The organism is Chromohalobacter canadensis (assembly GCF_034479555.1).
GTDB classification, from domain to species: Bacteria; Pseudomonadota; Gammaproteobacteria; order Pseudomonadales; family Halomonadaceae; genus Chromohalobacter; species Chromohalobacter canadensis.
Genome location: NZ_CP140151.1, coordinates 112,375 through 226,069, shown reverse-complemented (window position 1 = coordinate 226,069; position 113,695 = coordinate 112,375). Strand labels below are relative to the sequence as shown.

115 protein-coding genes (2 of these 115 running past the window's edge) are annotated in these 113,695 nt (G+C 59.9%); 55 read left to right on the top strand and 60 right to left on the bottom strand.

Annotated elements, in window-relative coordinates:
* Both SR908_RS01120 and SR908_RS01115 read left to right on the top strand, forming a co-directional pair.
* Nucleotides 1-262, top strand: the 3' portion of a protein-coding gene (locus SR908_RS01120) for an HU family DNA-binding protein (protein ID WP_040241491.1). It extends 11 nt beyond the left edge of the window; only the last 262 of its 273 coding nucleotides appear in the window; its start codon lies off the left edge, out of view; the stop codon is at nt 260-262.
* Between the two features lie 228 nt (nt 263-490).
* Complete coding sequence (locus SR908_RS01115) at nt 491-2,299, top strand: SurA N-terminal domain-containing protein (protein ID WP_246922192.1); 1,809 nt, start codon at nt 491-493, stop codon at nt 2,297-2,299.
* A 106-nt stretch (nt 2,300-2,405) separates the two neighbouring features.
* Here SR908_RS01115 and SR908_RS01110 read toward each other — a convergent pair whose 3' ends face one another.
* From SR908_RS01110 to SR908_RS01075, 8 genes are all read right to left on the bottom strand, one after another.
* Nucleotides 2,406-2,666 carry a YkgJ family cysteine cluster protein gene (locus tag SR908_RS01110; protein WP_246922190.1) on the bottom strand — a complete coding sequence of 87 codons (261 nt, stop codon included), beginning with the start codon at nt 2,664-2,666 and terminating at the stop codon, nt 2,406-2,408.
* A gap of 46 nt (nt 2,667-2,712) precedes the next feature.
* The gene (locus SR908_RS01105) at nt 2,713-3,552 is read right to left on the bottom strand and encodes a 6-pyruvoyl trahydropterin synthase family protein (protein ID WP_246922188.1); all 840 of its coding nucleotides are present in this window, start codon (nt 3,550-3,552) and stop codon (nt 2,713-2,715) included.
* Complete coding sequence (queE, locus tag SR908_RS01100) at nt 3,552-4,196, bottom strand: 7-carboxy-7-deazaguanine synthase (protein ID WP_246922186.1); 645 nt, start codon at nt 4,194-4,196, stop codon at nt 3,552-3,554. The genes SR908_RS01105 and queE overlap by 1 nt, the downstream gene beginning before the upstream one ends.
* Nucleotides 4,196-4,951, bottom strand: coding sequence for a 7-cyano-7-deazaguanine synthase QueC (gene queC, locus SR908_RS01095; RefSeq protein ID WP_097024092.1), 756 nt, complete (start codon nt 4,949-4,951; stop codon nt 4,196-4,198). The genes queE and queC overlap by 1 nt, the downstream gene beginning before the upstream one ends.
* A 132-nt stretch (nt 4,952-5,083) precedes the next feature.
* Nucleotides 5,084-6,121, bottom strand: coding sequence for an asparaginase (locus tag SR908_RS01090; protein ID WP_246922184.1), 1,038 nt, complete (start codon nt 6,119-6,121; stop codon nt 5,084-5,086).
* A 45-nt stretch (nt 6,122-6,166) separates the two neighbouring features.
* Nucleotides 6,167-6,655, bottom strand: coding sequence for a hypothetical protein (locus tag SR908_RS01085; RefSeq protein ID WP_097024090.1), 489 nt, complete (start codon nt 6,653-6,655; stop codon nt 6,167-6,169).
* A gap of 30 nt (nt 6,656-6,685) precedes the next feature.
* Entirely contained in the window at nt 6,686-7,300 is a 615-nt protein-coding gene (locus SR908_RS01080) for a CBS domain-containing protein (protein ID WP_097024089.1), read from the bottom strand.
* 71 nt (nt 7,301-7,371) lie between these two features.
* Entirely contained in the window at nt 7,372-7,872 is a 501-nt protein-coding gene (locus tag SR908_RS01075) for a hypothetical protein (protein WP_097024088.1), read from the bottom strand.
* A 248-nt stretch (nt 7,873-8,120) separates the two neighbouring features.
* On the opposite strand from SR908_RS01075, the gene fliD reads away from it, so the two are divergent.
* From fliD to SR908_RS00960, 23 genes are all read left to right on the top strand, one after another.
* Complete coding sequence (gene fliD / locus SR908_RS01070; RefSeq protein ID WP_281504853.1) at nt 8,121-9,494, top strand: flagellar filament capping protein FliD; 1,374 nt, start codon at nt 8,121-8,123, stop codon at nt 9,492-9,494.
* A 10-nt stretch (nt 9,495-9,504) separates the two neighbouring features.
* Entirely contained in the window at nt 9,505-9,903 is a 399-nt protein-coding gene (fliS, locus tag SR908_RS01065; protein WP_179703123.1) for a flagellar export chaperone FliS, read from the top strand.
* A 1-nt stretch (nt 9,904) separates the two neighbouring features.
* Nucleotides 9,905-10,288 (top strand): flagellar protein FliT, encoded by a 384-nt coding sequence (gene fliT / locus SR908_RS01060; RefSeq protein WP_179703122.1) that lies wholly within the window; start codon nt 9,905-9,907, stop codon nt 10,286-10,288.
* Nucleotides 10,285-11,505 carry a flagellar hook-length control protein FliK gene (gene fliK / locus SR908_RS01055; protein WP_246922180.1) on the top strand — a complete coding sequence of 407 codons (1,221 nt, stop codon included), beginning with the start codon at nt 10,285-10,287 and terminating at the stop codon, nt 11,503-11,505. Before fliT ends, fliK begins: the two co-directional genes overlap by 4 nt.
* On the top strand, nt 11,498-11,806 hold the full coding sequence (locus SR908_RS01050) for an EscU/YscU/HrcU family type III secretion system export apparatus switch protein (RefSeq protein ID WP_246922178.1): 309 nt from the start codon (nt 11,498-11,500) through the stop codon (nt 11,804-11,806). Before fliK ends, SR908_RS01050 begins: the two co-directional genes overlap by 8 nt.
* A gap of 342 nt (nt 11,807-12,148) precedes the next feature.
* Nucleotides 12,149-12,478 carry a flagellar transcriptional regulator FlhD gene (flhD, locus tag SR908_RS01045; RefSeq protein ID WP_097024083.1) on the top strand — a complete coding sequence of 110 codons (330 nt, stop codon included), beginning with the start codon at nt 12,149-12,151 and terminating at the stop codon, nt 12,476-12,478.
* An 11-nt stretch (nt 12,479-12,489) separates the two neighbouring features.
* Nucleotides 12,490-13,101, top strand: coding sequence for a flagellar transcriptional regulator FlhC (gene flhC / locus SR908_RS01040; RefSeq protein ID WP_097024082.1), 612 nt, complete (start codon nt 12,490-12,492; stop codon nt 13,099-13,101).
* Nucleotides 13,102-13,258: 157 nt separating this feature from the next.
* Nucleotides 13,259-14,140, top strand: a complete 882-nt coding sequence (motA, locus tag SR908_RS01035) for a flagellar motor stator protein MotA (protein WP_097024081.1) — start codon at nt 13,259-13,261, stop codon at nt 14,138-14,140.
* A 2-nt stretch (nt 14,141-14,142) separates the two neighbouring features.
* Nucleotides 14,143-15,138 carry a flagellar motor protein MotB gene (gene motB / locus SR908_RS01030; RefSeq protein ID WP_097024080.1) on the top strand — a complete coding sequence of 332 codons (996 nt, stop codon included), beginning with the start codon at nt 14,143-14,145 and terminating at the stop codon, nt 15,136-15,138.
* Nucleotides 15,139-15,162: 24 nt separating this feature from the next.
* Nucleotides 15,163-17,337, top strand: coding sequence for a chemotaxis protein CheA (gene cheA, locus SR908_RS01025; protein WP_097024079.1), 2,175 nt, complete (start codon nt 15,163-15,165; stop codon nt 17,335-17,337).
* Nucleotides 17,334-17,828, top strand: coding sequence for a chemotaxis protein CheW (locus SR908_RS01020; protein ID WP_097024078.1), 495 nt, complete (start codon nt 17,334-17,336; stop codon nt 17,826-17,828). Before cheA ends, SR908_RS01020 begins: the two co-directional genes overlap by 4 nt.
* A 69-nt stretch (nt 17,829-17,897) precedes the next feature.
* Entirely contained in the window at nt 17,898-20,117 is a 2,220-nt protein-coding gene (locus SR908_RS01015; protein ID WP_097024077.1) for a methyl-accepting chemotaxis protein, read from the top strand.
* Nucleotides 20,114-20,986 (top strand): CheR family methyltransferase, encoded by an 873-nt coding sequence (locus SR908_RS01010; RefSeq protein WP_097024076.1) that lies wholly within the window; start codon nt 20,114-20,116, stop codon nt 20,984-20,986. The genes SR908_RS01015 and SR908_RS01010 overlap by 4 nt, the downstream gene beginning before the upstream one ends.
* A gap of 126 nt (nt 20,987-21,112) precedes the next feature.
* A complete protein-coding gene (locus SR908_RS01005; protein WP_097024075.1) occupies nt 21,113-22,177 on the top strand; it encodes a protein-glutamate methylesterase/protein-glutamine glutaminase in 1,065 nt (354 codons plus the stop codon).
* Between the two features lie 93 nt (nt 22,178-22,270).
* Nucleotides 22,271-23,977 carry a methyl-accepting chemotaxis protein gene (locus SR908_RS01000; RefSeq protein ID WP_246922175.1) on the top strand — a complete coding sequence of 569 codons (1,707 nt, stop codon included), beginning with the start codon at nt 22,271-22,273 and terminating at the stop codon, nt 23,975-23,977.
* A gap of 114 nt (nt 23,978-24,091) precedes the next feature.
* The gene (gene cheY / locus SR908_RS00995; protein WP_040241446.1) at nt 24,092-24,481 is read left to right on the top strand and encodes a chemotaxis response regulator CheY; all 390 of its coding nucleotides are present in this window, start codon (nt 24,092-24,094) and stop codon (nt 24,479-24,481) included.
* 22 nt (nt 24,482-24,503) lie between these two features.
* Nucleotides 24,504-25,193, top strand: a complete 690-nt coding sequence (cheZ, locus tag SR908_RS00990; protein ID WP_097024073.1) for a protein phosphatase CheZ — start codon at nt 24,504-24,506, stop codon at nt 25,191-25,193.
* A gap of 199 nt (nt 25,194-25,392) precedes the next feature.
* Nucleotides 25,393-26,562, top strand: a complete 1,170-nt coding sequence (gene flhB / locus SR908_RS00985; protein ID WP_097024072.1) for a flagellar biosynthesis protein FlhB — start codon at nt 25,393-25,395, stop codon at nt 26,560-26,562.
* The gene (flhA, locus tag SR908_RS00980; RefSeq protein ID WP_097024071.1) at nt 26,559-28,646 is read left to right on the top strand and encodes a flagellar biosynthesis protein FlhA; all 2,088 of its coding nucleotides are present in this window, start codon (nt 26,559-26,561) and stop codon (nt 28,644-28,646) included. Before flhB ends, flhA begins: the two co-directional genes overlap by 4 nt.
* A complete protein-coding gene (flhF, locus tag SR908_RS00975) occupies nt 28,643-30,844 on the top strand; it encodes a flagellar biosynthesis protein FlhF (protein WP_246922172.1) in 2,202 nt (733 codons plus the stop codon). Before flhA ends, flhF begins: the two co-directional genes overlap by 4 nt.
* A gap of 7 nt (nt 30,845-30,851) precedes the next feature.
* The gene (locus SR908_RS00970; protein WP_246922169.1) at nt 30,852-31,289 is read left to right on the top strand and encodes a hypothetical protein; all 438 of its coding nucleotides are present in this window, start codon (nt 30,852-30,854) and stop codon (nt 31,287-31,289) included.
* Nucleotides 31,286-31,717, top strand: a complete 432-nt coding sequence (locus tag SR908_RS00965; RefSeq protein WP_246922166.1) for a flagellar protein FlhE — start codon at nt 31,286-31,288, stop codon at nt 31,715-31,717. Before SR908_RS00970 ends, SR908_RS00965 begins: the two co-directional genes overlap by 4 nt.
* A gap of 134 nt (nt 31,718-31,851) precedes the next feature.
* The gene (locus SR908_RS00960) at nt 31,852-32,550 is read left to right on the top strand and encodes an RNA polymerase sigma factor FliA (protein WP_097024068.1); all 699 of its coding nucleotides are present in this window, start codon (nt 31,852-31,854) and stop codon (nt 32,548-32,550) included.
* Nucleotides 32,551-32,649: 99 nt separating this feature from the next.
* Here the strand turns inward: SR908_RS00960 and SR908_RS00955 are convergent, their stop codons facing one another.
* Genes SR908_RS00955 through SR908_RS00945 form a run of 3 tightly spaced genes read right to left on the bottom strand, consistent with a single transcriptional unit; the run spans nt 32,650 to nt 36,267 of the window.
* The gene (locus SR908_RS00955) at nt 32,650-33,300 is read right to left on the bottom strand and encodes a PqiC family protein (protein WP_083632939.1); all 651 of its coding nucleotides are present in this window, start codon (nt 33,298-33,300) and stop codon (nt 32,650-32,652) included.
* Nucleotides 33,297-34,940, bottom strand: a complete 1,644-nt coding sequence (pqiB, locus tag SR908_RS00950; RefSeq protein WP_246922163.1) for an intermembrane transport protein PqiB — start codon at nt 34,938-34,940, stop codon at nt 33,297-33,299. Before pqiB ends, SR908_RS00955 begins: the two co-directional genes overlap by 4 nt.
* Nucleotides 34,933-36,267 (bottom strand): paraquat-inducible protein A, encoded by a 1,335-nt coding sequence (locus tag SR908_RS00945; RefSeq protein ID WP_246922160.1) that lies wholly within the window; start codon nt 36,265-36,267, stop codon nt 34,933-34,935. Before SR908_RS00945 ends, pqiB begins: the two co-directional genes overlap by 8 nt.
* Nucleotides 36,268-36,577: 310 nt before the next feature.
* Here SR908_RS00945 and SR908_RS00940 point away from each other — a divergent pair, with 310 nt between their 5' ends.
* Nucleotides 36,578-37,552, top strand: a complete 975-nt coding sequence (locus SR908_RS00940) for a calcium/sodium antiporter (protein WP_246922157.1) — start codon at nt 36,578-36,580, stop codon at nt 37,550-37,552.
* 24 nt (nt 37,553-37,576) lie between these two features.
* Here SR908_RS00940 and SR908_RS00935 read toward each other — a convergent pair whose 3' ends face one another.
* From SR908_RS00935 to SR908_RS00925, 3 genes are read right to left on the bottom strand one after another with little or no spacing between them, the layout of a single operon-like run.
* Complete coding sequence (locus SR908_RS00935; protein ID WP_246922154.1) at nt 37,577-38,518, bottom strand: ArsA family ATPase; 942 nt, start codon at nt 38,516-38,518, stop codon at nt 37,577-37,579.
* A 44-nt stretch (nt 38,519-38,562) separates the two neighbouring features.
* Nucleotides 38,563-38,859, bottom strand: coding sequence for a cory-CC-star protein (locus tag SR908_RS00930; protein ID WP_052444949.1), 297 nt, complete (start codon nt 38,857-38,859; stop codon nt 38,563-38,565).
* Complete coding sequence (locus tag SR908_RS00925; RefSeq protein ID WP_246922151.1) at nt 38,846-40,600, bottom strand: carbon starvation CstA family protein; 1,755 nt, start codon at nt 40,598-40,600, stop codon at nt 38,846-38,848. The genes SR908_RS00930 and SR908_RS00925 overlap by 14 nt, the downstream gene beginning before the upstream one ends.
* A gap of 324 nt (nt 40,601-40,924) precedes the next feature.
* On the opposite strand from SR908_RS00925, the gene SR908_RS00920 reads away from it, so the two are divergent.
* Genes SR908_RS00920 through cydC form a run of 4 tightly spaced genes read left to right on the top strand, consistent with a single transcriptional unit; the run spans nt 40,925 to nt 46,815 of the window.
* A complete protein-coding gene (locus tag SR908_RS00920) occupies nt 40,925-42,346 on the top strand; it encodes a cytochrome ubiquinol oxidase subunit I (RefSeq protein WP_246922149.1) in 1,422 nt (473 codons plus the stop codon).
* Nucleotides 42,347-42,349: 3 nt separating this feature from the next.
* Complete coding sequence (cydB, locus tag SR908_RS00915) at nt 42,350-43,351, top strand: cytochrome d ubiquinol oxidase subunit II (protein WP_246922145.1); 1,002 nt, start codon at nt 42,350-42,352, stop codon at nt 43,349-43,351.
* 3 nt (nt 43,352-43,354) lie between these two features.
* A complete protein-coding gene (cydD, locus tag SR908_RS00910) occupies nt 43,355-45,070 on the top strand; it encodes a thiol reductant ABC exporter subunit CydD (protein WP_246922142.1) in 1,716 nt (571 codons plus the stop codon).
* A 14-nt stretch (nt 45,071-45,084) separates the two neighbouring features.
* Nucleotides 45,085-46,815 carry a thiol reductant ABC exporter subunit CydC gene (cydC, locus tag SR908_RS00905; protein ID WP_246922139.1) on the top strand — a complete coding sequence of 577 codons (1,731 nt, stop codon included), beginning with the start codon at nt 45,085-45,087 and terminating at the stop codon, nt 46,813-46,815.
* 42 nt (nt 46,816-46,857) lie between these two features.
* On the opposite strand, the gene glpK is transcribed toward cydC, so the two are convergent.
* The 15 genes from glpK to SR908_RS00830 form a co-directional block, all read right to left on the bottom strand.
* Nucleotides 46,858-48,366, bottom strand: a complete 1,509-nt coding sequence (glpK, locus tag SR908_RS00900; RefSeq protein WP_246922136.1) for a glycerol kinase GlpK — start codon at nt 48,364-48,366, stop codon at nt 46,858-46,860.
* 49 nt (nt 48,367-48,415) lie between these two features.
* A complete protein-coding gene (locus SR908_RS00895; RefSeq protein ID WP_246922133.1) occupies nt 48,416-49,144 on the bottom strand; it encodes an MIP/aquaporin family protein in 729 nt (242 codons plus the stop codon).
* Between the two features lie 196 nt (nt 49,145-49,340).
* On the bottom strand, nt 49,341-50,861 hold the full coding sequence (gene glpD, locus SR908_RS00890; protein WP_246922131.1) for a glycerol-3-phosphate dehydrogenase: 1,521 nt from the start codon (nt 50,859-50,861) through the stop codon (nt 49,341-49,343).
* A 394-nt stretch (nt 50,862-51,255) separates the two neighbouring features.
* Nucleotides 51,256-52,995, bottom strand: a complete 1,740-nt coding sequence (locus SR908_RS00885) for a SulP family inorganic anion transporter (RefSeq protein WP_246922129.1) — start codon at nt 52,993-52,995, stop codon at nt 51,256-51,258.
* A gap of 230 nt (nt 52,996-53,225) precedes the next feature.
* Complete coding sequence (locus SR908_RS00880; protein ID WP_246894521.1) at nt 53,226-53,600, bottom strand: flagellar protein FlaG; 375 nt, start codon at nt 53,598-53,600, stop codon at nt 53,226-53,228.
* A gap of 109 nt (nt 53,601-53,709) precedes the next feature.
* Nucleotides 53,710-54,189, bottom strand: coding sequence for a hypothetical protein (locus SR908_RS00875; RefSeq protein ID WP_246922127.1), 480 nt, complete (start codon nt 54,187-54,189; stop codon nt 53,710-53,712).
* Between the two features lie 144 nt (nt 54,190-54,333).
* A complete protein-coding gene (locus tag SR908_RS00870) occupies nt 54,334-54,879 on the bottom strand; it encodes a hypothetical protein (RefSeq protein ID WP_246922125.1) in 546 nt (181 codons plus the stop codon).
* Between the two features lie 152 nt (nt 54,880-55,031).
* Nucleotides 55,032-55,385, bottom strand: coding sequence for a restriction endonuclease subunit S domain-containing protein (locus SR908_RS00865; protein ID WP_246922124.1), 354 nt, complete (start codon nt 55,383-55,385; stop codon nt 55,032-55,034).
* A gap of 193 nt (nt 55,386-55,578) precedes the next feature.
* A complete protein-coding gene (locus SR908_RS00860) occupies nt 55,579-57,312 on the bottom strand; it encodes a PilZ domain-containing protein (protein ID WP_246922121.1) in 1,734 nt (577 codons plus the stop codon).
* A 255-nt stretch (nt 57,313-57,567) separates the two neighbouring features.
* Complete coding sequence (locus tag SR908_RS00855; protein WP_246922119.1) at nt 57,568-59,751, bottom strand: putative bifunctional diguanylate cyclase/phosphodiesterase; 2,184 nt, start codon at nt 59,749-59,751, stop codon at nt 57,568-57,570.
* 300 nt (nt 59,752-60,051) lie between these two features.
* Complete coding sequence (locus SR908_RS00850; RefSeq protein WP_246922117.1) at nt 60,052-60,546, bottom strand: type II toxin-antitoxin system YhaV family toxin; 495 nt, start codon at nt 60,544-60,546, stop codon at nt 60,052-60,054.
* Complete coding sequence (locus tag SR908_RS00845; RefSeq protein ID WP_246922114.1) at nt 60,543-60,878, bottom strand: type II toxin-antitoxin system PrlF family antitoxin; 336 nt, start codon at nt 60,876-60,878, stop codon at nt 60,543-60,545. Before SR908_RS00845 ends, SR908_RS00850 begins: the two co-directional genes overlap by 4 nt.
* 272 nt (nt 60,879-61,150) lie before the next feature.
* Nucleotides 61,151-61,993: a hypothetical protein gene (locus tag SR908_RS00840; protein WP_246922111.1), complete on the bottom strand. Its 843-nt coding sequence runs from the start codon at nt 61,991-61,993 to the stop codon at nt 61,151-61,153.
* A gap of 557 nt (nt 61,994-62,550) precedes the next feature.
* Nucleotides 62,551-62,754: a hypothetical protein gene (locus tag SR908_RS00835; protein ID WP_246922108.1), complete on the bottom strand. Its 204-nt coding sequence runs from the start codon at nt 62,752-62,754 to the stop codon at nt 62,551-62,553.
* A 68-nt stretch (nt 62,755-62,822) separates the two neighbouring features.
* Nucleotides 62,823-64,094, bottom strand: coding sequence for a FliC/FljB family flagellin (locus tag SR908_RS00830; protein WP_246922106.1), 1,272 nt, complete (start codon nt 64,092-64,094; stop codon nt 62,823-62,825).
* Nucleotides 64,095-64,362: 268 nt separating this feature from the next.
* On the opposite strand from SR908_RS00830, the gene SR908_RS00825 reads away from it, so the two are divergent.
* Entirely contained in the window at nt 64,363-64,605 is a 243-nt protein-coding gene (locus tag SR908_RS00825) for a DUF2835 family protein (protein ID WP_246922103.1), read from the top strand.
* An 82-nt stretch (nt 64,606-64,687) separates the two neighbouring features.
* Nucleotides 64,688-64,966: a helix-turn-helix domain-containing protein gene (locus tag SR908_RS00820; protein ID WP_246922100.1), complete on the top strand. Its 279-nt coding sequence runs from the start codon at nt 64,688-64,690 to the stop codon at nt 64,964-64,966.
* Between the two features lie 136 nt (nt 64,967-65,102).
* On the opposite strand, the gene SR908_RS00815 is transcribed toward SR908_RS00820, so the two are convergent.
* From SR908_RS00815 to SR908_RS00805, 3 genes are all read right to left on the bottom strand, one after another.
* Nucleotides 65,103-65,450, bottom strand: a complete 348-nt coding sequence (locus tag SR908_RS00815) for a type II toxin-antitoxin system HicB family antitoxin (protein WP_246922097.1) — start codon at nt 65,448-65,450, stop codon at nt 65,103-65,105.
* Nucleotides 65,451-65,560: 110 nt separating this feature from the next.
* Nucleotides 65,561-66,001, bottom strand: coding sequence for a type II toxin-antitoxin system YafO family toxin (locus SR908_RS00810; RefSeq protein WP_246922094.1), 441 nt, complete (start codon nt 65,999-66,001; stop codon nt 65,561-65,563).
* Between the two features lie 8 nt (nt 66,002-66,009).
* Nucleotides 66,010-66,549 (bottom strand): hypothetical protein, encoded by a 540-nt coding sequence (locus SR908_RS00805; RefSeq protein ID WP_246922092.1) that lies wholly within the window; start codon nt 66,547-66,549, stop codon nt 66,010-66,012.
* Nucleotides 66,550-66,788: 239 nt separating this feature from the next.
* Here SR908_RS00805 and SR908_RS00800 point away from each other — a divergent pair, with 239 nt between their 5' ends.
* The gene (locus SR908_RS00800) at nt 66,789-67,076 is read left to right on the top strand and encodes a HigA family addiction module antitoxin (protein ID WP_246922090.1); all 288 of its coding nucleotides are present in this window, start codon (nt 66,789-66,791) and stop codon (nt 67,074-67,076) included.
* A gap of 183 nt (nt 67,077-67,259) precedes the next feature.
* Entirely contained in the window at nt 67,260-68,246 is a 987-nt protein-coding gene (locus SR908_RS00795) for an adenosine deaminase (protein WP_246922230.1), read from the top strand.
* Nucleotides 68,247-68,894: 648 nt separating this feature from the next.
* Here SR908_RS00795 and SR908_RS00790 read toward each other — a convergent pair.
* From SR908_RS00790 to flgA, 3 genes are all read right to left on the bottom strand, one after another.
* The gene (locus tag SR908_RS00790; RefSeq protein ID WP_246922088.1) at nt 68,895-69,347 is read right to left on the bottom strand and encodes a flagella synthesis protein FlgN; all 453 of its coding nucleotides are present in this window, start codon (nt 69,345-69,347) and stop codon (nt 68,895-68,897) included.
* 65 nt (nt 69,348-69,412) lie between these two features.
* Nucleotides 69,413-69,703 (bottom strand): flagellar biosynthesis anti-sigma factor FlgM, encoded by a 291-nt coding sequence (gene flgM, locus SR908_RS00785; RefSeq protein ID WP_246922086.1) that lies wholly within the window; start codon nt 69,701-69,703, stop codon nt 69,413-69,415.
* A gap of 138 nt (nt 69,704-69,841) precedes the next feature.
* Nucleotides 69,842-70,570 (bottom strand): flagellar basal body P-ring formation chaperone FlgA, encoded by a 729-nt coding sequence (gene flgA, locus SR908_RS00780; protein ID WP_246922083.1) that lies wholly within the window; start codon nt 70,568-70,570, stop codon nt 69,842-69,844.
* Nucleotides 70,571-70,787: 217 nt separating this feature from the next.
* Here flgA and flgB point away from each other — a divergent pair, with 217 nt between their 5' ends.
* The 11 genes from flgB to flgL all read left to right on the top strand — a co-directional run bounded on the left by flgB (nt 70,788) and on the right by flgL (nt 81,291).
* The gene (flgB, locus tag SR908_RS00775) at nt 70,788-71,210 is read left to right on the top strand and encodes a flagellar basal body rod protein FlgB (protein WP_075369200.1); all 423 of its coding nucleotides are present in this window, start codon (nt 70,788-70,790) and stop codon (nt 71,208-71,210) included.
* Between the two features lie 6 nt (nt 71,211-71,216).
* Entirely contained in the window at nt 71,217-71,624 is a 408-nt protein-coding gene (gene flgC / locus SR908_RS00770) for a flagellar basal body rod protein FlgC (RefSeq protein ID WP_075369201.1), read from the top strand.
* 11 nt (nt 71,625-71,635) lie between these two features.
* Nucleotides 71,636-72,343: a flagellar hook assembly protein FlgD gene (locus SR908_RS00765; protein WP_246922081.1), complete on the top strand. Its 708-nt coding sequence runs from the start codon at nt 71,636-71,638 to the stop codon at nt 72,341-72,343.
* A gap of 52 nt (nt 72,344-72,395) precedes the next feature.
* Nucleotides 72,396-73,562, top strand: a complete 1,167-nt coding sequence (locus SR908_RS00760; RefSeq protein ID WP_246922078.1) for a flagellar hook protein FlgE — start codon at nt 72,396-72,398, stop codon at nt 73,560-73,562.
* Nucleotides 73,563-73,625: 63 nt separating this feature from the next.
* Nucleotides 73,626-74,390 (top strand): flagellar basal body rod protein FlgF, encoded by a 765-nt coding sequence (locus SR908_RS00755; RefSeq protein WP_246922075.1) that lies wholly within the window; start codon nt 73,626-73,628, stop codon nt 74,388-74,390.
* Nucleotides 74,391-74,445: 55 nt separating this feature from the next.
* On the top strand, nt 74,446-75,228 hold the full coding sequence (flgG, locus tag SR908_RS00750) for a flagellar basal-body rod protein FlgG (protein ID WP_097023604.1): 783 nt from the start codon (nt 74,446-74,448) through the stop codon (nt 75,226-75,228).
* Nucleotides 75,229-75,308: 80 nt separating this feature from the next.
* A complete protein-coding gene (locus SR908_RS00745) occupies nt 75,309-75,971 on the top strand; it encodes a flagellar basal body L-ring protein FlgH (protein WP_246922228.1) in 663 nt (220 codons plus the stop codon).
* Nucleotides 75,972-76,005: 34 nt separating this feature from the next.
* Nucleotides 76,006-77,115: a flagellar basal body P-ring protein FlgI gene (locus tag SR908_RS00740; protein WP_281504852.1), complete on the top strand. Its 1,110-nt coding sequence runs from the start codon at nt 76,006-76,008 to the stop codon at nt 77,113-77,115.
* On the top strand, nt 77,115-78,194 hold the full coding sequence (gene flgJ, locus SR908_RS00735; protein ID WP_246922072.1) for a flagellar assembly peptidoglycan hydrolase FlgJ: 1,080 nt from the start codon (nt 77,115-77,117) through the stop codon (nt 78,192-78,194). The genes SR908_RS00740 and flgJ overlap by 1 nt, the downstream gene beginning before the upstream one ends.
* 119 nt (nt 78,195-78,313) lie before the next feature.
* Complete coding sequence (gene flgK, locus SR908_RS00730) at nt 78,314-79,960, top strand: flagellar hook-associated protein FlgK (RefSeq protein ID WP_246922070.1); 1,647 nt, start codon at nt 78,314-78,316, stop codon at nt 79,958-79,960.
* 92 nt (nt 79,961-80,052) lie between these two features.
* Complete coding sequence (gene flgL / locus SR908_RS00725) at nt 80,053-81,291, top strand: flagellar hook-associated protein FlgL (RefSeq protein WP_246922067.1); 1,239 nt, start codon at nt 80,053-80,055, stop codon at nt 81,289-81,291.
* An 87-nt stretch (nt 81,292-81,378) separates the two neighbouring features.
* Here the strand turns inward: flgL and fliR are convergent, their stop codons facing one another.
* The 13 genes from fliR to fliF form a co-directional block, all read right to left on the bottom strand.
* Complete coding sequence (gene fliR, locus SR908_RS00720; protein ID WP_246922064.1) at nt 81,379-82,164, bottom strand: flagellar biosynthetic protein FliR; 786 nt, start codon at nt 82,162-82,164, stop codon at nt 81,379-81,381.
* A 6-nt stretch (nt 82,165-82,170) separates the two neighbouring features.
* Nucleotides 82,171-82,440 carry a flagellar biosynthesis protein FliQ gene (fliQ, locus tag SR908_RS00715; RefSeq protein WP_246922061.1) on the bottom strand — a complete coding sequence of 90 codons (270 nt, stop codon included), beginning with the start codon at nt 82,438-82,440 and terminating at the stop codon, nt 82,171-82,173.
* A 64-nt stretch (nt 82,441-82,504) separates the two neighbouring features.
* The gene (gene fliP, locus SR908_RS00710; RefSeq protein ID WP_245846457.1) at nt 82,505-83,239 is read right to left on the bottom strand and encodes a flagellar type III secretion system pore protein FliP; all 735 of its coding nucleotides are present in this window, start codon (nt 83,237-83,239) and stop codon (nt 82,505-82,507) included.
* Between the two features lie 38 nt (nt 83,240-83,277).
* Nucleotides 83,278-83,754, bottom strand: a complete 477-nt coding sequence (gene fliO / locus SR908_RS00705; RefSeq protein WP_246922058.1) for a flagellar biosynthetic protein FliO — start codon at nt 83,752-83,754, stop codon at nt 83,278-83,280.
* On the bottom strand, nt 83,751-84,326 hold the full coding sequence (fliN, locus tag SR908_RS00700; protein WP_246922055.1) for a flagellar motor switch protein FliN: 576 nt from the start codon (nt 84,324-84,326) through the stop codon (nt 83,751-83,753). The genes fliO and fliN overlap by 4 nt, the downstream gene beginning before the upstream one ends.
* The gene (gene fliM / locus SR908_RS00695; RefSeq protein WP_246922052.1) at nt 84,319-85,335 is read right to left on the bottom strand and encodes a flagellar motor switch protein FliM; all 1,017 of its coding nucleotides are present in this window, start codon (nt 85,333-85,335) and stop codon (nt 84,319-84,321) included. Before fliM ends, fliN begins: the two co-directional genes overlap by 8 nt.
* A gap of 6 nt (nt 85,336-85,341) precedes the next feature.
* The gene (fliL, locus tag SR908_RS00690) at nt 85,342-85,815 is read right to left on the bottom strand and encodes a flagellar basal body-associated protein FliL (RefSeq protein WP_246922049.1); all 474 of its coding nucleotides are present in this window, start codon (nt 85,813-85,815) and stop codon (nt 85,342-85,344) included.
* A gap of 157 nt (nt 85,816-85,972) precedes the next feature.
* Nucleotides 85,973-87,361: a flagellar hook-length control protein FliK gene (locus SR908_RS00685; RefSeq protein ID WP_246922048.1), complete on the bottom strand. Its 1,389-nt coding sequence runs from the start codon at nt 87,359-87,361 to the stop codon at nt 85,973-85,975.
* A gap of 12 nt (nt 87,362-87,373) precedes the next feature.
* On the bottom strand, nt 87,374-87,871 hold the full coding sequence (fliJ, locus tag SR908_RS00680) for a flagellar export protein FliJ (RefSeq protein WP_097023616.1): 498 nt from the start codon (nt 87,869-87,871) through the stop codon (nt 87,374-87,376).
* A gap of 34 nt (nt 87,872-87,905) precedes the next feature.
* Nucleotides 87,906-89,312, bottom strand: coding sequence for a flagellar protein export ATPase FliI (gene fliI / locus SR908_RS00675; RefSeq protein WP_246922045.1), 1,407 nt, complete (start codon nt 89,310-89,312; stop codon nt 87,906-87,908).
* Complete coding sequence (locus SR908_RS00670) at nt 89,305-90,075, bottom strand: flagellar assembly protein FliH (RefSeq protein ID WP_097023618.1); 771 nt, start codon at nt 90,073-90,075, stop codon at nt 89,305-89,307. The genes fliI and SR908_RS00670 overlap by 8 nt, the downstream gene beginning before the upstream one ends.
* Nucleotides 90,068-91,063, bottom strand: a complete 996-nt coding sequence (gene fliG, locus SR908_RS00665; RefSeq protein ID WP_097023619.1) for a flagellar motor switch protein FliG — start codon at nt 91,061-91,063, stop codon at nt 90,068-90,070. The genes SR908_RS00670 and fliG overlap by 8 nt, the downstream gene beginning before the upstream one ends.
* The gene (fliF, locus tag SR908_RS00660; RefSeq protein ID WP_246922043.1) at nt 91,056-92,864 is read right to left on the bottom strand and encodes a flagellar basal-body MS-ring/collar protein FliF; all 1,809 of its coding nucleotides are present in this window, start codon (nt 92,862-92,864) and stop codon (nt 91,056-91,058) included. The genes fliG and fliF overlap by 8 nt, the downstream gene beginning before the upstream one ends.
* Before the next feature lie 280 nt (nt 92,865-93,144).
* Between fliF and fliE the strand changes: the two genes are divergently transcribed.
* Nucleotides 93,145-93,468 (top strand): flagellar hook-basal body complex protein FliE, encoded by a 324-nt coding sequence (fliE, locus tag SR908_RS00655; RefSeq protein ID WP_097023621.1) that lies wholly within the window; start codon nt 93,145-93,147, stop codon nt 93,466-93,468.
* 104 nt (nt 93,469-93,572) lie between these two features.
* Here fliE and SR908_RS00650 read toward each other — a convergent pair whose 3' ends face one another.
* Together SR908_RS00650 and rarD are read right to left on the bottom strand one after the other, a co-directional pair.
* Complete coding sequence (locus tag SR908_RS00650; RefSeq protein WP_246922041.1) at nt 93,573-94,673, bottom strand: NAD(P)/FAD-dependent oxidoreductase; 1,101 nt, start codon at nt 94,671-94,673, stop codon at nt 93,573-93,575.
* Nucleotides 94,674-94,767: 94 nt separating this feature from the next.
* The gene (gene rarD, locus SR908_RS00645; RefSeq protein ID WP_246922039.1) at nt 94,768-95,676 is read right to left on the bottom strand and encodes an EamA family transporter RarD; all 909 of its coding nucleotides are present in this window, start codon (nt 95,674-95,676) and stop codon (nt 94,768-94,770) included.
* Nucleotides 95,677-95,836: 160 nt separating this feature from the next.
* Here rarD and SR908_RS00640 point away from each other — a divergent pair, with 160 nt between their 5' ends.
* Entirely contained in the window at nt 95,837-96,640 is an 804-nt protein-coding gene (locus SR908_RS00640) for an amidohydrolase (protein WP_246922037.1), read from the top strand.
* Nucleotides 96,641-96,649: 9 nt separating this feature from the next.
* Nucleotides 96,650-97,363 carry a 16S rRNA pseudouridine(516) synthase RsuA gene (gene rsuA / locus SR908_RS00635; protein WP_097023625.1) on the top strand — a complete coding sequence of 238 codons (714 nt, stop codon included), beginning with the start codon at nt 96,650-96,652 and terminating at the stop codon, nt 97,361-97,363.
* A 76-nt stretch (nt 97,364-97,439) separates the two neighbouring features.
* On the opposite strand, the gene SR908_RS00630 is transcribed toward rsuA, so the two are convergent.
* The 6 genes from SR908_RS00630 to gloB all read right to left on the bottom strand — a co-directional run bounded on the left by SR908_RS00630 (nt 97,440) and on the right by gloB (nt 105,294).
* A complete protein-coding gene (locus SR908_RS00630) occupies nt 97,440-99,035 on the bottom strand; it encodes an ABC transporter ATP-binding protein (RefSeq protein WP_246922035.1) in 1,596 nt (531 codons plus the stop codon).
* Nucleotides 99,025-100,131, bottom strand: coding sequence for an ABC transporter permease (locus SR908_RS00625; RefSeq protein ID WP_378076025.1), 1,107 nt, complete (start codon nt 100,129-100,131; stop codon nt 99,025-99,027). The genes SR908_RS00630 and SR908_RS00625 overlap by 11 nt, the downstream gene beginning before the upstream one ends.
* On the bottom strand, nt 100,128-101,195 hold the full coding sequence (locus tag SR908_RS00620; protein WP_097023628.1) for a microcin C ABC transporter permease YejB: 1,068 nt from the start codon (nt 101,193-101,195) through the stop codon (nt 100,128-100,130). Before SR908_RS00620 ends, SR908_RS00625 begins: the two co-directional genes overlap by 4 nt.
* A gap of 11 nt (nt 101,196-101,206) precedes the next feature.
* Complete coding sequence (locus SR908_RS00615) at nt 101,207-103,042, bottom strand: extracellular solute-binding protein (protein ID WP_246922029.1); 1,836 nt, start codon at nt 103,040-103,042, stop codon at nt 101,207-101,209.
* A gap of 105 nt (nt 103,043-103,147) precedes the next feature.
* Nucleotides 103,148-104,479 (bottom strand): LysM peptidoglycan-binding domain-containing protein, encoded by a 1,332-nt coding sequence (locus SR908_RS00610; protein ID WP_246922026.1) that lies wholly within the window; start codon nt 104,477-104,479, stop codon nt 103,148-103,150.
* A gap of 47 nt (nt 104,480-104,526) precedes the next feature.
* Complete coding sequence (gloB, locus tag SR908_RS00605) at nt 104,527-105,294, bottom strand: hydroxyacylglutathione hydrolase (protein ID WP_246922023.1); 768 nt, start codon at nt 105,292-105,294, stop codon at nt 104,527-104,529.
* A gap of 120 nt (nt 105,295-105,414) precedes the next feature.
* Between gloB and SR908_RS00600 the strand changes: the two genes are divergently transcribed.
* From SR908_RS00600 to nudC, 4 genes are read left to right on the top strand one after another with little or no spacing between them, the layout of a single operon-like run.
* Nucleotides 105,415-106,203, top strand: coding sequence for a methyltransferase domain-containing protein (locus SR908_RS00600; protein ID WP_246922020.1), 789 nt, complete (start codon nt 105,415-105,417; stop codon nt 106,201-106,203).
* A 19-nt stretch (nt 106,204-106,222) separates the two neighbouring features.
* Entirely contained in the window at nt 106,223-106,690 is a 468-nt protein-coding gene (gene rnhA / locus SR908_RS00595; RefSeq protein WP_246922222.1) for a ribonuclease HI, read from the top strand.
* A gap of 3 nt (nt 106,691-106,693) precedes the next feature.
* Nucleotides 106,694-107,455, top strand: coding sequence for a DNA polymerase III subunit epsilon (gene dnaQ, locus SR908_RS00590; RefSeq protein ID WP_246922017.1), 762 nt, complete (start codon nt 106,694-106,696; stop codon nt 107,453-107,455).
* Nucleotides 107,452-108,246, top strand: coding sequence for an NAD(+) diphosphatase (gene nudC / locus SR908_RS00585; RefSeq protein ID WP_246922015.1), 795 nt, complete (start codon nt 107,452-107,454; stop codon nt 108,244-108,246). The genes dnaQ and nudC overlap by 4 nt, the downstream gene beginning before the upstream one ends.
* Nucleotides 108,247-108,282: 36 nt before the next feature.
* On the opposite strand, the gene SR908_RS00580 is transcribed toward nudC, so the two are convergent.
* Nucleotides 108,283-108,600 (bottom strand): SCP2 sterol-binding domain-containing protein, encoded by a 318-nt coding sequence (locus SR908_RS00580; RefSeq protein WP_097023635.1) that lies wholly within the window; start codon nt 108,598-108,600, stop codon nt 108,283-108,285.
* A 100-nt stretch (nt 108,601-108,700) separates the two neighbouring features.
* On the opposite strand from SR908_RS00580, the gene sohB reads away from it, so the two are divergent.
* Complete coding sequence (gene sohB / locus SR908_RS00575; RefSeq protein WP_246922013.1) at nt 108,701-109,756, top strand: protease SohB; 1,056 nt, start codon at nt 108,701-108,703, stop codon at nt 109,754-109,756.
* Nucleotides 109,757-109,773: 17 nt separating this feature from the next.
* Here sohB and SR908_RS00570 read toward each other — a convergent pair whose 3' ends face one another.
* Nucleotides 109,774-110,097, bottom strand: a complete 324-nt coding sequence (locus SR908_RS00570; RefSeq protein WP_246922011.1) for an ArsR/SmtB family transcription factor — start codon at nt 110,095-110,097, stop codon at nt 109,774-109,776.
* Nucleotides 110,098-110,591: 494 nt separating this feature from the next.
* Between SR908_RS00570 and SR908_RS00565 the strand changes: the two genes are divergently transcribed.
* Together SR908_RS00565 and SR908_RS00560 are read left to right on the top strand one after the other, a co-directional pair.
* Nucleotides 110,592-111,266, top strand: a complete 675-nt coding sequence (locus SR908_RS00565) for a 7-cyano-7-deazaguanine/7-aminomethyl-7-deazaguanine transporter (protein WP_246922010.1) — start codon at nt 110,592-110,594, stop codon at nt 111,264-111,266.
* 51 nt (nt 111,267-111,317) lie between these two features.
* Entirely contained in the window at nt 111,318-112,085 is a 768-nt protein-coding gene (locus tag SR908_RS00560) for an alpha/beta fold hydrolase (RefSeq protein WP_246922008.1), read from the top strand.
* A 52-nt stretch (nt 112,086-112,137) separates the two neighbouring features.
* On the opposite strand, the gene SR908_RS00555 is transcribed toward SR908_RS00560, so the two are convergent.
* Together SR908_RS00555 and SR908_RS00550 are read right to left on the bottom strand one after the other, a co-directional pair.
* A complete protein-coding gene (locus SR908_RS00555; RefSeq protein ID WP_246922006.1) occupies nt 112,138-113,124 on the bottom strand; it encodes an ABC transporter substrate-binding protein in 987 nt (328 codons plus the stop codon).
* Between the two features lie 118 nt (nt 113,125-113,242).
* Nucleotides 113,243-113,695, bottom strand: the 3' portion of a protein-coding gene (locus SR908_RS00550; protein WP_246922005.1) for an ABC transporter permease. The gene runs 315 nt beyond the window's last position; the window shows 453 of its 768 coding nt (coding positions 316-768); the start codon falls outside the window, past its right edge; the stop codon is at nt 113,243-113,245.

Below are 113,695 nucleotides of genomic sequence, written 5' to 3'. Positions count from 1 at the left end.
CGAGCTGATCGAAGCCATTGCTGCATCTGCCGATATTCCCAAGGCGGCTGCAGGCCGTGCGCTCGACGCCATGGTCGAGACCGTCTCCGATAGTCTGAAAAAGGGCGATTCCGTCGCACTGGTTGGCTTCGGCACATTCTCCGTCAAGGAGCGTGCCGCGCGCACAGGTCGTAACCCTCAGACCGGGCAGACGATCGAAATCAGCGCCGCCAAGGTGCCGACGTTCAAGGCAGGCAAGGCGCTCAAGGACTCGGTCAACTAAGACCGGTCGAGCGGGACCGAGGTGGTCGTCATGAGCGCTATACATGACGAAAGCCGTGTCTGAAGCGAGATGTCGGTTCGGTCCAGCCAAAGAGGCGTATCGCGTAAGCGGTGCGCCTTTTTCATGCCGGTGGCTGTGCTGGAAGTATGACCCCATTTTGACCGGGACACACTCGATGCCGGTATAATCCTTTCTGGTTTCAAGAATCTCCATCACGTCGAGGCAAGCATGCTGCAACGAATTCGAGAAGGCTCCCAAGGGTGGACCGCCAGAGTGATCGTGGGTGCGATCATCGTGACGTTCGCGCTTTTTGGGGCTGAGTCCCTGGTCGGGGTCTTCACCTCCGGCAGTGATGACGCCGCGACCGTGAACGGCGAATCGATCAATAAGCAAGCGGTCGAGATGCAGGTCCAGCGCGCCATTCGTTCCGGGCAAGTACCGCCCGATCAAGAACGCGAGCTGCGTAAACAGGTCACCGATCAACTGATCTCCACGGAACTGTTGGATCAATACGCCGATGAAGGGGGGATGCACCTCTCCGATGCGCAGATTGATCAACTCATCGTTAGCCGCCCCGAGTTTCAGGATTCGGAAGGAAGCTTTTCTCAGGACGTCTTTTCCAACCGTCTTTCGCAAGCGGGCTACACGCCGTTGTCGTTTCGTAGGGAACTGCGCAGTGACATGAAGCGTCAGCAGCTTCAACAGGGTATTGGGCTGTCGACCTTGGTGTTGCCGGGGGAAGCCAAACGCTTGCAGGCCCTCGAGAATCAGACGCGTGACTTTCGCTATGCCGCGCTGACGGCGGACGATCTCGATACCCCGGTCGAGGTGAGTCAGGACGACATGCAAGCTTATTACGACGCGCATCGCGATCAGTATCAGCGCCCTGAACAAGTCAAGGTCGCGTCGGTGGTGCTGAATCAGCAAGAGGTAGCTCAGGATGTCGAGGTCGATGAGCAGCAATTGCGAGATGCCTATACAGAAGAGCTTAAGGAAGCGCCTCGCGAAGTCGCACACATCATGGTCGATTATGGCGATGAGCGTTCTCGCGACGAGGCCATGACGCGGATCGAGGAAGCCAGGGGCAAGCTCGACGACGGTGAAGACTTCGCAACGGTGGCGTCCGACTACTCCGACGACACGGCGTCCGCCGACCAGGGTGGTGACTTGGGTGTGATCAATCGTGGCTTCTTGGGTGAAGCGTTCGATGATGCTGCTTTCTCGTTGAATGAAGGTGAGGTGTCGTCGGTCGTCGATAGCGGCGATGGTTTGCACTTAATCAAGGTCACCGACATCGATTTCCCCGGTTTCGATGAAAGGCGCGATCAGCTCGCCGAGCAAGTGCGTCTCGACAATTCCAGTGATGCGTTTAACGAGCGCGTTCAGGCGCTTGAAGACCGAAGCTATGCAGCAAACGATTTGCAGAGCGTTGCCGATGAACTCGGCCTCGAGGTTCATACCAGCGATTGGGTCTCCAGAGACAGCGCCGATGGTGTGCTCGCCGAGCCTGGCGTGATGGACGCAGCCTTCAGTGAGGATGTACTGGAGAATGGCTATAACAGCGATGTGCTGGAACTCGATGATCAACGTCGTGCCGTAGTGCGTGTCGCCGATCATCGTGACGCCACGACCCTGCCGCTCGATGACGTTAAGGATCAGGTGCGTGAAGCGACCCAGGCCGTCAAGACACGCGAAGCGCTTGAAGCCCGTGCCCAAGCATTGGTCGAGACGCTCAAGAAGGGGGATTCGGTGTCACTCGACTGGCAGAACGTCGAAGATGCCACCCGCGATGGGAACGGTGCACCCGACGGCGTGCTGAGTCAGGCTTTCCGTCTGCCGCATCCCGAGGAGGGAAGCAGCTTCGGGCAAGCTCCTACCGATGAGGGGATCGCCGTTATCGAATTGACCGATGTGCGTGACGGCGATACCGGTGACGCGAGTGATAGCACGCAAATGACTCAGCGGTTGCGTGCGCAAGCCGCCATTCAGGGCTTGACCGAGACACTACGCGAAGAGGCCGATATCGAGCGTCATTGATCGACGACGACGCTCACGGGTAAAAGAAAAAGCGCGACTCTCGGAGTCGCGCTTTTTTGCTTTGTGCAGGAGACCGTGTACAGGATCTCGGCCAGAAGGGAGAGGTTCAGGAAGGCGTTTCGGTATGCCGCTCAAGATCTTCGAGGATGGTCAGAGCTTCTTCGCGACTGTCGCCGCAAACCGCGTGGTCGTAATCGAAGGTACGGCAAACGGTGGGCCTTTTGGGATCGCCGAACAGGCGGCAGCAATTGTCTTCGTCGAGTTGAACGCAGCGTACACCTGCCGGCTTACCATCGGGCATGCCGGGGATAGGGGAGCTGATGGTTGGCGCAATACAGCATGCGCCACAGCCTACGCGACAGTACATGGATGTGTTCCGTTCGACGAATGAAGACGATCACCATTGGTGCCGTTTACGATGCTTCGGCGATGGCGCCCTTGTCGATCCCCTCGAAGGCCTGCACGCGAATCCTGCTGTGCGTCTCTAGGGCGATCTTTTCCGCTAGCCAGGCGGCGATATGCTCGATGGTCGTGGGCGTGGTGAGCAGGTGGCAGCGCTCGCTGGGGAGCGTCAGATGAAAACGGCCTTGATCGGCGCGATAGGCGACACTCAACGTATCCAGAGACTCATCGGCTTGCGGCGCGAGGTCTTCATCGTGGATCAAGTAGCAGGCATCCAGTGCCTGTGCCCATTGGTGCTCCAGTTCGGGATCGCGTTGACCGTTCCGCCAGATATGCAGGCGTGACCGGTGGCCGTGGGCAATGCGCTGGCAATTGCCCACATGGTGCTTGAGACCATGGCTGTAGGTATAGGCGGCCGTCTCGATGTCTTCATCGCGCAAGCGCAGGCGAATCGCCTCCACCTTGGCGGGTGGTCGACGGCTGAGCTCGGTGGAGAGGTGCGTGGCCAATTGCTCTGGGGTGATCTCTGACCAGGGCAGCAAGGTAAAGCTTTGGCGTGGACCCCGGAGCTCCATGGGGTAGGGGAATTGCGTGCGTAGGCAGAGCCCCTCGGCGCAGTCGAATACCTGGATCCCCGGTGCTTCGGTCGGTACCAGCAAGGTATGGTCCAGGCCCTCATCGAGCCGTGATTTGATCCAGGGTTTGACCTCGCCGAAGTCGAACAGCATGCCATCGGAGCCCAGCTCACCATCGAGTTCGGCATCGACATGCCAGCTGGCGCCCATCAGACCGTGGGTGGGCGACCACAGCGACGCGTCGATGTGAGTGAGGTGATTGACGAAAAGGGTCATCAGTCGATTCCCGCGATCTTGTGGGTTTGCAGCGCGAGGCGCCATTGCGGATGGTCAAGGCAGTAGGCGACGGTGTCCTCCATGGTCGTACCTCGTCCACCGCGTGGCGCAAGATCCATCGGCTGCAGGAAGAAATGCCTGAAGGCTAGATGCGTGAAATGCTCGGGCATCGCATCGGACTGCGGAAACACCAGCTTCAGCTCATCGCCTTGTGTGATGCGTAATGTCGCATTGCCCTTGGGGCTGACGCATAACCAGTCGATGCCGTCGGGCGGTGTCAGCGTACCGTTGGTCTCGACGGCAATTTCGAAACCTTGGGCATGCATGGCCTCGATAAGCGGTGTGTCGAGCTGGAGCAGCGGCTCGCCGCCGGTGAATACCACATAGGGCACGGCAGCCTCCTGCGCGTGAGGCCAGAGGCTCATGAGATGCGTCGCCAACGCTTGGGCATTCTCGAAACGTCCACCGTTCTGCCCGTCGGTGCCGACGAAGTCGGTATCGCAAAAGCGGCAGTGACTGGTGGCGCGGTCGCGTTCACGTCCCGACCAGAGGTTGCAGCCCGTGAAGCGGCAGAACACGCTGGCCCGCCCAGCGCGAGCGCCTTCGCCCTGGAGCGTATAGAAGGCTTCCTTGACGCTGTACATTACGACATCTTCTCCGGCGCGGCATAGGCTAGAGGATCGTCGATCCCCTGCGTGGCGAAGGCTGCCAGACGCTCCCTGCAGCTACCGCATTGTCCGCAGGCATACTCGCCTCCCAGGTAGCAGGTCCAGGTCTGGGCGTAATCGAGCCCCATCGACAGTCCGTCGGCCAGGATGGTGTGCTTGCTGGCATGCAAATAGGGGGCGGCGATACGTACGGGATTGAAATCGGCGATGGCGGCGACGTCATTCACTCGCTCGACGAACTCGGGGCGACAGTCGGGATACAGCACGTGATCGCCGCCGTGGGCGCCATAAAAGCAGACATTGGCACCGATGTTGATGGCGTGACCGATGGCCAACGAGAGCAGGATCATGTTGCGATTGGGCACCACCGTGGCCGCCATGTTGTCGGCATCGTAGTCGCCGTCAGGCATGGTCTGGGTGGCATCGGTCAGGGCCGAGTTGCCGATCAAGCCATGAATGGCACGGATATCGACCACTTGGTGGGCGACGCCCAGCTGCTGGCAGACCCGGCTTGCAGTCTCGAGTTCACGCGAGTGGCGCTGACCGTAGTGGAACGACAAGGCGTGGACCTCGAAGCCGGCGCGCAAGGCGCGATGCAGAACGGTATAGGAGTCCATCCCGCCGGAGTATATGACCACGGCCTTGGCGGTATCGTCGGGTGTGGTGAGCGCGGTAATGGCGTTTGCCTCAGCGCTGGATGGCTGAGGTACATGGTGCGGCGTGTCGGTCATGAGATTTGTCCTGAGCGGAGAATTTGTAGCCTCCCGCAAGTGTCACGACAATTGCGGGAAACACGCCCGGGATCCGGTCCGGACGAAGCGCGCACAGTGTAACCGGCGAACCCTTCACCGGCTAGCGTGGCGTCAAGCCAGTGCGCTGCGCTCGCCGCATAGCGAGGTCAGGAACTGGCGTCGTTGCTGGGCTTCGGGCAGCGGCTGTGAGACCAGGTGGACGAGCTTGGTAAACGCCGCTTCTGGCGTCATGTCGTCGCCGGCGAGTGCGCCGATATCCTTGAGCGCATTGCCGCTGGCATACGTGCCTAGCGTCACGGGACCGTGGGGACACTGGCTGATGACGGCGAGCAACATGCCACGGCTAGTTGCGGTGGCCAGCTCGCCTGCCAGGGCAGTGTCTTCGGGAATATTGCCACTCCCCCAGCTTTCGAGAACGGCGCCATGTACCGTGTCGTCGTCGAGCAACTGCGCGATCTGGCGTGCCTGAATGCCGGGCCACAATGGTAGGCGTATGACCGCCGACGTGGGTGCCAAGTCGGGGAGCTCAAAACGCGGCGCGCCGGTGGGTGAAAGGCATCGTGCGGTATAGAGGACCGGCTCGTCATCAATGATCTCGCCCAGCAGCGGCCAGTTGGGGGCGTGAAAGGCATCGAACGATTGAGTATCCCATTTGCGGGTTCGGCAGCCGCGCATGAGCTTGCCACCGAAGGCGATGGCGACTTCGGTGAGATCCCTCCGAGCGGCGAAGCGCAGCGCCGTTTCGACGTTATCGAGTGCGTCGCTGTGGGGCGCTTCCAGCGGTTTCTGCGCTCCCGTGACAACGACGGGTCTGCCCAGGCCCTGCAATTGGAAGGCCAGGCTCGAAGCCGACCACGCCAGCGTATCGGTGCCATGCAGGACCACAAAGCCGGCATAGTCCGCATAGCGTTCGGCAATGTCACGCGCCAAGCGTTGCCAGTCGGCGGGTGTGGCGCTGCTCGAGTCGATGGGCGTCGTATATTCGAGCATTTCGAAAGGCGGTATGGCATCGCGCCGGTACGCAGCGAGGTGCGTGAAGGCTTGGCGCAGACGCACCTCGAAGTCGCTGCCGGGGCGGAGGCCTCGAGGTCCGTCGAGCATGCCGAGGGTGCCGCCGGCATAAAGGACGAGAACGGTGTTGGATGTCATGGTGTCACGGGTGTCCGGAAAGATATCGGTATGGCGCGATGATAACTAGTCGTCGTCTCGTGCGGCCAGTGACCACCCATCGGCGTTGCGCGATGGCGTTGTCGAGGCGCTCGGGGCGGTGGTCTTTTCGCGTATCGCAGCGACGTCTTCATGGCTGACGAAGCGCAATTTGCCGTCGTTGCGCTGGGGGTGAGAAATCAGTGGGCCCTGGAAGCGCCAGCAACGCTCGGGGACCCAGGAAACGTGGTAACGACGACCGGCGTACTCGGCTTCACGGTCATCGATCAAGCGTAATTCGTCGCGTAGCGGTAGCCATGCGAAAAGATTGGAGTGCAAGACCTCGTGGTGCTCACCGATGCGCACTGGTCCCACGAAAGTGCCGCGGCCCAATGCGCGTCGGCGACGCGACACTCGCTCCGTTCCCTCTGCCATCCCCTTGCCGCAAAGATGCAAGGTCGTATCGTCGACTTGTTTGACGACCCAGATGGCAATGCCTTGTTGGCGGGACAGGCGATCTTGCAACCACTCGAGCATGCACAGCTCCTTCGACCGGTGGGGTGTGCGTTACAGGTCGTGCCCGAGAATGACTTGGCAAATGGCAGCGAAGCTACGTGCTTCCGGAGGATGGTCGAGATCGATCCCTAACGACCGACTGATATCGGAGGCCGACACCAAGCCGCGAATGATCGGCCCCTCTTCCCCGGGCGCGGTAATCAGCAAGTGCTGGTCACCGGATGCCTTGAGCGTCTCCACGAGATCACCGACGCGTGCGGTTTCCAATTGTGCGAGTGACAATGAATGCAACTGCGCGCGCGGTGTCTGGATCATGTCCACGGTGACTTCCTCGCGCGGCACGTCATGGTTCTGCATGGCGATGGTGATCTTGCGTCCTCCGACCAGCTCGCGGGCGTTGATGACACCGGTGAATCGCCCGTCCGAGCCCATCACCATGAGCAAGCGCACGCCTGCCTGCTTCATGGTGTTGAGGGCCTGCGAAATGGTATTGGAGGTCAAGATGGTCTGGGCGCGCTGAGTGCTGAAATCAGTCAAGAGCCGCGCCGCCGGGCTGTCTAGCGTCAGTTTGTGCTGGGTAGCGCGCGGCTGAGCGATGCCGGTGACGCCGTCGAGCTCCGACAGGGTCAGCGTGGAATAGAGGCGCGGGGTGGGAGATGTTGACATGGTAAAGTGTCTCGCTTGCTGAGCCGCCAGGCCGTGTCGGCCATCGTGGGACGAGGTCTGGGCGACAGGATTCACATGTGTTGGCGAAGATCGCCACGTACACTGTCGAGAAACGTAATGAAATGGAGATCTCTATCATCGTCCTGGCGGTCGATGCGACAGCCCATCTTCATGGTGCGTTTGACGAGAATTTCATCGTAAATATCCAGGGTGACCTTGAGCGCTGGCTTGTCGCCAGGTGTGAGGCTGCCATCTTCGAGTGTGAAACTTTCAAGCAGTGTCCCGCGTACGCGCGTAATACCGCCTTCTGAAAGCACGCGGCGTACAAAGAGCCAGCCTTCGCATGTCAGCGAGGTCTCATGGGGGCGCTGGCGTAGAAAGAGAGTACGGTAACAAGCGCCCTCGGAGGCACCTTTTTCCGCCATGCTGCGGTAGCCCTCGGCGACACGCGACGCCATTGCGCCTGACTCGGCCAGTTTGCGCACGGCAGCGTTATGTTCGCGATGGAGTTGGTCTTGACGTTGAAAGCGTTGCCAGCGTGCGTAGTCGGCGAAAAGTGATGTCGAGTCCATCGTGGCTGTGGCTCCTGGGGTCTATTCGAATTGCCTATCATGGCCCATCGAGGCGTGATATTGCCAGCGTCGACGGGCACGCGGGACGCGTCGCCTTGCCTCAAGCCGTGCGAAATGATGACGAGTAAGGGCTAAAGTTTACGCCCCAGAGGCCGATGTATGAATAACGCTCGTAAAGTTAGTCTTTTCGGCGCTAGCGTCGACGAGCCTCATGGTAAAAAGATCAACCTATTCGCTGAGGGCATGTCATGCCAACGATTACTTCCTTGGGTGTTGGCTCGGGGCTGGATTTGAGTGGCTTGCTGGACGAACTGGAAGAGGCCGAAAGCGCGAAGCTAGAGCCGATTACCGAACAGAAGAAAAGCTACGAAGCCAAGCTGTCAGCCTTCGGGCGCCTGGAAAGCGCGCTGGACTCGCTGCGCGAGTCGGCCACTGCGCTCAGTGATCCCGAGACCTTCCAGGCGCTGAGCAGCAAAATGCAGGGTGATGCCGTCAGCGTATCGACCGACAATGCGGCCGTTTCGGGGCGCTACCAGGTTGAAGTCAGCGCCTTGGCCCGGTCACAGACGCTTGCTTCTCAGGGATTCGAAAAAGAGGCCGAGCTCGACCTCGGCGAGCTTTCTGTCAACGTTGGCGACAAGGCGTTTTCCGTCGTCCTCGACGATAGCAACAACACCTTGGAAGGCTTGCGGGACGCCATCAATTCGGAAGACGCCGGCATCAGCGCCTCGATCATCAACGATGGCAGTGATAAGCCCCAACGTCTGGTTCTGACGGCCACCGAGACGGGCGAAGCGAATCAAATCACGGTCTCCTCCGCAGAGGCCGGGTTGCAGGCGGCGTTCGGTTTTGATGCCGCCACCCCCGAGGCCAGCGACATGCGTCAAACGGTGGCTGCACAGGATGCTCAGTTGAGCGTGAATGGTATCGCCATCACCAGTGCGTCAAACCATGTCGAGGGGGCGCTGCAAGGGGTGACCTTCGACCTGCAGGCGACCAATGCAGGCGAGTCGGATGCACTGACGCTCAGTCGCGACGACGGCGCGATCAAGGATTCCATCAATGATTTCGTCAAAGTCTACAATTCGCTGCAAGAGCGCATGTCGAGCTTGACGTCGTTCGACGCCGAGTCCGGAGCAGCAGGGGAATTGCTCGGCAACTCCACGTTGCGAGGCGTGGAATCGCAACTGCGCAATGCCATGGGACATGTTGGGGACGGTGATGTTGCGTTGCTGTCCAACATGGGAGTTTCCTTGGCGCTCGATGGAACGCTTGAGGTTGACGACGAGGCTTTGGACGAAGCGATCGAAGGCAACCTCGACAGTGTCAGCGCATTTTTCGCCGGCGATGAAGACAGTGATGGATTCGCCGCCAGTCTGGACACGGTGCTGGGCAATTTGCTGGATGAGGGGGGAACGCTGGACACGGCTACCAGCGGGATTGATACCTCCATCGAGCGTCTCGGCGAACGTTATACCAGTATGCAAGCCTCCATTGATGCGACAGTGGATCGCTACCGCACACAATTCGCCGATTTGGACGCACTAGTGTCGCAAATGAACTCGACGAGTTCTTATCTGACCCAGCAATTCAACAGCTTGAACGCACAAATGAACCAGTAGGGGAACTATCATGAATATGATGCGAGGCGCCCAGGCCTATGCCCGTGTCGGCGTCGAATCCGGGGTGATGTCGGCCAGCCCCCATCAGTTGATCGTGATGCTATTCGACGGCGCGCAAGCCTCCATTCGGGCTGCCAAGATGCACATGGAGGATGGCAATATCTCCGCCAAGGGGCAGGCAATTACCAAGGCCCTGAATATTGTCAATAATGGGTTGGCGGCGGCGCTCGATCATGAGCGTGGCGGTGAACTCTCGGAGCGTCTGGGCAGTCTCTATGACTATATCGCGCGGTTGTTGCTGAGAGCCAACTTGCGCAATGATCAAGCCGCGCTCGACGAGGCCGCACATCTGTTGGAAGATATCGGCTCGGCCTGGCGCGAAATCGCCCCGCAAGTGGATGGATCGTGACATGAGCAATGCGTCGGAGCGTCTGGACATCTATGAGAATATGCTCGAGCGTTCTCGGGCGATGCTCGAAAACGCACGTCACCAGGAGTGGGACGCTCTGATTCAGCAGCGTGCCCGCTATGTGGCCGATGTCGAGGCATTGCGGCGCGCACCTCAAGGCGAACAGCTCAATGCGCAAGAGCGCCAGTACTGTGCACGCATGATCGAGGAAATTCTCGAGCACGACCGCGCCATTCGAGACCAACTCGATGCTCGCTGTGAGGAACTCACGCAATTGATCGGCAGCTCTCGGCGCCAGCAAGCGTTGGTGCGTGCCTATAATCAAGGGCAGGGCATGCTGTCGCAGCGCACGCGCCCCTCTCGGGGCACTGAAGGGCACACGTGAGTGGCATCACTCCCATTATCGACACGCTGCTTCATCAGGTGCTGGGGCAGCGTATCGATGCGCCTCGAACGAGCGACCTGCCTGCGCCGGTCAAGCCGGTGCTTTCTGGGAATGCCATCGAATCATTGACCCGTGAAGGTGGCGGGCCTCAGCATCGCGGCTCCTCACAAGCCGAGCTCACTCCGGCGCGTGCCTCGGCGCTTCTTGAGTCAGGCATCTCCTCAGGCAAGGCGGGAGAGCAGTCGTCGACGACGCCCGGCTCATCCACTACGCATTTCAGTACCGCCGCGCGCACCATCGCCGATGTGCTGGCGCGTTTTCCCGCGCCGCCATCGTCGATTACCTCTCCGCAGCCGTTACTCCAGGAGGGAGAGGCATCGCCGAGGTTTCTAGCATCTCAATTGCAGCAAAATATTCAACAAAGTGGCGTGTTCTACGAGTCGCACCTGGCGCGTTGGCTGAAGGGCGAATGGTCGACGGCCGCGTTGGCGCGTGAACCGCAGATGGCGTTGGCGCCGCGTATGTCGGCGGCGGCCGGTCTTGTCTCGCCCGAAACGCCTCATGCGGCGCGTATGGGGGACGCGGGATCGCCCACTTCACGCGCGGCTATGGCCGAGATGGCATCACCGGTCACGTTGACTTCCTTGCGCCCCGCGCCCGCTGTCAATCTTTTCGCCGAGGCGCCCTTGCTCGCTCAGCAAGGCGCTTCTCCTGAGATGCTGTCGGCGCGAGGGGAGATGTCGGGGAGTGAACAGCGCCATGCCCTGGCAAGTTCAGGCTTGCAGCAAATCGGTACGGATCAAAACGATACCTTGCAGTCTGTCGTCCGCCATCAACTAGAGATGTTGGTGACGCCGACACTGCGTTGGGAAGGTATGCTGTGGCCAGGCATCATGTTAGCCATGACCCTGCAGCAATGGTCGGGAGGCGATGGCCAGGATGCCGACGGTCAGGCGAAATCGCAGGGGCATGACACATCACCTTGGCATAGTGAGATGAATATTTCCTTGCCGCATCTTGGTGACGTGCATATCGCCATGACGCTACGTGCCGAACGGGCTTCGTTGTCGATCTCGGCGCCTGAAGGGGCGGCCTTGGAGCGCCTTTCCGAACAGGCGTCGGCGCTGCATGAGCGCCTTGATGCCTTAGGGGTGCAGGCCGTGATCGACGTGCATCGTATGCCTGACAACGACGCAAGTGAGGAACGCCATGAGTGACACGCCCGACGAAAGGCGACGCGCCGTTGCGTTAGCTTATCAAGATCCCTCGGCGGCGCCTGTGGTGGTGGCCAAAGGGTACGGCGACCTGGCTGAGCGCATTGTCTCGACGGCCAAAAGCGATGGCGTTTTCGTGCATGATGCTCCCGAGTTGGTGGCGCTTTTGATGCAGGTCGATCTGGATGCTCAAATCCCCCCCATGCTGTATCAAGTCATTGCCGAGCTGCTGGCCTGGGTCTATGACCTGGAACGTGAAGAGGCAAGCTTGGATAGCGAGTCAGAAGCGCCCCCACGTCGCTGAATTGCGACGAAGGGATGCGGTTTATTGACGCACCCCATGTTATATAGTTTGCTAATAATTAACATGCTGTGGCAGGCCTTCTATTCGTCGGCAACCCTTGCCGCTAGCGTGTTACTGCCCCTCCAGTCTGGTTGCTATCGTACTTTTGAGTGAGTCGGCTCATTCCTTTTTTGTAAGGATTTGTTGGTTTCCATGTAGGAGATGTTGAATCTTTTCATAAAAACGTCTCAAAATGATGCGACAGTAAGAATCGAGTCAGCCGAAAAATCAAAAACACTGGCTCATCGGAGAGAGGCCGCAGAAGCCTCCTTCATCAAAATAACGTCGTACGCAGGGAATTATATGGAAACCGATAGCCTTCTGGATGATATCCAAGATATCAACCTGTCCTACCTGCTGCTTACGCAGCGCATGATCAGCGAAGATCGCACCACTGCGCTCTTTCGTCTCAAGATGGACGACGAAATGGCGGATCTCATCGCTTCCTTGTCGATCAAGCAACTGACACAACTCGCACGAACGAATCAACTTCTCTGCCGGCTTTGCTACGACGAGCCGGAGCAACTGCGCAAGCTGACCCACAATCAGCGTGAGCAGGGGTTGGGGCAGACGCATGCTGCCTTGTTGATGGCGAGCGCACATAATGAGTGCCCGTCTTTCTCTTCTAACTGAGGAGTATCGTCGTGAGCGAGAAAAGTCTAGTGGGCGAAATGCTGCAGGTGCAGCTCGCCATTGAATTGATCGATCTGGGAGCGCGCCTGCAGGTGCTCGAGACCGAAACGGACTTAAGTCGTGGGCGCTTGATCAAGCTCTACAAGGAAGTGCGTGGCATGTCGCCCCCCAAGGGCATGCTGCCGTTTTCGACCGACTGGTTCATTACCTGGATGCCGAACATCCACTCGTCGTTGTTTTACAACATTTACTGGAGTCTGCTCGAAGACTGCGGTTGCGAGCGAATGTCGGCCTTCGTCAAGGCTTTCAAGCTGTACCTGGAGCAAGTCAGCCTTGAAGAAGGTGAGCCGGTGCTGGGGTTGACGCGTGCCTGGACGCTCATTCGCTTCTTCGAAAGCGGCATGATGCAGCTATCGGCCTGTACCAGCTGCGGTGGCCAGTTCGTCGCGCACGCGTACAGTCCCGATCGCGACTTCGTGTGCGGTATTTGTCAGCCGCCTTCGCGTGCCGGCAAGACACGCAAGAAACGTCAGGCCGAAGAGCGGGTGACAACACCGCGCCGTCAGCCTGTTTCGACTTCTGAGTCGGATGGCGTGACAGCACGACGCCTCGTCGCTAGATAGGCATTCTCGTCTCTAGTGTCGTCGCGACCCAGAGGATAACGACCGATACCGGGAAGCGGCACGACGCATTTCTGCGTTTTTTCATTCAAGCCGTGTCGCTTCCTGCCGATAGGGATATCAACAGGCAAGTCATGCATGTCGCTAGGAGCGTTCTGCTGTGTTGATTCTACTCGGCTATTTGGTTGTTATCGCATCGATCGGCGGGGGGTACACCCTTGTCGGTGGCCACTTTGGAGCGCTCTTTCAGCCTTCCGAAATTCTCATGATCGTCGGGGCTGCCGTCGGGGCTTTCATCGCCGCCAATAATGGCAAGGCGATCAAGGCCACCCTGCGGACGTTCTCAAAGCTCAAGCGTACCAATAAGTACAACAAGACGATGTACATGGAGCTGATGGCATTGCAGTACCGCTTGCTGGCCAAGGCGCGGCGGGACGGCATGCTGGCCATCGAGCGTGATATCGATGCCCCTGAGGATAGTGCGATTTTCGCGGACTACCCGAAGATTGCCAATGACCCCCTGATCATGGCGTTTATCACTGACTACTTGCGCCTGATGGTGAGCGGCAACATGGATCCCTTCGAGATCGATGCGCTCATGGAACACGAGATCGATACCTTTCAGCACGAAGCGGAAATCCCTGTGCATTCCTTGCACAGTGTTGGTGATGGTCTGCCTGCATTCGGCATCGTGGCGGCCGTCATGGGCGTGGTGCATGCTCTGGGCGCGGCCGATCAGGGCGCCGCAGCGATGGGACAAATGATCGCGCAGGCGCTGGTGGGAACCTTCTTGGGGATCTTGCTTGCCTACGGGTTCGTGCTTCCCGTGTCGCAACGCTTGCAGTTGCAGGTCACCGAGGCGATCAAAATGTTGCAGTGCGTCCGCGTGACGCTCATGGCGAGTCTCAACGGCATGGCCCCGCAGCTGGCGGTGGAGTTCGGGCGCAAGGCATTGTTCATTGCCGAACGTCCCTCGTTTACCGAGCTCGAGGAGCACGTTCGAGCCGAGGGTAGTGCCACGCGCGGCACCGGGACGGGATAAGCATGAGCAATGAGCGTCGTCCGATCATCGTCAAGCGCAAGAAAGTGGTCAGCGGTGCGCCTCATGGCGGTAACTGGAAGATTGCCTATGCCGATTTCATGACCGCGTTGATGGCGCTCTTTCTGGTGCTCTGGATTCTGTCGATGGTGCCTAAAAACGAGTTAAGCCATATCGCCGAGTATTTCCGCACACCCTTGGCGGTAGCGATGACCGGCGGTGACAAGTCGACGGCAAGTACCAGCGCGATTCCCGGGGGCGGAGCGGACCCCACCTTCTCCGAAGGCGAAGAACGGCGTCTGGACGTTCGCCAGCAATCGCGCCCTAGCGATGAGATGCGACGTCTGAGGGTGCTTCGCGATCGTTTGGAACGCCAGGTCCGCGAAGACCCGAACCTGCGTCAGATGAGCTCGCAGTTGCGGACCGACTTCATTCCTGAGGGGCTGCGCATTCAGCTCGTCGATACCGACAAACGACCCATGTTCGAGTTGGGCAGTGCCCGGCTCGCACCGTATATGCGCGATCTCTTACAGGCTCTGGCGCCGGAGCTCAACGCGGTCCCCAATGCGATTAGCCTCACCGGGCATACGGATGACCTGCGCTACGCCGGTGGGGAAGCCGGATATAGCAACTGGGAACTTTCCGCCGATCGTGCCAACGCATCGCGCCGCACTCTGGTCGCGGCCGGGCTCGATTCCGGCAAGCTGCTGCGTGTCGCGGGCATGGGGTCACGCGTCAACCTGGAAGGCACAAAGCCCAGTGATGCTGTCAATCGGCGTATCAGCATCGTCGTGTTGTCGGAGTACGCCGCCGAGCAGATTCGCGATCAGGGCGAGGCCGGTGCGTCATCTCCCGAGGGAATACTCGACAGTACGGATGACACGCAGCGAGAAGGGTTGTCGCCGACTCAGGGCGCTGACTCATTAATGCGTAACGCACTCCCGCAAGTGTATGAGCGCACCACCGGTGGCGGTGAAGGGCAAGATCAGCCATCGCCCTAACGATCACGATCACGTGGAACGAGCATGGATATAACTGAATTCTACGAGACCTTTTTCGAAGAGGCCGAAGAGCTACTGGGTGACATGGAGCGCCACCTGCTCGAGCTGGATCTCGACGAGCCGGATCCGGAGCAACTCAATGCCATTTTTCGTGCCGCGCATTCGATCAAGGGCGGCGCGGGCACCTTCGGGTTCAGCGTGCTGCAAGAAACCACGCACATGCTCGAAAACCTGCTGGATTATGCCAGGCAGGGCGAGCTCATCTTGCGCACGGATATCGTCGACCTCTTTCTGGAAACCAAGGATATGCTTCACGACCAACTTGATGCCTACCGCAATGGCGCCGAACCGGACCCTGAAGCCTATGCCCGCATCTGTCAGACGCTGAAGAAGCTAGCGCTGGATGAGCTGGGACATGGCGTGGGTAGCGAGCCTGAGGCCGATATCGCGCCCCCTGAGCAGGCGTCGGATGAAAGCCAAAGCTCGGATGCCGGGAATACGGTTGGCAAGGATGTGTCGGAGGGCCAGGAGCAGGAAGCTCAGGCCGCCGAGGCAGATAGCGGCTGGCTGCGTGTCGTGCTGTTGAACGTATCCGACAAAGACCGTGAACTCCTCGTAGAGGAGCTCGGGAATCTGGGCGACGTGAAAGAGCAGCACGGTGATGCCACGCGTTATGAGGTGGTGCTGGAAAGTGCCTCCAGCCGTGACGATATCGAAGCCGTGATGTGTTTCATCGTCGAGCCTGAGCAACTAGACGTCGCGGCGATCGCTGCACCGGCCGAGACGACGCAGGTAGAGGCTGAGACAGCCTCGGCGCCTGCTGTGTCTCAGGGCGACGCACCGGCGCCCGAGTCGGCCCCTGCCGAGCAGGCGGCGCCTGTAGAAAAAGCCCCGGCCCAGGCAGCGGCCGACGAGAAGCCTGCGAAGGCGGCACCAGCTAACAAGGCGGGTGCTGCCAAGAAGAAAGCTGGCGGGGAGTCGGCGACGATTCGCGTGCCGGTGGAGAAGGTTGATCAGATCATCAATCTTGTCGGTGAGCTGATCATTACCCAGTCTATGCTCGATCAAACCGCCAGCGAACTTGACGTGGCCGCCCATGGGCCGCTGGTCAACGGCATGAACCTGCTACAGCGCAACGCGCGTGACTTGCAGGAGTCGGTGATGTCGATCCGCATGGTGCCGATGGACTACGTGTTCAGTCGTTTTCCTCGCTTGGTGCGCGATCTTACCGGCAAGCTGGGCAAGGACATCGAGCTCGTCACTGAAGGCAAGTCCACCGAGCTCGACAAGAGCCTGACCGAGCGCATCATCGATCCTTTGACGCACCTCGTGCGCAATAGCCTTGACCATGGTATCGAGATGCCTGATGCGCGCGAGGCCGCAGGCAAGCCACGTACCGGACAACTGACGCTTTCCGCTCAGCACCAGGGCGGCAATATCCTCATCGAAGTGAAGGATGATGGGGGCGGCCTCAGTCGCGAGAAGATCCTCGCCAAGGCAGCTCATAACGGATTGGCCGTTTCTGACAGCATGAGCGACGACGAGGTTTGGCAGCTTATCTTCGCGGCAGGTTTTTCGACCGCCGATCAGGTCAGCGATGTCTCCGGACGCGGCGTAGGCATGGATGTCGTCAAACGTAATATCCAGGCCATGGGCGGCCACGTCGAGATCCAGTCCTGGCCTGGGAAAGGCACCACGACTCGGGTGGTATTGCCGCTGACCCTGGCGATCCTCGATGGCATGTCGATCAAGAGCGGGCCGGAAATCTTCATCTTGCCGCTCTCGGCAGTGCTCGAGTCACTACAGCCCAGCAACGATGATATCTACTCGATGGCGGGCAACGACAAACTGCTCAAAGTGCGTGACGAGTATCTGCCGCTGATCGCCTTGCACGATATTCTGCATATAGATGGCTCCGTGCAGGACCCGACTCAATGTATCGCGGTCATCCTGCAGGCCGAAGGGCGGCGTTATGCCTTGCTGGTCGACGACCTCGTCGGCCAGCAACAAGTGGTGGTCAAGAACCTCGAAACCAACTACCGCAAGGTGCCGGCCATATCCGCAGCGACGATTCTCGGGGATGGCAGCGTGGCGCTGATTCTTGACGTCGCCGATGTCAACCGATTGCACCGTCAGCGTGCCAACTCCCCCAAGCACGCCGAACTAACCGCATCACGCCAGGAGGACGTAGTCTCATGAGTGACATGACCCAGGCCGCCGAGGCGGCTATCGATACGCAAAGCCAAGAGTACCTGGTGTTCTCGCTGGGTAGCGAGGAATACGCCGTCGATATCCTGAAAGTGCAGGAAATCCGTGGCTATGAAAACGTGACGCGCATCGCCAATGCCCCCGATTTCATCAAGGGCGTGACCAATCTGCGCGGTGTGATCGTGCCGATCGTCGACCTGCGTATCAAGTTCAATCTCGACAACATTGAATACGAAGGGCAGACCGTGGTGATCGTGGTCAACGTCGCCGACCGGATCGTGGGCATCGTGGTTGATGGGGTATCCGATGTCATGACGCTTACCTCCGACCAGATCAAGCCCGCGCCCGAGTTCGGTGAGACGCTGTCTGCCGATTATCTCAGCGGCCTCGGCAGTCTCGAGGATCGCATGCTGGTCATCGTCGACATCGAGAAACTGCTGACCAGCGAGGAAATGGCATTGGTCGAGCAACAAGCACAATAACGCCGTCGCGAGGCGCCACTAGAGCGCACCGACACTAACCAATAAAAATGAACACCAGGGAACCGTATCATGCGCAATAACCAGCCCGTTACTCAGCGTGAGCATGAGCTCGCGGATGAAGATTACCTGTTGTCCCGTACGGATTTGAAAGGGGTCATCACCTACGCAAATCCGGCTTTCGTCGAGATCAGCGGCTTTACCTACGATGAGTTGGTGGGGTCTCCGCACAATATCGTGCGTCATCCCGATATGCCGCCGTTGGCCTACGAGAACCTATGGGCGACCCTGAAAAAAGGCGAAATCTGGGGCGGGCTGGTCAAGAACCGTTGCAAGAACGGTGATTTTTATTGGGTGCATGCCACCGTGACACCGATCTTCGAAGGTGGCGAGGTCGTTGGTTACACCTCGGTGCGCGTCAAGCCCACCGCCAAGGCGCGTGCTGAGGCGGAGCGGACATATGCGGCGATGTCGGCGGGCAAGCGTCGTGGGGTCAAGCTCGAGCGTGGTCAGATTCAGCATACCGGTGTCTTGGCCCGGCTCAAGAGCCTCAAGTTCAACACCTTCAAGGGCCGCCTGGTGACCATGGTCGTCGCGGCGGTGCTGATGCTGGCGGTCAGTAGTGTGCTGTCCATGGTCAGCTTACAACGCGCGGGTGACAAGCTGCAGGCACTGTCCGAGCAGGGCCTGGAAGATGTCGCCCGCCTGCAGCAAATCGATCAATTGATGTCCAAAGGTCGAGACCTGGTCGACAAGCCCGTGAGTAACCCGGCGTCGGGTGACATGGAGGCGGTGACGGCTGAGGCCGAAGAGCTAATGACAAGCCTCTCCGAAACCTGGAGCGCATATTACGACGGCCGTCCCGCCAATCACACGGATGCTGCGGAAAGCTTTAATGCCTCTGTAGAGCGTTATCTGGATGATGGCATGCAAGTGGTGCTGGACACTTTGAATGCCGGCGATTTCTACGAAGCTTACGTAGCTTACAACGATGTGCTTGAAGGCCAGCGTGAGGAGGTCAGCGGCCAGCTCAACAGCCTGGTCGATGAAAAGCGCAACGACGCCATGAGTATGGCCACAGAAGCAGCCGAAACACAGCATGAAATGCTGATGTGGCAGGCGGGCGTCTTCATCTTCGGGATGGTCGTGCTGGTGGTGCTGGGGATTATCACGGTGCGCTCGACGCTGCGTCCGGTGCGTGAGGCTCTGGACTTTTCGCTACAGATTGCGGCCGGTAACTTGGGCGCTAGCCTCAAGGAGGGCAAGCAAGACGAGATTGGTCGTCTGACGCGGGCGCTGGATACCATGCGTCGCAGCCTTGGCAATATTGTCAAGGAGGTCAACGAGAATGTGGGTGTGGTCACACCGGCGACCCGTAACATTGCCGAAGGCAACGAAGACCTTTCCTCGCGGACTGAGCAGCAAGCCGCATCGCTTGCTCAAACGGCTTCCAGCATGGAAGAAATGACCGCCACCGTGAAGCAGAACGCCGACAACGCGCGTCAGGCCAGCCAACTCTCGAGCACGGCGAGTGAGACGGTGCGTCAGAGCGGTGAGGTCATGGGGCAAGTGGTCAGCACCATGGGGCGTATCCGCGATAGTTCGCGTGAAATGTCTGACATCATCGGAATGATCGATTCGATCGCCTTTCAGACCAATATCCTGGCCTTGAATGCTTCCGTCGAAGCCGCCCGCGCGGGTGAGCAGGGGCGTGGTTTCGCCGTCGTCGCCGGAGAGGTCCGCAACTTGGCGAGTCGCAGTGCCCAGGCGTCAAAGGAAATTCGCGCGCTGATCGACAACTCCACGCAAGAGGTCGAGGGCGGTACTGATCTGGTACGCAAAGCCGAGGGCAGTATTGAGGAAGTCGTCAACTCGGTCACGCGTGTCAACGACATCATGAACGAGATTACTGCGGCGTCCGACGAGCAGAGCAGCGGTATCGAACAGATCAACCAAGCCATCACGCAGATGGACGATGTCACCCAGCAGAATGCCCACCGAGTACAGCAGACGGCTTCAGTCGCTGCGGATCTCGAGTCTAGCGTCACCGAGCTGTCGCGCTCCGTGGCTGTCTTCCGTCTGGCCGGGAGTGGTGCCGAGACGGCGCGCCGCAACAAGAATTCGGCGAGCCTCGCCAAGCCGCAGACAACACCCACACGTACCGGTGAGGGTCAGCAATCGACGGCACCTTCAGCGCAGCGTCAGAAGACCTCTCTGGAGCCTCGGCGTCAGGAGTCGCAGGAGGCGGGCGCTCACCAGGCATCACATGAAGAGGAGTGGGAATCCTTTTGAGCGAATTTCGTCAGTCTCCTGCGCCGCAGGAAGAGCATCCTAGCTTGTTCGGAGCCGCCGACCGGGATCTGGAATTCACGGAGGCGGATTTCGATAAGATACGCACGCTCATTTATCAGCGCGCCGGCCTTGTGCTGGCGTCGCACAAGCGTGAAATGGCTTACAGCCGCTTGGCAAAGCGGCTGCGGCTGCATGGTATGCGTCGCTTCAGCGATTATTTGACGCGTCTGGATCAGCATCCTGAGTCGCCGGAGTGGGAAGCGTTCACCAACGCACTGACGACAAACTTGACGTCTTTTTTCCGTGAGTCACACCACTTTTCGTTGCTCGCTGAGCACGTCAAGCAAGCGACATCTCCCGTACGTATCTGGTGTGCTGCGGCGTCGACGGGGGAAGAGCCCTACTCGTTGGCGATCACCCTGAGCCAGGCGCTGGGTAGTCGAGCCTCTCAGGCGCAGATTCTGGCCACCGACATCGATACCGACGCGCTGGATAAGGCGCGCAAGGGGATCTATGCGCTGGATCAGTTGGAGAAGGTCTCCGAAGCATGCCGTCGGCAGTTTTTCCTGCGGGGCAGTGGGGCTCGCGCCGGGATGGCGAAGATACGTCCCGAATTGGCCTCGATGATCGACTTTCAATCACTCAACCTGACTTCGGGCAGTTGGGTGGCGAAGGGTCCCTTCGATGCTATTTTTTGCCGTAACGTGATGATTTATTTCGACAAGGAAACCCAAGCGCGGATCCTTGAGCGGTTTGCGCCCTTGTTGAAACCCGATGGTCTGTTGTTCACCGGTCACTCGGAGAATTTTTCCTACCTGACCGAGCGTTTCAAGCTGCGAGGACAGACCGTATACGAATTAGCGCGCTGACCCTTCAGCGCGTCTAGTGCCTGCCGATAGTAACCTCATAGGGTGTGTCGTGCGCGACATCGTGACGGCCGACGTGACATGCGTGGCCTGTGTCACATGCCTGCATGAAGATAAGGAGTGGTGGCGTTGACCTCGAACAAGATCAAGGTGCTGTGTGTCGATGATTCGGCGTTGATTCGCGATTTGATGAGCAAGATCATCGATAGCCAGCCGGACATGGAGGTCGTTGCCACGGCACCCGATCCCCTGGTGGCCAGGGATCTGATCAAGCGCACCAATCCCGACGTGTTGACCCTGGATGTGGAAATGCCGCGCATGGATGGGCTCGATTTTCTCGAGCGCTTGATGCGTTTGCGTCCCATGCCGGTGCTGATGGTGTCCTCACTGACCCAGAAAGGCTCTGAAATCACGCTGCGCGCGCTGGAGCTCGGCGCTGTCGATTTCGTTGCCAAGCCTGAAATGGGTATCCGCGAGGGGATGCTCGAGTATACGGAAATGATCGCCGACATGATCCGGGCGGCGGCACGTTCACGTCCCAAAGCTGTGGCCAAGCAGCCGCCGGCGAAGGATAAGCCGCCGGTCAAGGCACCGCTATTGTCGAGCGAGAAGGTGATCATCATCGGTGCTTCTACGGGAGGCACCGAAGCCATTCGCCATGTGCTTGAGCCTTTGCCAGCGAACAGTCCGGCTATTCTAGTCACCCAGCACATGCCGGGTGGCTTTACGAAATCTTTCGCCGAACGTCTCGACAAGCTATGTCGAATATCGGTCAAGGAGGCCGTGGACGGCGAGCGCGTCCTGCCCGGCCACGTCTACATCGCGCCGGGGGACTGGCACATGAAGCTCGCCCGTTCGGGGGCTAACTATGTCATTCGCCTGGATGATGCGCCGCCGGTCAACCGGCACCGCCCGTCGGTGGATGTACTGTTTCGCTCTGCCGCGCAAAGCGCTGGGCGTAACGCCATCGGTGCGATCCTAACCGGAATGGGACGAGATGGCGCGGCGGGCCTGCTGGAAATGCGTCAGGCGGGTGCCTATACCCTGGCCCAGGACGAAGAAAGCTGCGTGGTATTCGGCATGCCGCGTGAAGCGGTCGTCATGGGCGCGGCGATCGATACCATCGCGCTTTCCGAGATCCCCGCTGCCTTGATGAAACGCGCCGAAGCCTCGGGGCGCGCGCAGCGAGTATAGCGACGACAGATATAACAAACCGGGGCGGCTCAGATTCATTCATCATCGACTCAATCACAGCAACCGACGCCAGGGAACTTGTCAGGAGACGACATGGGAAAAATACTCAACGATCTTTCGGTCAGGGCTAGTCTGACAATTGCACTGACCATCATGGTCGTGATGATTGCGGTCATCAGCGCATTGGGGTTCTATTCCAACCAAAAAAGTGCCGAGGCACTGGATACCATCGGTACCATTGGTTTCGAGCAGACCAATACCGTCAACCGTGCCACCGTGAACCTCGTGCGCGCACGAGGCCTGCTGGCCAGTTACCGCAATGCAGTGGAAGCCGGAGACACCGAACGTACGGAAGACTTGCAAGGGGCGGTTGAAACCGCTGTGAGCCAGGCGAGTGATCGCATCAACGAATTCGATCAGGTGGCCAAGACGAATTCCGGCGAAGAATACGCGGCACGCATCGACGACGCCTTTACCGCCTTGCGCGACGAGATCGAACGTGAAATGAACGCTGGCGAGGATGCCGTGCGCATCGAGGACGATCAGCGCATCAACCCGCTGATGGACGATCTCGACGATAGCGTGCGCGACTTCATCCAGTACGCCGAAGCACGTGTCGATGACGCCATCGTGGCAGATGCGGATAACAGCCAGCTGATGGAGATTCTGTCCATCGTATTGCTGGTGCTTGGCGTGGTCTTGGCGTTGCTGGTACGCATGGTATTGGTCAAGGCCGTGGTCAAGCCATTGGACGAAGCGGTCGAGCATTGCGAGCACATCGCCAAGGGCGATCTCTCCCATCGCATCGCCGAACGTGGCAGAAACGAAATCGGGCGCTTGTTCGCCGCCATGCGCGACATGCAAAGCGGGCTGGTGGGTACGGTCACCTCCGTGCGTGAAGCCAGTGGCTCGATTCATGGCGGGGCCCGCGAAATTGCGTCGGGCAATGCCGACCTGTCCTCGCGGACCGAGCAGCAGGCCGCTTCGCTCGAGGAAACTGCTTCGAGCATGGAAGAGTTGACCTCTACCGTGCGTCAGAATGCCGACAATGCGCGGCAGGCGAGTTCCTTGGCCAGCGATGCCTCGAGTACTGCCGGGCGCGGCGGCGATGTCATGCAGGAAGTCTCCACGACCATGCAGGGCATCACCGAAAGTTCCAAGCAGATCTCCGATATCATTGGCATGATCGATTCGATCGCCTTCCAGACCAACATTCTGGCGTTGAACGCCTCGGTCGAGGCAGCGCGTGCCGGTGAACAGGGACGTGGCTTTGCGGTGGTCGCTAGCGAAGTGCGTAACCTGGCCAGCCGCAGCGCCGAGGCCGCCAAGGAAATCAAGGGCTTGATTCATACCTCGACCACTCAGATCGAGCAGGGCTCCGAGCTTGTGGGCAACGCCGAAACTACGATGCGCGATGTCGTTCAGGCGGTGAAACGCGTCAGTGACATCATGGATGAGATATCCGCAGCCTCGCAGGAACAAAGCGATGGCATCGAGCAGGTCAGCCAGGCCGTGACGCAGATGGACCAGGTGACTCAGCAAAACGCCTCTCTCGTCCAGGAAGCATCGAGCGCGTCGGCGTCGCTGGAAGAGCAGGCGCAGCGCTTGGAAAATGTCGTCACCACTTTCCGTTTGCCGGGCGGCGCGTCACACCAGGCGTTGCCGGGGGCGCGTTCGCAGGCGACCAAGTCGACGGCGTCCGCACCCACCATGACGTCCAAGTCTTCAGCGCAGACGCATCATGCACCGTCGAAACGAGCCTCGACGGCGCACGAAGAAAACGAGTGGGAAGAATTCTAGGCCCTTTCTGAAAAGAGCCTAAGCCATGCCGCCTAGGGGCGTGTTAAATGCGCCCCTTCAGAGCACCAGTTCGCGCAGTGAATGATTAGCCAGATTGAATGAATCGGAGGATGTATGGCAGATAAGAATATGAGCATTCTGGTCGTGGATGATTTCCCGACCATGCGGCGCATCGTGCGCAGTTTGCTTAAAGAACTGGGCTTCAATAATGTCGATGAAGCAGAAGACGGCCAGGAAGCGCTCAATAAGCTGCGTGCCGGTGGCTTCGAGTTCGTGGTTTCTGACTGGAACATGCCCAATCTCGATGGCCTCGCGATGCTCAAGGAAATCCGTCAGGACGATGCTCTGTCGGAACTACCGGTGCTGATGGTGACGGCGGAAGCCAAGAAAGAAAATATCATCGCCGCCGCACAGGCCGGGGCGAATGGGTATGTCGTGAAGCCGTTCACCGCTGCGACGCTGGAAGAGAAGCTAGACAAGATTTTCGAGAAACTGGGCAAGTAAGTTCGCACGAGGAGGGCAGGCCATGAGCGGTGAAACGCAGCCGGAGAACAGTGCGGATGGCATCCCCGCTGACGATTTGATTCACAAGATCGGCAAGATGACGCGCATGCTCCACGAAAGCATGCGCGAGCTGGGGCTGGATAAGGAGATCGAAAAAGCGGCCGAAGCGATTCCCGACGCGCGGGATCGTCTTAGTTATGTTGCGGACATGACCGAGCAAGCGGCGGAGCGGTCTCTGAACGCCATCGATCAGGCACAGCCGTTGCAAGAGCGCATGGAGTCGGGGGCCGAAAAGCTCGATCAACGTTGGGAAGAATGGTTCGCCGCGCCTGTTGAGCTGGACGACGCCAAAGAGTTGGTGAAGGATACGCGTGACTTCCTGCGTGATGTGCCGACCCAGACCAAGGCCACCAATGCGCAGCTGCTAGAAATCATGATGGCCCAGGATTTCCAGGATCTGACGGGGCAGGTCATCAAGAAAATGATGGATGTCATTCGTGAGATCGAGCAGCAGCTGGTGCAAGTGCTGATCGATACCGCTCCTGAGAGTCATGACAAGGAAGAGCTGCAGCAACTTGCTGACGAGCGTTCGCGTAAATCTCAAAAGGGCGATGATGAGCTGCTCAACGGGCCGCAAGTCAAGCCCGAAGGCACCGATGTCGTCAATAACCAAGACCAGGTCGATGACCTCCTCGATAGCCTGGGCTTCTGATCCCTCCCTGCGCTGCCGGTGCTCCCCGGCAGCGTTTCAGCCTCACGTCCCCTGAATAGCATGGCTAAGTAGTCGCTATTCCAGTGATCGGCTATCCCGCGTTCCCGAGAAAATAGCCCGCATTCGATGAATGCGGTTGTTCGGCGCCTTGGTATCTGCCTTGGCGAAGGGTTTCTAGCGCCACGACGTCAGAGGTCCCATGGCCGAGGGTAGCGATAGCGACGAGGAAAAGACTGAAGACCCGACACCTCGACGACTCGACAAGGCGAAGGAAGACGGTGAGGTTGCGCGCTCGCGCGAACTGACTACCTTCATGCTATTGGCGGCGGGGGTGATGGCGCTATGGTCGCTGGGTGGCCACCTCTACGAGAGTTTAGGAGGGGTCATGGAGCAGTCATTCATGTTTTCACGCGCTGAAGCGTTCGATACCGCCGTACTGATGTCGCATGTCTGGGCGTTGGGTAAAAACACGCTGGTCTCCTTGTTGCCGTTGTTCCTCATCGTATCGGTCGTTGCGCTGGCAGCACCGGTAATGCTGGGTGGCTGGCTGCTGACGGCAAAGTCGCTGCAGCCCCAAATGTCCAAGCTCAATCCCTTGAAAGGATTGAAGCGCATGTTTTCATCGCAGGCGGTAGCGGAACTGGGCAAGGCCGTTGCCAAGTCGACGCTGGTGGGCGGTGTCGCGGTGATCTTTCTATGGTGGCATCGTGGCGACCTTCTGGGCTTGATGAACCTGCCGTTGAGCGAAGCTCTCGCGAAGGGTATGGAGCTCGCCGCGTTGTGCCTGGCCTTCTGCGTAGCGACACTCATCGTGGTGGTGTTGATCGACGTGCCTTTCCAGCTGTGGAGCTTTACCAAGAAGCTCCGCATGACCAAGGACGAGATCAAGAAAGAGCACAAGGAAAGCGAGGGCGACCCCCAAGTGAAGGCTCGCATGCGAGCCCAGCAGCAATCCATGGCACGGCGGCGGATGATGGCCAAGGTGCCGGATGCGGATGTCATCGTGACCAACCCCACGCATTATGCCGTGGCGCTGATGTACGAGGGGAGCCAGATGGAAGCGCCGCGCGTCGTGGCCAAAGGGGCGGATATGGTCGCCACGCGCATTCGCGAGTTGGGCGAGGCGCATGGCGTGCCCTTGCTGGAGGCGCCGCCGTTGGCGCGTGCCCTGAATCAGCATGTGGACATCGATCAAGAAGTCCCCGCGAATCTGTATACCGCCGTGGCGGAGGTGCTGGCTTGGGCCTACCGCTTGAAACGTGTGCGCGAGGAAGGGGGTGACTGGCCGCAAACGCCAAATGACCTCCCCGTGCCCGACGAGTTAGACCCGTCTAGGCAAAACGTTGCCGACGCCAAGGACACACCATGAATGCGTTGAGTCAATTATGGGGCCGTCGCGAGTGGCTGAGCGATACCCGTTTAAAGGTCCTGGCTGGGCCCATATTGATCATCATGATCCTGTCCATGATGATCTTGCCGTTACCGGCGTTCGTATTGGACCTTCTGTTCACCTTTAACATTACCCTGGCCATCATGGTGCTGCTGGTCAGCATGTTTACGCAGAAGCCCCTCGATTTCGCGGCCTTCCCGGCGGTTTTGCTGTTTTCGACTCTATTGCGGCTGTCACTCAATGTGGCTTCCACGCGGGTGGTTCTGTTGGAAGGGCACGAGGGCGGCGATGCGGCCGGCAAGGTGATCGAGGCCTTCGGCGCCTTCTTGATCGGCGGTAACTTCGCCGTTGGCCTGGTCGTATTCATGATCCTGGTGGTGATCAACTTCATGGTTATCACCAAGGGGGCCGGCCGTATCGCCGAGGTCGGCGCACGCTTCACCCTGGACGCCATGCCCGGCAAGCAGATGGCCATCGACGCCGACCTCAACGCCGGTTTGATCGGCGAGGAAGATGCACGGGCGCGACGTCAGGAAACCTCCCAAGAAGCCGATTTCTACGGGTCCATGGACGGGGCCAGCAAGTTCGTGCGTGGTGATGCCATCGCCGGCATCATCATCATGCTGATCAATTTGATCGGTGGCCTGGCAATCGGCATGGCGCAACACAGCCTGAGCTTTGCCGAGGCGGCGCAAACCTATACCTTGCTGACCATCGGCGATGGTCTGGTGGCGCAGATTCCGGCGCTGGTGATCTCCACGGCGGCGGGTGTCACCGTGTCGCGCGTCAATACCGACCAAGACGTCGGCCAACAACTGATCAGCCAACTATTCAACAATCCGCAGGTCTTGATGCTGGCCGCCGGCGTCATGGGACTTTTGGGGTTGGTGCCGGGCATGCCCAATCTGGTCTTCCTGCTGTTTACGGTATTGCTGGGCAGCTTGGCGTGGTGGATGTGGCGACGCAACCAGCGTGAGGCCGAGCCCGCGGCGTCGACACCGCAGACACCGCCGCCGCAGCCCGAGGTGCCCGAGGCCAGTTGGGATGACGTGCAACTGGTCGATACCCTGGGCCTCGAAGTCGGTCATCGTTTGATCCCGCTCGTCGACCATCGCCAGAAGGGCGAACTGCTGGGGCGCATCAAGAGCGTTCGCAAGAAATTCGCCCAAGATGTCGGCTTTCTACCGCCGGTGGTACATATCCGCGACAATCTCGAGCTGGGGCCGTCGACCTACGTCATCACGCTCAAGGGAGTCGAAGTGGGACGCTCCGATGCGCATCCTGGGCAATGGCTGGCCATCGACCCAGGGCAGGTCTCGGGCCAGGTGGAAGGCACGGCGACTCAGGACCCGGCCTTCGGGCTGCCCGCCGTGTGGATCGACGCCGCGCAGCGTGAACGTGCCCAGGTGTACGGTTATACCGTGGTCGACGCGAGTACAGTGGTGGCCACGCATCTCAACCACCTGCTGCATCGTCACGCCAATGACATGCTGGGGCGTCAGGAAGTACAGCAATTGCTCGACAAGATCGCTGCCGAGAACAAGTCGCTGGTCGAAGACGTGGTGCCCAAGCTTCTGACTCTAACCGCGATGCAGCGCATCCTGCAGAACCTGCTCGCCGAGGAGGTCTCGATTCGCGACATGCGTACCATCCTGGATACGTTGGCCGAGCATGCGCCACAACAGAACGATCCCCACGAGCTGACCGCGATGGTGCGTGTGGCGCTGGGACGTTCGATCACCCAGCAGTGGTTCCCCGGGGACCAAGAGATGCATGTCATCGGCTTGGAAGCCAATCTCGAACAAGTACTCACCCAGGCGCTGAGCAATGGCGGTGGCCTGGAACCGGGCCTGGCCGACACTCTCATGGAGCAGTCGATGGCTGCCGTGGAACGTCAGGAAGCGCGTGGCGAGCCGACGGTGCTGGTCGTCCAGCATGGTCTGCGCGCGTTGCTGGCCCGCTTCCTGCGTCGCCGTATCACCCACTTGGTGGTGATGTCCAATGCCGAAATCCCCGATGACCGCACCTTGCGTGTCACCGCTACCGTCGGAGCCCGTTCATGAGCGTGATGCGTTTCCTCGGTGCTACCAGTCGCGATGCGATGCGACAGGTACGAGACGCGCTGGGGGATGATGCCCTGATCCTCTCCAACCGGCGCATGGATGACGGCGTCGAGGTCGTGGCCGTGGCCGAAGAGGCCCAATCGTCAATGGTCGAGCAGGCCGAAGACGTGGCCGTGCCCGCGCAGGCTGGTACACCTTCCGCCGAGGCGTCTCCCGCGCCGGGTCAGGATCGCCTGTACGCTGAAATGCAGGCCATGCGCGAATTGTTGATGTCGCATATTTCCGAGACACCTCGCCCGCGCAACGCCCGCCCCGGAGTGCGCGGGGTCTTGCGTCAGCGCTTGATCACCGCCGGCTTCAGCGCCCGTCTGGTACGCGAAATGCTCGAGACGCTGCCCGACGAGCTCGCCGATGTCGATGCCGATGATCCGCGTTTGCTGGCCTGGAGCCGGCGTCAACTGGAGACCCGTCTCGAGGTGCTCGATGACGAGGCGACGATGCTCGAGGAGGGGGGAGTGTTCGCCCTGGTGGGGCCGACCGGCGTGGGCAAGACCACCACCACCGCCAAGTTTGCGGCGCGATACGTGATGCGCTTCGGCGGGGATGACGTGGCCCTGGTAACCACCGACGATTATCGTATCGGTGCGCATGAACAGTTGCGTATCTATGCCCGGCTGCTGGGTGTCGATGTGCATGCCGTACACCATGAAGATGACCTTGAAGGCTTGTTGTCGCGACTTGAAGGCAAGCGCATGGTGATCGTCGATACCGTGGGCATGAGCCAGCGCGATCAACGCGTGACGGGGCAGATCGCGCGACTCGGCGGTGCCGCCCGGCCGGTACGGCGTCTCTTGCTGCTGAATGCGGCCAGCCACGGCGATACGCTCGAAGAGGTTGTCGAGACCTATCAGCGAGCCTCGCGGGATGCCGGTGCGCCGCTTTATGGTTGCTTGTTGACCAAGGTCGATGAAGCGCCACGCCTGGGGGCCGCGCTGGATGTCGTGATGCGCCATCGGCTGCGCCTTTATTACGTCTTGCATGGTCAGCGCGTGCCCGAAGACATTCGCCTGGCCGAAGCGCCAGCATTATTGGACGAAGCGCTGGCGGTGGGGCAAGGCTCGCCGTTCACCTTCGATGAAGGTGTGCTCACCGAGATGTTGCGGCCCACGGCCTCCGGACAGGGTCTGCAAGCACTATCGCGGGATCTCTTGGCACAGCGCGATCAACTGGCGCGGGTGATGGAAACGCTGCAGCGCAGCGTACCGGGTGTGGCCTGGCTCGATGCCGCGTGGCGCCGTCGCGAGTCGCCACCTGCCATCCAGCAAACCTGGCTCGAAGAGCATTTGGCACCCCCGTCGATGATCAAAGCATGGCATGGCGCCGAGGCGACCGGCCTGTGCTGGTCGGGAGGGAAGCCACGGGGAATGGACTGGGCGGCGCCGATGATACCGTTGGATGCCAACGGCGATGTCTTGCCGTTGGCCTGGCCTCTTCACCGTTGGCCGCCCTCGGATACACAACGCCTGACCCTGGCGCGTCGTCATTTGGGCAGTCATTGGCATGTGTTCGCGCGGGTGCCCGATGCCGACGTCAGGCAACAGTTGCGCGAGTCGGACAGCCCCTGGTTGGCACGCACGCGGGTGCAGCAGCGCGTCTGGCATGCCGGTGAACGTCTGGCGATAGGCGAGCTGGTCGATCTAGCCGAGCCCTGTGGCCAGCACACCTGCCGCCTGCGTGGCCGTGCGCGACGCGTGACGTTGTCGCGTTTGCCCGTGGCCTTGGCCGAGACCGATGCTGACAACCTGCAACTGTGGATTGCGACGAGTCATGATTCCGAGAGCGGGCGTCGGCGGGGTGTCTATCACTGGCTGGGGCATGGAGGCGATGCGCTGGATATCGACATGCGCGCTTTCGTGTATCGCCAGCTCGAACAGGACGATCTGTCGCGGTTGATGCGCTCGGCGTGGCAACAGCTGGGGGCGTCGGCACCCCTGGATTGCGAGCTACGCGTCTACCTGGCAGCGCAACTGGCAGCTCTGGCGCTACGTATGGACTTGAGCGAGGACGGCTGGGCGGTGGATACGCGCCCGGTGGTAAAACGTCTCGCCGGTGAGCGAAAGCGACGCAGCCCCGATACCCTGCTGCACGGGTTGATGCACTTGCTAACGGCGCATGCGGCGCTCTCACAGGCAGCTTGAGGTGACGATGAGTGATCAAGCGGCGGGATTGCGCGCTTATGCGAATCAGCGGCGCGACAAGGCGGCTCTGGTGACGATCGGTCATCCGACTCCTCAGGCGGTGACGGCGACCTGTGAACGCCTTGCGTCACTCAGCGGCCTTGCCTGGGAGACCTTGCCACTCGCCGTCGGCGACGTCACCACTGCTCAGCGCTCCTCGCCGCACTGGGGCATCTGGGTCGCCTCCGGCGCGGAAGGCCTGCAGCGTGCTTATCGCGAACTCAAACAATGGTCGCAGCGCGAACGCCTGCCACGTCTACTGGTGATACGCGATCCGGCCAGCGCGGGCGATATGCCGCTTGGCAACTTGGTGGACACGGCGCGCCGCTTCCTGGCGGTCGAGCTTGTCGTCGACCCCGCCGAGTGGCTGGCGCAGACGCTCCCGTCGAGCGAGCGTGGGTCATGAAATCGCTGGGTTGCGTCCTGGCATTGCTGGTGGCGTTAGGTGCCACGCTGAGCATGGCACCGTTGGCGAAAGCCGTCGAAGCCGGCAGTTGGGCGGTGACGCTGCCGCGTGGGCCGCTGCTGACGACACCGGGACGTGATGAGCGTACGGAGCCTCTGCGTCCACCTGAGTCTCACACGGTCGGCGATGGCCTTATCACGCGGGTGTCCTGGCGTTATGCCACGAAGGGGCCAAACGATGTGCGGGCATGGCTGTGTCATCCGCGTCGCTGTGTCGAAATGGCGACGCGTCGCGGGGGTACGCAGGCATTGGAGGGGCTTTCAGCTGAAGGACCTTTTGTACTGCGCTTTCGGCGGACTGCCTCTCGGAACGCGCCGAGTGCAAGCGTGCGTATCGAGGACTTGCAACTGATCGTGAATTACCGCTGAGAGAGCGGTGAAGACGAATTCGGGAAAAGGCTCATCAAGCGGGGGTTATTCCGGCCTTGGCTGGCGGCCCGGAAGCTCGATAATGTCAGCGGGCGTCGCGTCGAGCGTCGACCCGAACATCCGAGGCGATAGAGATGTATACGGCACAGGGCAAAATCGACCAACGCGCACTGCTGGAGCAATACATGCCGCTCGTACGGCGTCATGCGCTGGCATTGCAAGTACGCTTACCGGCCAGTGTCGAACTCGATGATTTGATTCAAGCCGGCATGGTGGGATTACTCGATGCGCTGGAACGCTTCGATACCGCCCAAGGGGCGAGTTTTTCCACCTTCGCCAATCAGCGCGTGCGCGGCGCGATGATCGATGAACTGCGCAGTCGCGACTGGATGCCGCGCAGCGTGCGGCGCAGCGTGCGGGCGCTGGATCAGGCGGTACACAAGCTAGAGCAGTCGTTAGGACGTTCCCCGGACGAGCGCGAGATCGCCAGTGCTCTGGATATGAGCGTCGAGGAATATCATCAGCTGCTGCTGGATGCCAATAACGGTTACCTGCTGGGATTCGACGAGGTCGTGTCCGAACTCGGCGAACCGCCGGCGGGAGAGACCGCGCCAGCGACCCCGCTCGATGCATTGCTGAAAGGCGATGCGCGCACCCATTTGGTCGAGGCCATCGAACAACTCCCCGAACGTGAAAAGCTATTGCTGGGGCTTTATTACCAGGAAGAGCTCAACCTCAAGGAAATCGGCGCCGTGCTCGGTGTCAGCGAATCGCGGGTATGCCAATTGCATAGCCAAGCGGTGGCACGTCTCAGAGGTCGGTTCGCGGCCTGAGGCTCACTCTTCCTCATCCGCGGCGGTCACAGGTAACGGCTGTAGCATGACCGTCCGTCGCGGTTGCGACCATGTGACCTGGCTTCATAAAGCGCCGTGTCAGTTCGTCTCCGCCGCGTCGGCCACCTCCACCAAGGCATCGACCAAACGATCGCCAAGGGTATCCCAAGCCGAGCCCAGCGCCCTTACCAGCGCAGGATAGCCATCGTCCTCCAGCGGGCGCTCTATCTCAAAGGATTCGCGCGACAATGTGCGGTCGTTGTCGTCACGGATACGCCACTGTCCGTCGACCACGGCCATGCCGTCGTCGCGACCCTGGAAACGGTCGACGTCGAGCTGGACATGCAGCGCCGGTGTAGATGCCTCGGAGGATTGACCGCTACGTAGCACGTCGGCGTTGGGCAAGGCCTGGCTGAGATGCTGGCGCATGCGTTCCTGCAGTTGACGATCAAGGGGTTCGGCCCATAGATGGTGGCGTGCCTGATGGATACGAATGTCATCGAGTTGCATGACGATGCCATCATCCTTCAGGTAGCTCGCCATGCGTGGCGGCGCGAGCGAGACACTGCCCTTGAAGTCGCTGGCGACGTCGACGTTTTGCGTTTCACTGGGGAGCGTATAGCGCGACTCGTCGATGCTTTGTCCGGCACAGCCGACCAGCATCGACATGCACAGTCCCAGCCCGGCGGCGGCGAGAAACCGCACCGGGCATGTCGGGCGTCGAGTATGAGTGAAGGTCATCTCGGTCATTGGCGTGGGGCCCTCGGTTGCGGGTCTGGGGCGTCTTCGCTGTCGAAGATCAGTGCGTTGGGCTTCTCGCTTAGCGTGCGCGCCACGGGTTGCAGGTCGCGCATCAGTGACTCGAGACGCGAGAGCGTATCGTTGAGTTCACGGTAACCCTGTGAGTCGGGAGAGAAGCCCTCCAGCGTGTCGCGGGTCTGGCGCAGCGTCTTGTTGAGATTGCCGGGCAGCTCGCGCGTGGCTGGATCGTCGAGCAGTGCATCCACCGAATCGGCGATCTCGTTGACTTGCCGCATCGTGTTCTGCGTGGTCGCCAGCGTCTCGTTCAGTGAGTCGAGGACGGGCTCAATCTGCACGTCGTTGAGTTTATCCAGCAGGTTCGAGACCTTATCCTCGATCTGCGCCAGGCTACCGGTGGTCGTCGGGAAGACCTTCTTGCCCTCGAAGGTGAGCGGCTCGTAAGGCTCGGGATCGTCATGGAAGTTCAAGTCCACGAACAGCGCTCCGGTCAGCAGGTTGCCGCGTTTGAGCGTTGCCCGTAGGCCGTGCTCGAACATGCCCTGGAGGCGCGCGCGCCATTCATCGGCATCGAAATCTTGCAGGGCGTTGTCGAAGCGCTGCGGCTCGATGCGAATCAGTACGGGAATCGCAAAGCGATCCAGGGCGTTGGGCTGCGGGGCCGCGAAACGCCACGGCACGGTTTCCACGGTACCGACGCGCACGCCGCGATATTCCACCGGGTCGCCGTGGCTAAGCCCTCGCACGGTGTCGTCGACCAGTAGCACATAGTCGAGATGACGATCGAAGGTCCCCTCACGGGCGCTTTCTTCGTCGCTAAACAACTGATAGGTCGCCTCCGATTCGGCGGGCTGACCCATCTCCACGTCCTCGGGGACCCCGAAGGTCACGCCGCCGCCGATGAGCGACTCCATTGACTCGATATTGACGCGGAAGCCCTGCGAGTTCAGGCGCAGATCGACTCCTGAGGATACCCAGAAGCGTGTGGTGTCGGTGACCAGCACATCATAAGGCGACTGAATGTAAAGACGGTGGCGCATTTCCTTCTTGTCGGGATCGAACTCGGTGTTTTCCACGCGTCCCACCGTGAAGCCTTGATAGGTGATCGGGTCGCCGGCGCTCAACGAGCTGCCCACCTGGCTGACCAGGTTGATGCGGATTCCCGGGGCGTCGGGGGGCGCGACCGGGGGCTGTTCGAGCACATCGAAGTCGCGTTGGGGCTCCCCGCCGTGACCGGGCAGCAATTGAATGTAAGCCCCCGATAGGACGGTCCCCAGGCCGCTGATGCCTTCGCGATCGATGCGTGGCTTGACCACCCAGAAACGCGCATCGTCATTGAGCATGCGTTCGGTGTCGGGTTGCATGCGCGCGGTGATGACGGTGTGTGACATGTCATCGGAGAGCGTCACATCCTCGACCCGGCCGACCTCGACATTGCGTGTCTTGATCAACGTCTTGCCGGCTTCGATGCCTTCGGCGTTTTCCATCTGCAGCGTGATCGTGGGGCCAAGGCCGGAAAGATTGTCGTAAAGCATCCATAAACCGATGAGGACCGCCACCAACGGTACGATCCAGATCGGCGATAGGCGGCGGCGATATTGGCGTGTCGCACGCTGTGGAGCTTCAGGCATCGTCGGATTCCTTGCGTGATGAAACGGTAGCGATACGTCGCGGCAGACGATCCCGCCATGCGCGTCGAGGGCGCTGGGGGAGGTCGTCCCAGATCATGCGCGGGTCGAAACTGTGGGCCGCCAACATGGTGATGATCACAACGCTGGCGAAGGAGAGCGCGGCAGGTCCGGGTTCGACCGAGATCAACTCGCCCGCACGGATTAGTGCAACCAGGATGGCGACCACGAACACATCGACCATCGACCAGCGACCGATGAACTCGGTGATGCGATAGAGACGCACACGGGTGACATTACTGAACGGCTCGCCGCGATGACGTACTGCGTAGCACAACCAGCCGAGCGCGAGAATCTTGCCGATGGGCACCACCACACTGGCGGTAAAGATGATCACTGCGATGGGAATGTCACCGTGCTGTAGAAACAGCATGACCCCGCCGATGATGGTCGAGGGCGAGGTGTTACCCAACGACGTCGTGCTCATGATCGGGTAAAGGTTCGCCGGGATGTACATCACCACCGCAGCGAGCAGCAAGGCCAGCGTGCGCTGGCGACTGCCGGGTGTTCGCGCGTGCAGCGTTTCCCCGCAGCGTCGACAACGCCCACGACCCTGCGCATCGAGACGATTGACCAGCCCACAGGTCACGCATCCGCTCAAGCCTTGCGGTGTCGCGGGCTCACCCGAGCGGGCGCCTTCCGGGGCCAAGGGCTCGCTGGCTAGCGCGAACCACATCCAGTCGGTGTCGATGGACTGGGTGGTGAGTAGCAATAACACGGCGTAGGCGCAAAACGTCCAGAATGAGAGCCCCAGGCTGACATCGGCCATTCCTGCGACCTTGATGAGACTGACCAGCGCGGCGATGACGAAGACATCGGCCATCATCCACGGCGTCAAGTGCTTCAGGGCGCGGGCGATGCCACGTGAATAGGGCAGAATGCGGTGCCCGAGAAGCCCCAATGAGAGCCAGATGACGCTACATAGATAGACCGTGGGTAGGATGATCACTGTCAGCAGCACGCAAATCGCCACCAGTGGTTCGTGGAAGCCGACCAGTGTCGAGGCGGTCTCGGTCAGCTCGATGCGATTAGTGACGCCACGGGCCTCGAAACTGATGAAGGGAAAAGCCACCGAGAGCGTTAGCATGATCAAGGCGGCCACGGCCAGCGCGATGCTACGCTCGGCAGGCTTGTCGTGACGCGTGGCCAGCGTATGTTCGCAACGCGGGCAGTCGGCCTTTTCTCTCGGCCGCAACGGCGGCAGCGCGACTAGCAAATCGCATTCGTGACAGGCGCGCAGACGTCGCCGTGAGTGGCGCGTCGTCGCCATCGACGTTGCCGCGTCGCATGGCGAGTGATGAGGCGCTTGTGACGAAACGTTATCTGCCAAACTCAGTCTCGCTCATAGGTTTATGGTGCCGAATGATGCATGCACTATAGCAATTCGGCGCGGGGTTATTCCGACAGACTTTTGCCTGAGAAAATCAGAAGCGCGAACAGCGTACATTCACGTGCGTATGTTTGTCAGTAGCATGAGCGTTCGATTGCGCTAGAATAGCGGGGCAGCGCGATAGCATGCATGACACGACAACGTTCAGCGAAACGACATTCAAGGACAATGATATTCAAGGAGACGTACCGTGCTGATGGCCATCATTGCCGTAGCGTTGGGATTGGCGGTCCTGGTATGGAGCGCCGATCGATTCGTCGATGGTGCAGCGGCGACCTCGCGCCACCTGGGGTTACCGCCGCTGTTGATCGGCATGGTCATCATCGGCTTTGGCACCTCGGCGCCGGAATTGATGGTCTCAGGGCTTTCCGCCTGGCAAGGCAATCCCGGCCTCGCGCTGGGTAACGCCTATGGCTCCAACATTGCCAATATCGGCCTGATCGTAGGCCTGGTGGCATTGCTCAGCCCGCTGACGATGCACTCCCAAGTGCTGCGTCAGGAGTTGCCACTATTGATGCTAGTGACGGTGGCATCGCTATGGTGCCTGCAGGATGGCGACGTCTCGCGTTGGGACGCCGTATTGCTGTTGGCGATGCTGGCGGCGTTGCTGACCTATAGCGTCATGCGTGGACGCCAGAAGGGAAGTGACGCGCTAGCTGACAATACGACGGCTAATCTTGATGCTCAGGAGATGACACTCAAGCGTGCAATCACCTGGACCCTGGTGGGTCTGGTCATGCTGATCGCCAGTTCACGTTTGTTGGTGTGGGGTGCAGTGGATATTGCCTCGGCATTCGGGGTCAGCGATCTCGTCATCGGGTTGACGGTGGTCGCCATCGGCACCTCGCTACCCGAGCTTGCCTCCTCGATCAGCGCGGTGCGCAAGAACGAGCATGATCTTGTCATAGGGAACGTGGTGGGCTCCAACCTCTTCAACACCCTCGCCGTGGTCGGGCTAGCGGGCATCATTAATCCGATCGATGTCGATAGCGCGGTACTCGTGCGGGATTGGCCGGTCATGGCGGGCCTGACCCTGGCGCTGACGGTGTTCGGCATCGGCTGGAAGGGCCAGGGGCGTATCAACCGCCTGGAGGCGGCCTTGCTATTGGTAACGTTTATTACCTATACGACATGGTTGGTGGTGTCGGTCATCGGTGGGCGCTAGGCGAGTCCGTGTCAAGCAAATGGCTCAGGCGTGCGCGTGCCAGGGTGAGAGATCGCCAAGGGCATCGCAGAGCGGGCGTAGGTCTTCGATCGAGGCGGGTGCGTGGGGCTGATGTTCGATACGTATGCATATGCGATCCGCGAATGACGTCTCGAGCTGCTCGATCCACGGGCGTTGCTCCTCGCGCCAATTGGCGAGCCATTGACTATCGACCGTCGTGGGCAGGCATTTGTTGATGACCACCGCGCCCACATTCAGGCCGTTGGTTTCCAACAGGTCACGCGTGCGCGCGGTTTCCAGCGCTGGCAGGCGTTCCGGGTTGGCGACCAAAATCATCGCCGAGTGCGCAGGGCAGGTCAGGTGCTCGCGAGCGGCGGCGAGACGCCCCCGGCGGCGCATCAGTACCTCCTGGATGGGATCATCGACCACTTCGCCGTCCCCAAGCCAGGCCTTGTAATCGTTGCGCACCTTATGGCGACGTTGCATCAAGCCGTCCACCCAGGCCCCCATGATCTCCGGTAGCGCGAGCAAACGCACGGTATGGCCGCCTGGCGCGGTGTCGAAAATCAAGCGGTCATAGTGTTGCCCGGTATCGAGCAACAGGCCGACCAGGGCGTCGAACAGGGCGGCTTCCTCGGTGCCCGGGGCATGGCGGGCCAAGTCGAGCTGGCGGAATACCGCCGCGCTGCGTTCGCCGCTCACCATGGGCTTGATATTGGCCTTGACCTGGTCCAGATAGCGTTTCGTCTCATGGTCGGGGTCGAGTTCGACGACATCCAGGCCAGGGCGCATGCGCGTTGGCGTCGGGCCGGGTTGGCGGCCGAATAGATCGGCCAGGTTGTGGGCGGGGTCGGTGGACACCAGCAGGGTGTTCCATCCGGCATCCGCGCAGCTTAGCGCGTAAGCGGTCGCACAGCTGGTCTTGCCGACGCCGCCCTTGCCGCCGAAAAAAAGGCTTTTGGCCATATCGGCTGTCTCTCCTCGGTTGTGCCACGCGTCATCGGCGCCGCTCAGCAGCAGCGAAAACCATCCAGGGGTGAGCGGGGCATGCCCTGGCGCTTATGCCACTCGTGAAAGCGTTCGAGCATGTAGGGGTAAAGCTCCAGGGTCATGTCGCCGACGGGGTTGGGAATCCCCATCATGTCGCAGAAGCACAGCAGCATGAAAAGATCTTCTTCATCCTGCAGCTCGCGGACGATCTCACGGCGGTGCTGAAGGCTCAGCACCGCGTCGTAGCCCTCGATGAGTCGTTTGATCCGCGTCCGCCAACCGGCGGACGCGGTTCGTTCGTCATCAGCGCGCGTCATCGGAACTCAACGACTCTTGCGAGGCTGTCGGGCCCTGGCGGAAGCTGCGCGAGGCCTCGAGCAGGATCCATAGCGTGAACACCATGATCAAGCTGCCAAAGGTGAACAGCAGCAAGTTGCGGTCGGCATCGCCGAAGCCCGACCAGGTGAAGATCACTTGCTGTGCCATGGCCCACAGTGTCATGACCAGCAGGAATAGCATCGGCACCAGGGTGAAGACCACCGGGCGCCCCTGACGTTTGAGCCATACCGAGACCAGCATTAGCGTGATACCGGCCAGCAACTGGTTACTGGTACCGAACAGCGGCCATAGCAGATAACCGCCCGAGCCGAAGCCATTGGGGCCTTCCGGCAGAATCACCAACGCCGCGCTGGTAATGACGGCGATGCTGGTCGCGACATGCTTGCGAGCGATCACTGGCATACCGTATTCGTTACCCAGTTCGGCGATGATGTAACGCATCAGACGTACGGCGGTATCCAGGGTGGTGGCGGCGAAGCTGACCACGATCACCGCGACCAGGGTCGAGCCCATGTGCTCGGGAATGCCGAGGTTGCCGGCGAGTTGCCCGGCGCCTTTCACGAACGAACCGAGCCCATTGGAGCCGGCCGCGGAAAAGCTCGAGTAGGTCGCAGTGAAATCGGTGCCGGAGGCGAACAAGGTACCCACGGCGATGATCGCGATCATCGCCAGCATGCCTTCGCCCAGGGCACCACCATAACCGATCATGCGGGCGTCGGTTTCTTTATCGAGCTGCTTGGATGTGGTGCCCGAGGCGACCAAGCCATGGAAGCCTGAAATCGCCCCGCAGGCGATGGTGATGAACAGTAGCGGATACCAACTGACTTCGGCTTCGCCGTTGACGCTGGGCGCGGTCATTTCCGGCGCACCAAAAAGTAGCCCCAGATACAAAAGCGCCAGGCCGACGACGAGCTGGTGCGAGTTGATATAATCGCGCGGCTGCAACAGCTTCCAGACGGGGAGTGTCGAAGCGATATACACATACACCATCAACACTACGATCCATACCAAAAAGGCCATCGAGGTGGCATCGAAGTTACCTATCACCTCGGTGTCACCGCCACCGAACCAACTGACCAGATCGAGTTGAAGTATGGGGACCTCGCTGGCCAGGAGCGCTGCGCCATACATGACGGCGAGGGCGATGACCGAGGGCAGGAGCATCGATCCGGAGTGGCGATAGACGCGGTAGCCGATCCACACCGCCAGCGGTATCTGGATGAACACCGAGAGCACGCTAGCGGGGAAGGTGATGAACAGCTTGGCGATGACCCAGGCGAAGACCGCATTGAGCATCAATACCAGGATCAAGATGATGAACAGGAACAATAGTTTGGCGCGTTGGCCGATCAGTTTGTTGGCTAGTGTGCCGACCGAGTGCCCTTTGTGGCGATTGGAAAGCACTACCGCGCCAAAGTCATGCACGCCGGCTGCGAACACGGTCCCTAGCACGACCCACAAGATGGCCGGTAGCCAGCCCCAGTAGATGGCGATGGCCGGCCCCACGATGGGGGCTGCGCCAGCCACTGAGGTAAAGTGGTGGCCCCACAGAATCCACTTGTTGGTGGGCACATAGTCGACGCCATCTTGATAAGTGTGAGCGGGCGTTTGGAAATCGGGGTCAAGCCGGTAAATGCGTTCGGCGATGAACTTCGAGTAGAAACGATAGCCCATCACGAAACACACGGCGCCAAAAATAGCGATCCAGATAGCGTTCATGAGTGATCCTTGTCGAGAGCGGTCGCGCCGGGCGCCGACCATGCTTTGTTGGTACGACTATCCTACCAAAGATGTATGGCATTCTCCGTTAGACGAACGACGCAGAATTAAATCGGCTGCGACATCGGCGCGCATGCGGCAATTTGCCTTGCGGCAACGCGACACATACGAAACCCCGCCACGGCGCTTTTTAAGTCTATATAAACCCTCTACGATGTAGGGGTATTGGAAACGAAACAAGAAGATCCAGGCGGCGGGCCTTTTTCGGCTATGACCACCTCTTTCCGATGACATTCCGACTACGTGGGCTTCAAGGAGTCAGCCATGGCGCTAGATCCGATTCTCCTGTCGCGATTGCAGTTTGCATTCGTGGTTTCTTTTCATGCCATCTTCCCGGTCTTCACGATCGGGCTTGCCTCCTATATCGCGGTGCTGCAGGGCCTTTACGTGTCCACGGGCAATCGCGTCTGGGATCGCCTCGGTCTGTTCTGGACCAAGGTCTTCGCCGTGGTCTTTGGCATGGGCGTGGTGTCCGGCATCGTGATGGCATTCCAGTTCGGGACCAACTGGAGCAACTTCGCGCAGATGGCGGCGAACTTCATTGGTCCGATGCTGAGTTACGAGGTGGTCACGGCGTTCTTCCTCGAAGCTGGCTTCCTGGGCGTATTGCTGTTCGGCCGGCATCGTGTCTCGCCGGCGGTGCACTTTTTTGCCGCGCTGATGGTCGCCGTGGGCACCTTCATCTCGGCGTTCTGGATCCTCGCCACCAACAGTTGGATGCAGACCCCCGACGGCTATGAGATCCGCGAGGGTGTGATCCATGTGACCTCTTGGGTCGATGCAATCTTCAACGCGTCCTTCCCGTACCGCTTCACACACATGGCCTTGGCTGCGTTCTTGACCGGTGGCTTCGTGGTGACCGGGGTCAGTGCCTGGTTCTTGCTGCGTGGTCGTGATGTCGATGCCCACAAGCGTGCGCTGTCGATGACGCTATGGCTGTTGCTGTTTCTGGCCCCGCTGCAAGCCTTCGTCGGTGATGAGCACGGCCTGAATACGCTGGAACACCAGCCGATGAAAATCGCTGCCATGGAGGGTAACTGGGAAACCGAGTCGAACGTGCCGCTGTTGCTGTTCGCGTTGCCGGATCGGGATCTGCAGGCCAACCGCGTCGAGATCGGCATTCCCAATGGCGCCAGTCTTATCCTGCGCCACGACCCAGACGGTGTTGTCCCCGGGCTCGATCAAATCGACCGCGCACAACAGCCGCCGGTATGGATCACCTTCTATAGCTTCCGCGTGATGGTGGCATTAGGGCTCTTGATGATCGCCTTCGCCGTTGCCGGGTTGGTGCTACGCAAGGGCGGGCGCGTGTATCGCAGTCGCTGGTTCTTGCGTGGACTGCAGGGCATGAGCCTGGCGCCGTTCGTAGCGGTAGTCGCGGGCTGGGTCGTGACCGAAACCGGACGCTCGCCGTGGCTGATCTACGGCGTACTCGACTACGCCGATGCCATCACGCCCTCGTTGAGCGGTGGCATGGTGCTGTTCACGTTGCTGGGCTATATCGCCGTCTATGCCGTGATCTTCATCGCCGGTGTCTATTACCTGTGCAAGGTGATCAACCAGGGCCTTGACGAAGACGACGACACAGAGGAGTTGGATAGCCACGACCGTCCGGCGAGACCCATGTCCGCCGCTCACGTGCCCTTCGATGATGCGCGCGACGACCGCGCCCCGAACAGGAGCTAAGCCATGGAAATGTTCGATCTCTCGTTGATCTGGGCCGTCATCATCGCCTTTGGCGTGATCATGTACGTGCTCATGGATGGTTTCGACCTGGGGCTGGGGATCCTGTTTCCCTTCGCCCCGGACGAAGATGCGCGTGACGTGATGATGAATTCCGTCGCGCCGGTATGGGACGGCAACGAGACTTGGCTGGTACTGGGGGGAGCCGGGCTGATCGGGGCCTTCCCGCTGGTCTATTCGATCTTGCTGCCGGCGATGTACATCGGGGTCTTCCTGATGCTGGCGGGCTTGATCTTTCGTGGCGTGGCCTTCGAGTTCCGCTTCAAGTCGCGGCGCACGCGTAACTGGTGGAACGCAGCCTTTGCCGGTGGCTCCTTCGTGGCGGCTTTCGCCCAGGGCGCCGTGGTGGGGGCCTATATCGAAGGCTTCGAAACCGCCGATCGTGTATTCACCGGGGGCGCGCTCGACTGGCTGACGCCATTTTCGGTGATTACCGGCCTTGGCCTGGTGGCCGGCTATGCATTGCTCGGCGCGACCTGGCTGGTGCTCAAGTCCGAGGGCCATGTGCGTGACTGGGCGCGTGGCCTGATCCCCAAGTTGCTCGTCGGGGTCGTGGTCGTCTTCGCCGTCGTCAGCCTGTGGACGCCATGGATCGATCCTGGCGTCTGGGAACGCTGGTTCGACCACATGCAGGTGATCTGGCTGCTGCCGGCGCTAGCCTTGGCCTGCGTGATCGGCATCTATGCCGCCAACCGCAAGGGGCGTGAGTTGATGGCATTCCTGCTCACTCTGGGGATGTTCATCTTTACCTATCTGGGGCTGCTGGTGAGTCGCTGGCCGTATGTCATTCCGCCGGACTACACCTTGTGGGATGCCGCTTCGGCACCTGAGTCGCAGTTCTTCCTGCTGATCGGCGTGCTGTTCGTGGTGCCCATCATTCTGACCTACACCGCCTGGTCGTACTGGGTATTCCGCGGCAAGGTGCGTGTCGGCGACGGGTATCACTGAGCCGTGTCTCGATCTCAAGCACAAACCCCGGCGCGTGCATCGCGCCAATGGCTAGCCGCGCAATCCCGTGAGGTGCGCGGCTGGTTGAGCCTCGCCATCGCCGCCGGTGTCGTCGGCGGGCTCGCGACACTCGCGCAACTGGGACTGATGGCATGGTTGATCAGTGCGGTCGTGGTCCACGATGTGCCCTTGGTGACGCTGTGGCCCTATGCGGCGGCGTTGGCGGGAGCAGTGATCGTACGCGGGCTGGCGCAGTGGCTTCAGGAAACCAGTGGTCTGGAAGCCGGGTTGCGCGTCAAGGCACGCGTGCGCGCTCAGGTGCTCGATCAACTCGCGGCGCTGGGGCCGGTGCATCTCGCCGAGCGACATAGTGCCGGCAGTACCGCGCAGTTGGTCGATCAGGTCGAGGCGCTGGAAGGCTATATCGCGCGTTACGTGCCCCAGGCCACGCTGGCGGTGGTGCTGCCGCTGATCTTTCTCGGCGTGGCGTTTTCGCTGGACTGGCTGGCAGCGTCGTTCTTCCTGATTGCGGCGCCGCTGATTCCGCTTTTCATGGCGCTGATCGGCATGGGCGCCCAGCGCCTCAACGAGCAGCAGTTCCAGGCCATGACGCGTCTCGCAGGACATTTCCTCGACCGCGTGCGCGGGCTGACCACCTTGCAGATGTTTGGGCGCACCCGTCAGGCCACCGAGGAGGTCACGGCGGTGGCCGACGACTACCGGCGGCGCAACATGAAAACGCTACGCGTGGCGTTTCTCTCCTCGGCGGTGCTGGAGTTCTTCGCCTCGGTGTCGATTGCGGTGATCGCCATCTACATCGGCTTTGGGTTGTTGGGCTATATCCAGTTCGGCCCTGCCGATCAACTGACACTGTTCAGCGGTTTGTTCTTGCTGTTCATGGCACCGGACTTCTTCCAGCCGCTGCGCTTGCTGGCCCAGCATTATCATGACCGCGCCAGTGCTCTGGGGGCTGCCGAGGGCTTGCGCACATTGTTGTCGCAGACGCCACCACAGGGTCCGCGAATGGAGTCTCTAGACAGTGAGCTCGACGACACGCTGCCACTGCGGGCGCGCCTGACCGATGTCAGTGTGGCGCATGCCGGACGCGGCCGGGTGCTGGGGCCGCTCGATCTCGATATCGCCGATGGCGAGGTGGTGGCGCTGGTCGGGCCCTCGGGCACCGGCAAGTCGACGTTGCTACAGGTGCTCGCCGGCTTCGTCGATGCCGAGGCGGGCGAAGTTGCGTTGCGTACGGAGACACGCGTGGCCTGGCTCGATCAACGTCCGTTCTTGATGCAGGGCACGCTGGCCGAGAATTTGCGCCTGGTCGCGCCCGATGCCAGTGACGACCAGTTGCGCGAGGCGCTGACCGCGGCACAGCTCGGTGACTTGCTGAACGTTTTGCCGGAAGGGCTCGACACGTCGCTCGGGGAGCGCGGCCTGGGGCTTTCCGGCGGGCAGGCCAGCCGCCTGGCGCTGGCCCGAGTGTTTCTCAGTGATGCACCCCTGGTGCTGCTCGACGAACCCACGGCCAGCCTCGACCCCGACAGCGAGCAACGCGTGATCGAGGGGCTGACGCAACTGGCCGCACAAGGCCGCACCCTGGTCATCGCCACACACCATCCCGCCGTGATGGGCATGGCCGACCGTGTGCTGCGTCTCGAGGCGGGGCAGCTGCATTCACAGGATGTGCCGGCATCGTCGGAGGCCTTGTCATGAAGGAGCCCACTAGCATGAAGGGGTCTACTAGCATGAAGGGGGCTACGATAAAGGCGCTAGGCCCTTGGTTGCGCCTGATGGGCGAGCGACGCATCCGCTTGCTGGTCGGGGCGTTGCTGATGCTGGCGACGCTGCTGTTCGCAATCGGGCTGCTGACGCTGTCGGGGTGGTTCATCACCGCGACCGCGCTGACCGGGATGACACTCGCGGCGGGCGGAGCGGCGACGATCGATGTCTTCACGCCGGGTAGCGGCATTCGCTTCTTTGCCGTGGGACGCACCGCCGCGCGTTACGCCGAGCGCCTTTATAACCACGACACCGTGCTGCGCCTGCTGGCGGATATTCGCGGGCGTACCTTTGCCGGCTTGTCACGGCTATCGGGCCGTGAATTGGCGCGTTACCGCGCCGGCGAATGGCTCAACCGGCTGACCGCCGATATCGACGCGCTCGACAATCTCTATCTGCGCCTGCTGGCGCCGCCGTTGGTGGGACTGCTGGCGATTCTCGTCGTAAGCGGCATCCTGGCGCTGGCGATGCCTACGCTCGGCGGCGTGCTGCTGGCGATCATGCTGCCGTTATGGGTGATCGTCACGCTGGGCATGGCGGTGGCGGGAAGTGGTCCTAGCGCACGACGCGTCGAGACGCTGGAACGCCTGCGTGTCCGAGCCCTGGAGCATCTACAGGGCCTGGCCGAGCTGCGTACCTTCGGCGTACTCGGTGCCCACCGAGCGAGAGTGGAACGCGAGCAACGGACGTTGCTCGACGATCAGCGGCGTCTGGGCCGCCGTGCCGCGCTGGGCAGTGCGCTGGTTACCTTGACCGTGCAAGGCGCCGCCGTGGCGATACTCTGCTTGGCGCTGCTTGCATTCGCCGCGGGCAAGCTTTCGGCGCCGGTGGCGAGCATGTTGCCACTGGCGGTGCTGGCGCTGAATGAAGGGCTCGCCATGCTGCCGGGCGCCTTCGTGCAATTGGGAGCCACGCGCACGGCTGCCTCGCGGCTCAATGCCGAGGCGGCGCCTGCGAGTGATGAAGGCGAGGGTTCTCTAGCTGACGAAGCTGAGGGCTCCCCGGTGAGCGCCGACGCGCCTTCGATCACCTTCGAGGCGGTGACGCTGCGTTATCCGGGCATGGGCACCACGCCCGCGCTGGAAGACGTCAACCTGCACGTGGCTGCCGGCGAGCGTTTCGCCGTGCTGGGCCCCTCGGGTAGCGGCAAGTCGAGCCTTGCCCAGCTCGTCGTCCACGCGTTCGACCCCGATGCGGGCAGCGTGCAACTGGCAGGGCAGGATCTACGCAGCCTGGCGTCGCAGGCATTGCGTTCACGGCTCGCCTACCTGACCCAGCACACCGAGCTCTTTCATGCGTCACTGCGTGACAATCTGCAACTGGGATTGCCTGTTGATCATGATCTTGAGGAAGCAGCCGTCGAACGTGCCCTATTGCAGGCGCTATGGATCGTCGATCTGGATGGCTGGGCGCGCGAACTGCCGCACGGGCTCGAGACCTGGGTCGGCGAAGCCGGGCGCCAGCTTTCCGGCGGACAGGCACGCCGGGTGGCGCTGGCCCGGGTGATCCTCCGCGATGCACCGCTGGTATTGCTCGACGAACCGCTGGCGGGACTGGATGCCGCCACGGCGGCGACGGTGGCCGAACGTCTCGACACCTGGCTCGACGGGCGCACTGTGGTGATGTTCGCCCACCGCCGCGACGCCCTACCGCGTTGCGATAGGGCGTTAGTGCTATAACTATTATACGTTCGCTATAGCTATAAGCGCGGCAATGGCGTCTTATGAGGCGACATGAAAGCCCATGGTGGCTTTGACGGCATGCTTCCAACCCGCATAGAGCTCGTCGCGTTTTTCCACGCTCATCGCGGGTGTGAAGCGGCGGTCCATGGCCCATTGCTTGGCAATCTGCTCACGTGACTCCCAGAAGCCAAGTGCTAGGCCGGCCAGGTAAGCTGCGCCCAATGCGGTGGTCTCGTTGATCGCGCAACGCAGCACATCCACGCCCAGGATGTCGGCCTGAAACTGGGCGAGGAAATCGTTGGCGATGGCGCCACCGTCGGCACGCAGTTCGGTGAGATCGAGACCGGCATCGGCCTGCATGGCGTGGAGAACGTCCGCGCTCTGGTAGGCCATGGATTCCACCGCCGCACGAATGAAATGTTCTTTGCTCGTGCCGCGCGACAGGCCGAACATCGCGCCGCGTACGTTGGAGTCCCAGTAGGGCGCGCCCAGACCAGTGAATGCCGGTACGAGGTAGACGCCGTCGTTGTCGCCAGCGCGCTCGGCATAGGCTTCTGAATCGGAAGACTTGCCCAGCATGCGCAGGCCGTCGCGCAGCCACTGGATCACCGAACCGGCCACGAACACACTGCCTTCCAGGGCGTATTCGAGCTGGCCGTCTATCTCCCAGGCGACGGTCGTGAGCAGGCCGTTTTCAGAAGCCGTGGCTTCCGGTCCGGTATTCATCAGCGTGAAGCAGCCCGTGCCATAGGTGTTCTTGGCCATACCGGGTTTGAAGCAGGCCTGGCCGAACAGGGCGGCTTGTTGGTCACCGGCCATGCCGGCGATCGGCAGTTCATTGCCGAAGAAATATTTCGGCAGCACCTTGCCGTAGACTTCACTGCAGGATTTGACCTCAGGCAGCATCGATTCGGGCACGCCGAACAACTCAAGGAGTTCCGGGTCCCATTGGCGATTGCGGATGTTGAACATCATCGTGCGCGACGCATTGGTAACGTCGGTGACATGCACGTCACCGCCGGTCAGGTTCCAGACGAGCCAGGAATCGATAGTGCCAAACAGCAGGTCGCCGTTGTCGGCTTTTTCCTTGACGCCGTCGACATTATCGAAGATCCATTTGAGTTTGGTGCCCGAGAAATACGCATCGATGACCAGCCCGGTCTTGTCGCGGACCATCTGTGCATGCCCGGCTTCACGCAGCTCATCACAGATCTCGGCCGAATGACGTGATTGCCAGACGATGGCGTTATAGACCGGCTGGCCGGTGTGCTTGTCCCAGACGACGGTGGTTTCGCGCTGGTTGGTAATGCCGATGCCGGCAATCTCCGAGACATCGACCTGGGTGTTGTTGATCACCTCGGTAAGCGTCGTCAGCACGCTGGTCATGATGTCGCGCGGGTTGTGCTCCACCCAGCCCGGCTGCGGGAAGATCTGCTCGAACTCGCGCTGGGCAATGCCGGCGATCTGACCGTCATGGTCGAACAGCATTGCGCGGGAACTGGTCGTGCCTTGGTCGATCGCGAGTACGTATTTCTTTTCATTGCTCATGGAAAACCATTCCTCGTGTTCGTTGTGAAAAAATGATCAATCTGGACGGTTAGTAGGCGTAGGCAAAAAGTGCCGCCATAGCGCTACCGATGACAGGGCCGACCACCGGAACCCAGGCATAGCGCCAGTCGTTAGAGCCCTTGTTCTGGATCGGCAGTACGGCATGGGCAATGCGCGGACCAAGATCGCGCGCTGGATTGATGGCATAACCGGTGGGGCCGCCCAGCGACGCCCCAATCGAGACCACCAAGAGTGCGACCGCCAAGGGCCCGAGGCCGGATGGCGTGTGACCGAACATGATGATCACGAAGATCAGCACGAATGTGCCGATGATCTCGCTGATCAGATTCCAGGCATAGGACCGGATGGTCGGTGCCGTGGAAAAAGTGGCGAGTTTGAGCGCGCTATCTTCCGTGTCATCGTACTGTTTCTTGTATGCCAGATAGCAAACGACAGCCCCTAGAAAACCGCCGATGAACTCGGCCACAAAGTAGGTGATGGTGGTGACGAAATTGATCGGAATGCCCTCGGCGTATTCTTTGGCCGGGCCAATGAGTAAACCGAGAGTCACGGCTGGATTGAGGTGCGCACCGGTGTCGTAAGCAACGTACACACCGCAGAACACGGCAAGCCCCCAGCCGAAGAAGATCACGATGCCATCGCTGCCGTTACCGTTCGTCTTGTTCAGTAGAACGTTGGCCACCACACCGCAACCCAGTAGTGTCAGGAATGCCGTGCCGGCGATCTCGTGGACCAGTATCGTTTCTACGATTCCCATGAATATGCCTTGCGGTAATGAGTGTCATGGTCGGATGAGGCGGGATTCGCATGTCCTGCCGTGTCGATGGGAATGTGAGCAATGGGGTGGCGAGTCATGGTGTTCCTCCTCTGTGTTGCGCCATCCGCATCGATGGCAGTTGGGTTTGTGTCGTTATTCACGACGGCTGGGGCGTTGCTAAGTCTTTAGATGCATTTTAAGTAGCTGAACCGGCTTTAGTCGGCTCAGCTAAGGAACGGTCGAGATAGTCGGCGAGTCGGCGCTGTTCGCTTTCATCGAGACGCAGCCCCAGCTTGGATCGCCGCCAGAGAACGTCCTCGGCCGTGCGCGCCCATTCATGATCGCGCAGGTAATCGACTTCGGCGGCATACAAGTCGGCGCCAAAATGCTCACCTAGATCGTCCAGGCTTTTTGCATCACCGACGATGTTCGTGACCCGGGTGCCGTAGTTGAAGACCATGCGATTGGCCATGCCCAGTGGAATGAAGGGGTGACTGGCTTGGAGCGATTCGAACAGGTGCTGTGGTTTCGCTTCTTCGCCGCCGGGTAGTGGGTGGCCGTGACCGGTCCAGGCTTTTTCCTGGTTGCCGAGTTCAGGTGCCAGTTGATCGACGGCGTCCTCGGCTAGACGTCGATAGGTCGTCAGCTTGCCGCCGAAGACGTTGAGCAGCACCGCACCGCCGGAGGTATCGAGTTGGATGCGGTAATCGCGCGTGATCTCGCTGGCGTTATCCTCGCGGTCATCGAGCAGAGGGCGCACACCGGAGTAGTTCCAGACGACATCGTCGGGCCCGATAGGCTGTTCGAAATAGCGATTGGCCGACTCGCATAGATAGCCGATCTCATCTTCCTCGATGGCGATATTGCCGGGAGCGCCCTCATGCTCGACGTCGGTCGTCCCGATGAGAGTGAAATCGCGCTCATAGGGAATGGCGAACACGATGCGGCCATCGGGTTGCTGGAAGATATAGGCGTAGTCGTGGTCGAACAGTTTGTTCACGACGATATGGCTGCCCTTGATCAGGCGCAGCGAATACGTGTGATCTAGCGACGCTATATCGTCGAGAAAACGCACGGCCCAGGGTCCGGCCGCATTGACCAGCCCGCGGGCGGCGACTTGCGTCGTTTCGCCCTCGGCGGTACGCAGGGTGATGGTCCATCCGTCGGTGCCGCGTACCGCAGCTTCGGCACGCGTGCGCGTCATGATGCAGGCGCCGCGGCTGGCCGCGTCCATGCAATTGAGTACCACCAGTCGCGCATCCTGAACCCAAGCGTCCGAGTAGACGAAGCCCTTCGTGAACTCGGATTTGAGTGGCGCTCCGGCCGGATGATCGGTGAACTTGATGCCATGCGAGCCCGCTAGCGTTTGGCGTCCACCGAGGTGGTCGTACATGAAAAGCCCGGTTCGAATCATCCAGGCCGGTCGCAGGTGCTTCTGGTGAGGCAGGATGAAACGCATCGGCCAGATGATGTGCGGCGCAGCCTTGAGCAGTATTTCGCGCTCGGAGAGGGCCTTGGCCACGAGCTTGAATTCGTACTGCTCGAGATACCGTAAGCCACCGTGGATCAGCTTGGTCGAAGCCGATGACGTGTGGCTGGCGAGGTCATTCGCCTCGACGACGAGCACTGACAGTCCACGGCCTGCAGCATCACGCGCGATGCCTGCGCCGTTGATGCCGCCGCCGATGACAATCAGATCGTAGGTTTCGTTGCGCATGTTCGGATCCGCTCACCAGTGTTCGAGTTAGATCATTGTGGCGCGGATTCGAACATTTTTAATTAGGCAAAAAGTAGTAGAAACTGTTTCGCCCTGTAGCTGAGGCCGATTTTATGGGCTGAAATCCCGGCCTGATAGAGCCTCAACCCGTTCGTGGAAAGGGTTCGCCGGTGAAAAAGTGAGGTAGAGTGAAACTTTCGAGATTCGGATCAGAACATCGCTGCCTGGCTTGAGGCACTATCTTGCGGCCAGATTCGAGGTATGACCGCGCGGCGACCGGGTGTGGTTGCCAAGGACGGCAAGATGATCGACGACTTCCTGTTCATCAATACGGCGCGCAGCGTCAACAGGGTGATGGCCCTGGTCGAGGCCTAGCTCTCGCCTAGACCTAGTCCTAGCGGGTGTCGCGATCCAGCGGCGTCACCACGGTGTCTTCGTCTCGCAGGGCTTCCCAGGCGTGATAAGTGCTGAGGAAGACTTCACCGGTGAGATGGTCGAGGAAGTCGCTTTGCTTGAGCTTGTCCATCACCGGGCCTTTTACCTCGGCGAGGTGCAGCTTGACCTGCGAGTCGTCGAGGCGGGAGTTGATGGCTTCCAGGCTTTCCAGCGCCGAAGCGTCGATCAGGTTGACCGCCGAGCTGATCAACACGACATGCTTGAGCGCCGGGCGTTCGGCGACCATGGCGTAAACGGTGTCTTCCAAGTAACGCGCGTTGGCGAAGTACAGGCTCTCGTCGACGCGCAGCAGTGCCACGGTGGGGTCGTGCTCGGTGGTGTGGCGCTCGACGTTGCGGAAATGCTCGGTACCGGGGACGCGGCCTACCAGTGCGCTATGTGGGCGGCTGGTGCGATACAGGAACAATGCCAGTGACAGCCCCACGCCGGCCATCACGCCGACTTCGACGCCGCTGACGAAGGTCAGCACGATGGTCGCCAGCATGGCGGCGAAATCGCGCTTCGAATAACGCCAAGTACGCTTGAGACCGCGCGCATCGAGCAGCGTGAAGGTCGAGACGATGATGCTGGCGGCGAGCGTGGCGATAGGCAGAAAGTGAATCAGCGGCGTGAGATAGAGCGTCACCAGTGCCACGCCCAGCGCGGCGAAGCTGCCTGCGGCCGGTGTACGCGCGCCGGCATCGAAGTTGATCACCGTGCGCGATAGGCTGCCCGTCACCGGCATGCTACTGCTCAAGGCGGCGGCGAGGTTGCTGCCGCCTAGCGCGAACAGTTCCTGGTCGGGCGAGATGCGCTGGCGACGCTTGGCGGCCAGCATCTGCGCCAGCGATACCGACTCGATAAAGCCCACCAAGCTGATCAGAAACGCCGGCATGAGCAGCGTGCCGATCAGGCTCGGGTCGAGCGAAGGCAGCGCGAGCGGCGGTAGATGGCGCGGAATCTCGCCGACCACGGCGACGCCGTGCGCCTCCAGGTCGAATGCCCATACCAGCAGGGTCGAGATCATCACCGCAATGATCGGCCCCGCCTTGGTGATGAAGCCACTCAACGTGGCGGTCATGCCCAGGCGGCGCAGCGTGGGGCCGGCGCGGCGCATCCCCATCAAAAACGCCAGCGAGCCGAGACCGATCAATGCCGTCAGACCGTTGAAATCCTGCCAATGCGTGGCCAGCCCGGCGAGCTGCTCGATCAGCGTGAACCCGGACATCGAGATGCCCAACAAATTGCCCAACTGGCTGGTAGCGATCAGCACGCCCGAGGCGCTGAGCAGGCCGGAAACGACCGGGTGACTCAGGAAGTTGGCGAAGAAGCCCAGCCGGAAGACGCCCATCAGCATCAGCATGACGCCAGACAGGAACGCCAGTGTTGCGGCGGCTTCGCTGTAGGCGACGGTCCCCGTGGCGACGATGCCCGATAACGCTGCAGCCGTCATCAGGGCGACGATCGCCATGGGGCCCACCGCCAGCGTGCGGCTGGTGCCGAAAACCGTATACGCCACCAACGGCAGCATGCTGGCATACAGGCCCGTCACCGCCGGTAACCCGGCGAGAAAGGCATAGGCCAGCGCTTGTGGGATGACCATCAAAGTAACGATGACGGCGGCGAAGAGATCCTGGGATAGCGTGTGGCGATCATAGCTTGGCAGCCACTCGACGATGGGAAAGTAACGCTTGAGCATCCGGGTCTCGTTGGTATGCAAGGAAGTCAGATTTCTGAGCGAAAAGATATAACGCTAGAAGTGTTTCTACTAGACGCTAATGGTGCGGTTTGCGGGCTGTGTGTGCAAGCGCGGGGGCTGACTCAAGGCTTTGTTTATTGGTGGGGTAGGGGAGAAGGGTATTACTGATGCCGAGCTGCAAGCGCGACACCGGCGAAGCTATGCATGCCTCTCGGTGCCGGCCTTCTTAATCACACTTCCCAATCGACCAGCCGGCCCTGGCGTTGCTCCAGGGTTTCGGCGATGCGCAGCACTTCCTCGCTGGGAATCTGACGGATCAGTTCCTGGCTGTCGCGGTCGACGATACGTGTCACGATCCGCCCCTCGTATTCCGATAGCTCGAACTGGACGCTGTAGGCGCTCATTACTTCGTTGACGCGGTCGATGGGCTTGGCGAGTTCGCTCATGGTCAAGGCCGATGGCGCCGAGGTTTCCTGCGCGTCATTGTTGGGTTGGATATGGGCCAGGGCCATGTCCAATCGCTGGCGACCGCTCAGCGGGTTGGGTGTGATGTTGGCGGTGGCGGGACCGCTGTTGACGGGAAATTCAGGAATGTTCGACGACATATGCGTCCCCCTGCGTTGTTATCGCTTTTGTTGTTGAGCGTGGCATAGCGCTCAGGTGGTTGAGGCTTAAGACAGGTGGTTGAGACTTAAGACATAGTGGCTCGCGAAATCACGTCATCATGTCGATGTTCGTATGCCCGGCATCGTCGCCGACACCGATGCCGACGAAGAAGGCATGCCGAAAGTTGCTATCGCGCTTGTAAGCCTGGATCTTCTTGATGTCCTGATGCTTACCGAAGCTATTGGTACTTTTCTGCACCTCGATGGCGGCGAGATTCTCGTGGGTTCCGCGATGATGAATGATGATGTCGGGGTAGGCGGTACGCGCGTCGGTATCGGCGGTATTGGTCACGCTCGTCATATGGCGGGTGCGCTTGCAGGGGCCCGTCCAGCGATTGTATTCGCAATCGATATCCCAATCGGGAAACGCTTGCTGCAGGTACATGGCCAAGCGGAAGGAGAGCGAACGCTCCGTCGCCGACGCCTTGAGCAGAGAGGCGTCGCGCTCGAGAAGCGTTTCGAGGGCGTGGTTCAGCTTCTCGTGAATACTGGTGTCGGATTCGGTGATGAATGTGCCGATATGGGTCATCGGGTGCCTCGCTTTGTTTTTCTTCGCTTTCGCTAGCGTAATAAAAGTCAGTAACGTCCTTGCCTAGCAGTTATCGGCCATGATAAGCCAGACTTTAACGGCGTTTTTAGCGACGTTTTTAACAACGTTTTTAACGACGTAGTATCAAACAGGGCGAAACTCAGCATGTAGCTTGCCATCGCGAACCATGACATACGCCATATTGCGCTTGCCGGTATCATCCCGCCAGTCGAGTTCATTGACCCCCGGTTTGAGCACCGACTCCGCCGCGGCGAGCGATGTCGCGGGCGTACCGTTGACCGACTCCACTACTGCGCCGATGGGCAAACGACTCTGTAGCGGGCTCTCCGCCCCGATCTCGACTAATTGCAGGCCAGTTGCGGCGGCGGCCTCGGGAGCGGGTGAGGCCGTGGTGCGCGGTGGTGGTGTCGAGCGAGAGGGGGACTGGCGAGAGGGGGACTGGCGAGCGGGGGGCTGGCGAGCGGGTTCCGGCCGTTCATTGCTTACCCGCGACGCGCTACGTTGGCGGAGCTGCCAATGAGCGGCGGTGAGCAGCCCCATCACCCCGACCAGCAGCACCACCAAGGCGATATTGGCGTAGACAAGCGCCGGGGTATGCGCGTTCAGCAAGCTCCCCGCTTGGCGTTGAAACAGCAGCATCTTGTACGTTGTGTAAGGGAGGCTCGCCATGACGAGGCCCCAGAGCAACACGAGAAAAAGCTGGCTACGCAATAATGATCGCATGAGTTTCAAACCGCCGCAGTGGAAGAGTTTTCAGCATGATTGAATGCAGTATGCCAAAAAAACGAGCGTTAGGCGTCCCTACGAAAGCTTAGATTTATCTAGTTGCGTGTATGCGATTTGACCTGCTCATACAATGTCTTTGCGTTCTCCATCGCGATAGCTTCGTTTTCGTCCAATTGCAATAACGCAGTCCCGCTAGGCTCGCCGTTCTGAGAGGCACGGATTACCGCGGCATGGCGGCGCGTGACGCTGGAAACGTTCATCCGGATGGAGAGCAGCATCAATTCGAAACGGCGTTTTTGATCCTCCCGACGCTCGTGTTCTTCTGGTGAATCCGTGTTTTCAATCAGTGAGGCTAGCGTCGTGTTGATCAGCTTCTCGATCGTGTCGAGACGCGGCACGATTTCCTCGGTCAGCTCACGGGCTGGTATTTGTGTACGGGGAGACGACATGATAACGCCTTGGTAATAGTAGGCCACGAAAGTACTATGACAAAAAGGGCCAGCCAAGCTGGCCCAAGGCTCGCCAGGGGCAAGCGTCATACACAGCGAATGTCGGTATACGGTGCGTGAAGCGGTCGCGATACCCACATCAACGCTATCGGCCCATTCGCCCTGAACTTTAATCCGCGTTGTCCTGCTTGATTCAATGCCTATGATCGGCGCTGTAATCGTTAGGGTTGACGATCCCTACGAGCCGGCCAATCTGACTAAAATCATTGGATGAAAGGTACGTATCGATACTGGCATCGATGAACGCTAAATTCTTGACAACATGGACGTGGGTGGGCATGCCCTTGTTGTCGATATCCATGATCCAGGCGAGAAAGCCTCGGGAGAACTTGGCCATGCTGCCGATTGGATACAAGCCGTATTGCTGGATATAGTCGATAATGACAGTGCGTTCGTACTTCGTGTCATTTTCATGCACCCAGCGATAGGCATCCAACGGCGTACGCGGTGATATGCTATTGCGCTCGCTGGTGAGCTTATTGACCACCTTGATGACAGAGAGCTGTTTCACCAGCTCAGAAAGCTGGTCACCCGTCTTGCCAGCAGGGTACCCGCTGCCATCGAGCAGCTCGTTGGCATTTTGCATGATATCCATGCAGCCTTTGCTGGGTTGCCAGCCCATCTCTGCGATCTTCTCGAGCAACGTGTCAACGTGTCCCAGAAGTATCTCTTTTTGCTGCGGTGTCATGTTGGTTTTAAGCGAGGGTAGCTTTTCACTCATTAAAAGCGGCTTGCCCATCGTGTGCATCAAAGTTCCTGCGATGGCTTCACGCAATTGCCCCGAGTGTGGGTCATGCGCGATCAGCATATCGGAAAAATAGCCGGAGACCTGAATGGCATGGCGCACCCATTCGGGCTGGTCACGAATGAATGAAAGCGCATATAGCAGTTCTTTACGGTCCTGTCTAACGAGGAAAATCAGCGAATCGGCGCAGTCATAAAGCGTTTCCTCGGGAAACGTATTCCAGTTTTTAAGATAAATGAGCACGGCTTGAAGTTGACGCGATATTTCCCGAACGCCTTTCACCATGGGCGGCATGTTAGTCGACTCATTGGCCTTGGCTTGTTGCTCATTTTTCAAAATACTGCTTTCCTTCTTCCTCGGGACAAATAAAGGTGAAGGGCCCACGCCGCGCATGTTCATCCCCGCGCGATGCGCGGCTTCACGTTCCGACTCCGAAATCAATCTTAATAACGTGTTCTCCATGTCCCTGGGCGTTTCAATGAATTGAATTCCGATGGAGGCATGGCCTTCACTCCCGAAGGGGCGCATATGGCGTATGGAGCCTTGTGAGTAGAAATACTCTCCGTCAGGAAACTCGATGGTGATATTTGGCAATAGCTGGGTAACATACAAAGGGAGGCTGTCTTCAAGCGCAATGTCGATCATGCAGCCACCGCTGGAGAGGTTGCGTAGCCGTCCCTTGATGTTCAATTCGTCGGTATAAACTTCAACGTTGGCATGAGCGTTCATCCCCAAGATGAAAGGGATACGTACCGCCCCGCGAGACTCCCGAATGAAGAGTTCATCCCCGAGTTGGCATTTTATCTCGTAAAGCCCTGTATCTTTCTTGAATACCTTCGCTTTCACCTTCTCGAAATTGTATATCTCGGTCTCGTTTTCTTGAGAAGTGTTCTCGATTTCAATGTCGAAAGAGAGGTGCTCCTGATAAATATAGTTATCGATATCGCTCTTATGGTAGTTGACGCTTAGTTCGAACTCTCCTGTATTAAGATCAAGGTTGGTGACCTCAGCGGGTAACGGTTTTGTCGTGTTCTTTGAAAAAATCGTAATCGCATGTTCTTTGGAGAGCAAGGCACGTAATACATTGGCGGGATGATTTTCGGCATTACCGTTAGTCAGCATAATACACCTTCGGATGGCGACTGTTTTGATTATATTGTTTTATTATTAAGACGTATTGACCTTGGGAGCAGTTTTCATACGCCCGTTGGGAGCAGGTCCAGTCTACTCACATTAGGCTTTTCCTGCGAGATGGCGTGCGTGGAAATTCTACAAAAAATCAACGAACACGAGCGCCGGGGAAAGGGAGGCGCCAGGCGATTGCCACATGACCTGGAGAAGGGTTGCCCTTTGCGAGAAATGGTGCTGATCTTGAGATCAGGTCTCAGGTAACCGATCAGGCAGCCCCATGACAGCCCCTCGTGGCATGGGCTTGGCGAAGAGGAAGCCCTGTAGCAGGTCGCAGTTGCGCTGGCTCAAATCCTGCTGCTGTGCGCGTTCCTCTATGCCCTCGGCGACTACTACCAGGTCCAGGTGGTGTGCCATGTCGATGATCCCCTGCACGATGGCGGCATCGCGCCGGTTGGTAGTGATGTCCTTGATGAAGGCACGATCCAACTTGACCTTATGAATCGGCAGGTCACGCAGGTAACTCAGGCTGGAAAAGCCCGTACCGAAATCATCGAGCGCCACCTTGATGCCCAGCGCCTTGAGGTGATCGATCAGTTCGATGGCCTGTTCGGCACCGTCCAGTAACACGCTCTCTGTGACTTCCAGCTCCAGATACTCGGGGGGCAGCCCCGAGGCATGCAGTGCTTGCTGTACATCCTCAAGAAACCCTGTGCGCCGAAATTGCAGCGACGAAATGTTGACGGCCACCGGCACTACGCGTTCACCGGTCATCTGCATGGCTGCGGCATCCTGGCAGACGCGACGCAATATCCAGCGCCCCAGCGGAATGATCTGGCCCGTCTGCTCGGCCAGCGGGATAAACACGCCTGGCGAAATCATGCCTTTCTCGGGATGATGCCAGCGAATCAGCGCCTCCAGTCCACAGATTCGGCCGCTCGCTGCCTCTACGATAGGCTGGTAGTAGAGTTCGAACTGGTCATCGTGTAACGCCGTGTGCAGGTCGTGCCGCAATAGCACCGAGGCTTCGGTGATTTGCCGCTCGTTGCCTTGATACCAGTGCCAAATGTTGCGGCCCTTCTGCTTGGCGTCCGCCATGGCCAGATCAGCCTGCTGCATCAGCTCGTGGGGGCATTCCACAGCGTCGCAGTTGCAAGCGATACCGATACTGGCACTGATATGAATGGGCTTACCTTCAATCTGAAAAGGCGTCGACAGGGCATTGAGCACTCTCTCGGCCATATCGATCCCGGCCTGGCAGTCATCGAGACGAGGCAACAGCAGGGCAAATTCGTCACCGGTGAGGCGGGCCACGGTATCGTCCTGGCCAATCACGTGTTGTAGCCGCTCGGCCACTGCCGCTAGTAGCTGGTTGCCGATACGGTGCCCCAGCCCGTCGTTGACTGTCTTGAAACCGTCCAGGTCGAGATGCATGACCACCAGCGGGTTGCCTTCCACCCCGAATGCCTCTTCCAGACGTTCATCGAATGCAGTGCGGTTGTGCAGGCGGGTCAACAGGTCGTGGGTCGCCTGGTAGGCGAGTTGGGCCTCTTGTTCACGTCGCCGGGTGATGTCGCGGCAGATCCCGTAGACGCCGACAATCTCGCCATCCACGGACACAGGAAAGTTCAGTATTTCCAGATGGTAGGCATGCCCCTCCTGGTGTATGCCCATGGTCTCGTACTGGCGAGAGCCGCCCTGTCTGGCGGCATCGAAACTGGCTTGGGTGAATGCGTGATAGGCCGGCTCAACGAACTCGTTGAAGTGATGACCGATCAGCGCCTCCTCCGAGTAGCCTGTGATGCGGGTCAATGCGGCGTTACCGCGTTGGAAGCGGCCTTCCAGGTCGAAGGCATAGACGCCATCGGGATGGTTCACAAACAATGAGCGGTGCCACTCCGCAAGGGCACGATGTTTGGAAGCGTCGCGATCTCGGATGATGGCCAAGGCCACCAGCGCGGCGGCCTGTCCCAAGCGGCGTCGACTCGTGTCGGTGATATGAAAGGGCTGCCGGAAGTAGGTACCGAAGGTGCCGAGTAGCTCCCCGCTGGCGGTTATCACAGGATTCGAGTAGCAGGCACGTAGCCCCTCACGTTCAGCGGCATCGCGGAATGCTGCCCAGCGAGGGTCCGTGCGGATGTCTTCCGTGACCACTGGTTGTCGACGATAAGCTGCATAGCCGAAGGAGGGGGCATCGGGGCCGATCGGAACCTTCTGGAGTCGTGCCTGGTAGGCCGGAGCAAAACGCTGGGTCGGGTTGAGGCTCAGCGTCTGCTGCTGGGGATCGAAATGCATGAAAGCCACAATGGCTTCCGGCAGCAACACCTCGATCCAGTGGGCGATGGCATCCAATGTCTCGCCGAGCGGCGCTTCTTGGGCGATCCGCTCGTGGACTTCCTGCTGTGCCTCCATCAGTCGCAATTCATCGAGCAAGCCACGGCCTCCAACTATGAGGGGAAGCGGCTTGTCTTACCGCTTACCATTAACATGTATAGTGGAGTAACGCTTTGTTACGGGCAAGATGCGTTGGAGTTATTGGGTTTATTTAGATATGGCTTTAGGAGTTAATATCGATCTTGAAGTGGCATTTGCAGGAGGCAAACATCAGGTTTCGCTAACCGGTGAAAATTTAGTTGTGCATCTGTCTGAAAAGGCGATTGAAGCGGAAATGCTAGCTGGCGGGGTACGGCTTTTGTGGGAGGGACCTTGTTCCCGATGGTTTTTAGCCACCTTTTATCGTGACGCGTTCGAGCCCAACAGCGTTTGGATGCGTTCGCCATCACTGCTAGCCGCTTCCCACAAGTCATCCCAGCTATCCGGTGGATTGCCGCTCTTAAGCATCTTGTGGAAGACAGCATAAGCGTCGTACTTGCTGCCATAGGCACGTTTGGTGGATTCGTCGTTGACCCAGGCATAGATGAATATCCTGCTGGTGAGGTCGTAACGAAAGAATAGCCGGTACTGTTGGTAGAATTTTGCCCGTTGCCAATGGGTATGAGCTGTTCCGAGCGTGTTCCCCTGTCGATACTGTGGGTCTGATGGATCTTGTGGGATGTCGTTCAAGGCCAGTTTAACAATGGCTGCCAGACGTTTGGTGGTGGGTTTGGCGCGGTATCCCACCGGGTCATTCGCTTGTAGCCGCTTCACCTTGTCGGTTAGCGCCTCGACCTGCGCCAGGAAGAGTGAGTGTGCATAGATCGTCCATCCGTTGATCACCAGCGGGCTCATGCGTCGTCATCGTCTTCTGGTAGTGCCTCATCGAGGTCTAACTCGATGCCTGAGGTCAGGCGTTCAGCCTCAGCAAAGGTGCCAGCAGCGACAGGACGAATATTTTCCGGATGCGCCTGTAGATCGCGTTCCAGGAATGCCAAGAAGCTAGCCACCACGGGATCTTGGCTGGGCTCATCGCTGGCACGGGAGAGCACCACCTCCCCATTGGGGCGGACCGTGTAGTGAATCCGGTCGCGGCGCTTCAGCTTCAGTGCACGTCGAACCGATGCCGGCACAGTCGTCTGGTAGCGATCCGTCAGGGTGGAATCATCCTCAATGGCTGTGTTCATGATGGGTCTCCGCTCGTTGGCAACGCAGTGGCATATAGAGAAGGTCATGCAATTGCATTGTATGGTCAATATTCCCGTGCCGAACTGCGCTATACACCCTGTGCAGGGGGCGCTTCAGATGTACGGACTTATAACACTGGCGTCGACAGAATTTACCCGAGGGCGATTTCTAGTGATCGGGCCTACGTTTGGGTGTGGCTCCCCGGACAAACCTAGCCGGTCGCCACCGGCTTGCGCCTCCTCCGTTATAGACTGTGCAGCTCTGGAGGGGGTCACTTCACAAGACGGCATGATGAGTAATCTTCCGAGATAATTCTTATTTTTGGATTTATGTTGAATTCACGGGATAGACTTTGGACGACCGATAGGTTTTTCTCGCCTACAATTCCTATCTCCTCAATTAGAGTTGGTCGATGCATTTTTAGGTAAAGCCCCTCGATGACGCCATTATTTTTATTTAATATAATGTCTTTTTCCTCGAGTTCTATTCTGTGCTCTTCCAGCCCCGTGACTCTAGTATCCTTGTTTATTATACTTCCAGTAAGTACATTAAGCTTTGTCTCGTCTATTATGAGTCTGTGCTCCGATTCAGATTCATGCTTACGTAGTTTTATGTCGTGCTCGCCTTTATTGATGGTTATGTCTATGAATTTTTGGCAGGGTATTTCTACATGGTTGTCTACATATTCTATTTCATGTAAAAGGTTGCCTGTTTTATGGTCTTCTTCCAGTATGCCGTGCAAGTGCTTAGGAATAGAAGAAATAAGGCTCGTGCTGGTGGTTTTAATATATACACCGTTACTGGCATAAGATTCCCACATTTTCCTGCTAAATTTACTATTTTGGTGCCAGCAATTAACTAGAATGTCATTTTTTCTTGATGTTGAGGCATGGTAAACAAGAGTTCTAGCATTTTTTATGGCGTCAATTTTATTATCAACTCCTATGGTTGTTGCTATATCAAACAAGAAAGGGTCCAGAGTGTCGAATTTTTCCTTTGGCATATAGCCTTCGCATTTATCTCTAAAAAGCCTTTGAAATCTAAAGTACAGGCCATTCTCAAGAATTAATTTAAAATACTTTAGTGGCATGTAATTGTAAAGAGAGTGAGTCACGTATATTCCTTCGGGTTGGTAGGTCTTGCGTACTTCTGGTTCTAGTTGCTGCTTTTAAGAATATTTGTTTTATCCATAATTATGACATAAAATATTATTTACCATGTTATGCGACAAGAGTAAAGCCACTAACAATGAGGGGTTGTCAGTAATACACCCCAAGCGCTTGAGCTACTAGCTTTGCTGCTCAGCGGGCCTAGTCAGCGCCTCTTTGACTCGTATTGTTCGCGGATATCCTTAGGGCGGCCTTTGAAACCGCTCTACATTTTGTGCTGGGCTTCATCGATCCAGCTCGACCTCGGAGACGGTGTCAAGGCCAATTAAAATTGTCCGCACTTCCTTTATGGACTTATAGCTCCGGCGTCGGCAACGGTGAGATATGCTATCGAGCGATTTCAGCGACCGTCGTCTCTCGCACTTGAAAATGTCCATGTGCACGGACGCTTTGCGCTTCTCGGCACATCGTATGATGGATGTCTTTGCTCATCTTCATTCTACTGATGGCTGCACGGTACCCTGTGCAGCTCTTGAAGAGGAGGGGGACGCTTCATGAACGCTTAGCATTCAGGGATAGGCAAATCAAGCCGGTACAGCTCCTTTTCTATCTTTTTCATGGCTTCTTTCACTTCTTGATCTATTCTTTCCCAATCTAAAACCTCCGGGAATTGATCCCAGTTTTTCTGATTGTTAACCAAGACGTTGTTTTTTAAGTGGCAGTATGTTTTTGATAGTTGCTCATCAGGCTTTTGTTTAATATCCATGCTGAAATCTATCCTATATAAAAAGGGCCGGCCTAGGCCGACCCTTATGTTCACTGCCTAGCTGGAAATTACCCCAGCAGTGACAGGGCGTTCTGCGGCAGCTGGTTAGCCTGGGACAGCACGGAAGTGCCGGCCTGTTGCAGAATCTGGTTACGCGTCATGTTGGAGACTTCATCCGCGTAGTCGGCATCTTCGATGCGCGAGCGTGCGGAAGAGAGGTTGGTCTCGGTCGTGCTCAGGTTAGTAATGGCGGAATCGAAGCGGTTCTGCATGGCACCTAGCTCGGAGCGCTGGCTATCTACGGTGCTAATCGCAGAGTCTAGAGACGCCAATGGGTCCACACTAACTTCGTCACCAGCAGTTGCGGTACCATCTGTAGCGATAGACACCATATTGTAGGTACCATCACCATTGTCTTGCAGGTACTCACCGGTACCGTTGCCTTCGGAATCGTTAATCTCGGTAAGATCAGCGCTATCCAGGCTAGAAGAAGTGTCGAGAGTGACGTCGGCCTGAACGCTATCAACTGCGCTAGAGGTATCGACATTAGCAGAATCAATAGCGGTGCCTGAACTGCTGAAAGTTAAGGCGCTAGCATCACTTGTGTCGACATCATAGTAGTTACCGTCATCCGCAAGTGCCACATAACCTGAGCCATTCGATTTCTCGTAAAGGCCGCCGTCGGCGGAAACATTACCAAGAGTTGTGTCAGAGTCTGTCACAGGGCCAAGGTCGGAAGTATCAAAGCTGGCAGTAACGCTGGTGTCACCGTCAGAAACAGTGCTACCGAAGTTTTCCGAGTTAACTGTTTGGCCTGTGACGCTGAAGTCACCTAGTCCCAGTGTCTCGGAATTGACTTCCTGGAGGTTCATGGTGATGGTCTGGCCATCTTCTGAACCAACCTGAATGGACATTTCCTGGTCGCTGGCGAGAACATCGACGCCATTGAAGCTAGTCTCTTCGGAGATGCGGTCGATTTCGCCCAGACGCTGGCCGATCTCGTCTTGAATGGAACTCAGGTCTTCTGCACTGTTGGTGCCGTTTTGGGCCTGAACCGTCAGCTCACGAACGCGCTGCAGGTTGTCGTTGACCTGGTTCAGGGCGCCTTCGGTGGTCTGGGCGACAGAGATGCCGTCGTTGGCGTTGCTCTGCGCCTGGCCGAGGCCGTTGATCTGGCTGCTCATGCGGTTGGCGATGGCCTGGCCGGCGGCATCATCCGCAGCGCTATTGATCTTCAACCCCGAGGACAGACGCTCCATGGACGTGGACAGAGCGCTCTGTGACTGGCTCAGGTTCTGCTGGCCGATCATGGCCGTGATGTTCGTATTGATCACTGACATGTGATGTTCCTTCCTCTCTGTTTGGGCTCCATTGGCCTGCCGTCGGTAATTCCGGGGCTTGCCACAACGGCGCCGTTGGCCGTTACCTCATTTATCGGCGCAGGGGGAATTTGCTTTAGGGGTGAATTGCAAATTTTTTCATGGGCCGTGGCTGGGTATACTTGGCGCTTCTTCTATCCCCTGTCTATGTACATGGTTTTGAGGGCACGCCTGTGTCCTTCATGCACATAGATAGTCAGCCCTGGCCCGTTGGGAGCGCCTGCCTACCATGCCGTCGTTGGATATCATGCTCGACCTTTCCCTTGAGACGTGTCGCTACCATTACGAAGGCGCCATGCAAACCGTGATCGCTACCAGTGTGGACGGGCGCCGGGTGAGCTTTCCCGCCACGGCACTGCGCCGCATCGTCATGCCGGATGGCGCGCACGGTGTGTTTAGGTTGACGTTCAGTGAGGAGGGCAAGTTCATGTCGATGGTGGCGGTAAGGCGTTGGGAGGGGAGTGATACGTAAGCGCTATGATGGATATAATAGTATCTATAAAGGCGATAATTGTGCCACTATGGATACTATAGGGTCTTTTATGGAGTGACTTATGCGACTGTCACTGAGCACGGCGGCGGACGTACAAGAAGAACTGGCTCAGGCTGTGCGCGCTCGCCGCCGGGAACTTAAATGGTCTCGCCAGCGCCTGGCGGAACAAAGCGGCGTGCCGGCCCCCACGATCAAGAAATTCGAGACGACAGGGCAGATCTCGCTGCGCCAGTTTCTGCTGCTATGGCAGTGTGTCGACCGGCTGGAGCGTGTCTCCACACTAGCCGAGACGCCGACACAAACGCCCCGCAGCATCGAAGAGGTGCTTTCTGATGAGTGAGTTTCAGCCCGTGCGGCAACTGGAGGTCGTTCGCCGCTTGCAACAGGGCGGTGAATGTCGAGTCGGCATGCTGGCCCAGAACAGCAAGGGCGTGTTCTTTTGTTGAGGGGGGCAGTAGAAAGCCTGAATCAATGGCTCAGGGGTGAGCCGTCTCGCCAGCGGCCTGGGCGATGGCATCGGTAGCCCACTGGTTGAGGCTCTTGCCGGAGGCCTGGGCCGCTACGTTGGCGGCGGCGTGCACTTCGGGGGGAATGCGCAGCATCACGCGACCGGATGCCGGCTTCAGAGGTTCACGCCCTGTCACACGGCAGTCTTCCAGATAGTGGTCAACCGCCACATGAAAAGCCTCGGTCAGCTCGGCGACGCTTTCACCATGGAAGCTGATGCGGTCGGCAATCCCGAGCACGCGGCCTACGAATACCTCATCTTCAGCATCGAACTCGATGCGCGCGGTATAACCTTGGTATTTGAGTGCATTAGTCATGGCGTCACTCCTCTCTCGTCCAGCCAGGCGCGGACGTCTTCAACCTGATATTTCTTAGCTTCCTTACCGGGGTGGGGGCGGTGCAAATAGAGCCGGGGACCTTCGCCTAGCTAACTATCTTGAAATTCCTGGGCGATGTAGCCGAGTTGCTTCATTACCTCGGTGTCGCGCGCCAGCGCATGAGCATCGGGTTGGAGTAGCGCCACGATCAAAAATCGGTGCTCGTAAAACTCGTGGCGAACATACACCAAAAACACGTCGTTCTCAGGGTCGCCTAGTGGGTTTTTTCGGTCTTGTTGGCACCGGTTGACATCGAACGTGCTCGGCGGCAGGCAGATGTGCAGATGCCTCAGTTTTGCCCGTTGTGCCAGGTATGGTTCGTTGAAGATCGAGTCACGACCGAACGTTTCTGGCAAGTCGGCGGTTTCAGACGAAACGTAAGTGTAGAAGCTATTCAGAATATCCAGCTGAAGGGAAGGATACCTTTCCGACAAGTCACTCAATGCTTGATCAAAGAGGGAATGCGTGTCGATCTGAATGGACTTGTGCATGAAGGGCTTTACCCGCATTTCTCTCGGAGAAGCTGGGTGTTTACGCGTGCAAGCTCTCGCAGCCCCTCCGGATCTGCTTTGGAAGAAACACTGGACTGTGCCCCTGGCGTCTTTTGTCGAATCAGGTTCACTACGAGGCTGGCATTGGAACGAGCTTTTGCTGTTGCACGACGCAATGGCATCATAATGTCGCGAATAATTTGGTGCTCAGCCATGCCCCTGTCCATCTCGGCCTCGCTTTCGCGCATTTCGTCGAGCATTCTTTGAAAGGGCGCTGCACTTGGGGGGATACCAGAGACCTCGGTTTCTAGAATCCGGTAGGTGGCCCACAGCAATTCAGCCAGTTCGAGAGAGTCTTTGCGTGTTTCCTCGCATACAGCGCGTAACTTGGCGACTGCCGATTGAGTATCGGCAGTCGCCGGTTGGTGAGAAAGCGCATCGGTTGCACGCAGAGCGTTGCCCAACCCCATCGCTGTGGCGTAAGCCGATGCCATCACCTCGAAATCGGGCTGCTTGGGCGGTGTGTGTTGCTGAAAATCCATCATCATGTGTGGATCCTCCGGGAGGAAGGCTCATTCTATGTGGTGCCATTCATTCTGACACCGAGTCGCTATTCTAGTTCTGTCATGACACAACGTCTATGGGGCACAGGTCTCTCGGATGCTGAGGGATTCGGGTTAAGCGGTAGAACGGCTTGTGTCTTCGGTGTGCGTCGTGATGCGCAGCCCCGGAAAAAAGACGATGATGCCTGATACTAACGGCTGTAACTGAATATGAGGCCTATGCCATGTCGATGAAGAACCCTCCGCATCCGGGTAGGATGCTGCGGCGTCGCATCGTACCTGCCCTGAATATGAGTGTAACCGAGTTAGCGGAAAAGTTAGGCATGTCTCGCAACTCGGTGTCTCGAGTATTGAACGAGCACGCTGCCATTTCTCCAGATTTCGCCGTTCGCCTTGAGTCTGGCGGGATCGGTGAGGCAGCGCATTGGCTGCGCATGCAAGCCGCCCATGATCTCGCCGAGGCGAAAGCGAAAGAAAAAAACCACATCGAAAGATTCGCTCAGACCTCGTAAGTCGCGGGATAGGCCTGCGCCGGGCACTTAAGCGGTCGCGCCAGCGCCTAGCAGAGTGTCGTTGTCAGATGATGGGGGTGGTGGCCACGCATGGTGCCATTGGCATCCAGCTAATCCTTGATGCATCCTTGACCGAACGGACAGCATGAGGTGAAAGACGCGATGACGACACGCGAAACGGCGATGACGACCTGGCTGCGCGAGCTGCCCAAGGCGGAGCTGCATCTACATATCGAAGGCACGCTGGAGCCGGAGCTGATGTTTGCTCTGGCGGATCGCAATGGCGTGACGCTGCCATACGATTCGGTGGAGGCGGTGCGCGCGGCGTACGATTTCGAGGATCTGCCGTCGTTTCTGAATTTGTATTACCAGGGCATGGGTGTGCTGCATACGCAGGCGGATTTCTTCGATCTGGCGATGGCGTATTTTGCTCGCGCGCGGGAAGACGGCGTGGCGCATGTCGAGCTGTCGTTCGACCCGCAGGCGCATCTAGTGCGCGGCGTGCCGCTCGAGGCACCGTTCGAGGGACTGCTGGCGGCATGCCGCGAGGCCGATTCGCGTTACGGAATTTCCTCGGCGCTGATCATGAGCTTTCTGCGCGATCGCGACCCCGTCGAGGCGTTGGAGGTGTTCGAACAAGCGGCGCCTTGGCACTCGATGATCGACGCGGTGGGGCTGGATAGCGCCGAGCGCGATCATCCCCCGGGGCGGTTCGCCAAGGTGTTCGCACGGGCGCGGGCGTTGGGGATTCCCGGCGTGGCGCATGCGGGGGAAGAGGGGTCTGCCGCGTATATCCGCGAAGCCTGGGAAACGCTCGAGGTATGCCGGATCGATCACGGTGTACGCTGCCTGGAAGACGCCGACCTGGTGGCGATGCTGCGTGAGCGCCAAATACCCCTGACGGTGTGCCCGCTTTCCAACGTCAAGCTCAAGGTCACGCCCACGCTCACCGAGCACCCGCTGCCGGCTCTGCGCGAGGCGGGTTTGAACGTTACCCTCAACTCCGACGATCCCGCCTATTTCGGCGGCGGCATGCTGGATAACTACGTTGCCTGTCACGATGCCTTCGGCTGGACGCGAGACGACTTCATCGACATGACCCGCAATGCCGTGCAAGCCGCCTTCATGGCTGAAGAAAGGCGCGAGGCGCTGCTGGAACGACTGGCTTGATTTCTAATGGCAAACGTTTTTAACGAAAAAGGCTCTTCGCAGATCAGCGTGAAGTGGTAAGGCTCGACCATGCTCACCGCTATCGGGAATAAATTCCCTCCCACAAGGACAAGCTAACCGGCAGGGGACTGTGGGAGCGAACTTGTTCGCGATGATCTGTGCCGCATTTCCTGGCAAAGTGCGATGAACCGAAAAAAAGCCCCATCCAGACGGATGGGGCAAAGCTTTGTACGCAGAGATGAGGCCGTTGGGATGCAGCTTCGTCTCACTGCATATATTACCCGGATATAAGCAGTGCCCTAGCGATGAAATAGTGCCAATAACCTACGTTAATCCTTGTAAGTAGCTGTATTGCAGCGATGAAGACAACGTGGTGGTGGCGTGGGCGGTCGGCGCTGGTAGTGCGTGGTATGTCGCGGCCGGTGCAATGGCGGCGTGTGAGCGCGCGTTTGCGTTGTGGAGTCGGTGGGTAGCGCGAGGCGAATTAGCAGTAGGCTTAAGGCAACGGCGACAATGTCCATGGCAGCCCCCATTAGACGATGAGCATGCCGTTAGTATGGTGCAAGTCGTCAGGTTTCTCATGCCTATATGCAAGGCGAGGGGAGAGGGCCGTGAGGCGCGTGGTGCAGAGTGAGGTTGCCCGTAACGCTATACGCGGGAGCTGATGCGGTTGAGTCCCTTGTGGCGTGAGCGCCCGTCGGCTTCGTACATCGTGCTGCCTGCGGCTTCCTTCAGGAAGTTGAGCATGCGCTGGTTCTGCTCCATGCGGTTCATGGCCAGCAAGCCGTTGATGCGGTTGAGCTGGCGCGCCTCTTCGCCGATGGTGCGCAGCTGATGCCAGCTGTCTTGTCGCTGTACCTCGGTGGCAGCGCGCTCGGCGCTTTGACGGCTTTCGCCGTGGCCTTGTTCATGCAGAAGGCGGCGGCGCTCAGCGTCGAGCGTTTCCAGCTCGGCGGCGACTTGGGACTTCGCCTCGGCTAGACGTTCCAGCTCGGGACCGTCGACCTCGCCCTGGGACAAGGACTGCCGTTCCTCGCGCAGCAAGGTGACAAAGCGCTGCATGGCGTCGAGTTGGCGATCCAGGGTTTCGGCGAGCGACATAGTGGCGTCCCATCCATCCTTTGGTTTTGTGCCGGGCGTCAGACCGGCGTGTATTCGAACCGAGATTAGCGGGCCGACGTGTCGCCGAGCATGTCGCGGACACTGTCGATCAAGCCATCGGCGATCTTGCCGGTGTCGAGTTCCATCTGGCCTTCGCTGATAGCCTGGCGGATCTCGTCGACACGAGCGGTATCGATGTCCTGGCTGGTGTCAGCTTCATTGCTTTGACTCAGCGTGGTGGTGCTGGCCGGCGCGTTGGTTTGCGCGGCGTCACCACCGCGAGGTGTACGCTGGGCGGCGTCACTCTGCTCAGTCTGGGCGGCCTGAGTCGGCGGATGTAGGTTGGAAATTTTCACAATTGGGCTCTCTTGCAGCGCGGGCTTGTACCCTTTATCGGCCACGTTGATAAAAACTGTAGGGCACTGACTGCACCTTTTTGAATGAGGTGAGCCACTGCCACGCTGCCGGTATTGTAGCGTTTGTTGACGTGTCTATCAGTAACGGACTGCGAGTCTTCCGCGCGCATCCACCTGGCCTTGAAGTACGTCTCCATCCGGCATGCGGGCGCGGACCGAGTCGCCTTTGCCGCCATTGTTCAATGCTTCGCCTTCGCGCGTCACCGAAAAGCCCTCACCGCCTGCGATAAGCGTCACGGGCTCACCGCGATGAACGAGATAGGGCTGGCGAAGCCTATCGCTGCGCAAGGCCATGCCTTGGGCGAGGCGCTGGGTGACGACCTTGTCGATGGCCTGGCTTGGGTCATCCAGGGCATTGCGAGGGCGGCGCGAGACATCGGCGCGCTCCCAGTCGAGCATGTCGGCGCTCAGGCGCTCACCGCGTTTAAGGGCCGTGGCTGCCACTAAAAAGCGCACACTGGCGGAGACGGTAGCCTGCACATAGCGCACCCGCTCATCGTTGTTGCAACGTATGCCGACCATTACCCGTCCCTGCGGGACGCCTTCACGAGGTAGAAATGGCTGCGGCGAGCGGCACTCGGGAAGACGCGAGGTATCGCTTTTAAGCTCGACGTCGACATCGTCACCCAGGGAGGCGGCCTGACTCATCAGGAAGTGTCGGGTGGCCTGGGCGATGGCGTCATCCGGCGTGGCTAGCGCTGCAGGCGTTGCCGCTATCGCAAGCAGGCCCAGCACGAGCCCGACCATCACGAGCCTGAGTAGGCGCGCGAGGCTGAATGCCCGAGTTGCGTTGAGGATGCGCTGCATTGCCTGAGCCCTTGAGTGAGCCTGAATGAGTGCCGAGGCCGGTAACCCGATTCTAGAGGGACACAGCGCCAGGCAAAGGTGGAAATGGCGCTCAAATGTCGGCCTGTTTAGTCGTTTGCGGTGACGGCAGCGCGACTATTCTGCATCGTGCACATTTCCCCATGTCTAGCGAAGGGGAACGAACCGCGAAACGAACGCGATGACAGGGACACAGGGCATGATCGACAAGCTTTCAGGCTACCTGGACCACCACCAGGAGGCACTTAGCCTTCGCCACGAGCGCCAGAAGGTATTGGCCAATAATATCGCCAATGCCGATACGCCGAATTACAAGGCGCGCGATTTCGACTTCTCGGCGGAACTGGACCGCGCCATGGAATCCGGTGGGAGCGGCCGGGAGGGCGGCTTGTCGCTCGCCACGACGTCCGCGCGTCACATTCCCGCGCAGGCGTCGGGCGGCGGCGGTGTCCAAGATTTATTGTACCGCGTTCCTGAGCAGCCGAGCCTGGATGGCAACACCGTTGATATGGATCGCGAGCGCGCTGCGTTCGCCGACAATGCGGCGCGCTATCAGGCCAATACGACGATTTTGACTAGCAAAATCCAGGGCATCAAAGGTGCCATGCAGCCTGAAAGGTAAATAGCTATGTCCATGTTCAGTATTTTCGATATTTCCTCCTCGGCGATGAGTGCGCAGTCCCAGCGCATGAATGCCACCGCCAGCAACATGGCCAACGCCGATAGCGTGGCCGGTCCCGATGGCGAGCCGTATCGCGCCAAGCATGTGATGTTTCAGGCGCAGTCCCAGGGTGGCAGCGAGCTGGGCGGTGTGCGCGCGACCGAGGTGGTCGAGGACGATGCGCCACCGCGCATGGAATACCGCCCCGAGCATCCCCTGGCGGATGAAGAGGGCTACGTGGCCATGCCCAACGTCAATCCGGTCGATGAAATGGTCGATATGATCGCGGCATCGCGTTCTTACCAGGCCAACGTCGAGGTCATGAACACCAGTAAGTCGCTGTTGAGTCAGACGCTCACCATCGGACAAGGTTAACGGAGAGAAATATGGCTAGCTCGGTTATCGGCAGCAATACGCTTGCCACGATCAATGGTACGCCCAATGCCAACTCTGCGAACGAGACGCGCACCACGGGTGCAGAGTCCTCGGAGGATCTCAACGACCGCTTCATGACGTTGTTGATCACCCAGATGCAGAACCAAGATCCGACGAAGCCGATGGACAACTCGGATATGACGGCGCAGCTGGCCCAGATCAACACCGTTAGTGGCATTCAGGAGCTCAACGACTCGCTGGGTGAGATCAACAATCAGATCGATGCCGGCAAGACGTTGCAAGCTTCGTCGCTGATCGGCCAGGGCGTGATGGTGCCGGGCAGTACCGTGCGCGTGGGTGAAGGTGAAGATGGCAGTACCGTGGCTACGCCGCTGGGTGCCGAGCTGGAAACGGGCGCCGACGAGCTCGAGATCACCATCACCAATGGTTCCGGTCAGGTCGTCCATCAGAGTGTCGAGGAGAACGTGCCGGAGGGTGTGCAGGCCTTCGATTGGCCGGGCACGGGCATGGATGGCAATGCCGTAGCCGAGGGGGCCTATAACGTCGAGATGACGGCCAAGGTCGGTGGTGAAGAGGTTTCCGTCACGCCGCTGAATTACGCCATGGTACAGGGTGTGACCTCGGGCGAGAGCGGACCGACCCTCGATTTGGGGACCTCCGATAGCGTTGCTCTCGAAGACGTGCGCCAGATTCTTTGATCACGATTACTCTTTGATGTTTCTACGACTTATATAACGCGGGGAAGGGAAAATGGGCTTTTCACAATCATTGAGCGGGGTCAACGCGGCCTCTTCGCAGTTGGACACCATCGGCAATAATATTTCCAACTCGCAGACTGTCGGCTTCAAGAGCTCCGCGACGCAGTTCGCGGATATCTACGCCAACAGTCAGGGGCTGGGCACTCGCGTCTCGGACACGGTGCAGAACTTCGCCACGGGCAGTCTGGAAACGACAGGGCGTAGTCTCGACCTGGCCATCGCCGGTGAGGGCTTCTTCCAGTTCTCGCAAAACGAGCAAATGGGCTATTCGCGTAACGGCCAGTTGACCATGAGCGCCGATGGCTATTTCGAGAATGCCCAGGGCGCACGTCTGACCGATCAGCAAGGCGAACCGCTTCAGATCACGGAGTTTAGTCAGGGGTCCCAGGTTACGACTGGAGTGCAGTCAGAGTTCAACCTAGATGCCGAGGCAGAGACGATTAATCCCCCCGGCGGTTTCGATCAAAATGACAGCGATACATATAACTACGTGACCAATGCCGGCACCGTCTATGACTCATTGGGCGTCGCGCACGATATGAGTATGTATTACACCAAGACCGGGGATAACGCCTGGGAAGCCAATGCTGTCGTGGAAGGCGAAGTAGTGGGCACGAGTACTGATATGGAGTTCGATCCGAGTAGTGGCGCCCTGACGAATGGTGGTGTCATTACGGCCACTGTCCCCACTGCGACGTTGGGAACGGGCGCTGCGGACATGACTTTCGATATTAATCTGGAAGACAATACCCAGTATGGTTCCGATTTCGAATTAAGAAACTTTTCTCAGGACGGCAACACCTCTGGCACCTTCGTTGGCGTGGATATCACCGAGAGCGGTGAGATCATGGCCAACTACTCTAATGGCAATAGTGGCGAAGTCGGCACCATCGGTATGGCCACCTTCCGCAATCCCGAAGGGCTGACACCGGAAGGTGACAATTTGTGGACGGCGACCGAAGAGTCCGGCGCAGCGCTGCTGGGTCAGGCCGGTGCTGGCCAGATCGGGAGTCTGGAATCGGGCACCGTGGAAGCCTCCAACGTGGACCTGACCCAAGAGCTGGTCGACATGATCATCGCCCAGCGCAACTTCCAGGCCAACAACAACGCCATCCAGACCCAGTCCGATATTCTGGAAACGGTTACCAACTTGCGTTAACGCCTAAGCCGGCCGGCCATTTCGGCCGGCTTCATTCGTTGTGAATCGAGCAGGACGATCAGCATGGATCGGATCATCTATACCGCCGGTAGCGGCGCCAGTCAGTCGATGAATCAGCAGGCGGTGGTCAGTCACAATCTTTCCAACGTCTCGACACCGGGGTTTCGCGCTGAGCTCGATGCGATGCGCGCGGTGCCGGTAGAAGGCGATGGCCGCCTGGCGACACGTTCCACGGTGGCGGCGACGACGCCGGGCACGGATTTTTCACCGGGCAATATGAATGCGACGGGGCGGCGCCTGGATGTCGCCATGCAGGAAGATGCCTTCCTTGCCATTCAGGACCCGCAAGGTGGCGAGGCCTATACGAAGCGTGGCGACTTGCAGGTCAATGCGGATGGCATGTTGACCGTCAAGGGCGAGCCGGTCATGGGCGACAATAATGCGCCGGTAATGGTACCACCGGATGCGGATTTCTCGATTGGCTCGGATGGCTCCATCAGTGTCATCCAGGCTGGTGCCAATCCCGATGAAATCGCGCAGGTGGGGCGTTTGAAGCTGGTCACACCGGACCAGCAGGCGTTGACGCGTGGCGACGATGGCTGGTTTCGCATGCCGCCGGGTGAGGATGCCGAAATAGCGGCACCTCAACCTCAAGACGAGGAGGCGCGCCTGCGGTCCGGGGTGCTGGAAGGCAGTAACGTCAGCGCCACGGACGCCATGGTCTCCATGATCGACGGCGCACGCCGCTACGATATGCAGATGAAGGTGATCGAGAGCGCCGACCAGAATGCGCAGCGCGCCAATAGCTTGTTGTCGATTCAAGCCTAACCGCGCCAACGAATTTCCGGCATCGCCCCGCGGTGCCCTCTAACAGGTAAGAGTCATGATTAGATCGCTGTCTACGGCCAAAACGGGGCTTGAATCCCAACAGGTCAAGCTCGATGTCATTTCCAACAACCTCTCCAACGTTTCGACCAATGGCTTCAAGCGCTCGCGGCCGGTGTTCGAGGATCTGCTCTACCAGAACGTGCGTCAGCCCGGTGCGCAGGCCTCGGCGGTGGATACGCTGCCTTCCGGTTTGCAAGTAGGGACCGGGGTGCGTCCGGTCGCCACCGAGCGTCTGCATACCCAGGGTGGCTTGCAGAACACCGATAATTCCAAGGACCTGGCCATCAATGGCGACGGTTTCTTCGCGGTACAGATGCCTGATGGTGGCACCTCGTATACCCGTGATGGCAGTTTCCAGATCGATGAGACCGGCCAGATGGTCACCGCCGGCGGTTATCCGCTCGATCCGCCCATCGTGATTCCCGAAAATGCGCTGTCGGTGTCGGTTTCCCAGGATGGCGTGGTCTCCGTGACCCAGCCCGGCGATACCGCGTCGCAGGAAGTGGGCCAGCTCATGGTGTCCAAGTTCATCAACCCCGCCGGCCTGCAGAGCATGGGCGAGAACCTTTATCAGGAAACCGATGCCTCCGGACCGCGTAATGACCTGATTCCGGGCATGGAAGGTGCGGGCCGGTTGTATCAAGGCTACGTCGAAACCTCCAACGTCAACGTGGTGGAGGAGATGGTCAGCATGATCGAGACCCAGCGTGCCTATGAAATCAACAGCAAGGCGGTGGAAACCTCCGATCAGATGCTGTCTCGCCTGACGCAGCTGTGAGGAGTCGCGTCGTGACCGGAGTGGACGTGGAAAAAGGGAAGAGCATGGGCGCACTGATGTCTGGACACAGTGGGTTGGGTATGTCGGCGCGCGTGCTATGTCTGCTCGTGCTGTCGATCATGAGCGGCTGCGCGCAGTTGCCGCATGAGTCGGTGGTGCCCGATACCGGCCCGGTGACCTATCCCGAATCGCCAATGTCACAGCCCAACGGGGCTATCTATCAAGCGCGCTACGGGTATCAACCGCTCTTCCAGGATCGGCGTCCGCGTCAGATCGGCGACATCATCACGATCACGATCAACGAAGATGTCAGCGCCAGCAAGGATTCTTCGGCCAATGCCAACCGCGAGGGCAGCATGGGGTTGGATCTGGAGACGATTCCCGACCTGATGAGCTTCCTCGAAGATTACGGTATGGATGTCTCGGGCGAAAACGACTTCGAGGGCAGTGGTGGTGCGAGTGCCAGCAATACGTTCACCGGCACCCTGACGGCGACGGTGGTGGATATTCTGCCTAACGGGAATCTCAGTATCCGTGGGGAAAAGCGTATCGCCATCAATCAGGGCACCGAGTACATCCGCTTCTCTGGGGTTGTCGACCCTCGCTCGGTGACGACGCAGAATACCGTTCCCTCGGGGCAGGTGGCCGACGCGCGCATCGAATACGTGGGTGATGGCTACATCAATGAGGCGCAGCACATGGGTTGGCTCCAGCGTCTCTGGCTGAATATTGCGCCTTTCTGATGAGTACGCCTTTCTGATGAGGATGAGATACGCCATGAGAAGTTTGCTGCGCTGGATGGGCGTGCTGTTGTTGTGTGGGGTCTGCGCCGCTCCCGCGCAGGCCGAGCGCATTCGCGACCTGGCGAGCTTTGCCGGGGTCCGCGAGAACCAGTTGGTGGGCTATGGTCTGGTCGTGGGGCTTGATGGTACCGGCGACCAGACGACGCAGACGCCGTTCACGGGCCAGACGTTGATCAACATGCTGTCGCAGTTGGGCGTGAGCATTCCCGAAGGCACCAACATGCAGTTGCGTAACGTGGCCGCGGTCATGGTGACGGCGCAGTTGCCTCCCTTTGCGCGTCAAGGTCAGGAAATGGATATCACCGTTTCCTCGATGGGTAATGCCGACAGCCTGCGTGGCGGCACGCTGCTGATGACGCCGCTGCGCGGGGTAGATGGCAACGTCTACGCGATGGCACAGGGCAACTTGCTGGTCGGTGGCGTGGGCGCTCAGCAGGCCGGCAACAGTGTTCAGGTCAACCACACGGCGGCCGGGCGGATCCCCGGTGGGGCCACGGTCGAGCAGGAAGTGGCCCTGCGCTTGGGGCGCGGTGATGGCACGCTGGATCTTTACCTCAATGAGTCTGACTTCACCACGGCGCAGCGCGTGGTCGAGGCCATCAATCAGGACTTCGGTAGCCCCGTGGCGGCGGCGGTGGACGGCCGCTTGATCCGCTTGAACTCGCCCAGCGACAGCAATTCGCGCGTCAATTTCATGGCGCGCATCCAGAACCTGGATGTCACGCCCAACGAAGGCCCGGCCAAAGTCATCGTCAATTCGCGTACCGGCTCGGTGGTCCTCAATCGCGAAGTGACACTGGACCGCGCGGCGGTGGCGCACGGTAACCTCTCGGTGACCATCGATTCCACGCCTCAGGTCAGTCAGCCCAATCCTCTGAGCGAGGGCGAGACCGCGGTGGTTCCGGATGCGGATATTTCCATCCAGCAAGAAGGCGGGGCGCTGCAAATGGTCAATACCAGCGCCGAGCTTATGGATGTCGTCAATGCCCTCAACGCGCTGGGCGCTTCACCCCAGGATCTGATGTCGATTCTGCAGGCGCTGAAGTCCGCGGGCGCGCTCAACGCGGAACTGGAGATCATCTGATGAGTGTCGATGGACTCAGCAATCAGTTCGCCCTTGATGTGCAGTCGTTGTCGCGGCTCAAGCACACGGCCAGCAATTCACCCGAGAAGGGGCTTTCCCAGGCGGCGGATCAGTTCGAGGCCGTGTTCCTGCAGATGATGCTCAAGAGCATGCGCGATGCGATCCCGCAGTCCGACCTGCTCAGCAGCAATGAGACCGATACCTATACCTCGATGCTCGACAAGCAATGGGCACAGAAACTCTCGGGGGACATCGGGCTCTCGGACATGCTGGTCGAGCAATTGCAGGGTAGGGGCATCGTCGGCCGCGATGACGACGTGACACGCAGCAATCTGATTGCCGGTATCCCGCGTGGTACACCACGGGTCTTGAGCGATCCGGTTGTGCCTAAAGATACAGAACCCAAGGATGACGCTGCGACGCGGGCCTCCGACGCCTCGTCGCCGGAAGCGGCGGAGAACCGCGAGACACGGCCATCGGTGGCGGAGGCCGATACGGGCGAGACACGTGCGGCGCCGCATGTCGAAGAATTCCTGTCGCGCTTGCGTGAGCCTGCCGAAGCGGCTGCCAAAGATAGCGGCGTGCCCGCGTCCTTGATCCTGGCGCAAGCGGCTTTGGAAACCGGCTGGGGTGAGCGCGAGATCCCCACCCGCGATGGTGGCAATAGTCATAACCTCTTCGGTATCAAGGCCAGTGACGGCTGGGACGGTGACGACACGAGCATTATGACCACGGAGTATGTCGATGGGCGTGCACGCCAGCAAAGCGATGACTTCCGTGTTTATGACTCCTTTGAGGCCGCGTTCAAGGATTATGCCCAATTGATCGGTAGCAACCCGCGTTACGCCGGCGTGGTCACCGCATCGACACCGGAGAACGCGGCGCGAGCCCTGCAGTCCGGCGGCTATGCTACTGACCCGAACTACGCCGATAAGGTGATCGATGTCATGGCGCAGATCGATGATGGCCTCGAGGGTGGCCCGGCGTTGGCCAGTGCCGCCGAGCGTTCTGGCTCGGCCGGAGAGGCTGACAAATCCGACCCCTATGGCGTATCGCGCATGCCCACGGGCATTTTCTGAGTGCCCGCATGGATTTTTCCTCAAGTCATGCGCGGTCTTGCCGATACAACAGGTAATCACTATTCGTCGTGCCGGCCTCTCGCGATAGAGCCCGGTACCCCTAGCCAGGAAAACGTGTCATGAGCATTTTCTCGATCGGCCTGAGTGGCCTCAGTGCGGCCCAGACAGCGTTGTCGACGACCAGCAATAACCTGAGCAACGTCTACACCGAGGGCTATAATCGCCAGTTGCCGATCCTCGGGGAAAGTTACAGCAATGGTTCGACGGGCACCGGGGTTTCGGTCGACGAAGTGCAGCGCCAGTTCAATAGCTACGTCACCGAGCAGTACAACGACGCCAATAGCCAGACAAGCGCTCTGGAAAGTTATCAGAGCCAGGTCTCGCAGATCGATAACCTGTTGGCTGATAGCGATGCGGGGCTTGCGCCCCTGATGCAAGACTTCTTCTCCAGCCTGGACGATCTCTCCGGCGCGGCATCCGACCCCGCAGCCCGCGAAGGTGTGCTGGGATCGGCGTCGTCCATGGCGGCACAGTTTCGTTCGTTCGACTCTTACCTGGGGGACATGCGCAGCAGCCTCAATGGTCAGCTCGAAGGGACGGTGACTGACATCAACAACACCGCCACGCAGATCGCCTCGCTCAATGACCAGATCACCCAGGCGCGCGCCAAGTCCGGCGAAGAGCCCAACACGCTGCTCGACAAGCGTGACAAGCTGGTGTCCGATCTTAATGAATTGGTGGGCGCGGACCTGAACGTCCAGGATGGTGATAACTACAACATCAATCTGGAAAATGGCCAGCCGCTGGTCTCGGGCACCAGGAGCTATGACCTCGAGGCGGTGTCTTCCAGCGAAGACCCGTCGCGCACGGTGATTGGTTATCGCGATGCGGCGGGCAACGTCAATCAGATCGATGATAGCGCCTTTGAGAATGGCGAACTGGGTGGCTTGCTGTCGTTCCGCAGCGAAACGCTGGACAGCGTTCAGAACCAGCTCGGCCGCATGACGGCGGTGCTGGGTTCGGAATTCAACGCCGTGCATGAGGATGGCGTCGATCTCAACGGTGACGATGGCGAGGCCTTCTTCAACGTCGGTTCGCCGCGTGTGATGAGCAATAGCGAGAATGACGGTACCGGCGGGATCACTGCTGAATATGATGACGTCAACCAACTGACCTCGAGCGATTACCGTATTACCGCCACCGAGGGTGGAGAGTACGAATACGAGCGGCTTTCCGATGGCAAGACCGGCACGCTGCCGGACCCTGATACCGGTGAGATGACAGTGGATGGGGTGGCCCTGAACGTGACCGGTACGCCGGAGGAAGGCGATACCTTTATGCTGCAGCCCACGCGCACCGCCGCGCAGGACTTCGAGGTGGCGATCACCGAAGGCTCGGAAATCGCTGCCTCGAGTAGTGCGGATGGTGACGATAGCAACGGAGATGTCGGTAGCGGCAACAACGAAAACGCCCTGGCGCTGCTCGACTTGCAGAGCGAAAAGATCGTCGGCGGCACATCGTCGGTCAGCGATGCCTACGCTTCCTTGGTCAATGACGTGGGTAACACCACCAACATCACCCAAGTCAATTTGGACGCGCAGTCTGGGCTCACTGAGCAGCTGCGTGAGTATCAGCAGTCTGAGTCGGGCGTCAACCTGGATGAAGAGTACGCCAATCTGGTCCGTTATCAGCAGTATTACCAGGCCAATGCACGGGTCATCGACGTGGGTTCCCAGGTGCTCGATTCGGTTCTGCAGTTGCGTTGATGCCGCTGATCGAGCGGCGCAGTGATGTTGGGTTTCGTTTCCGAAGACAATACGACGCTGGGTGAACACAGCGTGGTGACGAGGTAAGCAAAATGCGTATCAGCACCGTGACGATGTACGAGCAAGGCGTTTCGGCGATGAACCGTCAGCAAGCCGATTTCACGCAGGTCGGTCAGCAGATCGCCTCTGGGAAAAGTGTGGTGAATCCTTCCGACGACCCGCGCGCCGCTTCGCGGGCGGTGGGGGTGTCGCAGTCTTTGGCCGTTAATGAGCAGCAGGAAAGTAGTCGAACGAGTGCGCGTAACTCTCTTGGCCAAGAGGAGAGCGTCCTGAATAGCGTCAGCGATGCCATCGGTTCGGCCAAGTCAATGGTCGTGCAGGCCGGTAACGGTACCTTGAGCGACGCCGACCGCGAGTCGCTGGCCTCCGATCTCGAGGGGACTTATGAAACGCTGGTCGGGCTAGGCAATACGACCGATGGTAATGGCACCTACCTGTTCAGCGGTTATCAGGACAACGCCAAGGCCTTCTCGCGCACCGATGCCGGCGACAACGTCGATACCATCGGTTACGAAGGCGATCAGGGCGTCAAGCAGCAGAAGATCGATTCCGAACGCTCGATGAAAACTAGCGATACAGGCTCCGACGTGTTCATGAAATTCTCGTCGGGCAGCGAATATATCGCCGAAGCCGGTGAAGGCAATACGGGGAGCATGACCTTCTCAGGGCCGGATGTTCGCGATGCCACTGCCGGCGGTTACGGTGATGCCTACGAAATCGAGTTCACTGAAAATGGCGCAGGTGATCTTGAATATACCGCTACCAATACCAACACCGGTGACTCAGTAACGGCTGAGTACACTGACGGTGAGACCATTGAGTTCGGTGGCCTGGCAATGACGATGGAAGGCGAGCCGGCCGACGGCGATTCGCTGAGTGTCACGCAGGGTGGCGATATGGATGAGCAGCAGGCCAGCCTGTTCAAGACCATCGGTGACACCATCAATGCTCTGCGTCAGCCCGTCGAGACCGACGCCGATCAGGCGGCACTGGACAACACTTTGTCCACTGCGAGCCGCAAGCTGGATGCCTCGCTGGATAACGTGCTGACCACGCGGGCCTCGGTCGGCGCGCGCATGAACGAGTTGGACGCCCTGGACGACGTCGGCGGCAACCGCGAGATTGCCTACGAGCAGACGCGCTCCGATCTGGTCGACCTGGATTACAATTCGGCGATCTCCGATTATATGCTAAGCCAGGTAGGGCTGCAGGCGTCACAGAAATCGTTCGCCGATATTCAGCAGATGTCCTTGTTCCAGTATCTCAACTAGGGCATCGCTCGAACGTCATAGACCGTGCGGTAGCAAAACGCCACGTCCTTGCGGACGTGGCGTTTTACGTTCAGGCGGATAGAGAGCCTAGCCACCCGCTAGGCGCTGCACCACTTCCTGCATCATATGCAGGCTGTCGCTGAAGATGATCTCCAGAAAGCGCAGTAGGTCCGGCATTAGCGTCATCATCAGCACGAGGCCGGTGGTCAGGGTCATGGGGAAGCCTATCGAGAAGATCGACAACTGCGGCGAGGCGCGGTTGAGTACGCCAAGTGTCAGGTTGATGATCAGTAGCGAGACGATCAAGGGCAATGCCAGCAGCACGCCGGATTTGAAAATTTCACCCCCCCAGTAGGCGATGAGCTCGCCGGCGCTACCATCCACCCTGGGGCCACCGATCGGTAGGGTCTGGAAGGAATTGGCGAGTATCTCCAGCGTCATCAAATGCCCGTTGAGCGCCAGGAACATGAGCAGGGTGATCATCTGGAAGATGCGCGACAGCACCATGCTGTTGCCTACGCCCGGCGTGAAGAAGGTGGCAAAAGCCAGACCCATTTGCAGACCAATGAATTCACCGGCGGCTTGTACCACCGCTATGGTCACGCGCAGAACCATCCCCATGGCGATCCCGATCAGCATTTCCTGCATGAGAATGCCGAGCGACGACACCGAAAAGATCGGGGTGTCGGGCATGGGGGGCAGCGTCGGTGCGATGACGACCGCCAGCAGTGCTCCCAGTATGATCGACACCTGGCGCGGTACGCCGTTCTGGTTCCATATCGGCGTCGCCGCGAGGAACGCCAGGATGCGCACGAACGGCCAAAAGAACAGCGTCAGCCATCCATGCAATTGGTCGAACGTTACCTGAATCATGGATGTCTAGCTAACCATCGTGGGTAGGTTCTGAAACAACTCGCGGGTAAAGTCGACGATGGTTTGAATCAGCCACGGGCCTGCCACGACCAAGGCGGCGAAAACGCCCAGTATCTTGGGGATGAAGGTCAACGTCATCTCGTTGATCTGCGTAGCCGCTTGGAACAAGCTGACCAGCAGACCGATCAGCAAGGCCGTAATGAGTAGGGGGGCGGCGAGCATCAGTGTCACTTTCATGCCCTGATACGCCAGCCCCATGACCATTTCGGGTGTCATGGCAGCGTCTCCTTAATATCGGTGGCAGGGGCGTCGTCGGTGTACGCTCATGCCGTATATCTGCCTACATATAGAAACTTTCGGCCAGCGAACCGATGAGCAAATTCCAGCCGTCGACGAGCACGAATAGCATGAGCTTGAAGGGCAGGGAAATCGTCGCTGGTGGCACCATCATCATACCGAGTGCCATCAGCACACTGGCGACCACCAAGTCGATGATCAGAAACGGAATGAAGATACTGAAACCGATCTGAAATGCAGTCTTGAGCTCGCTGGTCATGAAGGCTGGTACCAGCAGGCTCATCGGGACATCCTCGGGACCCTGCATTTCACCGGCATCGGCCATGCGTGCGAAGAGCGCAAGGTCTGTTTCCCGGGTCTGGGCGAACATGAACTCGCGAAAAGGTTGGCTGCCTTGCTCCATGGCTTGTTCGAGGCTGATCTGGTCCTCGGAGAAAGGCACCCACGCCTGCTCATGCACGCGATCCAGCACCGGTGACATGATGAAAAATGTCATGAACAACGCCAAGCCCAGCAATACCTGGTTGGGTGGCGTCGACTGGGTGCCGATGGCGGTACGCAGCAAGCTCAGCACGATGATGATGCGGGTAAAGCACGTCATGCCGAGCAGCAGCGCCGGCAGGAAGGCCAGCGAACTGAGAAACAGTAGTGTCTGCAGGCTCAACGACCATTGCTGACCGCCGTCTCCCGTGGGCTCGGTGACAAGACCCGGGATTTCCTGCCCCCAGCCCAGCGTTGGCCAGGCCAGCAACAGCAATGCCAGGCCACGACGCAGCATGACGGCGACGTCTATCCGATTGAGCATGGCAGCGAGGTTCATCGATCGGATTCCTTGTCCGCAGTAGCGGCATCCTGAGATCGCGAGGAGGGTGAGTCTGGAGATTTGCGTCCGATATTCTGCGCTAGCGCCTGGCGAAAGCGCTGGGCGAAGCTGCCGCTAAGCGGTGTCGGGGACGCCGGTTCCGGCGTGTCACTCGCCTCGGCGGCCGGCATATCCTTGAGCAATGTGACTTGGTTGCCGCCGACCCCGAGTACCAGCCAGCGCCCGTCGATCTCGACGACGGTGACGCGCTCGCGTTGGCCGATAGCGGTATTGGACACCACCTTGACGTGTTGGGACGCGCGCAGGCGTCCCGGTGTCAGTCGGCGCAGCAGCCAGGCACACAGCAGTATGATGGCGACGATCAACGCCAACGAGAGGGTGGTCTTGCCTATCCAGGCCATCCCTATTGCGGCGTCGCCGCCACCATCGAGCGAGACGGCCGCCTCGCGTGCGCTGTCGGTGACACTCATTTGTTCAGCTTTTTGACGCGTTCCGAGGGGGTGATGATTTCGGTGATGCGGATGCCGTACTTGTCATCCACGACCACGACTTCCCCCTGCGCGATCAGGTAGCCGTTGATGAGAATGTCCATGGGTTCGCCGGCCAGGCCATCCAGTTCGATCACCGAGCCTTGGGCGAGCTCGAGCAACTGTTTGATGGTGATGCGCGTGCGTCCCAGCTCTACGCTGAGCTTGACCGGGATATCCATGATCAGCTCGAGATCGCGCGGAGTCGTGCCGGCTGCCCCCTCGTCGAGCTGCTTGAACACTTCATGATCGGCGTTTTGCGCCCGTGACGCGCTTTCGCTCGAGGTGTCTTTAGTGCTTTCTTCTGCCTCGGTCGACTCCTGCTCGGCCATTGCCGCTGCCCACAGGTCTTCTTCCGCGTCAGCTGTGCCTTCATCGGTGTCCTTGGACACATCTTGCTCCGCCATGGCGTCGGCGGTGCTTTCATCAGTGTCCTTGGACGCACCTTGCTCTGCCATGGCGTCGGCCCACTCGTCCTCGGTGCCTTTCTGATCGGGGTTCTTGGAATCAGTCATCTTTCGGATCCTTCGCTGCAACTTGGCTCGAGCCGTGTTCGATGAGGTGCCGAACGCGCAGGGCGCGTTGGGATTTTTGGCTGCCGTAATCGCACGTCATCACGGGAATACCGTCGACGCTGACATTCACTTCCTCGGGCAGTTCGATGGGGATGATGTCGCCCACCGACAGCTGAGTGATATCCCGCAGACGCAAGGGAATGTCGACGAAATTAGCGGTCAGCTCCACGTCCGAGTGGCGAATCTCGTGGGCCATACGCGCCTCCCACTGCTGCTCCTCGTCGGGATGCGTGTCGTGCAGAGGGCTGGCAAGCGTGTCGCGGATCGGCTCGATCATCGAGTAGGGAATGCAGATGTTGAACTCGCTGGAGAGATTGCCGACCTCGACGTGGAAGGTGCTGTTGACGACGATCTCGTTGGGCGAGTTGGTGATGTTGGCGAACTTCACCTGCAGTTCCGAACGTGTGTATTCGATATCCAGGGGATAAACCGATTTCCACGATTCGCTGTAGCCATCCAGCGCCATCTTGAGCATGCGGTGGATGATGCGCTGTTCAGTGCGCGTGAACTCACGTCCCTCGGATTTGGTGAGGAAGCGTCCGTCACCGCCGAACAAATTGTCGACCACCATGAAGACCAGGCTGGGCGGAAATACCACCAGCGCCGAGCCACGCAATGGTTTCATGGTGATCAGGTTGAGGTTGGTGGGCACCGGGAGGTTACGCGAGAACTCGCTATAGCTTTGATAGCGAACGCTTTCCACCGTGATATCGGCGCTACGCCGCATCAGGTTGAAAAGCGCCACGCGGAACTGGCGGGCAAAGCGTTCGTTGATGATGTCCAGCGCATGGAGCCGCTCGCGTATAATGCGATGCTGCTTGGCGGGATCGAACGGACGCACCTTCCCCTTGCGCGAAGCATCTTCTTCCTTCGCGCTATCCTCGTCACCGCTCACGCCCTTTAGGAGCGCGTCGATCTCTTCCTGTGAGAGCAGATCGTCTTGGGACATGTCGTCTTATTGCACAATGAATTCGGAAAATAGCACGCCGGTGACGTCCAAGGGCGGCTGCGGCTCGGCCAACGGTTCGTCGAACAGCGTCAGAATCTGATTGGCAAGGCGTTGCTTGCCTTCGGGCTTGACGAGAGCCCCGGCCTCTTGGCTGGAAAGTAGCATCAGCAAGCGACTGCGTACCTCCGGCATATATTGCTTGAGGATCTCTTTCGTCTTGTCGTCACCCACCTTCAAGGAGAGCCCGACATAGAGTAGGCGTTCGCTGTATTCGTCGTCCTGCAAGTTGACCGTGAACGGTTCGATCTTGACGAAAATCGGCGCTGGCGCCTCCTCGGGCTCGCTCGGCTCCTCGTTGGCCGATGCTTCCTGGCGCGAGTCCATGAGCAGGTAGACGCCAATGGAGCTGCCGACCGAGAACAGGACAATCAGGAGTCCTATTAGCCATAGAGACTTGCCACGGTTTTTGGTTTTGGCCATCGTTTATGTCATTCGCTTCGACGTAGATGAGTGGGCCGAGTATGGCGACAGGAAGCACTCTTCGATTGCTCGAATAGAAAGCTTCACGCACGCCACTTCGGGCTTTGTCGAAGCGCCCGCTTACGGACGCCTCTCATAGCGTTATCGGCAGACACGCTCAGGCATAAAGGCTAATGCCAGAAGACGCGATATATTGCAGTGGCGTCTCGGTTAGACTCGGCATTTCAGCGTTCGCGTCACCGGCAGCGAACAGCCCGGCTGGGGCGTCACCTCGAGAGCCGGGTTGCCCTTGCTGCTCACCGGATTGCTGCTGGAACTGGTCTTGCTCACCGACGGAGGTCTCACCCAGGGCGATGCCGCTATCGGCGAGGGCTTCGCGCAATTGCGGGATCGCTGCTTCAAGGGCGTGACGTACGGCACCGTGAGCGGAGAAGAACTGCAGGTTGGCTTGCTGCTGATCGCCCATCTTGAGCGAGACGCTCAATGGACCTAGCTCGGCGGGGTGCAACCGCAATTCGACCTGTTGGTCACCGCGCTGCGCCATGCGGACTACCTGCTGGCCGAGCGACTGTCCCCATTCGGCCATACCGACCTGAGGCGTGAGTGTTGCAGTGGCGGATGCGCCGGCGGCGCTGGCTGCAGCACTGGCATTGGCGGCGGCACTGGCGGTGGCATTACCTGAGGTGGCGTTTTGGCCTAGATTGGTGAACAGCGATGAGTCACTGCCTTGTCGGTCCAGTCCCTGCTGGGCGGTCAGTGTGTCGCCACGTTGTGCATCGGCGACGGTCTGAGCCTGTTGCACCATAGTGGCACTGAAGGCTGCCGTCGGGGAGACCTGGCCGTTGCCTTGTGACGAGGTTTGGCCCGATGCGCTCTGTGCATTCTGCATCAGTTGGGCGAGGGACTGAGTGTCCTGGCCCTTACCTGTATTCGTGGCGGCGTTGGTTAGCCGGGCCATGAGGTCCTGGCGCGAGAGGGCATCGCCCGCACTGTCCTGCATGCCGCTGGCGGATTGCTGAATGAGCAGCATGCGCTGCTGGATGTCGTTGAGTGAAAGATCGCCACCTTGGCTGGCAAGCATGCCGGCACTGCCCTGTGCTTGGCCAGTGCCAGTGGCCGCAGCGTTCGTCGGCAGCTGCGCGGCGAGTAGTGCCGCCATAGCGTCATCGGCGAAGTTCGCATCATCGCCGCCCAACGCTTGCTGTATTTCTCCCAGGCGTTGAGTGAGCGCCTCGAGCTGGCTTGCATCACCGCTTTCGAGCCAGTCGCTGAGCAGCTTGGCGTCATCGCTGTTTTGCATCAGCTCGTTGAGCGCTGCGATGAGATCGCTACTGCTACCGTCCTGGCTTGCGGTGTCCTTGGACAGCAACTGGGTGGCGACATCGCTTTTGGCATCCGAGCCGCCACGGGCCTTGCCCAAGAGACTGGCGAACGGTGAGGCGCTGTTGTCGGCATTCTTGCCACTACGCGTCTCGCCCGCGTTGCCGAGGTTGGTCGCGGAGGCTTGATTACTGCCTTGAAGGTTGGTGAGCAGGGCAATATCCATGGGCATGCCTCGTCAAAAGCGGTTATTGGAATGCGTGGTGTTCGTCGAGGTGACATCAAGGCCACGGTCGTTTTCCTGCTGACGCGACATGCGCGCCGACATCTCATCGAAGAGCTGTTGTTCACGCCGCGTAGCGCGTGTCTGTTCGACCTGTTCGCGGCGTGACACCAATGTATCGTAAGTATTGAGCTTGCGACGCTCACCTTGCCACGCTTGTTGCTGGCGATCGAGCTGGCGTTGCTGGTCGTTGAGCACCTTGCGCTGACTGGCGATGGCCTGGTCGAGGGAGGCCAGAAATTGCTGGTAATTGTGCCAGTTGGCGGGCTCGATGCCCTTTTCCATGCTTTCGTCGAGGCGCTGACGGTACTCGTGCCGATAGTTCAAGAGCTGATCCAGGCGCTGCTGCGTTTCCTGTAGGCTGCGACGGGAATGCCCTACAGACTGCGCTGCCTGATCGCAGGTTTCCTGCGCCAGTTCCTTGAGTGTGGAGAGCGGTGAGCGTGCGTTCATGAGAACTCCTTACCGCGGTGCAGAGTGAATGACATCAGCGCGTCTCCGGAAATAGCGATGCCAGAGCGTCCAAGGTCGCGGTGACATTGGCTTGTTCGTAGATTCCCTGCTGGAGGAAACCCTCGAGACGCGGATAAAGGGCGACGGCACGGTCGAGCTGCGGGTCGTGTCCCGCGGCGTAAGCACCGACGCTGATCAGGTCGCGATTGCGTTGATAACGTGAGAAAAGCTGCTTGAAGCGTTTCGCCCGGCGCTGGTGAGCGCCCTCGGTGATCTCGGTCATCGCGCGGCTGATTGAGGCTTCGATATCGATGGCGGGGTAGTGCCCGCTCTCCGCCAGGTCCCGCGAGAGCACGACGTGGCCATCGAGGATGGCACGCGCGGCATCGGCGATGGGGTCCTGTTGGTCGTCACCTTCGGTCAGCACGGTATAGAAGGCGGTGATCGACCCGCCGCCAGGTTTACCGTTGCCAGCACGCTCGACGAGCCCTGGTAGACGCGCGAAGACAGACGGCGGATACCCTTTGGTGGCGGGCGGTTCGCCCACGGCCAGGGCGATCTCGCGCATGGCCATGGCGTAGCGTGTCAGGGAGTCCATGATCAACAGGACATTACGCCCTTCGTCGCGGAAGCCTTCAGCGATGCGCGTGGCGTAGGAGGCGCCTTGCAAGCGCTGTAATGGCGAGACGTCGGCAGGCGCGGCGACGACCACGGCGCGTTCGCGCCCCTCGGCGCCCAGGATGTTCTCGATGAATTCCTTGACCTCGCGGCCACGTTCACCGATCAGGCCGACGACGATGACATCGGCCTGGGTGTAGCGCGACATCATGCCGAGCAGCACACTCTTGCCGACCCCGGAGCCTGCGAAAAGCCCCATGCGCTGACCGCGGCCGACGCTCAACAGGCCGTTGATGGCGCGAATACCGACATCGATGACGGAGTTGATGGGGGCACGGTCAAGCGGATTGATGGGCCGCGTGCTCAAGGGCGCGTGGGGCGCGTTCTCCAGTGAGCCCTTGCCGTCGAGCGCGCGACCGTTGCCGTCCAGTACGCGTCCGAGGAGTGCATCGCCGAGGGGGAAACGGCGCGCGCTGGCGGCATCGCGCTGGTTGCTGCCCAGCGTCAGCACTCGTGCCCCCGGCACCAAGCCTTGGGTGTCGCCAAGCGGCATGAGAAACAGCCGATCACCGGCGAAGCCGACCACTTCGGCTTCGGCATAGTCGGTATGCCCATGCTGGGCGAGTTCCACCAGGCAAGCGCTGCCCAGAGGCAGGCGCAGGCCGGTCGCTTCCAGCACCAGGCCGGTGGCACGCACGATCTTGCCGTGGGGGCGGCGTGAATCCAGCCCCTCGATACGCTGCGCGACCTTGCCCAGGGCGCGCTGCCAATGGGCGCCATGAGAGGTTTCGTTGTGCGTGTCGGCAAGGTGCGTCTCAGTCATCACCGGCCTCCGGTTCCGTTGCCGAGGAAGGTGCGACATGGCGCTTGCGGCGCTGATTCAACGCGCTTTGCCAGCGGGTCTCGAGTGTGGCATCGAGCCCGCCGGTGGCGCTTTCGGCACGGCAACCGCCGCGTTGCAGCGAAGCGTCTTCGTGCAGTGTCCAGTGAGCCGCTTCGAGCTCGTTGCCGACATGGTCGTTGACCAGCGCCAGGTCGTCGGGGTGTAGCCACAACTGAGTGGGGCCGTCGAGCACGGGCTCTTCGTGGAGTAGTTGGCGAACGAGCGTCACCACATGCTCAGGTGTGGCGATTAATGTCTCGTCGGCTAGATGCTTGCCGGTCAGCATGGCCAACTCGACGAGTTGGTCGGCGAGTTGGGTGTCCATTGTATCCAGCGCGGCGCGGAACTCGCCGGCCAGTTGCCCGAGTGGGGCGAGGGCGTCGTCGAGCTGGCGCTTGGCTTCCTGATCGCCTGCCTCGCGCCCCTCTTGGAGGCCCTTTTCGTAACCGGCCTGGCGGCCTTCTTCGAAGCCAGCGTCGTAGCCTTCGCGATATGCTTTGTCGCGCGTCTTTTGGTGCAGTGCCTGGCGTTCTTCGATGAGTCGCTGACGCTGCTCGCGTCGGCGTTGCTCGAAACGTTGCGCCCGGTCGAGCTGATTGCTGCCATCGCCACCGCTATGCGGCAGCTCATCCATACGCCAGAGGCGCCAGCGTTGGTCGTCCGGCGTATGAATGACGTCGTCGGATAGCGGCTTATCAGACATAACTGTCGTCACCTCCGCTCAATACGATGTCGCCGTTGTCGGCCAGGCGACGCACGACCTGCAGGATCGCTTTCTGCTCGGTCTCGACCTGGGAAACACGTACCGGGCCGCGTGCCTCGAGGTCCTCGCGCATCAGCGTGGCCGCGCGTTGCGACATGTTTTGCGTGATCTTTTCGACCAGAGCTTCCTGGGCGCCCTTGAGGGCCACGACCAGCGAGTTGGTGTCGACTTCCTTGAGGATGAGCTGGATGCCGCGATCGTCGATGTCGAGGATGTTCTCGAACAGGAACATCTCGTCGATGATGCGTTGGGCCAAATCGTCGTTGTGCGCTCGCACGGCGTCGATGACGACTTCTTCCTGAGACGAGTTCATCAGGTTGAGGATCTCGGCCGCGGTTCTCACGCCGCCCATCTTGCTGCGTTTGACGTTCTGGCCATCGAGCATGCTGCCAAGCACCTCGGTGAGCTCCTGCAACGCCGCCGGTTGCACGCCGCTGAAAGTGGCGATACGCAGCACGACGTCGTTGCGCAGCTTTTCATCGAGATGTTCGAGCACGTCGGCGGCCAAGTTACGATCCAGGTGGATGATAATGGTGGCAATGATCTGCGGGTGCTCATCGCGGATCAGCTCGGTGACGGCCGTGCTTTCCATCAGGTTCAGCGCGTCGATGCCCGAGGCGGAGCCAGTCGTCTCGAGGATGTCCTCGATCACGCTATTGGCGCGCTCGCTGCCCAGCGCCTTGGTGAGCACGGTGCGTATGTGCTCGCTGCTGTGCAGGTTGACGGCGGAGAACTGGTCTATCTCGTCATGGAATTCGCGCAGGGCCTCTTCCATGTCCTCGTGCGAGATTTGGCTCAAGGAGGCCATCTCCAGGCTGATTTCCTGGACCTCTTTGTTGCTGAGGTACTTGAATACCTCGGCGGCGCTGTCCTCGTCCAGCGAGAGCAGCAGAATTGCGCTTCGGCGAGCGCCACTCATTTTACTCATTGGAACCCATCCACCCTCTGACGATCATGGCGACGAGACGCGGGTCTTCCTGAGCGATCTCACGTACGTCACGGAGGTTTTGCTCGTAGCTGGCTGAGCGGCGCTCACGCCGCTTCTGTGGCGGCACCGGCGGTTCTTCCTCGGTGCCAGCTGTCTCGGCTTGAGTAGTCGCGTAGGCGTCGGCACCACCGCCCGCACCGGCACCTGCGGTTGCGCCGGCGGGGCTCGGCGTGGCTGGCGTAAAGGCCGGCCGTTCGGTCTGGCGTTGGATCAGCGGGCGCAGCACCTTGAACCACAGGAAGAGGGCGACCAGGCCGATCAGCAGGTATTTGCCCAACGTGGCAGCCAGTGACCACAGCAAGGTGGATTCCCACCATTGTGATTCGGGGCGCTGCTCGTCGGTCTCGTCGAAGGGAGAGTTGACGACTTCGAGCTGGTCGCCACGTGCTTCCGAGAAGCCCATGGCCTGCTGAACGAGGCTGCGGATGCTGGCGATCTCATCGTCGCTCAGTGGCACTCGCGCCGGGTTGCCGTCCTCGTCGACGCCGTCGCGGTAATTGACCACGATGGCGGCATTGAGGCGTTCGATGGTGCCGGTCTGGTGCTGAACATGTTCGACCTGGTGATCGACCTCGTAATTGATGGTGTTGTCGCGGCTGGTCCGCCCCTGGGCGGCATTTTCCTGAGCCGCGACGTTTTCGCCATCCTCGCCCTGAGCATCATCGTCTTGTGCGTCCTCGCCTTCGCCATCCTCGTCTTCTTGCGGCGCATTGATGGGAGATGCTGCGGCGCCGGGCGGCTGATTGCTCAACGCGCCAGGAATCCCCATGGCCAAGTCGGCATCGCCACTGTAGGTGATGCTCGATTGCTCGCTGCGCACGGCGGCTTCATTGGGCGGCTGGTTGGGGGAATAGGTTTCGCTGGTGCCTTCGCGCTTGGAGAAGTCGAGCTGGGCGGAGACTTCGGCCTTGACGTTACGCGCGCCGAGGATGGGCGCCAGAATCGATTCGATGCGCTCTGCGTAGTTGCGCTCGACGCGGGACACGTAATCCAACTGTGTTCCGCTTAGCGCTTCGTTGCCATCACTGGCAGGGGATAACAGGCGGCCTGTTTGGTCGACTATGGAAATATCATCGGTCGCCAGCTCGGAAACGCTGCTCGACACCAGGTGCATGATCGCCTGCACCTGGCCTTCGCCAAGCACGCGTCCACGTTGCAGGTCGAGCATGACGGAGGCGCTGGCGGGCTCGCTCTCGCGCACGAAAACCGAAGGCTTGGCCATGGCAAGATGAACACGGGCGTTGGACACCGGGCCGAGGTCTTCGATGGTACGCGACAGCTCGCCTTCGAGGGCACGCTGATAATTGACATGCTCGGCGAACTGACTGATGCCGAACGATTGTTCGTCCATCAGTTCATAGCCCACGCCGGAGGCTTCCGGAAGGCCTTGTTCGGCGAGCTGCATGCGAAGTTTATTGACGCGATCGGCGGGTACCAGTAGCGCTTGACCGTTCTCGCTGAACTCGTAGGGCACGCCCATGCTGTCGAGTTCAGTGACGATCTTCCCGCCATCTTCTTGGGTGAGCGTCGAATAAAGCACGCGGTAATCAGGGGAGCTTGCCCACATTAAAAGCGCAGCGATGACCGCGACGCTCGCGGCGGCGGCGATAATCAGCGGTACGCGTGGGTTGCTGCGCATCCGGTCGACGAACGACGGGGTGTTGCCTGCGGCAGCGTTGCCCTGACGTTGTCCGGACGTACCTTGATTGGCCTCTGTCGAGGAGGATGCTGCTGTGCTCATGTCATCCTCCGGCAACGCCGGGGTAGGCACGGAAACGGTCCAGCGGCAAGCATGGGGATGTCCAACTCCAAAATTCTGCGCATCTTTTGGCGTCTCGTCACGGTCGGTTGGCTCCGATACGAGGCGTATGTGTGATGACCGCTATTATGTGGAGCTAAGAAAACCCTAAAGGGAGGAAAAGCCGATATTTTAGGTCCCAATTGCAGATATGACTCAGACCAGGTTGCTGGTAGGGTTCGTCAACGTATCCCAGAGCTGTGTCGACCAGCGGAGGAAAGTCATGAGTGCACCGGCCATTTCTCAGGCACTTCAGCAAATGCAGAGTCTGGCCAGTCAGGCGGGCCAGACGTCGGGTAGCCAGGTTAGTACGGCAGTCGGTAGCGGCGGGTTCACCGGCGAGCTGCATAGTGCGATTTCACGCATCAACAGTTTGAAGCAGAATGCCAATGCGCAGGCTGAAGCCTTCGAGGCGGGCGCACCGGGTGTGGAGCTCAACGACGTGATGGTCGATATGCAGAAGGCGAGCATCGCCTTCGAAATGGGCACGCAGGTACGCAACCGCTTTGTGACCGCCTATAAAGATGTCATGAATATGCAGGTGTGATGCGCTAGCGTGTCGCCCAGGCACCGCCATCCCCGGCGGTGCGATGCGTCTTGGCTCTTCCCGTGAGCCGACGCCTACCTATCGATAACGCTACAAAACCTTACCTATCGATAACGCCGTAAGAAGCGCGTGTCGATATAGCGCTTGAGCCGCAAGGCCAAGCGACCGCCTCTCCAGCGCTCTCCGTAAAGCGCTAATCCCTTGTCGTGCATGTCCACGATGGCCAGTGCCGTTACCGGTGGGTGGTAGTCTCGCAGTGACGTGCCATTCTGCAAGGCAATCAGATTGTGTAGTAGCACGGGGCCTTGGCGAACGCCTTCGATACCGCGTTTGGGAAGGCTGTGATCGATCAGTGAGGCGCAGTCGCCGACGGCGAAGATCGTCGCGTGCTGCTCGCTTTGTAGCGTTGTCTTGATGCGGATGCCGTTGTCGTCGAGCGCCAGTGGCAGGTCGGCGACGCAGTACGCGGGTCGCAGCCCTGTAGCGAGAACGATGTCGTCGGGCGAAACATCGAGGAAGTCGAGCCATCCGGTGTTGCCGTCTAGCGCCACACTGGGGTGCCAATCGACGCCCAGACGCGCGAGCTGACGGCTGGCCCATCGGGCCGCTGCGTCTGGTGCGTTGGGCAAGAGGCGTGAATGGCGAGTGACAAGTCGAATATCGTTGGCGGCCCCGAGGCGTTGGCTCAGCCCCGCCAGATTGGCGGCCATTTCTACGCCGGAAGGTCCGCCGCCGACCACGACCATATGCAAAGCCCGGTGCTGCTGGGCGGCATCGAGCACATGCTGGCGTAGAGCATCGAGGCGCTCGATGGGTTTGACGTGCCAGTAGCGTGCGTCGCCCCAGGCAGGCACGATCGCGCCGGTTTGGATCGGCGGGACGACATCGCTGCCCACATTGAGTGAGAGTACGTCGAAGGCGATGTGATGACCGTCGGCCAGAAAGACATGTTGGGTATGCACATCGAGTGCCACGAAAGGCGCTGTAACATGCTCGATGCCATGGCGCGCGGAGAGGGCGGCGATATCGAGGCTGCAGGCATTACGTGGCGCGCCACTGAGTAGTCGTGCGGCCATGCCCGAATACCAGAAGCGCGTGGGGGCCACGAGCGTGATGCGATAGCCGGCGCGACGTAATACGGAAGCGTGTTTCAGCAAGTGGAGGTGCGCGTGACCGGCACCCACCAGCACCAGGTGCGTCGTCATGAAGGCGTGTTTCCTCGGGCCAGTCAGCCGCCACGTGACACGTCGTGGCGGTCATGCACTCACTCTAGACGATGTTGGTGCCGTGACGCTTGTCTTACTTGGCGCCAGCGTGCCTGCCTTGCCAAGCGGAAAGCGAATACAGCGTCAGCCCGAGCCAGATGAGCACGAAGGTGATGAGTTGCAGGGTGCCTAATGGCTCGCGAAAGATCAGCAGTGCGATCAAGAATTGCAGGGTGGGGTTGATATACATCAAGAATCCCACCGTCGACAGGCGGAGTCGGCGCGCGGCTCCGGCGAAGGCCAGCAATGGCAGGGCCGTCAGGGCGCCACTCGCTATCAGCAGTGTGGTGTTGTGCGCGGTGCCCCCAAAATGGGACAGGCCGGCAATCTCGAACCAGGCCACGGCAAGTAACCCGAGTGGTAGCAGTATCAGCGTCTCGACGAACAGCCCCGAGAGTCCATCCAGGCTGACCTGCTTGCGTAACAGACCATAGGTGCCGAAGCTGAGCGCAAGACAGATGCTGATCCACGGCAGGCCGCCGAGCCCGACTAATTGAACGCCGATGGCGACGATGGCAATCGCCACTGCGGCACCCTGTAAGCGTGACATGCGCTCGCGCAGTACCAGCATGCCCAGTGCCACGTTGACCAGTGGCGTCATGAAATAGCCGAGACTGGCCTGGAGGACGTGGTGGGTTTCCACGGCGTAGATGTAGAGCCCCCAATTGAAGCCGATGAGCAAGGCGCAGCCAAGTACCCGTACCAGCAGGCGCGGTGCGCGCAAGGCTTCTCTGACCGGTTGCCAGCGCCCCAGAACGGTGACCACGAGGACCAGGAACAGACACGCCCAGAGGATGCGGTGGGTAAGGATTTCCCAGGCGGGCACGCCATCGAAAAGCGCGAAAAAAAGTGGAAAGCAGCCCCATAGCGTATAGGCGATCACGCCGAACGCAACGCCCTTGGCAGCGTCTTTATCGGCGGCGGTCTTCGATGCGGAAGACATGTCTTGCGTGGCACTTTCTCTGGCATTCTCTCGAGCCATGGGGACCTCAACGTGGGGCGATGATGCCGAACAGGCGAACGCTAATCTAACATGGACGAAAGGGGCTTGCCGCTGCCCTGAGCTGGCCTTCAGACTGAATCTTCAATCCGGGAGGTGTGTGATGAGCGAATTACGTACGACCCTGGTGCAGGCCGACCTGCGTTGGGAAGATCCCCAAGCCAATTGCCGCTTGCTCGAGGAACGTCTGGGCAAGCTCTCGGCGGACGATACGGACTTGATCGTGCTGCCGGAAATGTTTGCCACGGGGTTCACCATGAATTCCCGCGAAATGGCCGAGCCCATGGCCCAGAGCACCACCGTCGGCTGGATGGCCGAACAAGCCCGCCAGCGTGGCTGCGTGGTGACCGGCAGCGTGGCCGTTGTCGAGGACGGCGAGTACTTCAACCGTCTCATCTGGGCGCGCCCGGACGGCGATATCACGCATTATGATAAGCGCCACCTGTTCCGTATGGCCGGCGAGCACGAACGCTATGGCATGGGCAACGAGCGCGTCATTGTCGAGCTCAAAGGCTTTCGAATCCTGCTGAGTGTCTGCTATGACCTGCGATTTCCCGTATGGCTGCGTCAGCAACCCGCGCCGGGCGAGCATTTCGAGTATGATGCGCTGCTGTGCGTCGCCAACTGGCCCGCGCCCCGTCGTCAACCTTGGCGGACCCTGCTACAGGCACGTGCCGTCGAAAACCTCTGCTATGTGATCGGCGTCAACCGCGTGGGGGAAGATGCCAAGGGGTTGGCATACGCGGGCGACTCGATGCTTGTCGATTTCAAGGGCGAGCCCTTTATCGACGAGCCGCGCGACGTGCCTTTCATGCGTACCGGTCGTCTGGATCGCCAGGCGCTGAGTACGTTCCGTGACAAATTTCCGGCCTGGATGGACGCCGATCGCTTCCAGGTCGAGGAGTGAATTTCCTGCATGCGTCTCGACCGTTTTTTAAGTGAAAGTACCGAGCTGACGCGCTCGCTGGCCAAGAAAGCCCTGCACCGCGGCGAGGTCGAGGTGAATGGCGAAGTGATCAAGAATGCCGCCTTCAAGCTCGATCAAGAACAGGACGTGCGCTGGATGGGGGAGCCTTTGGCCTTGGTTGGTGTGCGGTATCTGATGCTCAACAAGCCCACGGGCTATGAATGCACGACACGGCCGGGACGCTACCCCTCGGTGGTCGAGCTGCTGGATGTCACCAAGCGTGATCGCCTGCATATCGCCGGGCGCCTGGATGTGGACACCACTGGGCTCGTGCTGATCACCGAGGACGGCCAATGGTCGCATCGACTGACATCCCCCAAGCGGCGCTGCGACAAGCATTATCTCGTGACTCTGGCACAGCCACTGATGGACGGGGCGGAAGATCTCCTGGCAGCGGGATTGATGCTGGAGAGGGAAGACAAGCCGACATTGCCTGCGCGCCTTGAACGTCTGCCTGCGACGGACGAAGACGAGGGCGAGGTGGTTCAGGCGCGTCTGGTCATCCAGGAAGGCCGCTATCATCAGATCAAGCGCATGTTCGCGGCGCTGGGTAACGAGGTCGTGGCGCTGCATCGTGAACGGATCGGCGATATCGTCCTCGACTCAACGCTAGCCACGGGAGAGTGGCGGGAACTTACCGAGACGGAAATCGCCTCCATCTAGTTTATACCGTTATCTTCGTTGTGCGCTCATCGCTCGTTAACCTGACAAGCCCGCAATAAGCCGCCATAAAAGTTCGTCAGGTATCGAAATGCAGCCCAGAGGCCTCGAGTAGACGCTTCGTATAAGATTCTCGAGGCTGCCTGAGTAGCGTCTCGCAGTCGCCTTGCTCGACGATCTCACCGTCCTTGAGCACCATGATGCGGTGCGCCATGGCGCGTACCACGGCGAGATCGTGGCTGATAAACAGGTAACTCAGCCCGCGTCGGGCCTGAAGGCCGCGTAGCAAGCTGATGAGCTGCTTCTGCACGCTGCGGTCGAGCGCTGAAGTCGGTTCGTCGAGCACGACAAGGTCGGGCTCGAGAATGAGGGCGCGCGCCACGGCGATGCGTTGGCGCTGGCCGCCCGAGAACTCGTGCGGGTAACGTGCTGCGCAATTCGCCGGCAGGCCGACCTCCTCGAGTGTGGCGACGACCCGTTGCTCGACGTCCGCGTCGCTGAGTGTCGGATGGTGAAAGCGAAGCCCTTCGCTGACGATATCCATGACGGGCATGCGCGGCGAGAGCGAACCGTAAGGGTCCTGGAAGACGACCTGAAAGCGTCGCCGCCGGCGGCGTAGCGCGTTGCCGCGTAATGTATCCAGGCGTTCGCCATCGAAAAGGATCTCGCCATCGGCGGCGGTCAGGCGTAGAAGCGCCAATGCCAGGGTGGTCTTGCCGGAGCCGGATTCCCCGACCAGGCCCAGGGTTTCGCCGCGCGCGAGGGTGATATCCAGTGGCTGGACGGCCACGAACGGGGCGGGACGGCGCCCGAACCAGGATTTGCTTCGCGCGAATGAGACGCCGAGGCTGCGTGCCTCGAGCAGCATCTCGCGTGTTTCCGGCAACGGCGCGGCATGGCCATCGGGGTTGGCGGCGAGCAGGTGTTGGGTATAGGCCGCGCGAGGGGCATCGAAGACGTGTGTGACACTGCCGCTTTCGACGAGCCTGCCATGCTGCATGACATGCACGCTGTCGGCATGCCGGCGCACCAGATTGAGATCGTGGGTGATGAACAGCATGGCCATGCCATTGGCGTCGCGTAACCGTGCCAGCAAGGCCAGAATTTCCTGCTGCACGGTGACGTCCAGCGCCGTGGTCGGTTCATCGGCAATGAGAAGCTGCGGTGCGTTGGCGATGGCCATGGCGATCACTACGCGCTGGCGTTGTCCACCCGAGAGCTTATGGGGATGCGTCTCAAGCAGTTCGTCGGGGCGCGGTAACTGTACTTCCACCAGCAGTTCCCGGGCGCGCTGACGGGCGGCACGGCCGCGCAAGCCTTGATGGAGACGCAGGGTTTCGCCGAGCTGCTTGCCGACCGTGTGCAAGGGGTTGAGCGAGGTCGTGGGCTCTTGGAACACGAAGCCGACTTGGCCGCCGCGTAGCGTATTCCAGCGCCGCGGTGATAGACCTTCTAGGGACTGTCCGCAGAGCCGACGTCCACCCTCGACGCGCGCGCCAGGCGGCAGCAGGTCGAGGGCGCCGAGGGCGGATACCGACTTGCCGGAGCCCGATTCGCCGACCAGCGCCGCGGTTTCGCCACGGCGTATGGTGAGTGACAGGTCCTCGACGACGCGCATGTCGCCGAAGGCGATGCGTAAGGCATCGAGTTCGAATACGACGTCGTCATTGGCCATGCGCGGTTCTCCCGGGTAGATCATCGGTATCGGCGGAGGTCGATGTGGTGGTGCTGGGCACGTGGCGCGGGTCGAAGGCGTCACGCAGTCCTTCGCCGATGAAGACCAGCAGCGAGAGCATAATTCCAAGACTCAGGAAGGCCGTGATACCAAGCCAGGGCGCCTGCAGGTTGTTCTTGCCCTGGGCGACCAGCTCGCCCAACGAGGGAGAGCCCGGGGGCAGGCCGAAGCCCAGGAAATCCAGCGCGGTGAGGGTGGTGATCGCCCCTGTGAACAGAAACGGGATGAACGTCAGGGTGGCGACCATAGCGTTGGGTAGCACATGGCGCCACATGATCAGCCGCGACGGCAGTCCCATGGCACGCGCCGCGCGTACGTACTCGAGATTGCGCGCGCGCAGGAATTCGGCGCGCACGATGTCGACCAGCCCCAGCCAGGAAAACAGCAGCATGATGCCCAGCAACCACCACAGGTTGGGCTGCACCAGGCTGGCGAGGATGATAAGCAGGAACAGTACCGGCATGCCCGACCAGATTTCGATGATGCGCTGGCCGATCAGGTCGACCTTGCCGCCGAAATAGCCTTGCACGCCCCCGAACAGGACGCCAAGCGCCATCGAGCCCACCGTCAGTACCACGGCGAAGACCACCGAGAGCCGGAAGCCATAGAGCACGCGGGCGAAGACGTCGCGGCCGTGGTCGTCGGTTCCCAACCAGTGACGTGCCGAGGGCGGCGAGGGTGCAGGCCCCGTCAGCTCGCGATCCAGCGTATCGTAGGAGAAGGGCACGGGGGGCCATAGCATCCAACCCTGCGAGGAGATGCTTTCCCGGACGACAGGGTCGCGGTAGTCGGCTGTCGTGGGGAGAAAACCGCCGAACTCGGTTTCGGGATAATCGAATACCACCGGGGCGTACCACTGGCCCTGGTAGTGCATGACGATGGGCTTGTCGTTGGCGACCAGTTCCGCGCCCAGACTGACGATCAGCAGCAGGACGAAGGCCCACAGCGACCACCAGGCGCGCCGGTTGCCGCGAAAGATCTGCCAGCGGCGGCGGGCGATGGGAGACGGTTGCGCGCGCTTGCGAAGTGTCATCATGCCTCCCGCGTCGCGAAGTCGATGCGAGGGTCGACCCACACATAGGTGAGATCCGAGATCAGCTTGAGCACCAATCCGATCAAGGTATAGAGATACAGCGTGCCGAAGATGACCGGATAGTCGCGCTGCATGACCGCCTCGAAGCCGAGTAGGCCAAGACCATCGAGCGAGAAGATCACCTCGATCAACAGCGACCCGGTGAAGAAAATGCCGACCAGCGCCGAGGGGAGCCCCGCGATGATGATCAGCATGGCGTTGCGGAACACGTGCCCGTAGAGCACACGGTGCTCACTGGCGCCCTTGGCGCGTGCGGTGAGCACGTATTGTTTATGGATTTCGTCGAGGAAGCTGTTCTTGGTCAGCATGGTGAGCGTTGCGAAACTGCCGATGGCCGAGGCCAGCACGGGCAGCGCGATGTGCCAGAAATAATCCTGGATCTTGCCCCACCAGGAGAGGTCGGCGAAGTCGGGCGAGGTCAGTCCGCGCAGTGGAAACCAGTCCAGATAGCTGCCGCCGGCGAATACCACGATCAGGAAAATGGCGAACAAGAACCCTGGGACTGCGTATCCCACGATGATCAGTCCCGAGGTCCAGACATCGAAGCGCGAGCCATGGCGCAAGGCCTTGCGTATGCCTAGTGGTATCGAGATCGAATATACCAGCAGCGTTGTCCAGAGTCCCAGCGAGATCGACACGGGCAGACGTTCGACGATGAGGTCGGTTACCGGCCGCCCGCGAAAGAAGCTATCGCCGAGATCGAAGGTGGCGTAATCGGCCAGCATGCCGAAGAACCGCTCCACGGGCGGCTTGTCGAAGCCGAACTGCTTTTCCAATGCTTCTTCGAGGCGTGGGTCGATGCCGCGTGCGTTGCGGGTATCGCCGCTGGATGTCTCGCCGCCGCCTTCCAGGCGCGTGCTGGCATTGCTGTCCATGCCCTCGAAGCGGGCCAGCATCTGGTCGATGGGGCCGCCCGGTGCCACCTGCACGATAATGAAATTGAGCAGCAAGATGCCCAGCAGGGTGGGGATCATCAGCAGTAGGCGGCGTAGGATGTAATTAGCCACGATGTTTATCCTTAGCGTTCGCCGCGTTGGCGTTGCTCTATCCGGGACGCGCGCTGTGGATCGACCCACCAGCTCGATAGATCGAAGGTGTATTCGGGGAATGGCTGGGGGTAGCCGAACTTGTCCCATAGCGCCACGCGAGTGCCGTCGAGGTGCCATTGGGGAATGACGTAGAAGCCCCAGCGCAGTACCCGGTCGAGGGCACGCGCGGCGGTGTCCAATGCCTGCCGGCTGTCGGCGCGGATCAGGCTGTCGACCAGGCCGTCGATGGCGGGGCTCTGCAAGCCGATCAAGTTGCGGCTGCGCGGCGCGTCGGCGTAGTCGCTGGTCCAGAATTCGCGCTGTTCGTTACCTGGATTGGCGGACTGCGCGAAGCTGCCGAGGATCAGGTCGAAATCGAAGTTGCGCTGGCGCGTCAGGAACTGATTGACGTCGACCACGCGCAGGTTGGCCTCGATGCCGAGACGCTCGAGGTTTTGAATCAGTGGTAGGGTCACGCGCTCGAACTGAGTGTCGTAGAGCAGAAATTCGAGGCGCAGCGGCCGTTGTGTCTCGCGGTTGACCAGCGTTCCATCGCGAACCTCATACCCGGCGTCGCGCAGCAGTCCCAGTGCCTTCTTCAGGCGTGCCCGCAAACCCTCGGGGCGTGATGCGGGCAGAGGGGCTTCAAAGACATCTTGCGGCAGGTGATCGCGATAGGGCGCGAGTAGCTCACGTTCGGCGTCGCTGGGCAGGCCGTTGGCTTCCATCTCGGAGCTCTCGAAGTAGCTATCGGTTTCTTCATAGGCGCCGTAGAAGAGATGCGTGTTGAGCCAATCGAAGTCGGTGGCCAGGGTCAGCGCTTCGCGAACGCGGCGGTCCTGAAACTTCTCGCGTCGCAGGTTCATGACGAAGGCTTGCATCCCGGCGGGTTGCGCGTCGGGGACGACCATGCGCTTGATGAAGCCTTCCTCTCGAGCGGGGGTGTCGTAAGCGGTGGCCCAGTTCTTCGCGCTACTTTCGCGGCGTAGATCGAGATTGCCGGCCTTGAAGGCCTCCAGCGCCACGGTCTGATCCCGGTAGTAGTCATAGACCAGACGGTCGATATTGTGCCGCCCGCGGTTGATGGGCAGGTCGCGTCCCCAGTAATCCTCGACACGATGATAGACGATGCGGCGCCCCGGCGAGAGGCTCTCGACCGCATAGGGGCCGGACCCCAGCGGTTTGTCCAGCGTCGGTGAGGCGAAGTCGCGCGAGCTCCAGTAGTGTTTGGGCAGCACCGGAAGCTGGCCGAGGATCAATGGCAACTCGCGCGAATTGTTGTCGCTGAATTCGAAGCGCACGGTGTCGTCATCCAGCGCTTCGATCTTATCGACATCGGCGTAGTAGGCGCGATAGAACGGCTGTCCCTCGTCGCGTAGCAGGCGAAAGCTGAATACGACGTCTTCTGCCGTCACGGGGTGGCCATCGTGAAAGCGTGCTTCCGGGCGCAAATCGACTTCCATCCAGTGGCGGTCAGGGTCGAGGCGGATGCCGCCCGCCAGAAGCCCATACATGGTGAAGGGCTCATCGGCGCTGGCTTCCATCAAGGTGTCGTAGACATGATTCAGGCCATCGGCAGGATTGCCCTGAATGATGAAGGGATTGGTCGAATCGAAGCTACCCTGTGCGGCTTGTCGCAATTCACCGCCCTTGGGGGCATCCGGATTGGTATAGGGCAGGTGCGAGAAGCCATCGCGCAGTGCAGGCGCGTCGTAGAGCGAGATCCCCGCGACGGTTGGCACGTCGGCGGCAGGCAATGCCAGCGCCGTGAGGCTAACCGCCCACAGACAAGACCCCAGCAGCCAGGTGCGAACGAACGATGGCATCAATCGATTCCTTGAAGCAAGATGCGCAGAGGCCGGTGAAGCACCGGCCCGCTCGCTAGCCTACCCCAGCAGTGTCGCGCTGAGTAGAGGTATCGCTCAATGCGCTCAGCGAGAGGCCTGGCGCAAGGTCAAACGTTGCCCGGGTTGCAGATAATCGCTTTGATCGAGCTGGTTCCAGCGTGCCAGGTCGCCGACGCTGACGTCATGGCGCGCTGCGATACGCGACAGGCTGTCGCCCGGCTTGACCCTGACTTCGCGCGTGGCGTCGCCACTGGCCAGGCTGGGAGATTGGCCGGTGGAAGGGACCACCAGCGACTGCCCGATGCGCAATGAGTCGCCGCTGAGCGAATTCTGCTGACGTAATACGCTGATGGGAATGTCATGACGCGCGGCGATGCCGGAGAGGGTGTCGCCGCGTTTGACCACATAATGCGCCTTGGCCTGACGTTTCTCGGCGGGCAGCGTATCGAGCTTGGCAAGAAAGCGCTTGCGGCTGTCGGCGGGGATCACCAGTTTGGCGTTTTGATCGGGGCGTGTCGCTTCGCGTCGAAAGGCCGGGTTGAGGTCGCGCAGTCGCGCCTCGCTAACCCCGGCGAGCTGCGCGGCATCGGTCAGCGCCAGTTGGCCCTTGGCTTTTACTTGGGCAATGGCGGGACGATCGGGAATGTCAGGCAGAGTGACCGCGTAGCGCTGCGGATCGGATACCACTGCGGCCAATGCCAGCAGCTTGGGAACATAGTCCATGGTTTGATTGGGCAGCGAGAGGTGCCAGTAATCGATGGGCTTGCCTTGGGCGGCGGCCCTCTCACGCGCGTGGTTGACCGTGCCCGCGCCAGCATTGTAAGCCGCCAGTGCAAGCTCGAGATTACCTTCATACCACTGGTCGGCGAGTGTCTGCAGGTAGTCGAGAGCGGCGGCTGTCGAGGCGACGACATCGCGACGGCCGTCATACCACCATGTGTCGTTCAGGCCCATGGCTTCGCCAGTGCCCGGCATGAACTGCCATAGCCCTGAGGCGCCGCCGGGATGGGCGGCGGTGGGGTCGTATGCGCTTTCGATGAAGGGCAGCAGCGCCAGCTCGGTGGGCATGTCGCGCGCTTCGATCTGACGGGTGACCCAACGCAGCCAAGGACGCGCATTTTGGGCCATGGCCGAGACATATTCGGGATGCGCGGAAAAGTAGTCGAGCCACTCTTTGACGCGCGGATTCTCGATGTCGTGGGGCAATCCGAAACCGCTTTTAAGGCGTGTCCAGGCATCGGCTTGCGCGGCGCTTTGAAGCTCCAGCGCTTGCCAGAAGGTCCCGTGGTGCGCTGATGCAACCGTGTCGTCGCCGGTCGGTGAGCCGCTGGTCGCTAGCGCGGGCAGCGACAAAGGGATCAGAAAAAGACCTCCCGCCAAGCTCAGCGCTTGGCGGCGGATCGATCGAACGTGCATGGGAAGCGAACCTCTCGAGGGCATGACGTCAGTTGGGCATGGTGTTGCTAGAAACGGTCTTTCCATTCGCGCAGTGTGGCGAAGGCGCTACTGGCGTCGTCGGCATTACCCTGTTCGGCCACTGCACTGAGCAGGCCGGGTTGGTCGAGGCGCAAGAAAGGGTTGATCTGGCGCTCGGAACCGATGTTGGTGGGCAGCGTGGGGCGCTCCAGCCGACGTGCTTTTTCGCACTCTTCGAGATAGGCGTCACGCGTGGGATTGTCGGGCTCGGCAGCCTGAGAGAAGCGCAGGTTGGCAAGCGTATATTCGTGGCCCGCGAACACCATGGTGTCGTCGGGCAATGCAGCGAGGCGTTCGAGCGAGCGCTGCATCTGTGCGGGTTCGCCTTCGAACAAGCGTCCGCAACCGGCCGAGAACATCACGTCGCCACAAAACAGCAGCCCCGGCGTTCCGGGGGCGTAAAAGGCGATATGGTCGAGCGTGTGGCCGGGGACAGCGAAGACTTCGAAGCGCCGTCCCTGAACGCGGCACTCATCGTCGTCGCCCACGACTTCGTCAACGGAGGGGATGGCCGTGTTGTCGGGGCCGATCACGCGCGGCCCGTAGCGTTTGACCAATGTTTCGATGCCGCCCGTGTGATCGTGGTGGTGGTGGGTGACCAAAATCGCCACCAGGTTCAGATTTTCACGCTCCAGGTATTCGATGACGGGTTGCGCGTCGCCGGGATCGACGATCGCTACCTTATCGCTGGCATCCTGACGGAGCAGCCAGATATAGTTGTCCTGGAACGCGGGAATTGGAATCACGGTCAACATAGTACGCTAGACCTCGGCAAACGTCGGAAACACGCCTGTCATCACGCCATGCACGACGGCGGACAGCAGCGTAAAATGCGACAACCTTGGGGGGAATGGGCCGTAGTGTCAAATTCGCATATGACAATGACGTTGGCGCAGGCCGTCCGCGAGGGGCGCCGCTTCTGGGGCTCCGAAGATGGCGTTGCGTTATGGCAGGCGCAGCGTGCGTGCCTGGGGCCTCTCTGCGAGTCGCACTTCGGATCTCACAGCTTGCAACTCGGTATGGCTTCACGGCTGACCGACATGTGCCCCATTCACCATGCGATGAGTTGGGCGCCAACGCGCGCCTTGGCTCAGGATGATGCCACCTTGGTGTGCGACCCCGGCACCTTGCCGCTTCCCGATGAAAGCCTCGATCTCGTGCTGGTGCATCATCTGTTGGAGGTGATGCCCAACGCGCACCATCTGGTGCGTGAGGCGGCACGAGTCACGCGCGATGATGGCTTGCTGGTGATGATGGGCTGGAATCCTTTCGGCGCCGATGCCCTGGGGCATTTGTTACCTGCCAGTCGGCGTCGTTGGCCCTGCAAGGGGCGCTGGCGGCGCAGCGGCCGGTTGCGGGAGTGGTTGGCGTTTGTCGATTTCGAGATCGACCGCGTAGACTACTGCGGCTTTCGCCTGCCTGGCGGGCATATTCACAACTTGGGGCTCGAAACGCTGGGACGCCGTTATAATCTTCCTTTTGGGGGGTGTTATCTGATCGTGGCCCGGCGTAAGCAGATCCCTGTACAGCCGTTGCGCACCTTGCTGCGCCGCGATGCGATGGCGGGCAAGTGGCTCGGTCCCGCTGCGCTTCATCGCGATCACGGCAGGCGTTCGGGCCGCGCCACGCACGCCCACGACGATAGGATGGCCGAGGTTGACTGATACTCCCACCGTGGGCGACATGCCCCATGTGACCATTTATACCGACGGCGCCTGTCGCGGTAACCCCGGGCCCGGCGGCTGGGGTGCGGTGCTGCGTTACGGCCAGCACGAGAAAACCCTTAATGGCGGCGAGGCCGAGACCACCAACAATCGCATGGAACTGACGGCCGCGATTCAGGCGCTGCGGATCTTGACGCGTTCCTGCGAGGTGGCGCTATGGACCGATTCCGAGTACCTGAGAAAGGGGATTACCGAGTGGGTCCATGGCTGGATCAAGCGTGGCTGGAAGACCGCTGCCAAGAAACCGGTCAAGAACGCCGAGTTGTGGCGTGAACTACTCGAGGAAGCCCAGCGCCATCGCATCGAATGGCACTGGGTAAAAGGACACAGTGGCCACGAAGGTAACGAACTGGCCGATACGCTCGCCAACGCCGCCACCGACGACGTGCAGGCGGCTCAGCGGCGGGCCATGGCAGGAGAAGAGTAAGCAATGCGTCAGATCGTACTGGACACCGAAACGACCGGCATCGATCCCAAGGAAGGGCATCGCCTGATCGAGATTGGGGCGGTGGAGGTAGTCAATCGCCGGTTGACCGGCAATAACTTCCATCAATACATCAATCCCGAACGCGATATCGACCCCGAGGCCGTGGAAATACACGGCATCACCAATGAACGCGTCGCCGACGAACCCGTGTTCGCGGATGTTGCCGATGCCTTCTGGGAATACATTCGCGGCGGCGAGCTGGTGATTCACAACGCGGCGTTTGACGTTGGCTTCATCGATCACGAATTCGGCCTGCTGCAGAATAAACGCGGTGGGCCGCGCCTGGGCCCGGTTGCGGATCACTGCGGTGTGCTCGATACGCTGGCCATGGCGCGTAAGTTGCATCCAGGGCAACGCAATAGCCTGGACGCGCTGTGCAAGCGCTATGCCATCGATAACGGTCGCCGAGTTCTCCACGGCGCGTTGCTGGATGCGGAAATCCTGTCCGATGTCTACCTGGCAATGACCGGGGGGCAGACGGCGCTTTCGCTAGCCGGCGTCGAAGGGACCACTGGCGGCGACGCGGAGGGAGCGAATAGCGTCAGTGGCATTCGGCGTGTGACACGGGAAGGAGTGACACTGGTGGTGGCGCGCCCCAGCGAGGCGGAACTGAGTGCGCATCGGGCCAAGCTCGATAGCATTCGCCAGGCGGCGGGCGAGTGTCATTGGGACGCGTTGGACGAGGCGCTGCAGGAGCTCAAATGACGGCCACTTCGGAACCGGCATTCGTGCGCGAGTTGCCCGGCGCGCAGACGCCGCGCTGGGGCTATTGGATTCGCTTCGGTGAGTCCGGCATCGCCCCGGGGGATGAGGACGGCATTCTTCAGTTGCCCGGCGAATGGCCGGAACAGGCCATGGCGCTGGGGATGTGGCGAGATTTGCCGGTGGCCATGGTGCATGAACAGGGGGATGTCAACTGGCCCCCGGCGCGCGATTGGTTGGCGAGACTCCCCGGCGCGCAAGCCGACCTGCTGGCCACGGCGCTACAAGTCAACGCCTGGTCGCGCGATCATCGCTTCTGCGGCCGCTGTGGCTCCCCGATGTCGCGGCTTACCCATGAATTCGCCATGCAGTGCCAGGCGTGTGGTCACCGCAGCTATCCGCGCATCTCGCCGTGTATCATTACGTTGGTGACCCATGGGCGGGATCTGTTGCTGGCGCGCAATGCGCGTTTTCCCGCGCGGCGTTATTCCACCTTGGCGGGGTTCATCGAGCCTGGGGAAACTGCCGAGAATGCCGTGCGTCGTGAAGTCCACGAGGAAGTCGGGGTCGACATCGGAAGGGTTCGTTTCTTTCGCAGCCAGTCATGGCCGTTTCCGCATTCGCTGATGCTGGGATTCTTCGCCGAGGCAGCCAGTCGGCGCATTCGCATCGATGGCGTGGAGATCGCCGATGCCGCTTGGTTCACGCCACGTCGTTTGCCGGAATTGCCCCCCAGCCACTCGATCTCGCGTCAGTTGATCGAGACGCATCTCAGCGCCGTGGCGATGCGCTGAGAGACGTCGTGGCCTGACAACATGGGGTGGGAGAGGCTAGCCGCTGGGAAAAAGGCTGGTGAGTTTGCTGGCCAGCATGACATTGCCGGTGGCCTTCAGCTTGCCGCTCATGAAGGCCTGCATGCCGTTGATCTCGCCGCTCATTACGCCTTTCAGCGTCTCGGTGTCGGTGGTCAGGCTGACGGAAGGGTCGTCGTGTTCGCCTTGCTGAACGTCCAGGCTACCGTCCTGAATATGCAGGTAATAGTCATCGGCATCGCTGATATGAAACTGGAAAATGTCATTCATGCCCCGGGCGGCGGCAGGATCGAAGCGCGACTGAAGTTTTTCGATGACGGTACTGGCGTCGGCCATGATCGGTCACTCTATGGTGTTAATGGAAGCTCCAGCCTATTTCAAACAAATGTTTCATACAAGAGCTGGATTGATTGTCATCCAAGCATGAGGTAGCGACGTGATTGAATGGATAGCGGAATACGCCTTGTTTGCCGCCAAGCTGGCGACACTGGTGATCGCTCTGGGTGTGCTGATCGTGTTGGTGGTGTCTATTAAGCAGCGTGCCAGTGGGCAGCAAGGCGATGATAACCGTTTGCGCGTGGTGGCATTGAATGAGCGCCAACGGCAGCGGCGTGAATCGCTGCGCCTGGCGGGGATGACGCCCGCTCGGCGGCGCCGTGCACAAAAGGCGTTGCGCAAGCAGGAAAAGGCACGCCGCAAAGGAAAGGATGATGCACCTGACGAGGTGCCATCGCGAGTGTGGGTGCTCGACTTCGATGGTGATCTCAAGGCATCGCGCACCCCGCAGCTGGCGGAGCAGGTTTCACTGTTGTTGGGTGAATTGCAGGCCGAGGATGAAGTGGTCGTGCGTCTTACCTCGGGGGGTGGCTTGGTGCATGCCTATGGGCTTGCCGCTGCGCAACTCGACCGGCTGCGCGATGCTGGGGCGCATCTTACCGTGTGTGTCGATAAGGTCGCCGCCAGTGGGGGTTACATGATGGCTTGCTGCGCGCATCGTTTGATCGCGGCGCCGTTCGCCGTCATCGGGTCGATCGGTGTGGTGGCGCAGGTGCCCAATGTGCATCGCTTGCTCAAGAAGCACGATATCGATGTCGAGCTTCTCACGGCGGGGCGTTACAAGAGGACCTTGACCGTGCTGGGGGAAAATACCGAAGAGGGGCGCGCCAAGTTTCTCGACGATTTGCAGGAAACGCATGATCTCTTCAAGCGCTACGTCGGTGAGCGGCGTCCGGCGCTGGAAGTCGACAAGGTGGCGACCGGCGAAATCTGGTATGGCCGCCAGGCCCTCGAGGATGGCTTGATCGATGAGATTGCCACCAGCGACGGCTATCTCGCGGCGCGCATGAAGGAAGAAGCGCGGGTCCTGCATGTGACGCTGGAACCTCGCCATTCGCTGTTGCAGCGGGTCGGAGTCGGGGCGTCGATGGGGATCGAGCGTCTCGGGGATCGTGTCATGGAGCGTTTGGAAGCCAGCAGCTGGCAGCGGCGCTGAGCCGCTGCCAGGGCAGATTAGCGGGATTTACCGTAGAGCGCGACCAGCGAATCGATCACGGTGCGGGCCTCATCGCCCGCCAGTGAATAGTAGATGGTCTGCGAAGCACGGCGTGTGATTACCAGGTTCTCACGGCGCAGGATGGCGAGGTGCTGCGAGAGTGCCGACTGACTGAGGTTGAGCTTGCGATTCAGTTCGGTGACCGAAAGCTCTGCGTCGTCGAGCAGGCACAGGATGCGCAGGCGGTTTTCGTTGGCCATGGCCTTGAGTAGCGTCGTGCCTTTGTCGATGGCGCCGTAACCGGCGTCGATCAGGGCGGAGGCAGGCTGGAGCGGGCGCATATTGTCTCTCCTACATTGGGATTGGCGGTTGACTGCCGAAGGGCGAGGGATAGGCGCCCCGCGGCAAAGGGATGCTCGTGTGTCGAATGACCGTCTATGTCCGGGGTGTCCTTTCCTCTATTGGACAAGGGTCATTCCCTGTTACTCATTCTTGATTTAGTGAATCATCAATAACTTCGCCAGCCCTGTCCAAGGAAGCCTTCAACGGTATTTCATCGGTTAGAGTGCGACGTTATCGGCAGGCCGTGGAACGGGGCAGTGCGATGGCGCTTGCTGTCCCGTAAGGCACTGACGTAACGACGATAGTTCCTGTTCGTCTGCAGTATTCGACGATGGACGCGTTACCCCATGGCGAGAGCAGGCAAAGCGTCTCGCTGGTCGGCATCGGTGAAATCTTTTACAATCCCGCCGCTTTCGCTCGGCGCCTTTAGCGTCGTCCTGCCTTGAGGGTTCCCTTACCCCTCGGCCTCTTTCGGCAACTAAAAAGGTGGTACATGTTTGCCCTCGATTCTCGTCAGGCGCGCCGCTTGATGGGGTGGCTCGTGAGCTTCCACATCATTGTCATCGCGGCCAGCAATTACCTGGTGCAATTGCCGTTTTCGATGTTCGGCGTACACACTACTTGGGGAGCATTCAGTTTTCCCTTCATCTTTCTCGCCACCGACCTGACCGTGCGGTTGTTCGGGAAACGCCGGGCGCGCATGACCATCGCGCGCGTCATGCTGCCTGCCTTGCTGATTTCCTATGTGGTATCGGTGCTGTTTCAGGATGGCGCTTTTCAGGGAATCTCGGCGCTGGGAGATTGGAACCTGTTCGTGGGGCGTATCGCGCTGGCGAGTTTCATGGCCTATGTGCTAGGGCAGTTGCTGGACATTCACGTCTTCGATCGGATGCGGCGGCTGCGTGCCTGGTGGGTGGCGCCGGCGTTTTCGACGCTATTGGGTAACCTGGCCGATACCTTCGCGTTTTTTGCCATCGCCTTCTGGAATGGGCCCGATGCGTTCATGAGCGCACACTGGGTCGAAATCGCCTGGGTAGATTATGCCATCAAGCTGGGCGTCAGCCTGGCTTTCTTCCTGCCGTTGTATGGCGTGCTGCTGGGGGCGTTGACGCGCCGCCTGGCGCATGTCGCCGATGCCTCCGAACAGGTGTCGGGGCGCAATGCCTGAAACGCCTCTGGTACCATGCTGGCATGACTTGAATGGCTGACGAGGCGCATTGTGGAATTACATCATGTCGATACCGGTGGCGCCGGGCGCCCACTGGTGGTGTTGCACGGTTTGTTTGGAAGTGCGGACAACTGGCGTTCGCATATCAAGCGCTGGCAGGAAAGCCGTCGCGTGATCGCTGTCGATCTGCGCAACCACGGCAAATCTCCGCATGAGCCAGGCATGGACTATGCTACCCAGGCAGCGGATGTCGACGCCTTGCTGGATCGTCTAGCGGTCGACAGTTGCGATTTGCTGGGCCACTCGATGGGAGGCAAGGTTGCTATCACGTTGGCGCGTCAAGCCCCTGAGCGTGTCGCACGCTTGATCGTGGCCGACATCGCGCCGGTTGCTTATGAGCACGAACATGAAGCGATCTTCAAGGCGATGCGGGCCGTCGAACGGCAGCCACCTTCGAGCCGCAAGGAAGCCGACCGGATCATGGCGGAATTCGTCGAGACCCCGGCGACGCGGCAGTTCCTGGCGACCAATCTGATTCGTGGTGAGAATGCCACGCTGGTATGGCGCGTGGGACTCGACGAGATTGAGGAAGATTACGCGCATATCGTCGCGGAGCCGGACGGGCAAGGTGCCTATACGGGGTCGACGCTCGTGCTGCGTGGCGAACGTTCCGACTACGTTGGCGACGACGTCTTGCCGGCGGTCGAGTCGGTGTTGCCGGCGGCGCGTATCGAGACCATCCCCGATGCTGGGCATTGGCTGCATGCCGAGCAGCCCGAGGCGTTTCAGGAAGCCTTGGCACGCTTTCTAACGGTATGAGAGGGCGCACCGCCCCTGCGAGAAACGTTTCTCGCAGGGGCGGTGCTTGGGGTCAAGGCTGGCTGAGGTCGACGGCGAGGCGTGATAGCGGGCTCTTGGCCTTGATCTGGCCACGTTCGAGCAGGAACGATTCGAAGGTCTCGTAGCGACGCCCATCGAGAGTCGCAGGCCGCAAGGCGAAGCGTGGAATGGTGTTATACCAGGCTTTCTTGTTGACGGGTGTGTCCAGTGCCGGGTCAGAGGCCTTGAAGGCTTCCCAGCCCTCGTCGGGGTGGTTGATGATCCATGCCGTGGCTTCCTCGACGGCGGCCATGAATCGGGTATAAGCATCGCGATTCGCATCCAGGGTGTCGCGATTGGCGATGAAGATCAGTTCATCGTAGGTGGGGACGCCTTCTTCCTCGATATAGAAAGCTCGGCCCTTGACGCCTTCCTGCGCCATCTGTGCCAGTTCGAAATTGCGAAATGCACCGGTGACGGCATCGACCTTTTCGCCGATCAGTGCCGGTGTCAGCGCGAAATTGACGTTGACCATCTCGACGTCTTCCGGCGAAACGCCATTATGCTCGAGCATGGTGTCGATCAGCACTTTCTCGACGCCGCCCACCGAGTAGCCGATGCTTTTCCCGGCCAGGTCTTCCATGCTCTCGATATCGCTGTCGGCGCGCACCAGCGTGATGTTGAGCGGCGTTGCGATCAGGGTCCCCACGCGCACCAGCGGCAGGCCTTGGTCGACTTGTAGGTGCAGCTGAGGCTGATAGCTGATGGCCATATCGATCTTGCCAGCAGCGACCAGCTTGGGAGGGACGCTGGGATCGGCGGGCGACACCAGCTCCACGTCGAGCCCATGTTGCTCGAAGAAGCCGCGTTGCTGGGCGATGACCAGGGGAGCATGCGACGGGTTGGTGTACCAGTCGAGCATGACCTTCAGGGATGTCATCTTTGAGGTGTCGTCGTCATTCGCGGCCCATGCTGGGCCGGAAGCGATCACTACCAACGCAAGGCAAGCTCCCATGAGGCGTCGAGTCAAACGTAGCATGTGTTGTTCTCCTGCGGATCCCCCGCCCGTTGCAGTGTGGCGGGCATTATCGTTATCGCCGTGAAAGGCGGCGTATGGGGCATTGCCACGTGGTGGCGGACGCTGCCCCGGGCGGTTGTCAGCTAGTCGCGCCGGTGCGGTCTTCGTGCCATGGCATGAGGCGCCGCATCAAGGCGTCGGTGGTGAAGTAGAGCGCGACCCCGAAGGTGACGAGAATCAGTAGGGCGGCAAACATCAGGTCGACCTGCATGCGCGCGTTAGCATTGAGCATCAAATAACCCAAGCCCTGGCTGGAGCCGACCCATTCGCCTATCACTGCGCCGATGGGGGCGGCGCTGGCGGCCATGCGCATGCCGGATGCCAGCGCCGGTAAGGCGGCGGGCAGTTGGATGCGCAACAGCCGGCGACGACGGTCGGCTCCCAGTGTCTGGGCTAGATCCAGCCACCCTTGTGGCGTCTGACGCAGGCCGTCGTAGCATGTCGACGCGACCGGAAAATAAATGATCAACGTGGCCATGACGATTTTTGCGGTCATCCCATAACCCAGCCATAGCATGAGAATAGGTGCGAG

Coding starts and splice junctions, on each gene's coding strand:
- cydB (WP_246922145.1), top strand. CDS start 42,350: ATGGAAATGTTCGATCTCTCGTTGATCTGGGCCGTCATCATCGCCTTT.
- SR908_RS01115 (WP_246922192.1), top strand. CDS start 491: ATGCTGCAACGAATTCGAGAAGGCTCCCAAGGGTGGACCGCCAGAGTG.
- SR908_RS00625 (WP_378076025.1), bottom strand. CDS start 100,131: ATGATGACACTTCGCAAGCGCGCGCAACCGTCTCCCATCGCCCGCCGC.
- gloB (WP_246922023.1), bottom strand. CDS start 105,294: ATGTTGACCGTGATTCCAATTCCCGCGTTCCAGGACAACTATATCTGG.
- SR908_RS00745 (WP_246922228.1), top strand. CDS start 75,309: ATGTCGGCGCGCGTGCTATGTCTGCTCGTGCTGTCGATCATGAGCGGC.
- fliM (WP_246922052.1), bottom strand. CDS start 85,335: ATGTCCCAAGACGATCTGCTCTCACAGGAAGAGATCGACGCGCTCCTA.
- motB (WP_097024080.1), top strand. CDS start 14,143: ATGAGCAATGAGCGTCGTCCGATCATCGTCAAGCGCAAGAAAGTGGTC.
- rsuA (WP_097023625.1), top strand. CDS start 96,650: ATGCGTCTCGACCGTTTTTTAAGTGAAAGTACCGAGCTGACGCGCTCG.
- SR908_RS00820 (WP_246922100.1), top strand. CDS start 64,688: ATGCGACTGTCACTGAGCACGGCGGCGGACGTACAAGAAGAACTGGCT.
- SR908_RS00650 (WP_246922041.1), bottom strand. CDS start 94,673: ATGACGACGCACCTGGTGCTGGTGGGTGCCGGTCACGCGCACCTCCAC.
- fliT (WP_179703122.1), top strand. CDS start 9,905: ATGAGCAATGCGTCGGAGCGTCTGGACATCTATGAGAATATGCTCGAG.
- flgJ (WP_246922072.1), top strand. CDS start 77,115: ATGAGTGTCGATGGACTCAGCAATCAGTTCGCCCTTGATGTGCAGTCG.
- fliN (WP_246922055.1), bottom strand. CDS start 84,326: ATGACTGATTCCAAGAACCCCGATCAGAAAGGCACCGAGGACGAGTGG.
- SR908_RS00955 (WP_083632939.1), bottom strand. CDS start 33,300: ATGACCGAGATGACCTTCACTCATACTCGACGCCCGACATGCCCGGTG.
- pqiB (WP_246922163.1), bottom strand. CDS start 34,940: ATGCCTGAAGCTCCACAGCGTGCGACACGCCAATATCGCCGCCGCCTA.
- SR908_RS00570 (WP_246922011.1), bottom strand. CDS start 110,097: ATGCGCCCGCTCCAGCCTGCCTCCGCCCTGATCGACGCCGGTTACGGC.
- rnhA (WP_246922222.1), top strand. CDS start 106,223: ATGCCCCATGTGACCATTTATACCGACGGCGCCTGTCGCGGTAACCCC.
- rarD (WP_246922039.1), bottom strand. CDS start 95,676: ATGTCTTCCGCATCGAAGACCGCCGCCGATAAAGACGCTGCCAAGGGC.
- SR908_RS01020 (WP_097024078.1), top strand. CDS start 17,334: ATGAGTGACATGACCCAGGCCGCCGAGGCGGCTATCGATACGCAAAGC.
- fliP (WP_245846457.1), bottom strand. CDS start 83,239: ATGCTGCGTCGTGGCCTGGCATTGCTGTTGCTGGCCTGGCCAACGCTG.
- nudC (WP_246922015.1), top strand. CDS start 107,452: ATGACGGCCACTTCGGAACCGGCATTCGTGCGCGAGTTGCCCGGCGCG.
- SR908_RS00960 (WP_097024068.1), top strand. CDS start 31,852: ATGTATACGGCACAGGGCAAAATCGACCAACGCGCACTGCTGGAGCAA.
- fliG (WP_097023619.1), bottom strand. CDS start 91,063: ATGAGTAAAATGAGTGGCGCTCGCCGAAGCGCAATTCTGCTGCTCTCG.
- SR908_RS00600 (WP_246922020.1), top strand. CDS start 105,415: ATGACAATGACGTTGGCGCAGGCCGTCCGCGAGGGGCGCCGCTTCTGG.
- fliO (WP_246922058.1), bottom strand. CDS start 83,754: ATGAGTGTCACCGACAGCGCACGCGAGGCGGCCGTCTCGCTCGATGGT.
- SR908_RS01110 (WP_246922190.1), bottom strand. CDS start 2,666: ATGTACTGTCGCGTAGGCTGTGGCGCATGCTGTATTGCGCCAACCATC.
- fliS (WP_179703123.1), top strand. CDS start 9,505: ATGAATATGATGCGAGGCGCCCAGGCCTATGCCCGTGTCGGCGTCGAA.
- SR908_RS00755 (WP_246922075.1), top strand. CDS start 73,626: ATGGATCGGATCATCTATACCGCCGGTAGCGGCGCCAGTCAGTCGATG.
- SR908_RS00895 (WP_246922133.1), bottom strand. CDS start 49,144: ATGGGAATCGTAGAAACGATACTGGTCCACGAGATCGCCGGCACGGCA.
- SR908_RS01080 (WP_097024089.1), bottom strand. CDS start 7,300: ATGTCAACATCTCCCACCCCGCGCCTCTATTCCACGCTGACCCTGTCG.
- flhA (WP_097024071.1), top strand. CDS start 26,559: ATGAATGCGTTGAGTCAATTATGGGGCCGTCGCGAGTGGCTGAGCGAT.
- flgB (WP_075369200.1), top strand. CDS start 70,788: ATGATCGACAAGCTTTCAGGCTACCTGGACCACCACCAGGAGGCACTT.
- SR908_RS00870 (WP_246922125.1), bottom strand. CDS start 54,879: ATGGCGAGCCTCCCTTACACAACGTACAAGATGCTGCTGTTTCAACGC.
- SR908_RS00860 (WP_246922121.1), bottom strand. CDS start 57,312: ATGCTGACTAACGGTAATGCCGAAAATCATCCCGCCAATGTATTACGT.
- fliE (WP_097023621.1), top strand. CDS start 93,145: ATGAGTGCACCGGCCATTTCTCAGGCACTTCAGCAAATGCAGAGTCTG.
- cydC (WP_246922139.1), top strand. CDS start 45,085: ATGAAGGGGTCTACTAGCATGAAGGGGGCTACGATAAAGGCGCTAGGC.
- SR908_RS00830 (WP_246922106.1), bottom strand. CDS start 64,094: ATGTCAGTGATCAATACGAACATCACGGCCATGATCGGCCAGCAGAAC.
- fliD (WP_281504853.1), top strand. CDS start 8,121: ATGCCAACGATTACTTCCTTGGGTGTTGGCTCGGGGCTGGATTTGAGT.
- SR908_RS00865 (WP_246922124.1), bottom strand. CDS start 55,385: ATGTCGTCTCCCCGTACACAAATACCAGCCCGTGAGCTGACCGAGGAA.
- flgG (WP_097023604.1), top strand. CDS start 74,446: ATGATTAGATCGCTGTCTACGGCCAAAACGGGGCTTGAATCCCAACAG.
- SR908_RS00810 (WP_246922094.1), bottom strand. CDS start 66,001: ATGCACAAGTCCATTCAGATCGACACGCATTCCCTCTTTGATCAAGCA.
- fliQ (WP_246922061.1), bottom strand. CDS start 82,440: ATGACACCCGAAATGGTCATGGGGCTGGCGTATCAGGGCATGAAAGTG.
- queC (WP_097024092.1), bottom strand. CDS start 4,951: ATGACCGACACGCCGCACCATGTACCTCAGCCATCCAGCGCTGAGGCA.
- SR908_RS00875 (WP_246922127.1), bottom strand. CDS start 54,189: ATGACCCATATCGGCACATTCATCACCGAATCCGACACCAGTATTCAC.
- SR908_RS00835 (WP_246922108.1), bottom strand. CDS start 62,754: ATGGATATTAAACAAAAGCCTGATGAGCAACTATCAAAAACATACTGC.
- SR908_RS00845 (WP_246922114.1), bottom strand. CDS start 60,878: ATGAACACAGCCATTGAGGATGATTCCACCCTGACGGATCGCTACCAG.
- SR908_RS00825 (WP_246922103.1), top strand. CDS start 64,363: ATGCCGTCGTTGGATATCATGCTCGACCTTTCCCTTGAGACGTGTCGC.
- dnaQ (WP_246922017.1), top strand. CDS start 106,694: ATGCGTCAGATCGTACTGGACACCGAAACGACCGGCATCGATCCCAAG.
- SR908_RS01085 (WP_097024090.1), bottom strand. CDS start 6,655: ATGCTCGAGTGGTTGCAAGATCGCCTGTCCCGCCAACAAGGCATTGCC.
- SR908_RS00885 (WP_246922129.1), bottom strand. CDS start 52,995: ATGCTCAAGCGTTACTTTCCCATCGTCGAGTGGCTGCCAAGCTATGAT.
- SR908_RS00815 (WP_246922097.1), bottom strand. CDS start 65,450: ATGACTAATGCACTCAAATACCAAGGTTATACCGCGCGCATCGAGTTC.
- SR908_RS00740 (WP_281504852.1), top strand. CDS start 76,006: ATGAGAAGTTTGCTGCGCTGGATGGGCGTGCTGTTGTTGTGTGGGGTC.
- glpD (WP_246922131.1), bottom strand. CDS start 50,861: ATGCGCAACGAAACCTACGATCTGATTGTCATCGGCGGCGGCATCAAC.
- SR908_RS00850 (WP_246922117.1), bottom strand. CDS start 60,546: ATGAGCCCGCTGGTGATCAACGGATGGACGATCTATGCACACTCACTC.
- SR908_RS00925 (WP_246922151.1), bottom strand. CDS start 40,600: ATGAACGCTATCTGGATCGCTATTTTTGGCGCCGTGTGTTTCGTGATG.
- SR908_RS01000 (WP_246922175.1), top strand. CDS start 22,271: ATGGGAAAAATACTCAACGATCTTTCGGTCAGGGCTAGTCTGACAATT.
- cheZ (WP_097024073.1), top strand. CDS start 24,504: ATGAGCGGTGAAACGCAGCCGGAGAACAGTGCGGATGGCATCCCCGCT.
- SR908_RS00930 (WP_052444949.1), bottom strand. CDS start 38,859: ATGACGCGCGCTGATGACGAACGAACCGCGTCCGCCGGTTGGCGGACG.
- SR908_RS00615 (WP_246922029.1), bottom strand. CDS start 103,042: ATGCCATCGTTCGTTCGCACCTGGCTGCTGGGGTCTTGTCTGTGGGCG.
- SR908_RS00580 (WP_097023635.1), bottom strand. CDS start 108,600: ATGGCCGACGCCAGTACCGTCATCGAAAAACTTCAGTCGCGCTTCGAT.
- queE (WP_246922186.1), bottom strand. CDS start 4,196: ATGTACAGCGTCAAGGAAGCCTTCTATACGCTCCAGGGCGAAGGCGCT.
- SR908_RS00800 (WP_246922090.1), top strand. CDS start 66,789: ATGTCGATGAAGAACCCTCCGCATCCGGGTAGGATGCTGCGGCGTCGC.
- SR908_RS00935 (WP_246922154.1), bottom strand. CDS start 38,518: ATGGCCAAAAGCCTTTTTTTCGGCGGCAAGGGCGGCGTCGGCAAGACC.
- SR908_RS00790 (WP_246922088.1), bottom strand. CDS start 69,347: ATGTCGCTCGCCGAAACCCTGGATCGCCAACTCGACGCCATGCAGCGC.
- flhD (WP_097024083.1), top strand. CDS start 12,149: ATGGAAACCGATAGCCTTCTGGATGATATCCAAGATATCAACCTGTCC.
- flgK (WP_246922070.1), top strand. CDS start 78,314: ATGAGCATTTTCTCGATCGGCCTGAGTGGCCTCAGTGCGGCCCAGACA.
- SR908_RS00630 (WP_246922035.1), bottom strand. CDS start 99,035: ATGGCCAATGACGACGTCGTATTCGAACTCGATGCCTTACGCATCGCC.
- SR908_RS00970 (WP_246922169.1), top strand. CDS start 30,852: ATGAGTGATCAAGCGGCGGGATTGCGCGCTTATGCGAATCAGCGGCGC.
- fliR (WP_246922064.1), bottom strand. CDS start 82,164: ATGATTCAGGTAACGTTCGACCAATTGCATGGATGGCTGACGCTGTTC.
- flgC (WP_075369201.1), top strand. CDS start 71,217: ATGTCCATGTTCAGTATTTTCGATATTTCCTCCTCGGCGATGAGTGCG.
- SR908_RS00795 (WP_246922230.1), top strand. CDS start 67,260: ATGACGACCTGGCTGCGCGAGCTGCCCAAGGCGGAGCTGCATCTACAT.
- SR908_RS00610 (WP_246922026.1), bottom strand. CDS start 104,479: ATGCACGTTCGATCGATCCGCCGCCAAGCGCTGAGCTTGGCGGGAGGT.
- SR908_RS00765 (WP_246922081.1), top strand. CDS start 71,636: ATGGCTAGCTCGGTTATCGGCAGCAATACGCTTGCCACGATCAATGGT.
- SR908_RS01015 (WP_097024077.1), top strand. CDS start 17,898: ATGCGCAATAACCAGCCCGTTACTCAGCGTGAGCATGAGCTCGCGGAT.
- SR908_RS00945 (WP_246922160.1), bottom strand. CDS start 36,267: ATGGCGACGACGCGCCACTCACGGCGACGTCTGCGCGCCTGTCACGAA.
- SR908_RS00805 (WP_246922092.1), bottom strand. CDS start 66,549: ATGATGATGGATTTTCAGCAACACACACCGCCCAAGCAGCCCGATTTC.
- flhF (WP_246922172.1), top strand. CDS start 28,643: ATGAGCGTGATGCGTTTCCTCGGTGCTACCAGTCGCGATGCGATGCGA.
- fliL (WP_246922049.1), bottom strand. CDS start 85,815: ATGGCCAAAACCAAAAACCGTGGCAAGTCTCTATGGCTAATAGGACTC.
- fliF (WP_246922043.1), bottom strand. CDS start 92,864: ATGAGCACAGCAGCATCCTCCTCGACAGAGGCCAATCAAGGTACGTCC.
- SR908_RS00920 (WP_246922149.1), top strand. CDS start 40,925: ATGGCGCTAGATCCGATTCTCCTGTCGCGATTGCAGTTTGCATTCGTG.
- SR908_RS00555 (WP_246922006.1), bottom strand. CDS start 113,124: ATGCTACGTTTGACTCGACGCCTCATGGGAGCTTGCCTTGCGTTGGTA.
- SR908_RS00880 (WP_246894521.1), bottom strand. CDS start 53,600: ATGTCGTCGAACATTCCTGAATTTCCCGTCAACAGCGGTCCCGCCACC.
- fliJ (WP_097023616.1), bottom strand. CDS start 87,871: ATGAACGCACGCTCACCGCTCTCCACACTCAAGGAACTGGCGCAGGAA.
- SR908_RS00685 (WP_246922048.1), bottom strand. CDS start 87,361: ATGGATATTGCCCTGCTCACCAACCTTCAAGGCAGTAATCAAGCCTCC.
- SR908_RS01105 (WP_246922188.1), bottom strand. CDS start 3,552: ATGACCCTTTTCGTCAATCACCTCACTCACATCGACGCGTCGCTGTGG.
- SR908_RS01090 (WP_246922184.1), bottom strand. CDS start 6,121: ATGACATCCAACACCGTTCTCGTCCTTTATGCCGGCGGCACCCTCGGC.
- flgA (WP_246922083.1), bottom strand. CDS start 70,570: ATGCAGCGCATCCTCAACGCAACTCGGGCATTCAGCCTCGCGCGCCTA.
- cheY (WP_040241446.1), top strand. CDS start 24,092: ATGGCAGATAAGAATATGAGCATTCTGGTCGTGGATGATTTCCCGACC.
- SR908_RS00640 (WP_246922037.1), top strand. CDS start 95,837: ATGAGCGAATTACGTACGACCCTGGTGCAGGCCGACCTGCGTTGGGAA.
- fliI (WP_246922045.1), bottom strand. CDS start 89,312: ATGACTGAGACGCACCTTGCCGACACGCACAACGAAACCTCTCATGGC.
- flhB (WP_097024072.1), top strand. CDS start 25,393: ATGGCCGAGGGTAGCGATAGCGACGAGGAAAAGACTGAAGACCCGACA.
- SR908_RS00565 (WP_246922010.1), top strand. CDS start 110,592: ATGTTTGCCCTCGATTCTCGTCAGGCGCGCCGCTTGATGGGGTGGCTC.
- SR908_RS00670 (WP_097023618.1), bottom strand. CDS start 90,075: ATGTCTGATAAGCCGCTATCCGACGACGTCATTCATACGCCGGACGAC.
- SR908_RS01075 (WP_097024088.1), bottom strand. CDS start 7,872: ATGGACTCGACATCACTTTTCGCCGACTACGCACGCTGGCAACGCTTT.
- cheA (WP_097024079.1), top strand. CDS start 15,163: ATGGATATAACTGAATTCTACGAGACCTTTTTCGAAGAGGCCGAAGAG.
- flgL (WP_246922067.1), top strand. CDS start 80,053: ATGCGTATCAGCACCGTGACGATGTACGAGCAAGGCGTTTCGGCGATG.
- SR908_RS00760 (WP_246922078.1), top strand. CDS start 72,396: ATGGGCTTTTCACAATCATTGAGCGGGGTCAACGCGGCCTCTTCGCAG.
- glpK (WP_246922136.1), bottom strand. CDS start 48,366: ATGAGCAATGAAAAGAAATACGTACTCGCGATCGACCAAGGCACGACC.
- SR908_RS01050 (WP_246922178.1), top strand. CDS start 11,498: ATGAGTGACACGCCCGACGAAAGGCGACGCGCCGTTGCGTTAGCTTAT.
- SR908_RS00965 (WP_246922166.1), top strand. CDS start 31,286: ATGAAATCGCTGGGTTGCGTCCTGGCATTGCTGGTGGCGTTAGGTGCC.